At 66.0% G+C, this 110740-nt stretch carries 112 protein-coding genes, 1 tRNA gene and 1 pseudogene (1 of these 114 only partly in view); 60 read left to right on the top strand and 54 right to left on the bottom strand.

Features of this window, described 5'->3' with window-relative positions; translation table 11 throughout:
* Together E5554_RS10760 and E5554_RS10765 are read right to left on the bottom strand one after the other, a co-directional pair.
* On the bottom strand, nt 1-744 hold the 5' end (the start) of the coding sequence (locus tag E5554_RS10760; protein WP_247594425.1) for an acylase. Its footprint begins 1344 nt before the window's first position; only the first 744 of its 2088 coding nucleotides appear in the window; it begins with the start codon at nt 742-744; its stop codon lies off the left edge, out of view.
* 79 nt (nt 745-823) lie between these two features.
* Nucleotides 824-3541 carry a TonB-dependent receptor gene (locus E5554_RS10765; RefSeq protein WP_247594426.1) on the bottom strand — a complete coding sequence of 906 codons (2718 nt, stop codon included), beginning with the start codon at nt 3539-3541 and terminating at the stop codon, nt 824-826.
* Between the two features lie 317 nt (nt 3542-3858).
* Here E5554_RS10765 and E5554_RS10770 point away from each other — a divergent pair, with 317 nt between their 5' ends.
* The 4 genes from E5554_RS10770 to E5554_RS10785 all read left to right on the top strand — a co-directional run bounded on the left by E5554_RS10770 (nt 3859) and on the right by E5554_RS10785 (nt 8437).
* Nucleotides 3859-4458, top strand: coding sequence for an RNA polymerase sigma factor (locus E5554_RS10770; protein ID WP_080993572.1), 600 nt, complete (start codon nt 3859-3861; stop codon nt 4456-4458).
* Nucleotides 4418-5419 (top strand): FecR domain-containing protein, encoded by a 1002-nt coding sequence (locus E5554_RS10775; RefSeq protein ID WP_136186758.1) that lies wholly within the window; start codon nt 4418-4420, stop codon nt 5417-5419. Before E5554_RS10770 ends, E5554_RS10775 begins: the two co-directional genes overlap by 41 nt.
* 188 nt (nt 5420-5607) lie before the next feature.
* Entirely contained in the window at nt 5608-6909 is a 1302-nt protein-coding gene (locus E5554_RS10780) for an MFS transporter (protein ID WP_136186759.1), read from the top strand.
* A 19-nt stretch (nt 6910-6928) separates the two neighbouring features.
* A complete protein-coding gene (locus E5554_RS10785) occupies nt 6929-8437 on the top strand; it encodes a CRTAC1 family protein (RefSeq protein ID WP_136186760.1) in 1509 nt (502 codons plus the stop codon).
* Between the two features lie 51 nt (nt 8438-8488).
* On the opposite strand, the gene E5554_RS10790 is transcribed toward E5554_RS10785, so the two are convergent.
* The 3 genes from E5554_RS10790 to E5554_RS10805 form a co-directional block, all read right to left on the bottom strand.
* Complete coding sequence (locus E5554_RS10790) at nt 8489-10141, bottom strand: alkaline phosphatase D family protein (protein WP_136186761.1); 1653 nt, start codon at nt 10139-10141, stop codon at nt 8489-8491.
* 11 nt (nt 10142-10152) lie between these two features.
* Nucleotides 10153-12690, bottom strand: coding sequence for a TonB-dependent receptor (locus E5554_RS10795; RefSeq protein ID WP_136186762.1), 2538 nt, complete (start codon nt 12688-12690; stop codon nt 10153-10155).
* 168 nt (nt 12691-12858) lie between these two features.
* Nucleotides 12859-13782 (bottom strand): LysR family transcriptional regulator, encoded by a 924-nt coding sequence (locus tag E5554_RS10805; protein ID WP_017499799.1) that lies wholly within the window; start codon nt 13780-13782, stop codon nt 12859-12861.
* Nucleotides 13783-13870: 88 nt separating this feature from the next.
* Here E5554_RS10805 and E5554_RS10810 point away from each other — a divergent pair, with 88 nt between their 5' ends.
* Nucleotides 13871-14905: an aldo/keto reductase gene (locus tag E5554_RS10810; protein ID WP_136188313.1), complete on the top strand. Its 1035-nt coding sequence runs from the start codon at nt 13871-13873 to the stop codon at nt 14903-14905.
* Nucleotides 14906-14918: 13 nt separating this feature from the next.
* Nucleotides 14919-16082 carry an MFS transporter gene (locus E5554_RS10815; protein ID WP_136186763.1) on the top strand — a complete coding sequence of 388 codons (1164 nt, stop codon included), beginning with the start codon at nt 14919-14921 and terminating at the stop codon, nt 16080-16082.
* Nucleotides 16083-16085: 3 nt separating this feature from the next.
* Here the strand turns inward: E5554_RS10815 and E5554_RS10820 are convergent, their stop codons facing one another.
* Nucleotides 16086-19085, bottom strand: coding sequence for a sensor histidine kinase (locus E5554_RS10820; protein WP_136186764.1), 3000 nt, complete (start codon nt 19083-19085; stop codon nt 16086-16088).
* Between the two features lie 75 nt (nt 19086-19160).
* On the opposite strand from E5554_RS10820, the gene E5554_RS10825 reads away from it, so the two are divergent.
* Both E5554_RS10825 and E5554_RS10830 read left to right on the top strand, forming a co-directional pair.
* Entirely contained in the window at nt 19161-19742 is a 582-nt protein-coding gene (locus E5554_RS10825) for an AraC family transcriptional regulator (RefSeq protein ID WP_136186765.1), read from the top strand.
* Nucleotides 19739-20314 (top strand): TMEM175 family protein, encoded by a 576-nt coding sequence (locus tag E5554_RS10830; protein ID WP_017499794.1) that lies wholly within the window; start codon nt 19739-19741, stop codon nt 20312-20314. Before E5554_RS10825 ends, E5554_RS10830 begins: the two co-directional genes overlap by 4 nt.
* Before the next feature lie 3 nt (nt 20315-20317).
* Here the strand turns inward: E5554_RS10830 and E5554_RS10835 are convergent, their stop codons facing one another.
* The 14 genes from E5554_RS10835 to rutB all read right to left on the bottom strand — a co-directional run bounded on the left by E5554_RS10835 (nt 20318) and on the right by rutB (nt 32427).
* Complete coding sequence (locus E5554_RS10835) at nt 20318-21019, bottom strand: YoaK family protein (protein ID WP_136186766.1); 702 nt, start codon at nt 21017-21019, stop codon at nt 20318-20320.
* A 20-nt stretch (nt 21020-21039) separates the two neighbouring features.
* Nucleotides 21040-22416: an alginate export family protein gene (locus E5554_RS10840; RefSeq protein ID WP_136186767.1), complete on the bottom strand. Its 1377-nt coding sequence runs from the start codon at nt 22414-22416 to the stop codon at nt 21040-21042.
* Nucleotides 22409-22837: a DoxX family protein gene (locus E5554_RS10845; protein ID WP_136186768.1), complete on the bottom strand. Its 429-nt coding sequence runs from the start codon at nt 22835-22837 to the stop codon at nt 22409-22411. The genes E5554_RS10840 and E5554_RS10845 overlap by 8 nt, the downstream gene beginning before the upstream one ends.
* Nucleotide 22838: 1 nt before the next feature.
* Nucleotides 22839-23729 carry a glyoxalase gene (locus E5554_RS10850; protein ID WP_136186769.1) on the bottom strand — a complete coding sequence of 297 codons (891 nt, stop codon included), beginning with the start codon at nt 23727-23729 and terminating at the stop codon, nt 22839-22841.
* A 135-nt stretch (nt 23730-23864) separates the two neighbouring features.
* Nucleotides 23865-25709 carry an amidohydrolase gene (locus E5554_RS10855; protein ID WP_136186770.1) on the bottom strand — a complete coding sequence of 615 codons (1845 nt, stop codon included), beginning with the start codon at nt 25707-25709 and terminating at the stop codon, nt 23865-23867.
* An 80-nt stretch (nt 25710-25789) separates the two neighbouring features.
* On the bottom strand, nt 25790-26050 hold the full coding sequence (locus tag E5554_RS10860; RefSeq protein ID WP_069336477.1) for a XapX domain-containing protein: 261 nt from the start codon (nt 26048-26050) through the stop codon (nt 25790-25792).
* A 22-nt stretch (nt 26051-26072) separates the two neighbouring features.
* Nucleotides 26073-26909: an alpha/beta hydrolase gene (locus E5554_RS10865; protein WP_136186771.1), complete on the bottom strand. Its 837-nt coding sequence runs from the start codon at nt 26907-26909 to the stop codon at nt 26073-26075.
* 94 nt (nt 26910-27003) lie between these two features.
* A complete protein-coding gene (locus E5554_RS10870; protein WP_010338169.1) occupies nt 27004-27663 on the bottom strand; it encodes a hydrolase in 660 nt (219 codons plus the stop codon).
* Nucleotides 27664-27893: 230 nt separating this feature from the next.
* On the bottom strand, nt 27894-28556 hold the full coding sequence (locus tag E5554_RS10875; RefSeq protein ID WP_168708761.1) for a response regulator transcription factor: 663 nt from the start codon (nt 28554-28556) through the stop codon (nt 27894-27896).
* 50 nt (nt 28557-28606) lie between these two features.
* Nucleotides 28607-29197 carry a M17 family peptidase N-terminal domain-containing protein gene (locus E5554_RS10880; protein ID WP_136188314.1) on the bottom strand — a complete coding sequence of 197 codons (591 nt, stop codon included), beginning with the start codon at nt 29195-29197 and terminating at the stop codon, nt 28607-28609.
* Nucleotides 29198-29386: 189 nt separating this feature from the next.
* Nucleotides 29387-30481, bottom strand: a complete 1095-nt coding sequence (gene rutA / locus E5554_RS10885; protein WP_136186773.1) for a pyrimidine utilization protein A — start codon at nt 30479-30481, stop codon at nt 29387-29389.
* A gap of 5 nt (nt 30482-30486) precedes the next feature.
* A complete protein-coding gene (gene rutD, locus E5554_RS10890) occupies nt 30487-31269 on the bottom strand; it encodes a pyrimidine utilization protein D (protein ID WP_136186774.1) in 783 nt (260 codons plus the stop codon).
* Entirely contained in the window at nt 31262-31645 is a 384-nt protein-coding gene (gene rutC, locus E5554_RS10895) for a pyrimidine utilization protein C (RefSeq protein WP_037512501.1), read from the bottom strand. The genes rutD and rutC overlap by 8 nt, the downstream gene beginning before the upstream one ends.
* On the bottom strand, nt 31645-32427 hold the full coding sequence (rutB, locus tag E5554_RS10900; RefSeq protein ID WP_136186775.1) for a pyrimidine utilization protein B: 783 nt from the start codon (nt 32425-32427) through the stop codon (nt 31645-31647). Before rutB ends, rutC begins: the two co-directional genes overlap by 1 nt.
* 129 nt (nt 32428-32556) lie before the next feature.
* Between rutB and E5554_RS10905 the strand changes: the two genes are divergently transcribed.
* The 5 genes from E5554_RS10905 (at nt 32557) to E5554_RS10925 (ending at nt 36060) form a co-directional block, all read left to right on the top strand.
* Nucleotides 32557-32727: a hypothetical protein gene (locus tag E5554_RS10905; protein WP_168708698.1), complete on the top strand. Its 171-nt coding sequence runs from the start codon at nt 32557-32559 to the stop codon at nt 32725-32727.
* 188 nt (nt 32728-32915) lie between these two features.
* Nucleotides 32916-33800 carry a LysR family transcriptional regulator gene (locus E5554_RS10910; protein ID WP_247594427.1) on the top strand — a complete coding sequence of 295 codons (885 nt, stop codon included), beginning with the start codon at nt 32916-32918 and terminating at the stop codon, nt 33798-33800.
* A gap of 124 nt (nt 33801-33924) precedes the next feature.
* The gene (locus E5554_RS10915; RefSeq protein ID WP_136186778.1) at nt 33925-34899 is read left to right on the top strand and encodes an alpha/beta hydrolase; all 975 of its coding nucleotides are present in this window, start codon (nt 33925-33927) and stop codon (nt 34897-34899) included.
* A 61-nt stretch (nt 34900-34960) separates the two neighbouring features.
* A complete protein-coding gene (locus E5554_RS10920; RefSeq protein ID WP_136186779.1) occupies nt 34961-35590 on the top strand; it encodes a pyridoxamine 5'-phosphate oxidase family protein in 630 nt (209 codons plus the stop codon).
* On the top strand, nt 35590-36060 hold the full coding sequence (locus E5554_RS10925; protein WP_136188315.1) for a nuclear transport factor 2 family protein: 471 nt from the start codon (nt 35590-35592) through the stop codon (nt 36058-36060). The genes E5554_RS10920 and E5554_RS10925 overlap by 1 nt, the downstream gene beginning before the upstream one ends.
* A 74-nt stretch (nt 36061-36134) precedes the next feature.
* Here E5554_RS10925 and E5554_RS10930 read toward each other — a convergent pair.
* From E5554_RS10930 to cyoA, 8 genes are all read right to left on the bottom strand, one after another.
* Nucleotides 36135-36208, bottom strand: a tRNA-Gly gene (locus tag E5554_RS10930).
* Nucleotides 36209-36272: 64 nt separating this feature from the next.
* Nucleotides 36273-36806: a response regulator transcription factor gene (locus tag E5554_RS10935; RefSeq protein WP_010338178.1), complete on the bottom strand. Its 534-nt coding sequence runs from the start codon at nt 36804-36806 to the stop codon at nt 36273-36275.
* Entirely contained in the window at nt 36796-38130 is a 1335-nt protein-coding gene (locus E5554_RS10940; RefSeq protein WP_136186780.1) for an ATP-binding protein, read from the bottom strand. The genes E5554_RS10935 and E5554_RS10940 overlap by 11 nt, the downstream gene beginning before the upstream one ends.
* Nucleotides 38127-38852, bottom strand: a complete 726-nt coding sequence (locus tag E5554_RS10945) for an SURF1 family protein (RefSeq protein WP_136186781.1) — start codon at nt 38850-38852, stop codon at nt 38127-38129. The genes E5554_RS10940 and E5554_RS10945 overlap by 4 nt, the downstream gene beginning before the upstream one ends.
* Nucleotides 38849-39265, bottom strand: coding sequence for a cytochrome o ubiquinol oxidase subunit IV (gene cyoD / locus E5554_RS10950; protein ID WP_017499771.1), 417 nt, complete (start codon nt 39263-39265; stop codon nt 38849-38851). The genes E5554_RS10945 and cyoD overlap by 4 nt, the downstream gene beginning before the upstream one ends.
* On the bottom strand, nt 39262-39885 hold the full coding sequence (cyoC, locus tag E5554_RS10955) for a cytochrome o ubiquinol oxidase subunit III (protein WP_004207842.1): 624 nt from the start codon (nt 39883-39885) through the stop codon (nt 39262-39264). The genes cyoD and cyoC overlap by 4 nt, the downstream gene beginning before the upstream one ends.
* Before the next feature lie 5 nt (nt 39886-39890).
* Nucleotides 39891-41891, bottom strand: a complete 2001-nt coding sequence (gene cyoB / locus E5554_RS10960; protein WP_136186782.1) for a cytochrome o ubiquinol oxidase subunit I — start codon at nt 41889-41891, stop codon at nt 39891-39893.
* A gap of 5 nt (nt 41892-41896) precedes the next feature.
* Nucleotides 41897-43012: a ubiquinol oxidase subunit II gene (gene cyoA, locus E5554_RS10965; protein WP_136186783.1), complete on the bottom strand. Its 1116-nt coding sequence runs from the start codon at nt 43010-43012 to the stop codon at nt 41897-41899.
* A 187-nt stretch (nt 43013-43199) separates the two neighbouring features.
* Here cyoA and E5554_RS10970 point away from each other — a divergent pair, with 187 nt between their 5' ends.
* Nucleotides 43200-44531, top strand: coding sequence for an MFS transporter (locus E5554_RS10970; RefSeq protein ID WP_010338183.1), 1332 nt, complete (start codon nt 43200-43202; stop codon nt 44529-44531).
* 48 nt (nt 44532-44579) lie between these two features.
* On the opposite strand, the gene E5554_RS10975 is transcribed toward E5554_RS10970, so the two are convergent.
* The 4 genes from E5554_RS10975 to E5554_RS10990 form a co-directional block, all read right to left on the bottom strand.
* Nucleotides 44580-45443: a glycosyltransferase gene (locus E5554_RS10975; protein WP_136186784.1), complete on the bottom strand. Its 864-nt coding sequence runs from the start codon at nt 45441-45443 to the stop codon at nt 44580-44582.
* Between the two features lie 7 nt (nt 45444-45450).
* The gene (locus E5554_RS10980) at nt 45451-46722 is read right to left on the bottom strand and encodes an ammonium transporter (protein WP_136186785.1); all 1272 of its coding nucleotides are present in this window, start codon (nt 46720-46722) and stop codon (nt 45451-45453) included.
* Nucleotides 46723-46827: 105 nt separating this feature from the next.
* Nucleotides 46828-47559, bottom strand: a complete 732-nt coding sequence (locus E5554_RS10985; RefSeq protein ID WP_136186786.1) for a DUF2807 domain-containing protein — start codon at nt 47557-47559, stop codon at nt 46828-46830.
* Entirely contained in the window at nt 47511-48305 is a 795-nt protein-coding gene (locus tag E5554_RS10990; protein ID WP_247594428.1) for a head GIN domain-containing protein, read from the bottom strand. The genes E5554_RS10985 and E5554_RS10990 overlap by 49 nt, the downstream gene beginning before the upstream one ends.
* A 108-nt stretch (nt 48306-48413) precedes the next feature.
* Between E5554_RS10990 and E5554_RS10995 the strand changes: the two genes are divergently transcribed.
* Entirely contained in the window at nt 48414-50012 is a 1599-nt protein-coding gene (locus E5554_RS10995; RefSeq protein ID WP_136186787.1) for a M28 family metallopeptidase, read from the top strand.
* Nucleotides 50013-50055: 43 nt separating this feature from the next.
* The gene (locus E5554_RS11000; RefSeq protein WP_136186788.1) at nt 50056-50367 is read left to right on the top strand and encodes a hypothetical protein; all 312 of its coding nucleotides are present in this window, start codon (nt 50056-50058) and stop codon (nt 50365-50367) included.
* 54 nt (nt 50368-50421) lie between these two features.
* Here the strand turns inward: E5554_RS11000 and E5554_RS23470 are convergent, their stop codons facing one another.
* The 3 genes from E5554_RS23470 to E5554_RS11015 all read right to left on the bottom strand — a co-directional run bounded on the left by E5554_RS23470 (nt 50422) and on the right by E5554_RS11015 (nt 53498).
* Nucleotides 50422-51639, bottom strand: a complete 1218-nt coding sequence (locus E5554_RS23470; protein ID WP_136186789.1) for a calcium-binding protein — start codon at nt 51637-51639, stop codon at nt 50422-50424.
* Between the two features lie 270 nt (nt 51640-51909).
* On the bottom strand, nt 51910-52434 hold the full coding sequence (locus E5554_RS11010; protein ID WP_136186790.1) for a tetratricopeptide repeat protein: 525 nt from the start codon (nt 52432-52434) through the stop codon (nt 51910-51912).
* A gap of 158 nt (nt 52435-52592) precedes the next feature.
* Entirely contained in the window at nt 52593-53498 is a 906-nt protein-coding gene (locus tag E5554_RS11015) for a hypothetical protein (RefSeq protein ID WP_136186791.1), read from the bottom strand.
* Nucleotides 53499-53947: 449 nt separating this feature from the next.
* Here E5554_RS11015 and E5554_RS11020 point away from each other — a divergent pair, with 449 nt between their 5' ends.
* Complete coding sequence (locus E5554_RS11020; RefSeq protein ID WP_210729819.1) at nt 53948-54172, top strand: hypothetical protein; 225 nt, start codon at nt 53948-53950, stop codon at nt 54170-54172.
* Nucleotides 54173-54274: 102 nt separating this feature from the next.
* On the opposite strand, the gene E5554_RS11025 is transcribed toward E5554_RS11020, so the two are convergent.
* Nucleotides 54275-56074: an FAD-dependent oxidoreductase gene (locus E5554_RS11025; RefSeq protein ID WP_247594429.1), complete on the bottom strand. Its 1800-nt coding sequence runs from the start codon at nt 56072-56074 to the stop codon at nt 54275-54277.
* A 181-nt stretch (nt 56075-56255) separates the two neighbouring features.
* On the opposite strand from E5554_RS11025, the gene E5554_RS11030 reads away from it, so the two are divergent.
* From E5554_RS11030 to E5554_RS11040, 3 genes are all read left to right on the top strand, one after another.
* Nucleotides 56256-56897 (top strand): glutathione S-transferase family protein, encoded by a 642-nt coding sequence (locus E5554_RS11030; protein WP_136186794.1) that lies wholly within the window; start codon nt 56256-56258, stop codon nt 56895-56897.
* A gap of 417 nt (nt 56898-57314) precedes the next feature.
* The gene (locus E5554_RS11035) at nt 57315-57953 is read left to right on the top strand and encodes a hypothetical protein (RefSeq protein ID WP_247594430.1); all 639 of its coding nucleotides are present in this window, start codon (nt 57315-57317) and stop codon (nt 57951-57953) included.
* A 316-nt stretch (nt 57954-58269) separates the two neighbouring features.
* Entirely contained in the window at nt 58270-58815 is a 546-nt protein-coding gene (locus tag E5554_RS11040; RefSeq protein ID WP_168708699.1) for a hypothetical protein, read from the top strand.
* A 184-nt stretch (nt 58816-58999) separates the two neighbouring features.
* Here the strand turns inward: E5554_RS11040 and E5554_RS11045 are convergent, their stop codons facing one another.
* Nucleotides 59000-59191 (bottom strand): hypothetical protein, encoded by a 192-nt coding sequence (locus E5554_RS11045; RefSeq protein WP_136186796.1) that lies wholly within the window; start codon nt 59189-59191, stop codon nt 59000-59002.
* A 285-nt stretch (nt 59192-59476) separates the two neighbouring features.
* Complete coding sequence (locus E5554_RS11050) at nt 59477-59866, bottom strand: hypothetical protein (RefSeq protein ID WP_136186716.1); 390 nt, start codon at nt 59864-59866, stop codon at nt 59477-59479.
* 200 nt (nt 59867-60066) lie between these two features.
* Here E5554_RS11050 and E5554_RS11055 point away from each other — a divergent pair, with 200 nt between their 5' ends.
* The 8 genes from E5554_RS11055 (at nt 60067) to E5554_RS11090 (ending at nt 66853) form a co-directional block, all read left to right on the top strand.
* Nucleotides 60067-60585, top strand: a complete 519-nt coding sequence (locus tag E5554_RS11055) for a hypothetical protein (RefSeq protein ID WP_136186797.1) — start codon at nt 60067-60069, stop codon at nt 60583-60585.
* A 267-nt stretch (nt 60586-60852) separates the two neighbouring features.
* Nucleotides 60853-61284 carry a hypothetical protein gene (locus E5554_RS11060; RefSeq protein ID WP_168708700.1) on the top strand — a complete coding sequence of 144 codons (432 nt, stop codon included), beginning with the start codon at nt 60853-60855 and terminating at the stop codon, nt 61282-61284.
* A gap of 171 nt (nt 61285-61455) precedes the next feature.
* Nucleotides 61456-61794: a hypothetical protein gene (locus E5554_RS11065; protein WP_136186799.1), complete on the top strand. Its 339-nt coding sequence runs from the start codon at nt 61456-61458 to the stop codon at nt 61792-61794.
* A 27-nt stretch (nt 61795-61821) separates the two neighbouring features.
* Entirely contained in the window at nt 61822-62391 is a 570-nt protein-coding gene (locus tag E5554_RS11070; protein WP_136186800.1) for a hypothetical protein, read from the top strand.
* The gene (locus E5554_RS11075) at nt 62388-62597 is read left to right on the top strand and encodes a hypothetical protein (RefSeq protein WP_136186801.1); all 210 of its coding nucleotides are present in this window, start codon (nt 62388-62390) and stop codon (nt 62595-62597) included. Before E5554_RS11070 ends, E5554_RS11075 begins: the two co-directional genes overlap by 4 nt.
* A 358-nt stretch (nt 62598-62955) precedes the next feature.
* Nucleotides 62956-63906, top strand: a complete 951-nt coding sequence (locus E5554_RS11080; RefSeq protein WP_168708701.1) for a phosphatase PAP2 family protein — start codon at nt 62956-62958, stop codon at nt 63904-63906.
* A gap of 78 nt (nt 63907-63984) precedes the next feature.
* A complete protein-coding gene (locus tag E5554_RS11085; RefSeq protein WP_136186803.1) occupies nt 63985-65301 on the top strand; it encodes a M28 family peptidase in 1317 nt (438 codons plus the stop codon).
* Nucleotides 65302-65545: 244 nt separating this feature from the next.
* Nucleotides 65546-66853: a terminase family protein gene (locus E5554_RS11090; RefSeq protein ID WP_136186804.1), complete on the top strand. Its 1308-nt coding sequence runs from the start codon at nt 65546-65548 to the stop codon at nt 66851-66853.
* A 121-nt stretch (nt 66854-66974) separates the two neighbouring features.
* On the opposite strand, the gene E5554_RS23475 is transcribed toward E5554_RS11090, so the two are convergent.
* Nucleotides 66975-67103 (bottom strand): hypothetical protein, encoded by a 129-nt coding sequence (locus tag E5554_RS23475; RefSeq protein ID WP_281729019.1) that lies wholly within the window; start codon nt 67101-67103, stop codon nt 66975-66977.
* Nucleotides 67104-67436: 333 nt separating this feature from the next.
* Here E5554_RS23475 and E5554_RS11095 point away from each other — a divergent pair, with 333 nt between their 5' ends.
* Together E5554_RS11095 and E5554_RS11100 are read left to right on the top strand one after the other, a co-directional pair.
* Nucleotides 67437-68069 (top strand): NAD(P)H-dependent oxidoreductase, encoded by a 633-nt coding sequence (locus tag E5554_RS11095; RefSeq protein WP_136186805.1) that lies wholly within the window; start codon nt 67437-67439, stop codon nt 68067-68069.
* A gap of 134 nt (nt 68070-68203) precedes the next feature.
* Complete coding sequence (locus E5554_RS11100) at nt 68204-68542, top strand: hypothetical protein (protein WP_136186806.1); 339 nt, start codon at nt 68204-68206, stop codon at nt 68540-68542.
* Between the two features lie 60 nt (nt 68543-68602).
* Here E5554_RS11100 and E5554_RS11105 read toward each other — a convergent pair whose 3' ends face one another.
* The gene (locus E5554_RS11105) at nt 68603-69325 is read right to left on the bottom strand and encodes a tetratricopeptide repeat protein (protein WP_136186807.1); all 723 of its coding nucleotides are present in this window, start codon (nt 69323-69325) and stop codon (nt 68603-68605) included.
* Nucleotides 69326-69542: 217 nt separating this feature from the next.
* Between E5554_RS11105 and E5554_RS11110 the strand changes: the two genes are divergently transcribed.
* Nucleotides 69543-70688 carry a phage portal protein gene (locus E5554_RS11110; RefSeq protein ID WP_136186808.1) on the top strand — a complete coding sequence of 382 codons (1146 nt, stop codon included), beginning with the start codon at nt 69543-69545 and terminating at the stop codon, nt 70686-70688.
* Between the two features lie 108 nt (nt 70689-70796).
* On the opposite strand, the gene E5554_RS23020 is transcribed toward E5554_RS11110, so the two are convergent.
* Together E5554_RS23020 and E5554_RS23025 are read right to left on the bottom strand one after the other, a co-directional pair.
* Nucleotides 70797-70940: a hypothetical protein gene (locus tag E5554_RS23020; protein WP_168708656.1), complete on the bottom strand. Its 144-nt coding sequence runs from the start codon at nt 70938-70940 to the stop codon at nt 70797-70799.
* Between the two features lies 1 nt (nt 70941).
* Nucleotides 70942-71109, bottom strand: coding sequence for a hypothetical protein (locus E5554_RS23025; protein WP_007715198.1), 168 nt, complete (start codon nt 71107-71109; stop codon nt 70942-70944).
* 45 nt (nt 71110-71154) lie between these two features.
* Here E5554_RS23025 and E5554_RS11115 point away from each other — a divergent pair, with 45 nt between their 5' ends.
* Genes E5554_RS11115 through E5554_RS11125 form a run of 3 tightly spaced genes read left to right on the top strand, consistent with a single transcriptional unit; the run spans nt 71155 to nt 72230 of the window.
* Complete coding sequence (locus tag E5554_RS11115) at nt 71155-71463, top strand: DUF6127 family protein (protein WP_136186809.1); 309 nt, start codon at nt 71155-71157, stop codon at nt 71461-71463.
* The gene (locus E5554_RS11120) at nt 71460-71888 is read left to right on the top strand and encodes an HK97 family phage prohead protease (RefSeq protein ID WP_136186810.1); all 429 of its coding nucleotides are present in this window, start codon (nt 71460-71462) and stop codon (nt 71886-71888) included. Before E5554_RS11115 ends, E5554_RS11120 begins: the two co-directional genes overlap by 4 nt.
* Before the next feature lie 12 nt (nt 71889-71900).
* Nucleotides 71901-72230, top strand: a complete 330-nt coding sequence (locus E5554_RS11125; RefSeq protein ID WP_136186811.1) for a hypothetical protein — start codon at nt 71901-71903, stop codon at nt 72228-72230.
* Between the two features lies 1 nt (nt 72231).
* On the opposite strand, the gene E5554_RS11130 is transcribed toward E5554_RS11125, so the two are convergent.
* Nucleotides 72232-72900 (bottom strand): phytanoyl-CoA dioxygenase family protein, encoded by a 669-nt coding sequence (locus E5554_RS11130; protein ID WP_136186812.1) that lies wholly within the window; start codon nt 72898-72900, stop codon nt 72232-72234.
* A gap of 169 nt (nt 72901-73069) precedes the next feature.
* Here E5554_RS11130 and E5554_RS11135 point away from each other — a divergent pair, with 169 nt between their 5' ends.
* The 4 genes from E5554_RS11135 to E5554_RS11150 all read left to right on the top strand — a co-directional run bounded on the left by E5554_RS11135 (nt 73070) and on the right by E5554_RS11150 (nt 75405).
* Nucleotides 73070-74188, top strand: coding sequence for a phage major capsid protein (locus E5554_RS11135; RefSeq protein ID WP_136188318.1), 1119 nt, complete (start codon nt 73070-73072; stop codon nt 74186-74188).
* A 73-nt stretch (nt 74189-74261) separates the two neighbouring features.
* Complete coding sequence (locus E5554_RS11140) at nt 74262-74795, top strand: phage head-tail connector protein (RefSeq protein ID WP_136186813.1); 534 nt, start codon at nt 74262-74264, stop codon at nt 74793-74795.
* The gene (locus E5554_RS11145) at nt 74792-74998 is read left to right on the top strand and encodes a hypothetical protein (protein ID WP_136186814.1); all 207 of its coding nucleotides are present in this window, start codon (nt 74792-74794) and stop codon (nt 74996-74998) included. The genes E5554_RS11140 and E5554_RS11145 overlap by 4 nt, the downstream gene beginning before the upstream one ends.
* Nucleotides 74995-75405 carry a DUF3168 domain-containing protein gene (locus tag E5554_RS11150; protein ID WP_136186815.1) on the top strand — a complete coding sequence of 137 codons (411 nt, stop codon included), beginning with the start codon at nt 74995-74997 and terminating at the stop codon, nt 75403-75405. The genes E5554_RS11145 and E5554_RS11150 overlap by 4 nt, the downstream gene beginning before the upstream one ends.
* On the opposite strand, the gene E5554_RS11155 is transcribed toward E5554_RS11150, so the two are convergent.
* The gene (locus E5554_RS11155; protein WP_136186816.1) at nt 75406-75732 is read right to left on the bottom strand and encodes a hypothetical protein; all 327 of its coding nucleotides are present in this window, start codon (nt 75730-75732) and stop codon (nt 75406-75408) included.
* A 56-nt stretch (nt 75733-75788) separates the two neighbouring features.
* Between E5554_RS11155 and E5554_RS11160 the strand changes: the two genes are divergently transcribed.
* From E5554_RS11160 to E5554_RS11210, 11 genes are all read left to right on the top strand, one after another.
* Nucleotides 75789-76196: a phage tail protein gene (locus tag E5554_RS11160; RefSeq protein WP_004207802.1), complete on the top strand. Its 408-nt coding sequence runs from the start codon at nt 75789-75791 to the stop codon at nt 76194-76196.
* Complete coding sequence (locus E5554_RS11165; protein ID WP_004207801.1) at nt 76193-76507, top strand: GTA-gp10 family protein; 315 nt, start codon at nt 76193-76195, stop codon at nt 76505-76507. Before E5554_RS11160 ends, E5554_RS11165 begins: the two co-directional genes overlap by 4 nt.
* Nucleotides 76504-76701 carry a phage tail assembly chaperone gene (locus tag E5554_RS11170; protein WP_136186817.1) on the top strand — a complete coding sequence of 66 codons (198 nt, stop codon included), beginning with the start codon at nt 76504-76506 and terminating at the stop codon, nt 76699-76701. The genes E5554_RS11165 and E5554_RS11170 overlap by 4 nt, the downstream gene beginning before the upstream one ends.
* 195 nt (nt 76702-76896) lie before the next feature.
* Nucleotides 76897-77445, top strand: coding sequence for a tail tape measure protein (locus tag E5554_RS11175; protein WP_136186818.1), 549 nt, complete (start codon nt 76897-76899; stop codon nt 77443-77445).
* Nucleotides 77442-79784 (top strand): DUF2460 domain-containing protein, encoded by a 2343-nt coding sequence (locus tag E5554_RS11180; protein WP_136186819.1) that lies wholly within the window; start codon nt 77442-77444, stop codon nt 79782-79784. Before E5554_RS11175 ends, E5554_RS11180 begins: the two co-directional genes overlap by 4 nt.
* Nucleotides 79781-80329, top strand: a complete 549-nt coding sequence (locus E5554_RS11185) for a phage BR0599 family protein (RefSeq protein ID WP_247594431.1) — start codon at nt 79781-79783, stop codon at nt 80327-80329. Before E5554_RS11180 ends, E5554_RS11185 begins: the two co-directional genes overlap by 4 nt.
* The gene (locus tag E5554_RS11190) at nt 80326-80727 is read left to right on the top strand and encodes a peptidoglycan endopeptidase (RefSeq protein WP_136186820.1); all 402 of its coding nucleotides are present in this window, start codon (nt 80326-80328) and stop codon (nt 80725-80727) included. Before E5554_RS11185 ends, E5554_RS11190 begins: the two co-directional genes overlap by 4 nt.
* A 15-nt stretch (nt 80728-80742) precedes the next feature.
* Nucleotides 80743-82935, top strand: coding sequence for a phage tail protein (locus E5554_RS11195; RefSeq protein ID WP_136186821.1), 2193 nt, complete (start codon nt 80743-80745; stop codon nt 82933-82935).
* 10 nt (nt 82936-82945) lie between these two features.
* Nucleotides 82946-83449 (top strand): DUF2793 domain-containing protein, encoded by a 504-nt coding sequence (locus tag E5554_RS11200; protein ID WP_136186822.1) that lies wholly within the window; start codon nt 82946-82948, stop codon nt 83447-83449.
* 182 nt (nt 83450-83631) lie between these two features.
* Nucleotides 83632-84708: an OmpA family protein gene (locus tag E5554_RS11205; RefSeq protein WP_004207791.1), complete on the top strand. Its 1077-nt coding sequence runs from the start codon at nt 83632-83634 to the stop codon at nt 84706-84708.
* Nucleotides 84709-85198: 490 nt separating this feature from the next.
* Nucleotides 85199-85735, top strand: coding sequence for a superoxide dismutase family protein (locus tag E5554_RS11210; RefSeq protein ID WP_136186823.1), 537 nt, complete (start codon nt 85199-85201; stop codon nt 85733-85735).
* A 21-nt stretch (nt 85736-85756) separates the two neighbouring features.
* On the opposite strand, the gene thpR is transcribed toward E5554_RS11210, so the two are convergent.
* Entirely contained in the window at nt 85757-86314 is a 558-nt protein-coding gene (gene thpR, locus E5554_RS11215; protein WP_136186824.1) for an RNA 2',3'-cyclic phosphodiesterase, read from the bottom strand.
* A gap of 866 nt (nt 86315-87180) precedes the next feature.
* Between thpR and E5554_RS11220 the strand changes: the two are divergent.
* Together E5554_RS11220 and E5554_RS11225 are read left to right on the top strand one after the other, a co-directional pair.
* A pseudogene (locus E5554_RS11220) lies at nt 87181-88322 on the top strand (IS3 family transposase).
* Between the two features lie 374 nt (nt 88323-88696).
* Nucleotides 88697-90055, top strand: coding sequence for a glycoside hydrolase family 27 protein (locus tag E5554_RS11225; RefSeq protein ID WP_136188319.1), 1359 nt, complete (start codon nt 88697-88699; stop codon nt 90053-90055).
* 116 nt (nt 90056-90171) lie between these two features.
* Here the strand turns inward: E5554_RS11225 and E5554_RS11230 are convergent, their stop codons facing one another.
* Together E5554_RS11230 and E5554_RS11235 are read right to left on the bottom strand one after the other, a co-directional pair.
* Nucleotides 90172-91839, bottom strand: a complete 1668-nt coding sequence (locus tag E5554_RS11230) for a M28 family metallopeptidase (RefSeq protein WP_136186825.1) — start codon at nt 91837-91839, stop codon at nt 90172-90174.
* Nucleotides 91840-91882: 43 nt separating this feature from the next.
* Nucleotides 91883-92539, bottom strand: a complete 657-nt coding sequence (locus E5554_RS11235) for a glutathione S-transferase (protein ID WP_004207782.1) — start codon at nt 92537-92539, stop codon at nt 91883-91885.
* A 183-nt stretch (nt 92540-92722) separates the two neighbouring features.
* Between E5554_RS11235 and phaZ the strand changes: the two genes are divergently transcribed.
* On the top strand, nt 92723-93946 hold the full coding sequence (gene phaZ, locus E5554_RS11240; RefSeq protein WP_136186826.1) for a polyhydroxyalkanoate depolymerase: 1224 nt from the start codon (nt 92723-92725) through the stop codon (nt 93944-93946).
* Nucleotides 93947-94018: 72 nt separating this feature from the next.
* On the opposite strand, the gene E5554_RS11245 is transcribed toward phaZ, so the two are convergent.
* Nucleotides 94019-95074: a hypothetical protein gene (locus E5554_RS11245; protein WP_136186827.1), complete on the bottom strand. Its 1056-nt coding sequence runs from the start codon at nt 95072-95074 to the stop codon at nt 94019-94021.
* Between the two features lie 138 nt (nt 95075-95212).
* On the opposite strand from E5554_RS11245, the gene E5554_RS11250 reads away from it, so the two are divergent.
* Nucleotides 95213-96142 carry a nitronate monooxygenase family protein gene (locus E5554_RS11250; RefSeq protein WP_136186828.1) on the top strand — a complete coding sequence of 310 codons (930 nt, stop codon included), beginning with the start codon at nt 95213-95215 and terminating at the stop codon, nt 96140-96142.
* A gap of 9 nt (nt 96143-96151) precedes the next feature.
* Here E5554_RS11250 and E5554_RS11255 read toward each other — a convergent pair whose 3' ends face one another.
* A complete protein-coding gene (locus E5554_RS11255) occupies nt 96152-97036 on the bottom strand; it encodes an alpha/beta hydrolase (protein ID WP_136186829.1) in 885 nt (294 codons plus the stop codon).
* 120 nt (nt 97037-97156) lie between these two features.
* Nucleotides 97157-99118 (bottom strand): PAS domain-containing sensor histidine kinase, encoded by a 1962-nt coding sequence (locus E5554_RS11260; protein ID WP_136186830.1) that lies wholly within the window; start codon nt 99116-99118, stop codon nt 97157-97159.
* Between the two features lie 147 nt (nt 99119-99265).
* On the opposite strand from E5554_RS11260, the gene E5554_RS11265 reads away from it, so the two are divergent.
* The 3 genes from E5554_RS11265 to E5554_RS11275 all read left to right on the top strand — a co-directional run bounded on the left by E5554_RS11265 (nt 99266) and on the right by E5554_RS11275 (nt 102684).
* Nucleotides 99266-100192: a sugar kinase gene (locus E5554_RS11265; protein ID WP_136186831.1), complete on the top strand. Its 927-nt coding sequence runs from the start codon at nt 99266-99268 to the stop codon at nt 100190-100192.
* Nucleotides 100193-100250: 58 nt separating this feature from the next.
* Entirely contained in the window at nt 100251-100844 is a 594-nt protein-coding gene (locus E5554_RS11270; RefSeq protein WP_136186832.1) for a TetR/AcrR family transcriptional regulator, read from the top strand.
* A gap of 103 nt (nt 100845-100947) precedes the next feature.
* Complete coding sequence (locus E5554_RS11275) at nt 100948-102684, top strand: acyl-CoA dehydrogenase C-terminal domain-containing protein (protein ID WP_136186833.1); 1737 nt, start codon at nt 100948-100950, stop codon at nt 102682-102684.
* On the opposite strand, the gene E5554_RS11280 is transcribed toward E5554_RS11275, so the two are convergent.
* From E5554_RS11280 to E5554_RS11290, 3 genes are read right to left on the bottom strand one after another with little or no spacing between them, the layout of a single operon-like run.
* Nucleotides 102681-103502, bottom strand: coding sequence for a universal stress protein (locus E5554_RS11280; RefSeq protein ID WP_107917630.1), 822 nt, complete (start codon nt 103500-103502; stop codon nt 102681-102683). The two genes, E5554_RS11275 and E5554_RS11280, sit on opposite strands and share 4 nt — an antisense overlap.
* 54 nt (nt 103503-103556) lie before the next feature.
* Complete coding sequence (locus E5554_RS11285) at nt 103557-105182, bottom strand: ATP-binding cassette domain-containing protein (RefSeq protein WP_136186834.1); 1626 nt, start codon at nt 105180-105182, stop codon at nt 103557-103559.
* A complete protein-coding gene (locus tag E5554_RS11290; protein WP_136186835.1) occupies nt 105179-106693 on the bottom strand; it encodes an ATP-binding cassette domain-containing protein in 1515 nt (504 codons plus the stop codon). Before E5554_RS11290 ends, E5554_RS11285 begins: the two co-directional genes overlap by 4 nt.
* Nucleotides 106694-106836: 143 nt before the next feature.
* Between E5554_RS11290 and E5554_RS11295 the strand changes: the two genes are divergently transcribed.
* From E5554_RS11295 to E5554_RS11310, 4 genes are all read left to right on the top strand, one after another.
* Nucleotides 106837-108417 (top strand): cytochrome ubiquinol oxidase subunit I, encoded by a 1581-nt coding sequence (locus tag E5554_RS11295; protein ID WP_136186836.1) that lies wholly within the window; start codon nt 106837-106839, stop codon nt 108415-108417.
* A 24-nt stretch (nt 108418-108441) separates the two neighbouring features.
* Nucleotides 108442-109587, top strand: coding sequence for a cytochrome d ubiquinol oxidase subunit II (gene cydB / locus E5554_RS11300; RefSeq protein ID WP_136186837.1), 1146 nt, complete (start codon nt 108442-108444; stop codon nt 109585-109587).
* A gap of 11 nt (nt 109588-109598) precedes the next feature.
* Nucleotides 109599-109700 (top strand): cytochrome bd-I oxidase subunit CydX, encoded by a 102-nt coding sequence (cydX, locus tag E5554_RS11305; RefSeq protein WP_004207768.1) that lies wholly within the window; start codon nt 109599-109601, stop codon nt 109698-109700.
* 83 nt (nt 109701-109783) lie between these two features.
* Nucleotides 109784-110479 carry a carboxymuconolactone decarboxylase family protein gene (locus tag E5554_RS11310; protein ID WP_136186838.1) on the top strand — a complete coding sequence of 232 codons (696 nt, stop codon included), beginning with the start codon at nt 109784-109786 and terminating at the stop codon, nt 110477-110479.
* Between the two features lie 45 nt (nt 110480-110524).
* On the opposite strand, the gene E5554_RS23030 is transcribed toward E5554_RS11310, so the two are convergent.
* Nucleotides 110525-110662 (bottom strand): hypothetical protein, encoded by a 138-nt coding sequence (locus tag E5554_RS23030; RefSeq protein WP_004207766.1) that lies wholly within the window; start codon nt 110660-110662, stop codon nt 110525-110527.
* Between the last annotated feature and the right edge of the window lie 78 nt (nt 110663-110740).

The raw sequence follows: 110740 nt of genomic DNA on the forward strand, positions 1-110740 counted from the left end.
GTTGACGGTGTTGGTGAAGCCCAGATCATTGTTGAAGCCGAAGCGCAACACCGGCAGGCCGACCTGCGTCGCGCCGTAGATGGCCAGGCCCGGCGCGGTGATCTGTGCCTCATAATAAGTGAGCTGGCTCGGCGCCCAGGGCAGATGCGGGTTGGCGAGCAGCATCGCCTTGCCGCTGGCCGAGCGCGAAGGCGCGACCGCCCAGGCGTTCGACCCGCCGGCCTCGTTGATCGACGGATCGGTCAGCACCTTCCGGTCGGATGCGATATAGCCGAAATTCATCAGCCGCTGGGCATGGGCGATGATGTCGACGCCCCGGAGCGGTAGCACGACCTTCACTTCCGGCGCGATTCTGTCGGGATGGGCGGCGGCATAGGCATTCACCCCGGCTGCAAAGGCTTCGAGATTCTTCTGCATTTGCGGCGTCTGCTGTCTGAACCACTGGGCGGAGCGGGCCGGCACGTCATTGGCGACCAGCCATTTGTCCTGGCTCTCATATTTCTCGCCCCAATATTCGGCAGCGCGAGCGCGGCTTTCGCCATACATGCGCAACAGCAGGTTGCCGTGGCTCTGGGCCTGGGCATAGCCAAAGCCGTAGAAGCCGCCTTCCTCGGTCTTTGCGTAGATATGGGGCACGCCGAAACTGTCCCACAATATTTCGCCGCCGCCCCAACGGGTGGAGGGGGCCGCTACCGAGGCGGTCATCGCGGAGGAAGCAGCCAGGGCCGCCAGCCAGATCGTCATATGGCGCATCGCCATCATTCTCCCGTCAGTGCAGAAAATGCGCCGCCCCGTGCGGAGCGGCGCCTTGGTCGGTGATGGATCAGAAACTCAGGCCGACGCGGCCATAATAGAAGCCGCCGGTGAACCCGATCGGCGAGGTGCCGGCATAGAGCCCCTGGCCCAGCGTGGCGCTGACGTCGCTGGCCCGGTTCTTGTCGGGATAGACGTTGAAGATATTGTTCGCGCCGATCGCGATGTTGACCAGTGGCGTGACCTGCCAGCTGGCCTCCAGGTCGGTGATCCACTTGGCACCATAGCTGCGATCATTCGGATAGGTGGTGACGCCATTGCTGGTGACGCCGTTCTGATAGGATTTGAAGCCGCCGAAGCGCGTCAGGCGCGACGACAGGGTGAAGTCGCCCATGGTGGCGAGGTTGCTGATCGACAGCTTGGTGCGCGGCAGATTGTTGGTCATGTTGCTGCGACGCGCGCGATCGAACAGGACATAGTCGCTGCCCAGCGCGGCCAGTTCGGGCGGATTGTCGATGATGTGGGTGATCTTGGTCTTGTTGTAGTTGAAGCCCAGATTCCACTGCATGTTAACCGTGTCGAACAGGCCATGCTTGTAGGATGCGACGACGTCGATGCCGCGGGTACGGGTATCGATCGCGTTGGTATAATATTGCGCTGTCAGCGTCCGCGCCTCCGCTTCGGGTACGCCGCTGGCGATCAGGATGTTGGAGATTGCCGTGCCGGTCAGCGTGCTGGTGATGGTGATGCGGTCATCCACGTCGATCTGATAGGCATCGATCGTCAGGTTGAAATTGGGCAGCGGGGTCAGCACCACGCCAGCGGAGATGTTGAACGATGTTTCGGGCTGGAGCGGTTTGGCGCCCAGCGCGATCGCGGCCGGATCGTCGACGGCCAGAGTCTTGATCTGCAGCAACTGGTTGGGAACACCGTTGACGGTGCGGAACTGGTTGGTGGTTTGGGTATAGATTTGCTGGGCGACGGCGGGCGCCCGGAAGCCGGTATTGGCGGCCGCGCGAAAGGCGATCCAGTCGGTCGCGGCATAGCGCCCATTGACCTTCCAGATCAGCGTGTTGCCGCTGCCATCGTCATAATGTTCGAAGCGTGCGGCGGCGCCGATCGTGATATCCTTGTTGGGATCCCACGCCACGTCGGCATACAGCGAAACATTGTCGCGGGACATATAGGCCGCGTCGCCCGGCTGGAAGCCGGCCGAGCTTTGCGCGCCCGGCGTCATGCCCGACACGATCGCCGGGCCTACGGCATAGCTGGCCTCATCCCCGGCGAAGGTCTGGTAGCGTTCATGGCGCTGCTGCGCGCCTGCCGACACCTGCAGGTTGCCGCCACCCACATCATAGCCGCGGGTCACGTCGAGCGAGGTGACGAACTCCGAGGATTTGAGGGTGCCGATATAGAATTCGGTGGGGCTGAGCGTGCCCAGCGAGGGGTTGAGCGTGCCTTCCGACGACTGGCGGGCGCGATTGCGGCCATAGCCGGTGGAAAAGTCCCAGTCCCAGCCCGCGACTTCGCCCTTCGCGCCGACGGTGAGTTCGAAATCCTCCTCGTCGATCATGATATGGGGGCGATAGCCGTTGGGGTAGATGCCCATGACATTGTTGATGTCCTTGGGGTAGCGATAGCTGTACCACAGGTCCGACCGCCGCTGGCTGTAGGTGCCGAAGGCGTAGAGTTCGACGCCGCCCAGATCATATCCGGCATTGAGCGCAGTATTGATGCTGCGGGAGGGCATGACGCCATAGCTGGTGGTGACGATGCGTTCGGTGCCGACTGCGGCTGCGTCGCGCGGATCGAGCTGCCCGTTCACCAGCGGATAGAGGCAGGTGGTGGTGGCCGTGACCGAACAGTCGGCGAGCGGCAGCGCACGGTTCGACATTTCCTGCTTCTTGAGGTTGAGCGAGAGGTTGGCGAAACCGTTCTCGCCCAGCTTCATCCCGAAATTGAGGTCGGCCTGATAGAGTTCGCCATCGGACCGGTCGAAATTCTGGCCGGCGGTGAAATTGGCGGAGCCGCCGCTGCTGTCATCCTTCAGGATGATGTTGATGACGCCGGCGATGGCGTCCGACCCATATTGAGCGGCGGCACCGTCACGCAGCACTTCGATATGATCGACCGCGGCGGTCGGGATCATGTCCAGATCGGCCGGGACCGAGCCGTTGTAGAGCGTCGACACCGCGTTGATGAGCGAGGTCTTGTGGCGACGCTTGCCGTTGACCAGGATCAGTGCCTGGTCGGGATTGAGACCGCGCAGGCCGCCGGTCGCGATGACGGTGGAGGTGGCGCCGCCCGCTCGCACCGGCAGGTTGAAGGATGGCACCAGCGTGTTGAGCGCCTGGAACACGCCCGCCTTGCCGGTGCGGGTCAGATCCGCGCCGGAAATAACGTCGATCGGCGTCGGGCTGTCGGTGACGGTGCGGGCCTGGCCGCGCGACCCGGTCACGACGATTGCCGGGCCGGGGGCTTCCTCGGCCGCGGCGGTGCTGGCCTGCGGTACGGTGCTGGCCTGCATCGCGAAGGGAAGGGCGGTGACGCCCAGGCTCGCGACTTCGACGGCGCGGCTCTTGTGGGCCTGGGCGCTCAGCGACAAGGCAATGACATTGTTGTTCGACAGCGTGATCTTCAGCCCCGATCCGGCGATCAGCCGCTGCAACGCGACATCGGGCGCCATCTTGCCGTTGACCGACTGGGCATGCAGGCCGGCGACCTGGTCATAGGGAAAGAGAAGCTGGATGCCAGACTGCTTGGCGAAGAGCGTCAGCGCCGTCTGCATTGACTGGGCCGGAATCTTGAATTTCGCCGGCTCCGCGGCTGCCGCCGACTGGGTGCTGAGGGCAACAACTGTTGCGACCGCGCACAGAGAAACGTTCCGAAAATTACGCGACATCATATCCCCCGTGAAATGATTGGGCTGCGAAATTATTTGCCCTTCGGTGGTGGATACGGAGGCCGATCGCGTTTCTGCTAACGACGCTTAAAAATATCTCATTTTTATGACGAGGGGGCCTTCGCTATCGGTCTGGCACTGCCTCGACGCAGCGCCGGATCGGGCGCGCCGGAGGGGAGAATGATAAGCACAGGGGGACGAGCGTGGCTGTGGACGTGGACTCGATCAGGGCAAGGCTGGACTGGTTCAAGCAGGCCATCCTGCCCCATGAGGGCGCCTTGCGCTCCCGCCTGCGCCGGGTGGTGTCCCACCGCCAGGATGTGGATGACATCGTCGCCGAATGCATGACCCGCGCCTATGCGAATGGCGACATTCACCGCGCACAGAGCGGCAAGGCCTTCCTGTTCCAGATCGCGCGCAACCTGCTGATCGACGAGGCCCGGCGCGAGAAGATCGTATCGCTCGAACTGGTCGCCGAACTCGACGTGCTCCAGACCGACAATTCGACCGAGGAAGCGCTGCACGCGCGCGATGAGCTGCGCCATCTCCAGGCCATTCTCGACACGCTGCCGGCGCAATGCCGGCGGGCCTTCATCCTGCGCCGGGTCCATGAGAAATCGGTCAAGGAGATAGCAGAGGAGATGCAGCTATCCGTCTTTACAGTGGACAAGCATTTGACGCGCGCGGCTGTGAAGATAATGCAAGCCATCGGACAGTTTGAGGGTTCTGGATTTGGTTGGTCGCTACAGAAGCGCGGAGGACATGCAGGCGATCGAGGCCGAAGCGGCTCGTCTGTATCTTAAGGCGCGGGCGAGCGACGCCCCGGAAGACTGGAATGACGCCTATGTCTGGGTGGCGCTGGACCCTGCCCATGGTTTCGCCTTTGCCAAGGCGGAGGCCGGCTGGGAACTGACCGAGCGGCTCAATGAGCTGCCCGCCAGCCAGCAGGACGAACCTGCAGCGCCGGCAATCGCGCTGCCCGACGATCCCGCCCCGGAAGAACCAATTGCCGAAATCCGGCCGCGACTGGTCGGCCGGCGTGGCCTGCTCATCGGCCTGGCGACCGCAGCCGCCGCGATCGGCGTCGCCTCCACCGTCGCGCTGCGCCTGCTCGGCACGGTCGATCATTATCGCACAGCCCTGGGCGAGACCCGCACAGTGCAGCTTGCCGACGGCTCCCGCATCCATCTCAACACCAACAGCTCGGTCGAGGTCGCCCTGCGCGAGGACATCAGGCAGATCACCCTGCTGAAGGGCGAGGCGCAGTTCGATGTCGCGCATGACAAGAAACGGCCCTTCATCGTCAATGCCGACGGGACGCTGGTGCGCGCCGTGGGCACGATGTTCAACGTCCGCCTGCGCGCCGATGTCACCGAACTGACCGTGATCGAGGGGATCGTGGCGGTGCGCAACGGCGACTCCGCCGTCCGTCGGATCGAAAGCGGGCGCAGCGCCGCCGTGCGCAGCGGCAGCATCGCCGTCACCCATCTGGAACCGGCCAAGATCCGGCAGCGGACCGCCTGGCAGGCGGGCATGGTCGAGTTCGAGGGCGACACGCTCGTCCAGGCGGTCGAGGAGTTCAACCGCTATCGCCCCACCCCGCTGGTGATCGGCGATCCGGCGATCGCCAGCCTGCGGGTCGGCGGCGCCTTCCGCCTCGACCGGTCGCAGGATTTCGTCGACGCGCTCGAAAGCGGCTTCGGCATCCGCGCCGTTCCGGGCAGCGACAATTCGATAATTTTGGTGTCTGCCGAAGGCAGTTAGAGCCTGTCTGGGCATGCGCCTCTGGCGCATCCGCACCGGCCCGCACCCCCACCCGACCGCCCAGACATGGTATCCTGATGGGTGGTCGGGTGGGGGTGCGGGCCGGTGCCGCATCGAACATGCGCTCTTCCGCGCATTTCCCAATCAGGCAGTTAGCAGAACGCGCGCAGCCGTCCGTATCAACGGGGATGGAACATGTTGCGTCTCTCTCCCCAGCCAGTCTTTCCCGCCAGGATCGCCTGAAATCCATCCTTGGCGGATCGATCGGCAATCTGATCGAATGGTATGACTGGTATGTCTATTCCGCCTTCACCCTCTATTTCGCGCCGGTCTTCTTTCCGTCGGACGACAGCACCGCCCAGCTGCTGAATGCGGCGGCGATCTTCGCCGTCGGCTTCCTGATGCGGCCGATCGGTGCCTGGGCGATGGGCATCTATGCCGACCGCAGGGGGCGCAAGGCGGGTCTCACCCTGTCCGTCATGATGATGGCCGGCGGATCGCTGATGATCGCCGCCATCCCCGGCTACGCCAGCATCGGCGTCGCCGCGCCGGCCCTGCTGCTGCTCGCGCGCCTGATGCAGGGCCTTTCGATCGGCGGCGAATATGGCGCCAGCGCCACCTATCTGTCGGAAATGGCGCAGAGCGACCAGCGCGGTTTCTTCTCCAGCTTCCAATATGTGACGCTGATCGCGGGCCAGTTGCTGGCGCTCTGCGTCCTGCTGCTGCTCCAGCTTTTCCTCACCGAACATCAGCTCGAAAGCTGGGGCTGGCGCGTGCCGTTCGTGATCGGCGGGGTGATGGCGGTCGGCGTCTATCGCCTGCGCCGCGGCCTCAAGGAAACCGAAGCGTTCGAGGAAAGCGCGGCGGTCAGCGAACAGCCCCGCTCCAGCGGCCTCAATCTCATCCGCCGCCATCCGCGCGAAGTGCTGCTGGTCATGGCGCTCACCGCTGGCGGCACGCTCGCCTTCTATGCCTACAGCACCTATATGCAGAAATTCCTGGTCAACAGCGCCGGCTTCGGCCGCCAGACCGCGACCGCGATCATGGCGTCGGCGCTGTTCATCTACATGCCGCTGCAGCCCATGGCCGGCTGGCTGTCCGATCGCATCGGCCGCAAACCGCTGCTGATCGGCTTCGGGATCAGCGGCGTCCTGTTCACCACCGCGATCTTCACGGCGCTGGAACGCGTCACCTCCTCCTTCGGCGCCTTCCTGCTGGTGCTGGGCGGCCTGGTGATCGTCACCGGCTACACCTCGATCAATGCGATCGTGAAGGCAGAGCTGTTCCCGGCCAATATCCGGGCACTGGGCGTCGCGCTTCCCTATGCACTGGCCAACACCCTGTTTGGCGGCACCGCCGAATATGCCGCGCTCTGGATGAAGCATGCCGGGATGGAAGGCGGCTTCTACTGGTACGTCACCGCCATGATCGCGCTGTCGCTGATCGTCTATCTGCGCATGCCCGACACGCGCAAAACCAGCCAAATCTGACAGAAAGAGGGGAATATCCATGCCATCGCTGAACCGGACGCTTTGCCATATCCTGCCGCTGATGCTGCTGTGCCAGCCGGCAACGGCGCAGGATGCGGCACCGCCTGCCGAGCCACCCTTCACCTCCATACAGCCGGGCGATTTCGCCATCGCCGGATCCCTGTCCAACAGTTGGGCCGACTTCGACAATGATGGCGACCTCGATCTCGTTGTCTCGCTCAAGGGGGGCGATATCCGCCTCTATCGCAATGACAATGGCACGTTCGTGAACGTCGGGCCGGAACTGGGACTTCCCACATCCGGCCCGGAAATGCGCGGCGTCGCCTGGGGCGATTATGACGGCGACGGCTGGATCGACCTGCTGGGCGGGGCGACCATGCCGGGCGAACAGAGCCTTGTGTTCCGCAACGAAGGCGGCAGGAAGTTCACCAATGTCGCGCCCGAACTGGGGCTGACCATCCCCAACCGTTCCGCGCGCCAGACCAGTTGGGTCGACTATGACAATGACGGCGACCTCGACGTCTATGCTGCCAATCGCATCGGCCCCAACAGCCTCTATCGCAACGACAAGGGCAAGTTCGTGCAGGTCTTGGCCGGCACCGGCGTGTCGGATAGCCGGCCGACCGTGGGCGCCTGCTGGTTCGACTATAATCGCGACGGCTTTCTGGACGTCTTCCTGGCCAATCAGTCAGGCGCGGCCGATGCGCTGTGGCGCAACAATGGCGACGGCAGCTTCACCGATGTCGCGCCCGAACTGGGCCTGGACAATCCGGGCCGTTCCAAGGAGGAAGGCGGTGTCGGCTGCGCCGTTGGCGACTATGACAATGACGGCTATCTTGATCTGTTCGTGCCCAATTATGGCGTGAATGCGCTCTACCATAATAATGGCGACGGCACCTTCACCAACATCGCCAAGGAGATGGGGGTCGGCATCGACAATCATGCCGTCGGCGCGGTGTGGGGTGATTATGACAATGACGGCTATCTCGACCTCTATGTCACCTCCTATCATGGCCCGCGCGACCAGCAGCAGCCCAGGGACAGCCTCTTCCATAATGAAGCGGGCAAGGGCTTCCGCCAGGTTCTGGCCGAAACGTCGCAGCTCAATGTCGGCGACCATGGCGTGCAATGGGTCGATTATGACCGGGACGGTGCGCTCGATCTGTCGGTGATGCGTGGCTATACCAGCCAGGGCGGCCATTTCCTGTTCCACAATGATCTGGACCGGGCAGCGGCCAGGCGCAGCCTGTCGGTTACGCTGCTCGACGCGAAGGGGCGTTTCACCCGTATGGGGGCAGAAGTGCGCCTCTATGACAAGGCCGGCAAGATATTGGCCACGCGACAGCTGTCGACCGGCGACGGCTATAATTCGGAGAATGCGGCGCCTCTGCATTTCGGCCTGAAAACCATGGACGCGGTCAAGGTCGAAGTCACCTGGATGAGCCGCAAGGGGCGCAAGATCCAGACCTTGCCGAACGTCGATCCGGCGAAATATGCGGGTAAATCGCTCGTCATCAGGGAGCGGTAAGTCTCGCGAGATCGGGGGCTGCGGGCAGGGCATCCGCAGCCCCCGACGCTTTCAGGTCGCGTCGAACCGGGTGGCGCCCGCTGGCAGCGAGAAGCGCTTGAGCGTGCGCGCTTCCGCTTTGGGGGCGTAGATGGTCGACATGGCGATATAGTCGCCGGTCGCCTTTTCCCGTGTCAGCGTCAGCAGGATATAGCCCTTGGCGCGCTGGTCGCAAAAGGCGACCTCCGGGCTTGCCTGTTGCAGCAGGTCGCCGATCGGCATTTTCGGCAGCATGTCGCCGATCGACGGGCTGCTGATCGATGACGTGCCGAACTCGACGCCGATGGCATTGCCCTGTGCGTCGGCCAGTTGATTGGCCCAGAAGGCATGGCTGTCGCCCGCCAGCACCAGCGGATGGGTGCCGGCCCGGCGGATGCTCTGGTACAGCCGCTCGCGCGCGGCGGGATAACCGTCCCAGGCATCGAGGTTGAAGGGCAGGCCGGCGCGATAGCCCGCTTGCGCCAGTTCCACCTGCGCCCGCACCGACGGTTCCAGCGTCGCGATCATGGCCGCGGCCTTCTCTGTGCCGAACAGCTTGGCGAGGTCCGGGCCGTTGACCCGCGCCATCACCACCTGATTGCCCAATATCTGCCAGGGCGTGCCGGCCTTGACCGACGCGGCCAATTCCTTCTCCAGCCAGGCGCGCTGCGGCTCGCCCAGCATCTCGCGGTCCGGCCGGTTGCGTTCGGCCAGCACCGCCGCAACTTCCGATCGGCCCGGCGTCTCGCCCTTGAATCCGGCCTGTTCGCTGCGGGCGAGCAGGCGCGTCTCGACCATCAGCAGGGTGGCGAGATCGCCAAAGTCGAACCGGCGGTTGATCGCTTCCCAGGGATCATTGCCCTGCGGATCGCGGATCGGCATCCATTCGAAATAGGCCTGCATCGCGGCCGCCTTGCGCTTGGCCCAATCGCCCTCGGTCGCGGGCTGGTGATTTTCCGCGCCGCCGATCCAGCTGTCATTGGCGGTTTCATGATCGTCCCAGACGCAGATGAAGGCGGCACGGGCATGCGCCGCCTGCAGGCTCCTGTCGCCCTTGTAATGGGCGTGGCGGGTGCGATAGTCGGCCAGCGTCACGATCTCATGCGCGGGTTCCAGCCCGCGCCCGATCTTCTGGCCGATCTCCGCGCCATAGCCGTCGGCGCCATATTCATAGATATAGTCGCCCAGATGCACGATCGCATCGATCCGGTCGAGCGCGGCGATCGAGTCATAGGCGGTGAAGAAGCCGCCGGGGTAGAGCTGGCAGGAGACCACCGCCAGCACCGCATCGGCCGCGGCGCCTCTGGCCAGGGTGCGAAAGCGGCCGACCGGCGATGGCGTGCCGTCCGCCAGTTCGAACCAGTAATGATAGTCATGGCCGGCCTTGAGCGTGCGCGGCTCGACCTTGACCGTGAAGTCGCGAGCGGGGCGGGCCTGCGCCGCGCCGCTTTCGACCGGCTTGCCGCCGGCGCTTTCGGCGACATGCCAGCGCAGGGGGATCGCCGCCTGCTGCGCCGGGTCGACCGGGGTGACGCGGGTCCACAGGATCGCGCCGCGCTCGGTCGGGTCGCCGCTGGCCACGCCATGGACGAAGCTGGCGGCGGCTTGTGTCGCCGCCATGCCGATGCCGGGGAGGGCGGCACCCGAGCCGATCAGGCCCAGCGCCGCGCGACGGTCAAGCTTCATGCTGTCCTCGCTCATTGCGCACCGCCAAAGCGGAAGCTGGCCGACACGCCATAGAAGCGCGGTGCCCCGCCGATGAAGGTCGGCATGCCCAGGCTGTCGCCGGTATTGCCCGCATCCATGATATATTTCTTGTCGAAGGCGTTCTCGATGAAGCCCTCGATCCGCCAGGCGCCACCGGGCGCTTCATAGCCAAGCCGCGCATTGACCAGCGCATAGCTGCCCTGCCATTCGTCCTGGATATTGTCGGCGACCAGCGCAGCGGGCGGCTGCTGCAGGTCCGGGCGGTCATTGTCATCGTCGAAATAGGCCTTCGACTGCCAGGTGACGCTGGGCGTGAAGACGATGCGGCCGGGACCGGCGGGCAGGGACGCCTGCGCACCGAAGGACGCGCTATGGTCGGGCGACAGGCGGAAGTGGTTGCCGTCGCGCACCCCCGTCTTGAAGCGGCTGTGGTTATAGGCATAGGTCGCGAACAAGGTCAGCACGTCGCTCGGCACCCAGCGCAGCTGGCCCTCGAAGCCATAGCTTTCCGCCTTGCCGGCATTGGTCAGGACGAACTGCGTGCCCTGCTGCACCGTGGTCTGGAAATTATCATATTGGTAGAAGATGGCCGCGCCGTCGAGGAACAGGGTGCGGTTCATCAGCGCGGTCTTGGCGCCCAGTTCGAAACTGTCGACCGTTTCGGAGTCCAGCACGGAAAAGCGGGTGGCGCCCATCGGCGCGGACGGCGCGCTGGCGGCCAGCACTTGCGGGCGACGGCCACGGGCATAGGTGGCATAGAGGCTGGTGTCGGTGCCCGGCTTGTAGCGGGCGGTCAGCCGCCAGGAAAAGCCGCCATTGCGCAGCGTGTCGCTGTCGACCCCGCCATTGCCGGCGGTCGGCTGAGCGCCGAGGCCGAACATCGGCACCGGATCGGCGGCCGAGGTCGGGATGTTCGCCGCGCCGGGCACGGCCAGCGCCTGCAGCAGCGCGGTGCGCACCGCCGCCGGCTGGCTCAGCGCGCCGATCAGCCCGCCCAGGATCGACCGGCCATTGTCGACCGACGACATATAGGTGCTGCGCTTGTCGTCATGGGTGTAGCGCAGGCCGCCGCCAAGCTCGAACTGGTCGGACAGGCGCAGGGTCACGTCGCCGAACAGGTCGAAGGCACGGGTGCGCGCGCCATTGGTGGTGCTTTCGAGATGGTTGGACTTGAGGTTGGTGGCGATCGCCTGGGCCTGCGCGCTCGACAGCGCGACGCCATAGGCGCTGGCGACACCCTGCAGCAGCGCGCCGGTGAAGGCGGGGCTGGCGAGCAGGGCGGCCGGCACCGGATCACTCGCGGCGCGGCCGGGGATAGCACCGCCGCCGTTCAGCGCGCCGGCCAGCCGGGCGAGGGTGGCGCGCTCGTCAAACTGGGTGGGAACGCGCTGCGTGCCATTTTCCCAGAAATAGCTGCCGCCCAGGAATGCCGTGATCGGGCCGCTGTCATAGGTCAGGCGGAATTCCTGGCTGAACTGGCGGCCGCGCGCATCTTCCGCCGCGGTCAGCATCGGCAGGGAAATGCCGTCGGCATCGAAGATTTCCAGCGCGTCGAAGCGGCGGAAGGCAGTGGTGGAAGTGAGGTTGAACTGGTCGTTGAGCTTCAGCCTGGCGATGCCGGTGACGCCCCAGACCTGGCGATCAAGGCCCAGCCCCTTGCCACCCTCGAAGCCATCGGCCGCTGCCAGCGCGGCGCCGCTGTTGCGGCTGCGATCGCCGATCACCACGCCGGTGGCCGGATCGGTCGGATTATAGGCGATCGACTTGAAGCCGGTGCCGCTTGGTGTGTCCTTCTGATAATTGCCGATCAGGTCGAAGCTCAAATCGCCCTTCTCGCCATGGAAGCTGCCGCGCACCGCCTTGGTGTCGGCCGAGTTGAAGTCGGCGCCGCCCAGCAGGTTTTCGGTATAGCCGTCGCGCTTGCGGATGCGGCCGGCCAGGCGGATCGCCATGCCTTCGCCGATCGGCGCATTGACCATGCCCTCGGTCAGCCAGCTATTATAATTGCCATAGGAGACCCGGCCCGCTGCTTCGACATTGTCGAGCTGCGCCTTGTTCTGGATGATGTTGACCGCGCCGATCAGCGCGCCGCGACCATAGAGGGTCGATTGCGGCCCTTTGGCGATTTCGACCCGCTCGATATCGAACAGCTCGACATAGGAGCCGCGCGACTTGGAGATGGAAACGCCGTCCTGATAGACAGACACGCGCGGTTCGTTGCTGGCGGTGCCGCTATCCGACGTGATGCCGCGCATCACGAAGCCGGGATTGTTGGGCGACTGGTTCTGGACGTCGAAACCGGGCACGAAGCGCGACAGCGCGTCGAACTCATAAAGGCCCATACGGTCCATCTGTTCATTGCCGACGACGCTCAGCGCCATCGGCACGTCGATCGGGTCCTGTTCGCGCAGCTGCGCGGTGACGATGATCGAATCGGCCGACGCGGCATCGGGCGTTTCGGCATGGGCGGTTGCCGTAGCGAAAACGTGCAGGCTGATAGCGGCCAGAGCTAGAGAACGGAAGTGCATGATATTTCTCCCCTTTCGGCGCTCGGGTAGGAGGGGAGTATGAAGCGCGCATGACAGTGATGCGCAGCTTATATGACGGCGGCACTGGATGCGCTCTGCCGCCATCTGGCACCGACCCGGATCAGCCGGCAACTGGTCCGCCGCGGGGATATATAGGCGTCGCCCGGCTCAGGCCGCCGATGCAGGTCGCGTTAGCCGTTCCGCCAGGAAGTCCACGAACACGCGCAGCCGTGCCGGCACATTGGTGCCGCCCAGGAACACGGCATGGATCGTCTCGATATCGCCGGGATTATAGTCTTCCAGTAACGGCACCAGGTCGCCCGATGCCAGTTCCGGCTGGACGCTGAACCGGCCGACCCGCGTGATGCCGACGCCATCGGCCGCCAGCTGCCCCAGCGTTTCGCCATTATTCGCCTCGATCGTGCCGCGCACGCTCAGCGCATAGTCGCGCCCGTCCTTGCGGAAGGGCCAGACCGGTTCGGCGCGGCGAAAATTGAAGTTCAGGCAGTTATGGTCGTGCAGATCCTCCGGCACGACCGGCGTGCCATGGCGGGCGAGATAGGCGGGCGAGGCGACGATGACACGGCCATTCTCGCCCAGCTTGCGGGCGGTCAGCGGACTATCGGCCAGTGGCCCGAAGCGGATCGCGACATCCGCTTGCCCGCCGGCGATATCGACCAGCCGGTCGCTCAGGCTGATGTCGACCAATATATGCGGATAGAGCTGCGCAAATTCGCCGAGCAGCGGCACGATGCACAGCCGGCCATGGGAATGGGCGGCGCTGACCCGCAGCCGCCCGCGCGGCGCGCCGCGATCGGCGATCGTCTGTTCCGCCTCGTCCAGATCGGCCAGGATGCGGCGCGCGCTGGCCAGATAGGCCTGGCCCTCCGCCGTCAGCGTCAGCGCGCGGGTGGAGCGCAGCAATAGCCGCACCCCCAGCCGATCCTCGATCCGGTCGACCGCGCGGCTGACCGCCGACGGCGTCAGCCCGAGCAATCGCCCGGCGGCCGAAAAACTGCCCTCGGCCACCACGGTGGCAAAGGTTTCCAGCGCCCGCGCCCGATCGGCATGAAAGGGTATCTTTTCATCCATTGCAAAGATCCTTCGCCTTGCGGCCCTCTAAACGCGGAGAGTCCTGCCTTCCATTTATGCGTCCATCACGGAATGGAAAGGGATGAAGATGGAATATCGGCAATTGGGGGCATCAGGCCTGCGCGTGCCGGCGCTTAGTTTCGGCACCGGCACTTTCGGCGGCTCGGGGCCTTTGTTCGGCGCCTGGGGCCATAGTGACGCGCAGGAGGCCCGCCGGCTGCTCGACATCTGCCTCGACGCCGGCATCACCCTGTTCGACACTGCCGATGTCTATTCGAACGGCGCGTCCGAAGAGGTGCTGGGCGCGGCGATCAGGGGACGGCGCGATCAGCTTCTGATCTCGACCAAGCTCGGCCTGCCGACCGGCGATGGTCCCAATGACTGGGGCGTGTCGCGCGACCGGCTGATCGGCGGCATTGAAGCCGCGCTCCGTCGCCTTGGCACCGATCATATCGACCTGCTGCAACTGCACGCCCTCGACGCCTCGACCCCGGTCGAGGAATTGCTGGCGACGCTCGACAAGTTGGTCCGCGCCGGCAAGCTGCGCCATGTCGGCGTGTCCAACTATCCCGGCTGGCAGTTGATGAAGGCGCTGGACGTGGCGGATCGTCATGGCTGGCCGCGCTTCGTCGCACACCAGGTCTATTATTCGCTGATCGGCCGCGCCTATGAGGCCGATCTGATGCCGCTTGCCGCCGACCAGGGCGTGGGCGCACTGGTGTGGAGCCCGCTCGGCTGGGGCCGCCTGACCGGCAAGATCAGGCGCAGCAGCCCGATCCCGGAGGGCAGCCGCCTGCACCAGACCGCCGCCTTCGCGCCGCCGGTGGAGGAGGAGCATCTCTATCGCGTGGTCGACGCGCTGGACGAGATCGCGGCGGAAACCGGCAAGACGGTGCCGCAGGTCGCGCTCAACTGGCTGTTGCAGCGGCCGACCGTGTCGTCGGTCATCATCGGCGCCCGCAATGAGGAACAGTTGCGCCAGAATCTGGGTGCGGTGGGCTGGTCGCTGACCGCCGATCAGGTCGCCCGGCTCGACCGGGCCAGCTACCAGATGCCGGCCTATCCCCACGCCCCCTATCACCAACAGTCCGGTTTCGCCCGGCTGAACCCGCAGCTTGTCTGACGGGAGGAACATCATGAAGATCAATCCACCGCTGCTCGCGCTGGCGGCCGGTGCCTTTGGCATCGGCGTCACCGAATTCGCGCCGATGGGCCTGTTGCCTGTCATCGCCGCCGACCTTGGCGTCTCCATCCCCGCCGCCGGCCTGCTCATCAGCGCCTATGCGATCGGCGTCATGCTGGGCGCGCCGCTGATGACGCTAACCACCGGGCGCTTGCCGCGCCGCACCCTGCTGATCGGCCTCGCGGCCATCTTCACCATCGGCAATCTGATCGCGGCGCTCTCCACCAGCTATGCGATGCTGCTGTTCGCGCGCATCATCACCTCGCTCAACCATGGCGCCTTCTTCGGCGTCGGATCGATCGTCGCCGCCAGCCTGGTCCCGCCCCAGCGGCAGGCGGGCGCGGTCGCCGCCATGTTCATGGGGCTGACCATCGCCAATGTCGTCGGCGTGCCGCTGGCGACCTGGGCGGGGGAAGTCATGGGCTGGCGTGCGGCCTTCTGGGGCATTGCGGCGCTGGGAGTCCTCACCATCGCGGCATTGCGCCTGACCCTGCCCGACATGCCGGCCCCGACCGAGGGCGATGCACGGTCCGAACTGCGCGTGCTGATGCGCGGGCCGGTGCTCGCCGCGCTCGGCCTTACCGTGGTCGGCGCCAGCGCGATGTTCACCGTCTTCACCTATATCACCCCGATCCTGCGCGATCAGACCCATGGCTCGATCGGCTTCGTGACGGCGATGCTGGTCCTCTATGGCGTGGGCCTCACCATCGGCAACTGGCTGGGCGGACGCTTTGCCGACCGGTCGGTGGACAGGACGCTGATCGTGACGCTTGCTGCGCTGACGGCGATCCTCATCGCCTTCGCCTTTGCCATGCCCTTTGCCGGGCCGACGGCGGTGCTGATCTTCCTGTGGGGCATTGCCAGCTTCGCGCTGGTGCCGCCGCTGCAGGTGCGGGTGATGAGCGCCGCGGCCGACGCGCCCAACCTCGCATCCTCGATGAACATCGGCGCCTTCAACCTGGGCAATGCGATCGGCGCAGCCCTGGGCGGCGCTGTGATCGCCGCTGGGTTGAACCTGCCGTTCGTCGCGATCGCCGGGGCCGCTGCGTCCAGCCTCGGGCTGATTGCGCTGCTGCTCAGCCGCCGCAGCGGCGCGCCGCGTGCCGCCACCGCCTGACGCTCACAGATAGGCGACACGGGCCGGCACGGTCACGCGGATGGTCGTGCCGGTCCTGGTGGTGGAGATGATCTCCACCGCGCCATCCATCCGTTGCGCTCGTTCGCGCATGCCGACCATGCCATAATGGCCTTCGCGCGATCCGGCCGCCAGCACCGCTGCGGACAGGCCGATGCCATCATCGATGATCGCCAGCGACAGCCGGTCGGTGCCATGATGCAGCTCGACGATGATGGTCCGCGCCGCCGCATGGCGCAGGCTGTTGCTGATCGCCTCGCGCGCGATCCGCATCATCTCGTCGGCGACCGGGGCGCAGACCAGCCGCACGGTGCCGGCCTCCTCGACGCGCCAGTCCAGCCGGTCGCCGACCATCTCGTCCAACAGCGCGCGCAGACGGACCGCCATCGCCACCGGCTGCAATGCCTGTCGCAGCGAATGGACCCGCTCGCGACTGTCGACCAGCACATCCTCGGCCCGGTCGAGCGCGCCTTCCAGCTCGGTGCGGGCGCGTTCGCCGCGCGGCAGCAACTCGACCACCGCCTGGAAGCGCAGCATCAGCCCCTGGAACCCCTGCAACAGCGTGTCGTGCAGTTCCCGTGCGATCCGTTCGCGCTCGGTCAACTGTGCCTCGACCCGGCTGCGTGCCCGCTCGGTCACGACATGCAGGCGCCGGCGGTAGAGCAGCCAGCCGGCCAGCAGGATCAGGCTGATGCACAGGATGCGGAACCAGCGCGTCTGGTAGAAGGCGGGGGCGATCTCGAACGCGAGCGCTGCGCCCTGCCTGTTCCATACCCCGTCATTGTTGGCCGCTATCACATGGAAGCGATATTGGCCGGGCGCCAGATTGGTATAGAGCGCCTGCCGCTCCGTCCCGGCATCGAACCAGCCGGTGCCGCTGCCCTCCAGCCGATAGCGGAAACGGTTCTGCGCCGCATCGGTCAGGCTGAGGGCGCTATAGTCGATCTGCACCCGGCCGCTATGGGCGGGCAGGGCGATGCTGCCCGCGGTCAGCGGATAGGCCTTGCCATCGACCCGCAGCGACCGGATCGCCACGGGCGGCGGCACGCTATTGCGGGCCAGCCGGGCGGGATCGCTCCAGGCCAGACCCTGATTGGTGGCGAACCAGAGCTGGCCGTCGCGATCGAGGGCGATGTCGTTCGCCTCGAACAGGTTGGATCGCGCCCGATAATCGCCTTCCTGGCCGACCCGCTGGTAGAGGATGGGGCGATCGGGCTGGGCAAGGCCCTTGTCCAGCGCATCGCTGCGCATCCGCACGATACCGGTCGCGCCGTTGATCCAGGTCCAGCCATCGGCGGTGCGGGCGATGCCGGTAATCCCGGCCAGATAGGGATGGGTGCGTTCGCCCAATGACTGCAACCGGCCACCCTTCAGGCGCGCCAGCCCCTTCATCCCGCCGATCAGCCACTGGTCGCCATCGGCCCGCAGGGTCAGGATCGACCCGATCGGGCTGGTCCCGGCGGGCAGCAGCGCCGTCTCCTCGCCATCGCGAATGCGCAGCAGTCCGCGCCGGCTGCGCCCGGCGATCAGGCCGCCATGCCCATCGGCGCGCAACAGGGTGATGGTGCCGCCCGGCTGCCCCGCCGCGCCGCTCGCCGGCACCAGCCGCCCGCCGTCCAGCCGGTAGAGCCGGTCCATCCCGGTCCAGAACTGTCCGCGATCGTCGCGTGCGCAACTGACCGACAGCGGCCCTTCGACCGACGTCGTGCGGCGGACATCGCCGCGGTCGTCCAGGTCGAGCAAGAAGGCGCCTTCCAGGCTGATCGCCAGCAATTGCCGGTCGTCGCCGCACAGCACGCCAATGTCGGCGCGCGGAAAGATCAGCCGGGGCTGGCGCTGGCCCGGCCCGACGCGGTAGACGCCGCCGATACCGGCATAGAAGATATGGGCCGATCGGACCGGCGCGACGAAGCCGGTCACCAGCGCCTCCTCGCCCGCGCGGATCAGGCTGGCGGCGGCATAGCGTTCCACCCCGGTCTCGGTGCCGACCCAGATATTGCCTTCCCGGTCCTCCAGCGCGGCGAGCGACAGCGGCATGTGCCCGGCCGCGACCTCGACCTTGTCGCCGCCCGCAGGAAGCCGTGCCAGACCACCATTCTGGCCGGTGATCCAGGCCGTGCCCTGGCGATCGACATGGATATGGCGGGTGACATAGGGGGTGTTGACGGGATCGAGCCGGGCCGCGGCCTGCCCGCCGGAAATCGGCCGGATGCCGTTGTCGTCCGCCAGCCAAATCCGGCCCGCCCTGTCCTCGTCCAGCGCGGCGAAGGGGGCGACCTGCATCGCCAGCGGGGCGAAGCGCACGGCACCGGGCGCCAGCCGCAGCAGGTGCGGCGGCAGGGCTAAGTAAAGGCTGCCGTCCGACGCGGCCAGCATCGGCCCCATCATGCCGTCGGTCACGCCCTGCTGCGCGCCATAGCGGCGCCAGCGGCCATGCTGGTAACGCGATAGCAGCATCTTGCCGCGCGCTTCGGCCGCGACCCAGATCGATCCGTCGCGCGCCTCCACGATGCCGGCGACGCCGCCCTGCGCCGGCCAGGGATTGGCATCGCGCAGATGGCCGTCGCGATAGAGGGCGATGCCGCCGAAATCATGGCCGACCCAGATGTCGCCATTGCGCGCCGCCAGCAGGGCGGTGACCTGCAAGGATCGGCGCGGGTCGTCGCGATCGGCCAGCATGCGCTCGAACCGGATGCCGTCAAAGCGGTAGAGGCCTGTCGAAGATCCCAGCCACAGATAGCCGTCCTTGCCCTGCGCCAGCGCACGGACATTGCCCGGCGCCCCGTCCTTCAGCGTCCAGCGGCTGTGGCGCAACTGGCTGATCGACTGGCTCGGGTCCAGCGCCTGCCCCGGCTGGGCCAGCAGCATGGCCGCGATCGCCGTGATGATCGCCCGGCGCTTCATGATCTTCTGCTCGGTCGCGACATGGGGGCCTTGGGGCGGGAGGAACCGACAGCCGTAGCGCTGCGGGCCGATGCGATACAAGCCCCCCGTTAGAGGGGCGCTCGCCCCCTCCATCCGGGCTTTGGGAAATCGTGACGCAGCCGCATCATTCCCGCCATGCCGGATATCGCCAGTCTTAACACGCGCCCCAACCTGCCGCATCGGCTCGACGCCGCGCCGCTTCTGGACCTGCTGGCGCGGGCGCAGATGCTGCTGCATCGCGACCCCAACCGGGCGGACCTGTGCCTCGATCAACTGCGCGACCTGCTGCGGCAGGGCACGGATGCGGACGACGGCGCCGTCATGCTGGCCCGGCGTCCCGACAGCCATTGCTCGCCGCCGACCGGCGGGCTGGCCGGCTGGCAATTGCGCAAGGTGACCGCCTATGTCGAGACGCGGCTGGGCCGCACGCTGGTGACGGAGGAACTGGCGCTGGTGGCGAGCCTGAGCCCCGGTCATTTCTGCCGCGCGTTCAAGGTCAGCATGGGCGAAACGCCGCATGCCTATGTCATCCGCCAGCGCATCCGCCGGGCACAGCGGCTGATGCTGGAAACCGGCCACAGCCTGTCGGACATCGCCAGCGCCTGCGGCCTGACCGACCAGGCGCACCTGACCCGGCTGTTCAAGCGGCTGGTCGGCACCACGCCGCTGTCCTGGCGCCGGACCTGGCAGGGATCGCCATTGGCGGCACAGGCATGAACAGCAAAAGGCTGGAGGCGTTCACCGACGGGGTGATCGCGATCATCATCACCATCATGGTGCTGGAACTGAAGGTGCCGCGCGGCGGATCGCTCGCGGATCTTGCGCAATGCCTGCCGCTGCTTATCGCCTATCTGCTCAGCTTCGTGAATGTCGGCCTCTACTGGAACAATCACCATCATCTGTTCCAGCTCAACCCGCGCATCGACGGCCGGGTGCTGTGGGCCAATCTGTTCCTGCTCTTCTGGCTCAGCCTGGTCCCGTTCGTCATCCGCTGGCTGGACGAGAGCGCCTGGTCGACCGGCGCGACGGCGGCCTATGGCATGGTGCTGGGCGCGGCGGCGATCGGCTATTTCCTGACCGAACGGGCGATCATCGCCTGCAATGGCGCAGGCTCCAGGCTCGCCCGCGCGCTCGGCATGGACTGGAAGGGCTGGGGAACGCTGGCCATATATGGCGCGGCCATTCCCCTGAGCTTCGTCAGCCGCTGGCTGGCGGTCGCGCTCTATGTGCTGGTCGTCGCGCTCTGGTTCGTGCCCGACCGGCGGTTCGCGCGGGTCGCGCTGCCCTGATCTTCAGCCCCCGTGGGGCAGTGCGGCCGCCGGGTGGCGGACGCACAGCAGGGTGCCGACCAGCACGATCGCGCCCGATACCAGCAGCGGCAGCGCCAGCCCCATATGCACCACCATCAGCGCGCCGGCCGCCGCGCCCGCGAAGATGGCGACGATCGCCGCGATCCGCCGGCCAAGATTGGGATTGGCGCCGCCCGCTAGGCTGGAATCCGCCGCAATGCCGGTGACGGTCAGGGTCAGCACGGTGGTGGTGAGGTCGGGCACCTTCAACTGCCGGATGGTGGCGTTGCGAAAGCCCATCGCGATCGCGGTCAGGCCGATGATCGTGAACAGGCCGGCAGCGGGCTGGAGCGTGGGCACATGGAAGTTCAGCGCGACCACCGCCGCGATCCACAGCAATGCCGCCTCGATCAGCGCGGCGACCGTCAGCCAGTGGCGCAGCGGGCGTTTGCCCAAGCCCTGGCCGACCCGGCCGGCGATCAGCGCGCCGATGAAGAAGGTCAGCAGCGCGACCAGATAGGGCGCCACCCTGAAGCCCGGCGTCTGTGCCGCAGCGAAGCCCAGGAACACGACATTGCCGGTCATGTTGGCGGTGAACACCTTGCCCAGGCCCAGCACGCTGACCGCGTCGACCAGGCCGGTCGTCGCCGACAGCAGCAACAGCAGGCCGGGCAGGGGGGATGCGCTTTGGGACGCTGGCGGCATGATGATGCTCCTCACAGGATCTAGAAACGGAAATTGGCCTCAAGGCCGGTCATGGCGATGGTCTGGGCCGGGCCGGTCTCACGGATGAAGGCGCCCGGTGCGAAGAAGGACAGCGAAGTTGACAGTTCCAGCTCCGCCGTCGCCTGCCAGGCCAGCGTCGCCTCCACTTCCTTGCCGATGAAGCGGGCGCGGCTGTCGCCGGGGCCACGGATCAGGTTGCCGGGAATGTCGTAGACGCCGTCATGGCGGGCGTATCGCCAATAGGCCATGCCGGCGACGCTGGCGGAAAAGCCGTCACCCAGCGGCGCGCTGATCCGGGGATTGAGGCTGACGATGTTGGTCGGCCCGACGGGCGAGAGTTCGCCGAAATATTTGCCCTTGGGGAAGAGCGCGTTGAACGTGCCCAGCCTGTCATCTTCGCTGTCACGATCGCCGCTCACGATGTTGAAGCGGATCGTGGCGTCGGGCGACAGCGGCAGGCCGGGCAGGGTGCGGCCGACTTCGGTGCCGATCGTCCAGGCGGTAATGCGCTGCCCGTCATAATGGCCGAACTGATAGACGCCCTCGACATTCCAGTGCCAGTCGCCCCGCGCGCCATGCGAACGAAGGCCGAGACTGTGGCGCTCCTCCCGGCCGGTCAGCCCGCCGAAGCGCGCGGCGCGGTTGCGATAGCCCAGATAATAGAGGTCGAGATCCGGCAGCGTCGCATAGGCGCCCCACAGCCTGCGGGTGTCGGACGTGCGATCGTCGAAACTGTCGGAGCCGGGCTGTACCGGGTTCAGCAGGAACAGGTCGAGCGCGCGGCCCTCGCCCAGGGACAGGCTGCCGCGCACGCCGTCGAACGCCAGCGGGGTATTGGGACCATAGCGGGTGCCGACCAGCCTTTCGGTGCCGAGTGAAACCATCTGGCGGCCGGCGCGCAGGGTGACGGGTCCGGCGCCGACTTCGGCAAAGCCCTGGAGCAGGTCGAGCCGGCTCTGGTCGATCGGGCTGGCCGAGGGCGCAACGCCGACCGCATGGCTGATGATCGGCTGGACAAAGGCACGGGCATGGAGCCGGTCCGGCGCGCCGACATGCAGGTCGGCATAGGGCATGGCGCGCGCCCATAAATAGCTGTCGTCGGGCGCATCGGCCCCGCCCCAGAGATTGTCGACATAATTTTCGTTGCGCAGCCGCAGTTCGACGCCGGTGGACAGCCAGACATCGTCGCCCAGCGGGATATATTTGAACGGGCCCGTCCAGTGATGGCCGCGCTTTTGCGCGTCCGCCAGATCCGACCAATCCTCGTCATAGCGGGTGATCGACAGGGTCGGCGCCTGCCAGGCCTCCCGCGTCTGCGCGGCCAGCGGCGGGCAAGCGCAGAGCGAGAGGGCAAGGCAGACTGATTTTTTACACACGGCGCTGCGCCTGTTCGGCGACCAGCGCCGCCAGGATGAAGCCGCCGATCAGGCCCAGATGCTCGAAAAAGGCATTGGTGGCCATGAACCGCTCCTGCCCCATCGGCATCGTCCAGAAGGCGTTGGCGGTGAAGGCGGCCAGCAGGGTGAAGACGCCCAGCATCCCCGCGCCCAGCCAGGCCATGCGGCCGGTCAGGATCAGGATCGGCCCGATCAGTTCGATCGCGATGGTGAGCGCGGCCCAGAGCGCTGGCGGGTTCATGCCGAAATGCGCCTGCTCGGCAACCGCCGCCGGCCAGTCCGTCAGCTTGACGATGCCGCCCAGCAGATAGGCGCCGACCAGCAGCAGCCGGGCGATGAACCAGGTCGGCTTCCAGTCGAGGATCGCGTCAACGAAGCGGGGATCGCGGTCGGTGCGCATTTTACTTCGCCTCGGGCGCATGAACTTCGGCGATATAGCCGCCCGGGAAGCGCAGGATCGCGCTCTGGCGACCGGCGACGCTCTGCGGCGCGACCAATGTTTCGACGCCGGCGGTCTTCGCCTTGGCCAGCGTGGCGTCCATGTCGGCGACCTCATAACCGGTCATGTCGCGGCCATAGGGCCAGGGGAGTTGGCCGTCCGAGACGAAGACGGTCATCTTGCCATAGCCGCTCTCGATGGCGACGCGGCGGATGGCCTTGCCGGGCTGGCCGATTTCCTCGCCCTTGGCGGCGCGATCGTCGGAGACGATCCTGCCATGGGCAAAGCCGGTCCAGTCCCTGATGAACCGGTCAGCGACGTCGGCGGTCAGGTAGATGCGATTTTCCGGCACGGTGGCGAGCGCAGCATAGCTGGGCTTGGCGGTGTGCCAGTAAAGCTGCATGTTCACGCCACCAGCCCATTGCACCACCACGTCGCGGCCGATGGGATCGGGGAAGGTGGTGATGCGGCGCACCGCGCCATGCTTGAGCGCGGAGGCAACGGCCGCGTCCATGTCGCTCACCAGATAGCCGGTCCGCTCATCGCCGAACGGATAGGGGATCGGCGTCTTGAAGCCGAAGACCGAGACGGTGCCGGCCGGAGTCAGCGCCAGTTGCGACTTGGTCAGGCTGGGCGTCGGCGTCACCTGGAACTCGCCCTGCTTCGACGTCTTGCCGCCGAAGGTCGCGACGAAGCTGGTGACGAAGGCGTCGAACTGGCCTTCGGGCACATAGACATGGGTCGTGTCATATTGCGGGCCGACCGCATAATCGGCGCTGGCGGCGGGCTTTGCGATGGCGACCGGCATAGGCATCAGGATGGCGGCGGCGAATAGGAAGGCGAAGCGCTTCATGGACTATCTCCAGGCAGGAAGTCTTTCTCGTCATCCCCGCGAAGGCGGGGATCCATCTCCGGGCGTTGCGCCGTCGGGCTTGGTTGCGAGATGGATTCCCGCTTGCGCGGGAATGACAATGATTTGCGGTTATCGTCAGACGGCCCAGCAGCCGCAGCCGAGCGATCCCCAGAAGGTCTGGACATCGGCGGCCGGCACATCGGCGCCCAGCGCCGCGGCATGATCATGGCCATGGACGCCGCAGGCCGAATGGCAGGCACAGGCCGATGCCAGCTGCGCGCGCGCCTCACGGGTCTTGTGATAGCCGCCGAAGGTGGCGACCGGCGACCAGTCGGGCATGGGCTTTGGCAGATCGGGCGCGAGCGGGGCATAATCGCCCTCGCCATGGACCACCTTGCCGCCGAGCAGGGTCAGGACCGATCGGATATGGACGATCTGATCGTCCGGCACCGCAAAATAGTCGGCCGACAGCAAGGCGAGGTCGGCCAGTTGCCCGGCCTTGATCTGCCCCTTCTTGCCGATCTCGTTGGAGAACCATGTATTCTCGTGCGTCCACATCGCCAGCGCCTTTTCCCGGCTGACGCGATTGTCGCCGCGATAGAGGGCGAAGCCGCCGACGGTGCGGCCTGTCACCAGCCACGACAGAGATACCCACGGGTTATAGCTGGCGACGCGGGTGGCGTCGGTACCGGCGCCGACTGGGATGCCCGCCGCGATCATCCGGGCGATCGGCGGGGTGCGCTCGGCAGCCTTGGCGCCATAGCGCTCGACGAAATATTCGCCCTGATAGGCCATGCGATGCTGCACGGCGATGCCGCCGCCCAGCGCGGCGATCCGGTCGATATTGCGGTCGCTGATGGTTTCGGCATGGTCGAAGAACCAGTTGATGCCCTGCAAAGGGATATCCCGGTTCACCTTTTCATAGACGTCGAGCGCGCGGCCGATCGTCTCGTCATAGGTGGCGTGCAGGCGCCAGGGCCAGCGATGCTCGGCCAGCAGGCGGATGACCGGCTCCAGATCGCCCTCCATATTGGCCGGCATGTCCGGCCGGGGCTGGCGGAAATCCTCGAAGTCGGCGGCGGAATAGACCAGCATCTCGCCCGCGCCATTGTGGCGATAGCTGTCGTCGCCCTGGCCCGGCGTCACCTGTTTCACCCAGCCGGAGAAATCGGCCAGCTCTTCCTTGGGCTTCTGGGTGAAGAGATTATAGCTGATGCGGACGGTCAGTTGATCGTCCTGATGCAGCTTCTCGATGATCTCATAATCGTCTGGATAATTCTGGAAGCCGCCGCCTGCGTCGATCACGCCGGTGACGCCCAGCGCATTGACGTCGCGCATGAAGTGACGGGTCGAATTGAGCTGATAGTCCTGCGGCAGCTTTGGCCCCTTGGCCAGCGTCGAATAGAGGATGGTCGCATTGGGCTGGGCCAGCAGCAGGCCTGTCGGGTTGCCGGCCGCGTCGCGGACGATCTCGCCGCCCGGCGGATTGGGCGTGTCCTTGGTATAGCCCACGACGCGCAGCGCGGCGGCGTTGAGCAGCGCGCGATCATAGAGGTGCAGGATGAAGACCGGCGTGTCGGGCGCGACGGCATTCAGTTCGGCGATGGTCGGCAGGCGCTTTTCGGCGAACTGATGTTCGGTGAAGCCGCCTACCACGCGCACCCATTGCGGAGCAGGGGTACGGGCGACCTGGCTTTTAAGCATATCCATCGCCTCGGCCAGCGTCGGCACGCCATCCCAGCGCAGTTCCATGTTGAAATTCAGGCCGCCGCGAATGATGTGCATATGGCTATCGATCAGGCCGGGGATCAGGCGATGCCCCCTGGCATCGATCACCGTTGCGTCCGGCGCGGCGGCGCGCACCTCCGCCTCGCTGCCCACGGCCAGGAACTTGCCGTCGCGGATGGCGACCGCTTCCGCCACCGGATTGCTCCGGTTCAGCGTCGTCACCTTGGCATTGACGATGATCGTGTCGGTCATGGGGCGGTCCTTGGCTTGAGCAGGAAAGGGGGAGAGAAGGGCGGAGGCGGCCACCCCGGCCATGGCGTCGCGGCGGGTAATCACGCGTCGCCCTTTTGATTGTCGGCCCGATTGTTCGGGAGCGTGCCCAGTACATGGTCGCGGCATTCGTTGCGCACGAAGCGGGTCAGTTCATGGGCATCGGCCCAGCGCCTGGCGAGCGGCACGATCTGTTCGCCGACCAATATGCCCAGCAGGCCGATCAGGGCCACTACCGGGGGCGCGGGCGAGCGCACCCCCAGCAGCGAATAGACGATGCCGACCAGGAGACCGGCGCCGAGGGAGAGAAGATAGACTTTCATCGCCGGTCTCCTGCGTCTGTGATCAGGCCTGGATGAAGGCGAGGATGTCGGCGTTCAGCACGTCGGCATTCACCGTCAGCATGCCGTGCGAATAGCTCTCGTAAATCTTGAGGGTCGCATTCGGCAGGATCTGCGCCTGCAGCACTCCGGCATTCTTGTAGGGCACGACCTGGTCGTCATCGCCATGCAGCACCAGGGTCGGCACGGTGATCGCGGTCAGATCGTCGGTCTGGTCGGTTTCGGAGAAGGCCTTGATGCCTTCATAATGAGCCTTGGCGCTGCCCATCATGCCCTGGCGCCACCAATTGTCGATGACGGCCGGCTTCACGTCCGCACCGTCGCGGTTGAAGCCGTAGAAGGGGCCGGCGGCGACATCGTGGAAGAATTGCGCACGGTTGGCGGCGAGGCCGGCGCGCAGCCCGTCGAACACGTCCATGGGCAGGCCGCCGGGATAACGGTCGGTCTTCAGCATGATCGGCGGCACCGAACTGACCAGCACGGCCTTGGCCACGCGGCCTTCGGGCAGGCCATGGCGGGCGACATAAGCGGCCACTTCGCCGCCGCCGGTCGAATGACCGATATGGATGGCGTTCCTGAGGTCGAGATGGCGGGCGACGGCGGCGGCGTCGGCGGCATAATGGGCCATGTCATGGCCTTCGCTCACCTGGGCCGAGCGGCCATGGCCGCGACGGTCATGGGCGACGACGCGATAGCCCTTCGACAGGAAGAACAGCATCTGCGCGTCCCAGTCATCCGACGACAGCGGCCAGCCGTGGTGGAACATGATGGGCTGGGCGTCCTTTGGACCCCAATCCTTGAAGAAGATGTCGACGCCGTCATCCGTGGTCACGAAGCTCATGGGGATTTCCTTTGCTCGGGTGGGGAAAGGGGAGAGGGGAAGGGGCCGGCGGTGCATGGGGAGAGGGGGAGGCACCGCCGGCCCCTGGCGCAGGTCAGTGGCCGCCTTCGGAGGCGCCGAACATGGCCTTCGCATATTTGATGCCCAGGCCGTATGCGCCGCCAAATTCCTTGGCGATGCCGGTGGTGGACTCATAGGTTTCGGTGCGCGCCCAGTCGCGCTGCAGTTCCAGCATGTACTGGAGCGAGGTCATCGGCTTGGCGCCGAGCTGGATCATGCGCTGCACGGCGCGCTCATGCGCTTCCTCGCTGATGTCGCCACAGGCGTCGGCGATGAAATAGACGTCGAAGCCCTGGTCGATCGCGGAGGCGACCGGGCCGACGATGCAGACGCTGGTCCACAGGCCGGCGAAGATGATCCGCTCCTTGCCGATGCGGTTCACTTCCTCGATCACGGCGGCATCTTCCCAGGTGTTCATGCTGGTGCGGTCGAGCAGGGGCTGGCCGGGGAAGGCGTCGGTGATCTCGCTGAACATCGGCCCCGAAAAGCTTTTTTCGGCCACGGTGGTCAGGATGGTCGACACGCCGAACGACTTGGCGGCACGGCTGATCAGGGCGGCATTGTTGCGCAGCAGTTCCGGCGCGATCGACTTGGTGGCGAAGGCCATTTGCGACTGGAAGTCGATCAGGACCAAAGTGTGGTCGGTCGGCGAGATGAGGGACTTGCCCGGCGTCGGCGTGGCGGTGATCGTCATGGGTCGGCTCCTTGGTTTCGAGCAGTCGTCGCTGCTGTGAAGACAGTGTTAGCCGGCGTGCCTGATCCGAAATATCCAGATAAAATGCACCGGCTTGTTCTAAAAAATAGAAATGGTCAGTCACTGGCCTGACGCGCGCGATCATAGCTGTCCGTCGCCGCCCGATCTTGGATCAGGCTGACATGTTAGCGATCATTCCGATGCAAAGGGCGCGCTCGCGCGCCAGGTCGTCAGAGGTCGATCAGTCCGCGCTTGATCGCCAGCGTCACCGCATGGGTGCGATCGGTCGCGTCGAGCTTCGAGAAGATCGACTTCATATGGCCCTTCACCGTCTCTTCGCTGATATCGAGTCGCGCCGCGACCTGCTTGTTGCTGTTGCCCCAGGCGGCCAGCGAAAGCACCGCGATCTCGCGCTCGGTCAGCGGGTCTTCCAGCACGTGCAGGGCGATCGCGGTGGCGACGGTGGCGTCGAGATGCTTGCCGCCCAGATGCACTGACCGGATCGCGTCGAGCAGCTGCTTGCGCAGGCTGGCCTTGAGCAGATAGCCCATCGCCCCTGCACGCAGCGCCTTGATCGTGCGGCCATCGCCCGAATAGGTGGTCAGCACGATGATCCGGGCGTCGGGATGGATGGCCCGGATCGCGGCGATCGCGTCGAGCCCCGGCATTTCCGCCATCTGCAGGTCCATCAGCACGATGTCGGGGCGCAACCGCGCATATTCCTCCACCGCGCGCCGGCCATTGTCCGCCTCGCCGACGATCCGCATGTCGGCCTGGGTCGCCAGCATCGCCCGCACGCCCTCGCGCAGCAGCGCATGATCGTCCACCACCAGGATCGATATGGGGGTGATCGCAGGCTGCATGTCGTGGCTGTGGATCGGACCGGGCTGCATCGCACCAGAGTGGCGTGTTCCGCTTCCCAAGTCCATGCGATAGTCGCGCCTCATCGCGGCGCGGCCGGCCATTGCGCGATGATCGTGCCCAGCACGTCGGCGGCGCTGTCGGGCTGGTCGAAGGTCCAGTTCAGGCCGGCGAACCGGCCGGGAGCGGGACCGGGTGAGAGATAGGCGTCCAGCGCCGTCAGCACGCTGGCCATCATCGCGCGGGCGGCGGCGCGTTGCGCGACCTTCGTTGCCGCCGGATCGAGCAGCCGCAGCAGGCAGGCGATCGAACAACTGTCGAGCCGGAGCGCCGCGCGCATCGCCACGGCGGCCAGCCGGCCCAGCCGCTCGGCATCCAGATCGTCGATTTCCCCCATGCCCACGATCATCAGCGACCGGCAGCGCACCGGCGGCGGCGGGCTGGACAGGATCATCGTCTCGCCGAACCTGCCGTCGAAAAGGCCGCCCGCGCGCAGTTGCGACAAGGTGCCTGACAGGGCGGCGTCGAGCGCGCAGGCGCCAGGATCGATCCGGCTCGTGGCGGACAGGATCGGCATGCCGACGATCAGCAGATCGACATCGCTCGCGATCGGATCGACCGGCCCGGCGCGGAAGCGGACGGTGCGATATGTGCCGACGATCGGCGCATCCATGCTCGCCACCCTGTTGATCCTCCCGCCATGACGCAGCCATGCGGGTCGGCGTCTCCTTGGGGCAGGCTAGAGGGGCATATTGCCCGCGTCGTGGCCAGGGCGCGCGGGATTTGGACAATCATGCGGAATTGCCGTGGTAGGAAGGGGGGGCGTGCATCCAGGCATCCCGGCTGCCAACGGCTTTGGTGGTTAACTTCTGTGGGAAGATCGGGAATGTCGGGCGCTTTCGGCGCGGCTCTTCATCAGCGGCTGGATGCGCGTGCCGAACGCTTCCACCCCTTTCAGGAAATCGTCGAAGGTCAGGAGCACGCCGCCGGTATTGGGCACCTGCGCCATTTCGTCCAGCATCCGTGCCACACTGGCATAGCTGCCGACCAAAGTGCCCATATTGATGTTCACGGCCCCTTCGGGCGCGGCCAGCTGGCGCACATTGGTGTCGGTGTTGACGGTGTCCTTCGCGCCCTGGTCGGCCAGCCAGGCGATCGCGTCGATATCGACGCCGTCATTATAGCTCTGCCACTTGGCCATGGCCTCCTCGTCCGTCTCCGCCGCGATCACCATGACCAGCACGAACACCGACACGGCGCGGCCGGTCTGCGCCGTGAATTTCGCAAGGCGGTCATTGTTGAAGGCGAAGGCGGTCGGCGTGTTGACGCCCTTGCCCAGGCAAAAGGCATAGTCCGCCCATTTGGCCGAGAAGGCCAGGCCCGCGTCGGATGATCCGGCACAGATGATCTTCATGTCGGCCTGCGGCTGGGGGCGGACCAGACAGTCGTCCATCTGATAATATTGCCCCTTGAAGTCCGATCGGCCGGTCTCCCACAATTCCCGCAGCACGCGGGCATATTCGTCGAGCACATCATAGCGGTTGCGGAAATGCTCGTCGCCCGGCCAAAGCCCCATCTGCGTATATTCGGGCGGCTGCCAGCCGGTGATGAGGTTCAGCCCGAAGCGGCCATGGCTGATGGAGTCGATGGTGTTGGCCATGCGCGCGGCGAAGGCGGGCGGGATGATGAGGGTGGGGCAGGTGGCGAAGATCTTGATCCGGTCCGTCACCGCCGCAAGGCCGGCCATCAGCGTGAAGCTTTCGAGGCCATATTCCCAGAATTGCGTCTTGCCGCCGAAACCGCGCAGCTTGATCATCGAAAGCAGGAAGTCGAGGCCATATTTCTCGGCGCGCTGGGCGATTTCCTTGTTGAGGTCGAAGCTCGGCAGATATTGCGGGGCGTTCTCGCTGATCAGCCAGCCATTATTGTTGATGGGGATGAAAACGCCGACCTGCATGGATTTCAACTCCTGAGGAATTCGAGGACGAGGCGATGGAAAGCATCCGGGTCGGTCACGTTGCAGGCGTGGCCACCCCAGTCGAAGCTGGCGGTCTTGGCCCATGCGATCGGCGCCGCGACATCGAGGGCGCTGGCATGGGGGACGAGGAAATCGTCGCGGGTGGCGATGGCCAGGACCCTGGGCACGGCCGTCAGGTCGAGCAGGTGCGGGCTATAGGCCTGCACGGCGGCGATCCGCTTTTCCATCGTGGCCGCGCCGGGGAAGGTAGCGAGATGATGCGCCAGTTCAGCCTTCAGCGCATCGTCATGAGCCGTGATCCAGTCCGGCGGGAACAGGAACAGCGGTTGCGCCCGCAGGAACGCCTCGACGCCGGCATGGCGCAACAGGGCCAGCCGCGTTTCGAAGCAGCGGCGGGTATGGGGTGACAGTGTCCGCCAGCCGTTGATGACGATTAGGCTGTCGAGCCGTGTGGTGGCGATCGCCAGTTCCATGCCGATCGCGCCGCCCAGCGCATGGCCGATGAAATGCGCGCTGCCGATGCCCAGAGCATCCATCAGGACGACGACGTCTCCCGCCATATCCTCGACCGAGGTGGTTTCGGGCAATGTCCGGTCGCTGCGGCCGGTGCCGCGATGGTCATAGGCGATGACGTGGAAATGCTCGGCAAGCGCCGGGATGTTCGGCGCCCAATAGCTGGCCGATCCGCCAAGCCCGCTCGACAGGATCAGCGGCGGGGCGTCCGCGCGCCCGTGGATTTCATAATAGAGGCCGGCGGCCTCAGCCAAGATGCGCGACCGAGGCGATCTCGACCAGGCAATCGGGTTTCACCAGCTCGCACTTGATGCAGTAGCGCGCCGGCTTGTCGCCGGGAAAATATTCGGCATAGACGGCGTTGAAGGCCGCGTAATCGTCCAGATCCTTGAGGAAGATATGGTTCATGGCGATGTCCGCCATGGTGCCGCCGGCCGCCTCGACCGTGATCCTGATGACGTCCAGCACATGGCGGGTCTGCGCGGCGGCGTCGCCGACATGCAGCACCGTGCCGCCTTCGCCCAGTGCTAGCACGCCCGAGACATAGATCGTATTCCCGGCCCTTGCGCCCGCCGAATAAGGGGCGATCGGGGTCGGGAACTGGGGCGGATTGATCGGTTCGAAGGGCATCAGATCTCCTTGGGCGGAAGCTGGCCGACGGCGGTGCGGAAATCGGCGACATTGCTCACCCAGCCGAAGAATTTCTCGACATTGTAGAGGCTCGCCTCGCGGATGAAATCCGGCCCCAGATGATGCACCGCATCTTCCAGCAGCACGCCGAAATATTCGAGATGGAAGCCGTCGCGCAGGGTCGATTCCACGCAGACATTGGTGGCGATGCCGGTGAAGACCAGGGTACGGATGCCGCGTGCGCGCAGAACGCTATCCAGTTGCGAGTTGAAGAAGGCGGAATAGCGCGGCTTGTGGACGCGCAGATCGTTCTCGTGCGGCGCCAGCGCCTCCACCAGTTCATAGTCCCAGCCGCCGCGCGCCAGGAATTTGCCCGCCAGGTCCGGCCGCGCCCGCATCGTCTTGAGCGCATTGGACTTGTGCCAGTTGGGCGACAGCGGCGTGCCGGCCTCGGCATAGCCGCTGTCCCAGCCATTCTGCAGGAAGATCACCGGCATGCCCGCGGCCCGCGCCACATCGACGACCTCCGCGATCCGGGGGATCACACCCGCCGCCGGGCTGACGTCGAAGCCGGCCTCGTCGACATAGCCGCCCTTGCTGGCATAGGCATTCTGCATGTCGACGACGATCAGCGCCGTCGTCGCGGCATCGATCCGGATTGCTTCGGGGCGCGCGGGCAGCACCACGCAGGGACCGGAACGGGACGGGGCGGGATCGACGATGGCTTCGCTCACCGGCGCAGGATTGAGCAGATGCACCCAATGGTCAAGCGCGGCCGTCATGGCGCGGTTGATCCCGTGCAATGACGGCCGTCGTAACATAGGAGGGGGCGGCATAGAGGCCGCGAGGATCTTCGGCCAGTGCCTGCCTCTTTCCATGACGCTGACGCGGCTGGCATGGCGCCATCGGGCTTGTTCCTGCTTGTCGCATCGATGTCGCTTGGTCTTGCGGCCAGCGTCGCGCAGCAACTGGTTCCATTGGCTGCGCATCTGTCCCCGCCGGAAAAGCGCAGTGCATCGGTCAGCACGGTGATGTCCGGATTGCTGGTCGGCATCCTGCTCAGCCCTACCCTCGCGGGGTGATCGCGGCCCATTGGGGCTGGCGCGGATATTGCCGCGGTTGCCGCATAGGGACGGCCTGTCCTATCCCGTGCTGGCGGCGCCGCTGGCCGACTGCTTCCCGCAGGAAGATTGACCGGCGCATGGGGTTCTGCGCATCCTTTTCGGCCGCAGCGATGATCGAGGGGAATGCTTTGGACCGTTGGCAAGCCATGAAGATATTCGTTCGCGTGGCGGAAACCGGCGGTTTTGCCGAAGCCGCGCGGCAGCTGCATCTGAGCCCGCCGGCGGTCACGCGGGCGATCTCCGCGCTGGAGGAGGAGATCGGCGTGCGCCTGCTCACGCGGACCACGCGATCGGTGAAGCTGACGGAGGCAGGGCGTGGCTACCTCGACGATTGCCGCCGCATCCTGGCCGACATGGCGGATGCAGACGCGGCGGCGGCGGGCGCCCATGGCAATCCCACCGGCACGCTGATCGTCACGGGATCGGTGATCTTTGGCCAGATGTACGTGCTGCCGATCCTGCTCGACTATCTGGATCGCTTTCCCGCGGTGACCGGGCGCAGCCTGTTCGTCGACCGGCTTGTCAACATCGTCGAGGAGGGCATCGATGTCGCCATCCGGATCGGTCATCTGCCGGATTCGGGCCTCAGCGCCATTCGGGTCGGGACGGTGCGGCGGGTCATCTGTGGCGCGCCGGCCTATTTCGAGCAGCATGTCATGCCCCGGACCCCGGCCGACCTTGTCCATCATCGCATCATCGGCCCGACCGGGGCATGGGCCTCGCCCGAATGGCATTTTGGGCCGGAGGGCCGGAGCAGCGTCACGGTCCACCCCCAACTTTTCTGCAACACCAATGAAGCGGCGATCGCCGCCGCCGAGCAGGGCTGGGGGCTGACCCGCGTGCTGTCCTACCAGGTCGAGCCGGCACTGGCGGCCGGGCGGCTGGTCACGGTTCTGGACGAGCAGATGGAAAAGCCGCTGCCGATCCATGTCATCCACGCCGAAGGGCGGCGGGCGGCGGCCAAGGTGCGCAGCTTCGTCGATCTGGCGGTCGATCGGCTGCGGGCCAATCCTCTGTTCCAGCAGGCATGACCATTATTCCATCATAAGGAATAATGACTTCCAGATTTCCCGAATTATCAGGAATGAGGACAAGGATTATCTCTGTCTCCAGAAGCTGAAGCCCTTGCTCAGCGACCCCAACAGGGTGGAGGACATGATGAAGAAACTGGTCATTTCGACGCTGCTGGCGACCGCCGGCATCGCTGCCTCGGCCGAGGCGATCGCCGCGCCTGCCAGCGTCGTCGCCACGCAGGCTGCGGCCGCCACCGTCCATTATCGCAGCGCCACGATCGATGGCGTCAAGATGTTCTACCGCGAAGCCGGCCCCGCCGATGGCCCGGTGGTATTGCTGCTCCACGGCTTCCCGACATCGTCGCACATGTTCCGCAACCTGATCCCGCTGCTCGCCGACCGTTATCATGTGATCGCGCCCGACTATCCGGGCTTTGGCCAGAGCGACGCGCCCGACCATCGCCAGTTCACCTACAGCTTTGCCCATTATGCCGACATGGTCGACACGCTGATGGGCAAGATCGGCGCCCGGCGCTACGCCATGTATGTCATGGATTATGGCGCCCCGGTCGGTTACCGCCTCGCCCTCAAACATCCCGAGCGGGTCAGCGGCCTCATCGTCCAGAATGGCAATGCCTATGAGGAAGGGCTGGGCGCCTTCTGGGTTCCGATCAAGACCTATTGGCAGAGCGGGTCGGCCAAGGATCGCGAGGCGCAGGCCTGGCTCGTCGGCCTCGACGCCACCAAATTCCAATATACCGATGGCGTGCGCGACCTGTCGCGGATCAGCCCCGACAATTGGGTGCAGGACCAGGCCTTGCTCGACCGGCCGGGCAACAAGGATATCCAGCTCGACCTGTTCTACGACTATCGCACCAATGTGCCGCTCTACCCGGCGTTCCAGGCCTTTTTCCGCGAACGCAAACCGCCGACGCTGATTGTCTGGGGCAAGAATGACAAGATCTTCCCCGAACCCGGCGCGCATCCCTACAAGCGTGACCTGCCCGACGCGGAGATGCATATTCTCGACACCGGCCATTTCGCCCTGGAAGACAAGCCGGATGAAATGGCGCCGCTGATCCGCGACTTCCTCGATCGCAAGGTCGCGGCGCGCTGAAACCCCGGTGGGGCCATGGTGATGCATGGCCCCGCAACGGACGGATGATGGGAGATAGACCATGTCCTACGGTTTTCTGGATATCGCCACGACGCCGAGCGTCCGCGCGGCGCAGGCGGAGATGGGCGCGGACGCCCATTGGGCGGCGTTCAGCGGCAATCGCGCCTTTGACCGCTTCACCGACAATGAAGCCCATTTCCTGGCAGCCCGCGACAGTTTCTACATGGCCACCGTGTCGGAGGATGGCTGGCCCTATGTCCAGCATCGCGGCGGCCCGGCCGGCTTCCTCAAGCTGGTCGACGACCGGACGCTGGCCTTTGCCGATTATCGCGGCAACCGCCAATATATCAGCACCGGCAACCTGGCCGCAAACGACCGGGCCTGCCTGATCCTGATGGACTATCCCCGCCGCGCCCGGCTGAAAATCTATGTCCATGTCGAGAAGCTGGCGCTCGATGCCGATCCGGCGCTCACCGATCTTGTCATGGACAAGGATTACAAGGCGCGGGCGGAACGCATCTTCCGGCTGCGGCTGGAGGCGTTCGACTGGAATTGTCCGCAGCATATCACGCCGCGCTTCACCGAGCGCGAGATCGAACAGGCGGTCCAGCCGCTGCATGAACGGATGGCGCAACTGGAAGCCGAGAACCGGGCGTTGCAGGATCGCGTTGCCAAGATGGGAGACGCATGATGGACAATGTGAGACCGCCGCTACCACCCTTCACCCTGGAGAGCGCGACACAGAAGGTGCGCCTGGCCGAGGATGGTTGGAACAGCCGCGATCCGGCCAGGGTGGCCATGGCCTATACGCCGCTCAGCCAGTGGCGGAACCGGGCCGAGTTCGTCAATGGCCGCTCCGCGATCATCGCCTTCCTGACGCGCAAATGGCAGCGCGAACTGGATTATCGGCTGATCAAGGAATTATGGGCCTTTGCCGACAACCGCATCGCGGTGCGCTTCGCCTATGAATGGCATGACGACAGCGGCAACTGGTTCCGCTCCTATGGCAACGAGAATTGGGAGTTTGACGAGAGCGGCCTGATGCAGCGGCGGCTCGCCTGCATCAATGATGCGCCGATCAATGCGCCGGAGCGGAAATTCCACTGGACGCAGGGGCGACGGCCCGACGATCATCCAGGGTTGAGCGAGCTAGGGATGTAGGATTGGCCTGCAGCAATCGCATCTTCCTTGGGGTGCGCCATTTTTACACGGCATTTCAGATGCTTAGGAAAATCTGGAGCGGGTGAGGGGAATCGAACCCCCGTCGTCAGCTTGGGAAGCTGCTGCTCTACCATTGAGCTACACCCGCGTCTGGAGTGGCCATGGCATGGCCATGGGGCGCGGTCAACGGGGCTTGATGGACGCGCGCGAAATTAGCCGACCTGGCGTTTCGCCAGCTTGCGGGCGAGGGTGCGGCGGTGCATCCCCAGGCGCCGGGCGGTTTCGGAGATGTTGAAGTCGCAATCCTTCAGCACTTCATGGATATGTTCCCATTCCAGCGTCTTGATCGATGTCGGGCGCGGCGCGAGCGGCGCGGCGGGGTCGCCGCCCGAGCGGGCGAAGGCGGCCTCGATATCGTCGGTGTTGGACGGTTTCGCCAGATAGTTGGTCGCGCCGAGCTTGATCGCCTCGACCGCGGTGGCAATGCTGGCAAAGCCGGTCAGCACCACGATCAGCATGTCGGGATCATGGGCGTGCAGCGTCTGGACGCAGACCAGGCCCGATTCCGGGCCGAGCTTGAGGTCGACCACGGCATAGCCGGGGCGGTTGCCCTTGAGCACCTCCTCCAGCGCGCCATGGCTGGCGGCGGTCAGTACCTCATAGCCGCGCCGCTCGAACGAACGTTTGAGGGTCTTTGCAAAGGCCTCGTCATCCTCGACGATCACCAGCAGCCGTTCAGCTGTCATCTTCGCTGTCACTTCCCTCTTCCAGTGCGACCGTATCGAGCGGCAGGCGCAGCAGGATCAGCGCGCCGCCATCGGCGCCATTGCTGGCCGATACGCTGCCGCCCAGCTTGCGCACGACATTGACCACAAGGAAGAGGCCTAGGCCATGGCCTTCCTTGCCCTTGCTGGAGCGGTAGGGCTTGCCGAAATCCTCCAGCATCGCCTGCGAAAAGCCGCTGCCATTGTCGCGCACGGCGATGTTGAGCGAGGCGCTGTCGCGTCCGACCAGCAGGTCGATATAGGTCGCCCCGGCCTCGCGCGCATTGTCGAGCAGATTGCCGACCGCCTGGCGGATCACCGGGTCGGCGATGATGCGCGGATAGTCATGCGGGCCGAAGTCGCAGCGCAGCGGCATGCCCGGATTGGCGCGGCGCCATTCGGCGGCGATCCCCTCGATGAAGTCGCGCACATTGGTGACGGCCGGTGCCTCGCCGCGCGCCTCGCCCGAGGAAAGGAGAATGCCGGTGACGATCGCCTTGCAGCGCAGAACTGCGCTCTGCATCTCGCCCACTTCCTCTATCAGGGCGGGATGCTCGGTGATTTCGGGCATGCGGCGCCAGTCGCCCAGCACCACGGCGAGCTGGGCGAGGGGGGTGCCCAGTTCATGCGCGGCGCCCGAAGCGAGCAGGCCCATGCGGACGATATGTTCTTCCTCCGCCGCATGCTGACGCATGCTGGCCAGATAGGCTTCGCGCGCCTGAAGGTTGCGGTTGATCCGGGTGATGAACAGCACCAGCAGCACCGCGATCATGGTGAAGCAGATCCAGGTGCCGATGATGTGCAGGTCGAACAGTCGGCCCGCCAGCCGGTCGCTCAGGTCGAGCGGGCGATAGTCGAGTGCCAGCAGGCCGGCGCACAGCGCAGACACGGCGGTGATGCCCCAGGCGCTCGCCCGGTCGAGCAGCAGCACGCCGAGCGCGACCTGGAGCAGATAGAGCGAGACGAAGGGATTGGTCGCGCCGCCCGACAGATAGAGCTGGGCGGTCAGCAGCAGTACGTCGAACAGCAGCGATACCGACAATTCGGCGCGGGTGATGTCGGTCCGGGGGCGCAGCGCCGCAAAGCTGGCGGCGTTGACCAGCACGGCGACGGCGGCGACCAGCAGCATCGGGGCGAGGGGCAGGCGCACCCCCATCAGGAACTGGACGATCAGGATCGTCACTAGTTGCCCGGCGATCGCGATCCAGCGCAGCTGGATCAGCAGCGCCATATTCTTGCGACCGGCGGCATCGGCAGGCCACTGGCTGGGCAGCCAGCGGCGCCTGACGGCTTGGGTCTCGCTCATTCCGTGCTGTCTTCTGGATCCCGACGCATGAGGAAGATGTAGGCGCCTGCGACCATCGCCGCCAGTATGAACCAGGTGATGGCATATTGGAGATGGTTGTTGGGGAAGCGGACGACGGTCAGGCCGCCGACCGGCGCGGTGTCGGGCGCGCAATTGGCGCCGGCATCGACGAAATAGTCCGCGACCGGCGGGGCGACATGCTGCGCGGCGGCGATCGCGGCGACATCGCGCGAATACCAGCGGCCGGCGGCGGGATCATTGCTGCGCAGGAAACCGCCCTTGGGCTCGGTCAGGCGCAGCAGGCCGACGATCTGGACCTTGCCTAGAGGCCGGCTGTAGCGGGTGCGATTGTCCTGCGGCACGAAGCCGCGATTGACCATCAGGGTGAAGCCGGCGTCGGTCACCAGCGGCGTCATCACCCAGAAACCGGGGCCGCGCACGGTGACGGCCTGGGTCAGCACCGCCTTGTCATGCAGGAAATGGCCGGATGCGGTGACGCGGCGATATTCGTCGTCGCCGGTGGCGCTGCGGGGGGCGGGGACGGGCGCGGCATGGATGCGGGCGTCGACCCGTGCGATCAGGTCGCGCTTCCAGGCGAGGCGATAGACTTGCCAGCTGCCGAGCGCGCAAAGACCGGAAAACAGGATGAGGGCGATCAGCGTCAGGCCGATCGTAAAGCGCGGGGAGCGCCGGCGGCGCCCCCCGATCTTCGCGGATGTCACGGCATCTCGCTCATATTGTGCATCGCCGACATGTCGGCGTGCGGCATCATGTTCGCGTTGAGGTGGAACATGACCCACATCGAACCCGACAGCACGATGACGACCAGGACGATGGTCAGCATCATCGCCATGAACGACCAGCCGCCTTCGACGCGGGTGTTCATGTGCAGGAAGTAGATCATGTGGACGATCACCTGCACCGCGGCGAAGGCCATGATGACGATGCCGGTCAGCTGGGGATTGCCCAGCACGCCGGACATCACCAGCCAGAAGGGAATGGCCGTCAGGATCACCGACAGGCCAAAGCCGATCATGTAGCTGCCGAAGCTGCCATGCGATCCTTCTTCATGATGGTCATCGTGATGATCGTGCCCATGTCCGTGGGCGTCGTGGCTATGGACAGCGTCGCTCACCGCAGGACTCCCATCAGATAGACAAAGGTGAAGACGCCGATCCAGATGACGTCGAGGAAGTGCCAGAACATCGACAGGCACATCAGGCGACGCTTGTTGGCCGGGATCAGACCCTTCTTGGCCACCTGCACCATCAGCGTGATCAGCCAGATCGAACCGAAGGTGACGTGCAGGCCGTGGGTGCCGACCAGGGTGAAGAAGGCCGACAGGAAGGCCGAACGCCACGGACCCGCGCCCTCATGGATGAGGTGCGAGAATTCGTAGAGTTCGATGAACAGGAACGCCCCGCCGAACAGGAGGGTGACGAACAGCCAGCCCTGGGTGGCGCTGATCCGGTTCTTTTCCATCGCCAGCATGGCGAAGCCGTAGGTGATCGACGAGAAGAGCAGCATCGCGGTGTTGAGCGCGATGAGCGGCAGGTCGAACAGATCCTTCGGGCCGGGGCCGCCGGCGAAGCTGCCGCCGAGCACGGCATAGGTGGCGAACAGGATGGCGAAGATGAGGCAGTCGCTCATCAGGTACATCCAGAAGCCCAGCATGGTGCTGTGGCCTTCGTGGAGGTGCGGCTCCTCGGGCAAATGATATGCCCGAGGTTCCGTGGTTGCAGTTGCGCTGCTCATGTCAGTCAGACTCCAGCGGCGAGGATTCGCGTGCGCTCTTCCTCGGTGCGCGTCACATCCTCGACGGGGATGTAGAAGTCGCGCTTGTAGTTGAAGGTGTGGCCGATGGCGACCGCGACGATGCCGATGAAGCTGAGGCCCGCGAGCCACCAGATGTACCAGATCAGCGCGAAGCCGCAGAGCGTCGACAGGGCGGCAAGGATGACGCCGGCGCCGGTGCTGCTGGGCATGTGGATCGCCTGATAGCCGGTCAGCGGACGCTGATAGCCATTCTTCTTCATGTCCGCCCAGCTGTCGGCGTCATAGACGACCGGCGTGAAGGCGAAATTATACTCCGGCGGGGGCGAGCTGGTCGCCCACTCCAGGGTACGGCCATCCCACGGATCGCCTTCGACCTTCAGTTCGTCGCGCTTCCAGATGGAGATGGCGAACTGAAGCAGCATCGCGCCGATGCCGGCCGCGACGATGGCGGCGCCGATCGCGGCGATGACGAAGTAGATCTGCAGCGACGGATCGTCGAACACGCGCATGCGACGCGTCACGCCCATCAGGCCCATGATGTACAGCGGGGTGAAGGCGAGCCAGAAGCCGACCTGCCAGCACCAGAAGCTGACCTTGCCCCAGAACACGTTCAGCTTGAAGCCGAAGGCCTTGGGCCACCAGTAGTTGTTCGCTGCGAACAGGCCGAACAGCACGCCGCCGATGATCACGTTATGGAAGTGCGCGATCAGGAACAGCGAGTTGTGCAGCACGAAGTCCGCCGGCGGAACGGCGAGCAGGACGCCGGTCATGCCGCCGACCGTGAAGGTCAGCATGAAGGCGACGGTCCACATCATCGGCAGCTCGAAACGGATCTTGCCGCGATACATGGTGAAGAGCCAGTTGAAGAGCTTCGCACCCGTCGGGATCGAGATGATCATCGTCGTGATGCCGAAGAAGCTGTTGACGCTGGCACCCGAGCCCATGGTGAAGAAGTGGTGCAGCCACACGAGGTAGGAGAGCACCATGATGCAGCAGGTCGCGTAGACCATCGAGGTGTAGCCGAACAGGCGCTTGCCCGAGAAGGTCGAGGTGACTTCCGAGAAGACGCCGAACAGCGGCAGGATGAGGATGTAGACTTCCGGGTGACCCCAGATCCAGATCAGGTTCACGTACATCATCGGGTTGCCGCCGAAGTCGTTCGTGAAGAAGTTGGTGCCGGCATAGCGGTCGAGCGACAGCAGGACCAAAGTGGCGGTCAGGATCGGGAAGGAAGCGACGATCAGGATGTTCGCGCAGAGCGAGGTCCAGGTGAACACCGGCATCTTCATGAGGGACATGCCCGGCGCGCGCATCTTCACGATGGTCGCGATCAGGTTGATGCCCGACAATGTCGTGCCGACGCCTGCCACCTGCAGGGCCCAGATATAATAGTCGACACCCGTGGCCGGGCTATAGTCGATCCCCGAAAGCGGCGGATAGGCGAGCCAGCCGGTCTGGGCGAATTCGCCCAGGAACAGCGAGGCCATCACCAGCACCGCGCCGCCCGTGGTCATCCAGAACGAGAAATTGTTCAGGAAGGGGAAGCTGACGTCGCGGGCACCGATCTGCAGCGGGACGATATAGTTCATCAAACCGGTGATGAACGGCATCGCCACGAAGAAGATCATGATCACGCCGTGGGCCGTGAACACCTGGTCATAGTGATGGGCGTTGAGGTAACCCTCGGACCCGTTGAAGGCGAGCGCCTGCTGGAGGCGCATCATGACGGCGTCGGCAAAGCCGCGCAGGAACATGATGAGGCCGAGCACCATGTACATGATGCCGATCTTCTTGTGGTCCACGCTGGTGAACCATTCCTTCCAGAGATAGCCCCAGAGCTTGAAATAGGTCAGCGCCGCAACGACGGCCGCGCCGCCCAGCACCACCGCGCAGAATGTCGCGACGACGATGGGTTCATGCCATGGGAACGCGTCCCATGTCAGACGACCGAAGATCATCTGTGCTGTTGTGAGTGTACCGGTCATGTCTCTTACCGATGCTGCGCGTGCGCGTCAGCGCCGCTGTGAGAGGAGTGATCGGCCGGGGCCTTTTCGGCGCCGGGCGCATCGGGGGCGGTTTCCTTGCCCTCGTTGCGATCGGTCTGGTCGATCACATGGCTGTTGGGGAAGTCGTACTGGAGGCCTTCGGTCTCCTTGGCCGACTCCTTGCCCGCGCCGCCCATCTGGTTGATGTGCATCAGCTCGCCCATGCAACGCTGGCCGGGCTTGGGGCAGAGATTGAAGACCGCGTCGAACAGCTTGGCATCGGCGGCCGAGAAATAGGCGACGGGCGCCTTTTCGCTGGGCTTGGCCAGGTTCAGATAGACATTGCGGTCGAGCGACGCATTGCTGGCCTTCACCTTGGCGACCCAGGCGTCAAAGCCGGCCTGGTCCAGCGCCTTGTAGCCGAAGCGCATGTGGGTGAAGCCCGCGCCCGAATAGTTGGCGGAGAAGCCGGTGCCGGTGACCGGCTTGTTGGCGACGGCGTGGAGCTGCGTCTTCATGCCGGGCATCGCGTAGATCTGGCCGGCGAGTTCAGGGATGTAGAAGCTGTTCATCACGGTCGAGGCAGTGATGTCGAAACGGACCGGAACATTGGTCGGCAGCGCCATTTCATTGACGGTGGCGATACCCTGTTCGGGATAGATGAAGAGCCATTTCCAGTCGAGCGCCACGACCTGGACGACCAGCGGCTTGACCTTGGGATCGATCGCGGTCTGCGCGTCGATGCGGTCGAGCGGACGATAGGGGTCCAGCTTGTGGGTGCTCACCCAGGTCAGCGCGCCCAGGCAGATGATGATGAGGAGCGGGGCCGACCAGATCAGCAGCTCCAGCTTGGTGGAATGATCCCAGTCGGGGTCATATTCCTTTTCGACCGCCTTGTTCGCGGCGCGGTAACGCCAGGCGAAATAGACGACCAGTGCCATGACGGGGATGACAATGAGGAGCATCAGCGCGGTCGAGATCAGGATCAGATCGCGCTGCTGCACCGCAATGTCGCCCGACGGGTTCATCACGACCCAGTTGCAGCCCGCCAGCGGCGCCGCAAGGATCGCGGAGGACCAGCGCAGAAGCCGGCTCCAGTTGGGTGAGAGAGGGTGTGACATGGCGCGCGGTTACCGATTCCGCACGCCATGCGATAGTGGGCAATTTGTCCAATTATGTGCGGACGCAAAAAATGTTTCACATGTGGGATACTGCTTAGACTCTGTGGGTTTTCTGTTATGTTGCCATTCTCTGGCCGTCGGGAGACCCAAAACAGGCACCGTCGGCCCAGCCAGGGAGCGGATGCCTATGACTTCACAGGCCATTGCCTTCACCTCCAGTTCGCTTGAGGATGATGCGCGCAAAATCAATGCACGCGACCACAGCATTGCACCGGGAGACATCTCCATTGGTGTGATCATTGGCCGCACCTCCGAATTTTTCGACTTCTTCGTTTACGCCATTGCTTCGGTTATCGTTTTTCCGAACCTGGTCTTTCCCTATGTCGATGCCCTGACGGGCACGCTCTATTCCTTCGCGATCTTCGCCGTCGCCTTCATCACGCGTCCGATCGGGTCGCTGATCTTCATGGCGATCGACCGGCGCTATGGCCGCGGGACCAAATTGACGGCGGCCCTGTTCCTGCTGGGCGGGTCGACCGCGGCGATCGCCTTTATGCCCGGTTATGCGACGATTGGCCACTATGCCGCTGTCGTTCTGGTGATCCTGCGCGCGGCGCAGGGCATTGCGCTGGGCGGGACATGGGATGGCCTGGCGTCGCTGCTGTCGCTCAATGCGCCGCCGCACCAGCGTGGCTGGTATGCGATGGTGCCGCAGCTCGGCGCGCCGCTGGCGCTGTTGGTGGCGAGCGGTCTGTTCGCCTTCTTCCTGCTGACGCTGTCGGAAGCGGACTTCCTCGACTGGGGTTGGCGCTATCCCTTCTTCGTCGCCTTCGCGATCAACGTCGTGGCGCTGTTCGCCCGGCTGCGCATCGTGGTGACGCATGAGTTCGAGCGTTTGTTCGAGCAGAAGGATCTGGTGCCGTCGCAGGTTCTGCCGACGGTCAAGGCGGAAGGGCGCAACATCATCATCGGTGCGTTCGCGCCGCTGGCGAGCTTTGCCCTGTTCCACATGGTCACGGTGTTTCCGCTGAGCTGGGTGGTGCTGTTCACCGATCAGCCGATCGATCGCTTCCTGGTGATCGAGATGATCGGCGCGTCGGTCGGCCTGCTGGCGATCGTGGTGTCGGGCTTCATCGCCGACCAGATTGGTCGTCGCTCGCTGCTCGGCTGGTCGGCCCTGGGCATCGCGATCTTCGCGGTGGTGGCGCCGCTGCTGCTTAATGGCGGGGATCTGGGCGAGGTTGCCTTCATGATCCTAGGCTTCATGCTGCTGGGCCTGGCGTTCGGCCAGTCGTCGGGCGTGGTCGCCTCCAACTTCGCGACCGAGGCGCGCTATACCAGTTCGGCGCTGACGTCGGATCTGGCCTGGCTGGTCGGTGCCGGCTTCGCGCCGCTGCTGGCGCTGCTGCTGTCGGTGAAGTTCGGTCTGGCCGCATCGGGCATCTACCTGCTGTCGGGCGCGGTTGCGACGATGGTGGCGCTCTACGTCAACAAGGAGCTGGCGGCGCGGGATCGCTGACCCTGGCCGACGGCCTTGCAAAATGGGAAGCGTGATCGGCCCGGCCGGTCACGCTTTTTTTGTCGCTGCGACCCGTGCCTTCATCCGGGCGAGGCCCTTGTGGTCGAACCAGCCGATCGGGCCGGGGCGGGGGCGCCAGCGCGGCAGCCAGTCGGGATAGAGGCTGACCAGTTCGCGCGGCAGGCCGGCGGGACCGACCCGGCTCATGATGTCGGAGACGATGCGGTTCTGATAATAGCGGACCGAATAGTTGATCAGCCGCTTGTAGTGCATCCGCCAGGTCAGCGGCCGGGTGAGGCCGACCGGTTCGCAGGCGAAGCCCGCACCCTCGCAGGCCAGCACCCGCTCCAATTGCCAGTCGGCATCGCTTGCCAGATCGGTATGCGCCCAGGAGGCGACCAGCCCGTCATCGCCGACCAGATCGTCGGGCAGGCGCAGGCCACTCGCCCGGATGGCGGCGACGAAGCGGCCGGACAGGGCATAGAGATCGCCGAAGATGCCGCGCTCGATCCGCAGGTTGCGGCGATAGGTTTCCACTTCGCGGCCATTGACCGGCATGCCGGCGGCGGCGTTGGCCTGGGGATGGGTGGCAAGGTCTGCCACCAGCGCGTCGATCGATCCGGGCGCGATCTGGGCATCGCCGTCGAGGAAGATGACGGCATCCTCCGTGCCGGTGAGCAGGTGGTGGACGAAATGGTTCCAGGTGCGCGACTTGCCGCCGGCGGCGATGTCATGGACGATCACATGGGCGCGGTCGGCGGCGGCGGCGCGGGCACGCGCCACGGTGCGGTCGGTGGTGCCGTTCACCAGCACATGGAAGATCGTGTCCGGGCGGTCGAGCGGCAGCGAGCCGAGACAGCCGGCGATCCGGCGTTCCTCCTGATGGGCGAAGATGGCGACGGCGACGGCCATGGCGGGATCAGCGGAAGTCCCAGCCCTGCTGGCCATGCTCGACCGCATCCGGGCCATCGGATTCGGCCTGGGGCGTGGCGCGCAGCGGCACCAGGATAGAGACGATCAGCGCGGCGATGGCGGTGCCGACCAGCGCCCACAGCGCAATCACGACCAGACCGATCGCCTGGGCGAGCAGGCTGGCGGTGGCGGTGATGCCGGCGTCGAACCCGACCCCGCCGAGCAGCGGCAGGACGAACAAAGGCAGCAACAGTGCGCCGGTCGCGCCGCCTAGGCCATGGACGGCAAAGATATGGGCGGGATCGTCGATCCAGGCGCTGGCGAAACCGGCGCCGATGCGGGCGATGATCGCGGCGGCGAGGCCGACCAGCATCGCCCCGCCGGTGCCGACCAGGGCGGCCGATGCGGAAATGGCGGCGAGGCCGGCAATGGCGCCGGATAGCAGGCCGGTGGCGCTGGCATGGGCGCCGAGCAGCCGGTCGACCAGCGCCCAGCCGAGGCTGGCGGCGCAGGCGGCGAAGAAGAGGTTGAGGATGGCGGTGGCGGCATCGTCGGTGGCGCCCAGCGCCCAGCCGCCGACCGCACCGGCATAGCCGACCCAGAAGAGCGCACCGCCGGCGATGGCGAGGATATGGGCATGGCCGCCACCCTGGGCATCGCGGGGGCGTCCGGCGACGAGGGCGAGGGCAAGGGCGGAGAAGCCGGCCAGGACATGGACGACCAAGCCACCGGCAAAATCCATCGCGCCAAGCTGTGCCAGCCAGCCGCCGCCCCACATCCAGTGGGTGATCGGGGCGAAGACCAGCAGCAGCCAGAGCGGCGCGAAGGCGGCAACCCAGCCAAGGCGGGCGCGGCCGGCGATCGCGCCGACGGATATCGCCCCAGCCAGCACGGCAAAGCCCATCTGGAACAGGACGAAGGCGGATTCGGGCACGGTGAGGCCGTCGCGCAGCGGGGCGAGATTGGCGAGCAGCAGATTGCTGCCGCCGCCCAGCCATTCGCTGCCCGGCGCATAGGCAAGGCTGTAGCCGGCAAGGCCCCAGCCGAGCAGGATCGTCGCGCCGGCGACCAGCGTCTGGGCCATGGCGGCAAGCCCGTGACGGACATTGGCGAGCCCCGCATGACGCAGCATCAGGCCCGGCAGCGCGGCGAGCAGCAGCAACAGGGCGCAGGCGATCATCCAGCCGGTGTCGCCGCTGTCGGGCGCTGCCACCTGGGCCGTGGCTGGCTGGGCCAGCAACAGGGCGGCAAGGACGGGCAGGGCAAGGGCTGGGCGCATGGAGGAAGGTCCGGTTGGGGTCAGGTCGCCCTGACTAGCGCGGGCAGGGTAAAGACTTCCATAAGCATGGCAATGTTCCGGCAGGTTGATCCGCCGCCGTGCCGTTCAAAAGCCCTCGGTGCCGCACTGGATGCGGCCGGTGCCTTGATTTTCGACGGTGCAGATCGGCCGGCCGGCGACGCTGACATCGCCCGATCCGGTCGAGCGGATGCTGACCGGGCCGTTGGCGGTGAGGGCGACATTGCCCGAGCCGTCGTTGAGGATCGCGGCCTGGCGCGCGACCAGATGGTCGGCGACGATCGCGCCGGGGCCGCTGATGCGCAGATTGGCGACGCCGGCGGTGCCGGCGAGCGTGGTGCGGCCGCCGCCGGCGAGCGTGACCTGGAGATTGTCGAGCTGGAGCGAGGCGACGCTGACATCGCCATTGCCGCCCTGGACGATCTCGCCATTGAGGCCCTTCATCGCGCTGACCGCGACGGCGCCGCCGCCGGTCAGGACCACGCGGTTCACTTCGCCGGTGGAGAGGCGGATGGTGGCGGGGCCAAGACCCTTTTCACCCGGTTCGGGCCGCTCCATCGAGATGATGGCGAGCCGGCCCGAGACATCGACGCGCAGCCGGTCGAGCGCGCGCTGGTCCCCCTCCGCCCGTGCCGAGACGCCGGTGCCGGTGGTGATGATGACCGTGACCGGGGCGTCGACGCGGATCTGGTCGAAGCTGGTGATGGTATAGCCGCGGGTGGCGGCGCCGGCGGGGGAAACCCCGGCCAGTGCCGCTGCCGCTGCCAGCATCAGGGGCCGCAATGCGCCTCGCCCGGTCCCATCGTGTTTGTCGTGCATTGCGCCTTGCCCTTCACCTTGACGTCGCCGGTGCCCATGATCTTGATAGCGACCGGACCGTCGGAGGCAAAGTCCATGTCGCCGGTGCCCATGACTTCGGCGGCGGCACGGCCGAGCTTCAGCCCGGCGGCATCGATGTCGCCGGTGCCGGTGATCGACAATTCGCCCTGATCGGCGGTGCCGGCGAGGGTGATGCTGCCCGATCCGGTGATTTCCGCCTTGAGGCTGCCAAGCTTCACCTGGCCGATGTCGAGATCGCCCGAGCCGGTGAGCGAGAGGGCGAGTTCGGTCCCTTCCGCCTTGTCGAGGGTGAAGTCGCCCGAGCCGGTGACGTCGATCGCGCGGATCGCGGGCAGGGTGACATGGATGGTCGCGCCCTTGCCGCCGTCGACCTTGTTCCACATGCCTTCGGACTTGCGGCCGATCTGGAGCGTGTCGGCCTTGGTCCGGATGTCGAGCAGGGCGACCGACTTGGGATCGCCATCGGCGGTGACCGAGAATTTGGGGCCGATGGTGACGACGACATTGTCAGGTCCGGTCACGTCGACGCGGCTGAACTGGCTGAGCTTTGCCCAGTCCTGCGGGGTGCTGGCGGCGGCCGGGGATTCGCCGTTGCCACCGCCGGACTGATGATCGTTGCCGCGCGAGCAGGCGCTGGTGGCAAGGCCGACGGCGAGCAGAGTGGCGAGGGTCAGGTGACGGGGCAGGTGATGGGACAGGGGCAGGCGCGGCATCATTATCTCCATGCTGTATTATCTTTACAATACACTCTTGCCGTGGCGGTTCCAAGCCCCCTTGTTCGTCGGGCAGGATAAGGCATGATATCTGCAGGATAAAAGAAGGGTATTCCACCGATGCGCAAGCTGTTTTCCGCCCTGCCGCTGGTCGCGATGATGGGAGCGGCGGCCAGCGCCGCGCCGGCTGAAGATGATCTGGCGGCGCGCGGCGCGACATGGTGGCGCCATGTCCAGATATTGGCGGCGGACGACATGCAGGGGCGCGGCACCGGCACGCCGGGCTATGACAAGGCGGCCGACTATGTGATCGGCCAGTTTCAGGCATTGGGGCTGAAACCCGCCGGGGTCGAGGGCTACAAGCAGCCGATCGCCTTCGTCGAGCAGACGGTGCTGTCGGGCGAGAGCAGGGCGAGCCTGGTCGGGGCGAGTGGCGAGACGGCGCTGGCGGTGCCGGGCGACATCATCTTTTCCGGTAGCGGCGGCCCGGTGCCCGGCGCGATCGACGCGCCGATGGTGTTTGCCGGCTATGGCCTGCATCTGCCCGAAGTGGGCCATGACGATTTTGCCGGGCTGGACCTGAAGGGCAAGATCGTGGTGGTCGTTTCGGGCGGGCCGGCGGAGATCAGCGGCGCGCTCAAATCCCATGCCCGATCGGAACGGGGCCACTGGCTGGCGGCGCAGGGGGCGGTCGGCATGATCAGCCTGGTGACGCCGGGGCAGGTCGAGATTCCCTGGGACCGGCGCAAGGCGCTGGCGAGCGCGCCGGCGGTCTATTATGAGGATGTGGCAATGCGCGACACGCAGACGCCCTTCCTCAATGCCCAGTTCGACCCGGCCCGGTCGGCCGACCTGTTCGCCGGCAGCGGCCAGGATTTCGCGGCGATCGCGGCGGCCGCCGACGCGTCGAAGCCGGTCGCCAGCTTCCCGCTGACGCTGCGGCTCAAGGCCGCGGTCGCGGCCAGGCGGGTGGCCTTGTCCTCGCCCAATCTGGTGGCGGTGATGCCGGGCAGCGATCCCAAGCTGGCCAAGGACTATGTCGTGCTGTCGGCGCATCTGGACGGCTATGGCGTCGGCACGCCGATCAAGGGCGACGCCATCTATAATGGCGCGCTGGACAATGCGTCGGGCGTCGCCAGCCTGATCGAGATCGCCAAGGCGTTGAAGGCGAGCAAGGTGAAGCCGAAACGATCCATCCTGTTCACCATCGTCACCGGCGAGGAAAAGGGCCTGCTGGGATCGCGCTATTTCGCGCGGCGGCCGACCGTGCCGAGCAAGAGCATCGTCGCCGACCTCAATTTCGACATGGCGCTGCCGATCTTCAAGCTGACCAGCGTGACCCCGGTCGGCTATGACCAGAGCAGCCTGGGCCAGGATGCGGCGGCGGTGAGCGAGGCGATGGGCCTGCCGATCACGCCCGATCCCTTCCCCGACCGCAACGTCTTCATCCGGTCCGACCAATATGCCTTTATCCGCGAGGGGATACCGGCGCTGTTCTTCAAATATGGCTTCAAGGCCGGGACGCCGGAAGCGACGGTGGAGAAGGCGTGGCGCGCGAACATCTATCATTCGCCCTTCGACGACTCGAACCAGCCGGTGATGCCGGCCGAGACGGCGAAGCTGAACGATTATGTGACCGCGGTGACGCTGCGGGTCGCCAATGCGGACACGCGGCCGAGCTGGAACAGCGACAGCTTCTTCAAGCGGTTCGTGAAATAGGCGGTTCGTGAAATAGGGCGCAGGGCGAGCGGCGGAGACGATCATGAACCAGGCCAGGCGCGTGCTGACCGGATGCGGGCTGGTGCTGGGGGCGGCGGGCTTTTTCCTGCTGGGCATAGGGGTGTCGCAGCGCGCGGCGCATCGGCAGGAGGCGCCGCCTTCTGCCGTGTCGCCGGGCGGGGCTGCATCGGTGCCGTCGGGCCGACGGATATTCTCTCCCTCGATCGCGGGAGACCCCTATGTTTTGCAGCAATGGAAGGAGGCCGTCGAGAAGATGGAGCGGCGCTGTCGCGAGGCGGGGGAATTTTGCGCCGAAGCCAAGGCTGCTAGGGAACAGATGGACGAAATACGATAATCGATTGGTTATGGATATGGCTTTGCTGGCGGGTGCGCCTTCGCGATGCCGGCTTCATCCAATGACGATGTCGCTGGCGTAAAGCTGGATGCCGACGTTGAACTGAATTTGGGCAATCAGCGTGGCGGGGGCCGCGCCGCTGCCATCGGGATCGAAGAACAGCATCCTGCTGTTCTGCGCATAGAGGAATCGATCATTGGCATCGATTGCCACGCCGTTGGCATTGCTGGAAAAATTGCTGTCGTCCACGCTGGTCAGGCCACCCACGGCGCGGCCGGCCACGACCAGCCGATCCATGCCCTGTTCGAAATCGCGGACGGTATCGCCGCCTTCGGCCGGGTCGCGCCAGACAAAGCGATCCTTGCCGGCGCCGCCGAGCAGGCGATCGGCGCCGAGGCCGCCATAGATCCTGTCATTGCCCGCGCCGCCGGCGACGGCATCGTCCCCGGCGCCTCCGTCCACTATGTCGCGGCCTTCACCGCCATCGAGTTGGTCATTGCCGCTGCCGCCATAGAGCCGGTCGTCGCCCCATTCGCCCCACAGGATATCGGCGCCATCATCGCCGAACATTATGTCCGCGTCCGACCCGCCATAGAGTATGTCATCGCCGGCATCGCCATGGATGCGATCATCGCCGTTGCCACCCGAGAGCGTATCGCGATCATCGCCGCCATATAGGCGATCGGCACCGTCGGCGCCGACAATGTCGTCCGCGCCGGCGCCGCCAAGGATGAGATCCGTGCCCGCGCCGCCATCCAGACTGTCGCCGCCGCCCCGGCCGAACAGCACGTCGTCGCCGCCATCGCCCCTGAAATCGTCGTGCATGTCGCCGCCGATCAGCCTGTCCCTGCCATCGCCGGCCCGAATGATCGCCTCGCGTGGGCCGAGCAGGACATAATCGTCGCCCGTGCCCAGATAGGCGATCAGCACTTCGATGCCGTGGATCGTGACCAGGGTGCGCGGGGCTGTGCCGTCGCCCGCATCGGCGGTGATGCGTTCGAAATTGGGCAGGATCTTCAGCTTCTGCGTCATTTCGCTGAGGTAGAGATAAGCGAGGTCGGTGCCCTCGCCACCGTCGATCCGGCTGCCGAACACGTCCGAATAGCGGCTGGCAATGCCGAGATGGATGCGGTCTCCACCCGATCCGCCGAGCAGCACGTCCCGGCCGCCGCGGCCATAGAGAATGTCATTGCCGCCGCGCCCGACGATCCGGTCGCGACCGGTGGTGCCGCTCAGAATATTGTTATTCTTGGTTCCATAGCGATTGGCCATGACGGTCGATCCTTCTCCCGTCCCCTATTGGCGCGAGACCGATGACGGGACGGCGGATTTGTACGCGCGATATTATATCGATCCGCCGGGCTTGGAAAGCATGGCGGCCAATTGCGCAGGGCTTGTTTTATGGTACTGGCGTGGCTAGCGCCGGGGCCTGCAATTGCCGACGCGGGCGCCGGTGATCGACATGAGAAATTCCATGTCGCCATCCATGGAGGCGCCCTAGTCGCGACTGGCCCGGCAGGGAATGGTTGCCGGGCCTGCTGGTCAGCCGAGCGCCTTGGTCACGACACCAATGGCCTGATCGATGGCCTGCGCCCGATCGCAGTTGGCGGCGCATTTCCCCTTCTGATATTCCAGCTTCTGGAGCAGGTCGCGCGCCGCATCAGGATTGCCGAGGCGGATTTCGGCCAGCGCCAGGCCCGACATGGCGCCGGGATGGCCGCTGCGCCCATGGGGCAATGCCCGTTCGAAATAGCGCCGTGCGCCTTCGAGATTGTTGAGCGCCAGCGCCGTTACCCCTTTCAGGAAGCGCGCCTCAAGATCGTTCGATCCGCTCATGATCCTGTCCAGCGCCTTGTCGGCCTGGGCATAATGGCCTTGCTGCATCAAATGGCGGACCTGGCCATATTGCGGCGATCGAAAATCCCCATAGACGCTCGAATCGACGTTGTAGAGATTGTCCCAGCTGGGACGGAGCCCTTCGTAAGAGCGGGACTGATCGGGCGACTGGGCTGTCGCCGGGGCGGCGAGTACGGAAGCGATTACCGGGAAAAGAAACGCGAAACGCATCGGGGCACTCCTTCGCTAGACGAAAGGAGGTTATGGCGACAGCAGGGGTCTGTCAATTTTGGTTTCAATTCGGAACTGTTGCCGGCAATCCGGGCCGATTGTTCGATATCGGATGCCTTCTCCAGCCACATGGCTATCGGCTCGACACCGAGCCGCGCTCAGCGCCGGGGCCTGCAATTGCCGACGCGGGTGCCGGTGATCGACATGAGAAATTCTGCGTCGCCACCCATGGGGCTGCCCAGATCGCGGGCGGGCGCGCTGTTGACCTCGAACAGGCGGATGTTGCGTTTTATCTCGACACTGCGCGGGCCGATTGCGCCTTCCAGCTTGCCCTGCATCCGCACCCCCGGCCCGAGCCAGCAGCGCTGATTGCCGTGTATGACGGCGCCGTCGCCGTCCAGTTTCCATTGCCGGCAATAGCTGGACGTGCCGGGGCCGGCGAAACTGTCGTCCAGCATGGTTTCGATCGTCGCGTCGATCGTGCCGTCGGGGATGCAGAGGTTCCAGGTGCGGATCGGCAGGGTGCGGGCGCTGAAATCGCGGATCACGGTCTGGTGCTGGCTGAACGCCCATTGGCCCGCGAGGATCGGGTTGGGGCGGCCGGTGACGACGATCGGCGGCACCTTTGGCGGGGCCGGGGACAGGGGTGGGGTGGCTGGAGGCGGGCCGGCCATGGCGGCGACTGCGGCCGGCGCGGGCGGGGGCAGGGGCGCGACCTCATCCTCGAAACTGGCGATCTTGGCGTTGATGCAGGCCTTGCCACCGGCCGGATCGCTGACGCCTTCGCGCACGCAGGCGCTGAGCATCGCGCACATGATCCGGTCGATCCGGGCGTCGCCGCTGGAGCGGGTGATGACGCATTGGCGCAGGTCGGTGCCCAAGGCGGCATAATCGATCTTCACCTGGCGCATCTTGCGGGCGATGACGACGATCTCATCGTCGGCGGGGGAGGCGGCGGCCGGTGCGGGCGGATGGTCCTGCGACCGGGCCGGGATGGCCGCCAGCAGGGCGAGCGACAGGCCGCAGCGCAGCGGGAATGAGGGGAATGCCCAATGCCCTGCCATGAACCCTCCCGCCATGGGGCGTCACGCGTGCGCGTCCCATGGCGAAGAATAGGCGAAAAGCCGGGGCGCGGCCAGAGGAGGCGGCATTGCGCCTGTATCGCGGAGAGGGCGCAGCGCGTTAGTCGCAGCGGGGTGGGCTTTCGCACCGTCCAGCCCACCCCCTAACCCCCTCCCGCCTGCGGGAGGGGGAACATGTCCCCACTTGGTCGAAACCTGCCAATCTCCATGGGCGTCATCCCGGATCAAGTGCGGGATGACGGAACGGCGAGGGCAGCTTTTCTGAGCGGCGATCGACCAAACCGATGACAGTGCATGGCCGGAGCCTGTCCGGGGCGGGCATAATGTCCCATGGTCATCCCCCTGTTCCCGACATAGGAGGGGGCGTTCGATTGCCGTCGCGGCAATCCTGATGAACATGGTTTCTTGTTGGCCGGGATGTGTTCAAGATCATGGACTGGTTTCCTGTTGTTTTCATCCTGTTCAAGGTCGTCGTGCTGGGGGCGGGCATGTTCTTTGCCGTCCGATGGCATTATGAGCAGGACAGGAAGGCGCAGAAGGGGGCGGTGCTGAGCGCGGTCGGCAAGATCAGCCTGGCCCTGCTGCTGGCGCTGGTGGGCCTCCTGTCCCTCACCTTCATGCTGGCGCGGATGCTGGGCATGGATATGGTGCTGTGATTTCGGTGCTGTGATTGTGGTCCGCATCGTGCGTCGCGCGTTCGGATCATCGTTGCGCTGACGGGCGGCCTGTGCCGGATGGGCGCCTGTTCCGGAGGGGGGTCAGCCGCGCAGGCGGTCGAGGCGGTGCTTCAGCTTCCTCTGCAGCAATTCCCAGTTGGTCACGCCCTGGATCACGCCGCCATTGGCGACGATCATCTGTTGCAGCCGATAGGTGTCGACATCCTGGATGTCGACCCGGTCGCGGTCGATCACGGCCAGGGCGGCGGCGGTGCCGGCCGCTTCGCCCAGCGCCATCGAGGTCGGCTCCATGCGGATGGTGGAGAAGGCCTGGTGGGTCGCCGCGACGCAGAAGGGCACCATGAGGTTGGTGCACTGGTCGCGATGCGGCACCATCAGTTCGAAGGGCAGCGGCGAGCGCTGATATTTGCCGCCGGCGGGCAGCATGAAATGGCCTTCGTTGACGATGCCCCATTGCCCCCGTTCGTCCCGGACCGCGATGCGGCTGGCGGCGTGGCTGTGCTGCCAGTAGGAGGCCATGGCGACGATCGAGGGGAGGCGCGGGGGCACGCCGTCGATATCCGACACGTCCCGGCCCGACCAGGCAAGGCCATTGTCCAGCCGGCGCGCCTCGCGCACATAGAGCTGGGGCGACCAGCCGGGCGTGTCGGCGGGATGGCAATCGGTGTGGCGGCCGCGCACCAGGCCCCAGTTGCGCACATCGCGTTGCAGCCCGGCGGGAATGCGGGGATCGCGGCTATGGGCCATGGCGTGGAACCAGCCGCGAATATAATTTTCATGCGCCTTCCATATGCGTTCGCGCGCATCATAGTCGGCCGCCGGATAGGCGCGGTTGAGGCCGACCGCGTCGAGCGACATGGTGCCGCGATTGTTGATGTCGTAGATGCCCGGCGCGACCTCGTCCGCCTTCACCAGATCGCGGGCAAAATGCCAGTCGCGACCATAGACCTGGCCGGCGCGCCGGCGCCGGTCGAAATCGCGGAACAGCAGTTCATAGTCGGCCTCGCGATAGCCATCGGGCGCGGTGGCGGGCAGGTCGAGCCGCAGTTCGGGCCGATCGGTCATGGTCAGGCGGAAGCAATAGGCCTGCACGCCATCGTCGGCAGCGCCGACCGGCCGGTTCGGCGCGGGATCGACCCCGGCGATCAGGCGGCCCGACGGCTGGTCGAAGAAAGGGTCGATCGGCAGGATATTGTCCTTCTGCGGCGGATCGGTCCGGGTCAGCAGCTCATAGCGTGACCCGCGATAGCCATTATAGGGATTGGCCCAGTCGGCGGCTTCGCGCCCGACCCTGGTGCTGATGCCGGCGCGGGCCATCAGGTCGCCTTCATAGGAGGCGTCGATGAAGATGCGGCCATGGGCGCGGACGCCCGAACGGGTGATGATCTCGCGGATGGCGCGATCGGTCCGGTCGACGGTCTCGACCCCGTCCGACCAGAGGACCGGCACCCCGGCGGCGTCGAGCAGGTCGCGGAAATAGGGGGCGGCAACGGCCGGGTCGAAGGCGTAGCGATTGCCCGGCATGCCGCCGGACGCCGCCAGCGCGGCCATGGTGGTGCGGGCATAGCCACCGACCGCATCGATATCGCGTATGTCGGTCCAGCTGAGCCCGCCGGCCAGCATGCCGCCGGGCTGGATTTCGCGCCAGCCGCCGATCAGCACCGCCGACGCGCCCAGATTGGCGGCGCTGACCGCAGCGATGACGCCGGCGGGGGTGGCGCCATAGACGACGACATCGGCATCGGCCCAGGCTTCCCCGGCGAGCGCGGTGCGGCGCGGATGGATGAGGGCGGCCGGCTTGCCGCTGGCCTGATGGCAGCTGACCAGGCCGGCTGCACCCGCTGCGCCCGCCATCGTCGCCAGAAACGCGCGTCTGTCCATGACCGCCCCCATCCCGGATTGCCCCTGCAAAGGCTTTCCGATTTGCGGGGGCGTGGAAATTCCGGTCGAACACCTAATGGATTGCGCGGTCAGGGCCGGGCAGGACAGAAGTGGACAGTTGCAATATGCGACTGGTCTGGCAGGATCGGTGCTCCACCACCAGAACAACAGGAGTGGGTGCATGATCATCTATGGCGCGCGGCCGTCGCCCTTTGTGCGCAAGGTCATTGTCTTTGCAGCGGAAAAGGGGATCGCGGTCGAGGTGCGGCCGGCCGGGTTCGGCAAGGGCGGCGCAGAGTTCGAGCGGGCGTCCCCCTTCGGCAAGATCCCGGCCCTGGTCGATGGCGATTTCGCGATCAGCGATTCGACCGCGATCATAACCTATATGGATGCGCTGCATCCCGATCCGAACCTGATCCCGACCGAGGCGAAGGCGCGGGCGCGGACGATATGGTATGAGGAATTTGCCGACACCATCGCCCAGCCGGTGGGCGTCGACATCTTCTTCAACCGGGTGGTCGGCAAGCTGCTCGACATGCCGCATGATCCGGCCCGCGCCGACCGGGCTGAGGCGGAGAAGATGCCGGGCATCTATGATTATCTGGAGGCGGTTCTGCCCGAGAGCGGCTGGCTGGTGGAGGATCGCTTCACTTTGGCCGACATTGCGGTGGCCTGTCCGCTGATCAATGTCTGCTATTGCAGCAGCGGGTTGAAGGACGGCCGCTGGCCCAGGGTGAAGGCCTGGCTCGACGAGCTGCGGGCGCGGCCGAGCTTTGCCGGGGCGATGGCGCTGGAGGCGCGGATGCTGGGCAAGGCGGAATAACCCATATGGAACATTATGCTTGACATCGTCACGCTGATCAGGCAGAGAAGAGGAAAGTCGATAATTGCGACTCGCCGGCGTCGGTCGGTGGTGGTGCGATGGATCGGCTGCGCTGTGGAAGGCGGGGGCTTCGAGGGCGGCTTTTCGGGCTGTGCCTTGGGGCTGTGCCTTGGGGCTGTGCCTTGGGGCTGTGCCTTGGGGCTGTGCCTTCCAGGTCGGTCTTTGCGGGCTGGTGCTTGAAGGTACGGGGCTTTTGGGAAGCCGGCGCCGCGATGCGATGCTGACAGATATTGCCATCAGGTGAGGCGAAAGGGGCTGGTCCGGTTGGGCCGGCCCCTTTTGCGTTGGGCGAGCGCGCGGGTCTGAGGCTGGCGCTGGCGCTGGCGCTGGCGGGGCGGTGTGCGGGGGAACTATCGCATGGCGAGGTGGCGCGGGGCTGCTGCCGATGGCGGCGTGCGGCGCGTGGTCGCGCGGCGGGGCGATGGTTCGGGACAATCGGGGGAGAGGGCGATGGGCGCGCGAAAGGGGGCGGCCGGGCGGTCGGGCCGGGTGGTGCAGCGGCAGGCGGCGGGCGAGGGTGTGCGGACGCAGGTGCGCAAGGCGCGGCGGGATGCGTGGAGCAAGGCGGTGCGCGGCCGTTTCCTGGCGGAGCTGGCCGAGACCTGCAATGTCAGCGAGGCGGCGCGGACGGTGGGGAAGAGTCGGCAGGCGGCCTATGGGCTGAAGCAGCGCGACGCGGAATTTGCGCGCGACTGGGATGCGGCGATCGAGCAGGGCTATGGCGAGATCGAGGCGATGCTGATCCGGCTGGCGCTGCATGGCTGCGAGAGCGAGGAAATCGTCGAGGATGGCGAGGGTGCGGTGAAGACCCGCAAGGTCAAGCGCGCGCCCAATCCGTCGCTGGGGCTGCAATTGCTGAAGCTGCATGCGGCCCAGGTCGCGGCGCGCCGGGCGGCGCGGGGCGATGCGACCGGACCGGGCAGTCCCGCAGCGATCGCCAGCGTCGAGCGGGTGCTGGCAGAGATACGCCGGCGCCGCGCGGCGGCGGGGACGTGAGGGGGAGGCTGCGTGGGTTGCAGAGGCGTGGCGGGGCGCTAGAGCAGTCGATCCGGTTGCGTCGGCTCGACTGCCCTATGCTCCTGTTTCGACGCCTTTTCGGAGTCGTCAGGTGATTCCACCTGATTGGAAAACGCTCTATTGTTCCCCCATGGGCGATCAGGCGATGCTGACGAAAATCAATGGGTTGATGTTGGCGGACGCATTTGCGCCGGCGCATCGCTCCATGGCGCTGTCGGCCGGGGAGGCTGTGGTTCGGGCGCTGGCAAGTCGACAATGGACGGAGCGATTTGCGGTCCAGACTCAAGAACAGGGCGTGCTGATTCCGGCACGCCTCTATTTCGCGACTGACCGGCTGCGATTGAGCAAGGGCGATCCGGCCTGGGGTTACGCGCGCGCGTTGCAGACGCGCAGCAGCGATGGCTTCCTGCGCCAGGCCGCTGCGCGCGATCTGATCGGCGATTTTCAGCCCTGGGCTACCCCGTTCATCGTCGCGCTGATCGGCGAGTATATCGTGGAGATACTGGAAGACATAGCGGCCGGTCTCACGCCGGAAATGACGTTGGCGCTGGCCGCTTTTATTGCTGAAAATCCAGCCTATTGGCGGACCACGAAGCGCCGCGTGATGAGCTATTGGGACGCATATTATCGACATGGTGGCTATGACATGCCGGTCATGCATGTGACCCTGATGGAAGAGGCAAGCTGTTGGAGCCGGGTGAAGCGCCACATGCTGCGCTATTGGAATGTCGGCCATCGACATGATCGCGGCAATGTGATGCACCGCAGCTATCGACGGGACGAATATATCGGTTTCAAGCTGATCGATCGCTTCGACCTGGCCGTGACTGGCCAGGCCTGACGAAGGAGGCGATTGGCGTTCTGGCGGTGAGGCCCGTTGCGGGCTGTCGTCAGCCACGCTTTCGCAAGCGAGAATGATGCGCCCTGGCTCAAGCCTGTCCGAAGCCTGCGGAAAGGGAGGCAAGAAGGTTGCGCGACAATGCGCGAACGGGGGCGCCGATAGCCCGTGGATCGGGCGGCCTCGGTCAGTTGGCCGGCTCGTCCGCTGCCATAGCGGGTGTCGTCGGCGCGGCGGGTTGATCCATGAGCAGATGGTCGGGCGTGGGCGCCGGTGCGGGGCGGTCGTAGCGCTCGACCGTGTCCCAGACTTCATAGAGCGGCCGTTGATCGGTGTCGGCAACCGCGCGATTGCGTGGCAAATCAAGACGATACTTCATATCAAGGCGCTTAGGTCGTCGATGCGGCAGGTCGATGACATTAAGGTGAACAGAGAGTTTTCGGCGATGAACAGAGTGGTTGGGCGATGGTGGGTTGTCGGACGACGATCGTGCCGGGTGCATGGCGGCAAGGGATTGTTTCTTCCTGGAAGTGTAAGCCTGCTTCCGGTCGCTTCGCGCCGGGCAGCTATCGGGAAGCCTGGCGCCATTTGATCCCGCGAGCGACGGTCATGGGTGGGAAGCGGATAGGCAGCAATCAGGGGCTCCCCCCCCCAAAGCGGACACTTAATCAAGCGAAGCCAGCACCTTTGAGATTTCCTCAGCCGTCCATAGGTCGCTCCGCTCTTCTATGAAGCGATTGCTGTCGTCTTCGAGGAAGGAGACAGCGTCACGGGTCGCCTCATCCTCAAACTCGATGTCGTCGCTCGCTACAAGGCAATCAGCAACATAGACTGCGGCGTCGGAAGACAATTGCTGACTTGCAACCGCATTCAGGAACCGGCGCGCAGCAAAGCGAGTCATCACAAAAAGCGGCCCATCCGAAATCAGAATGAAACCATGCCTTGTCTGCCGGAGGTCAGCATAGAAATCGGCGACCTCATCGGCGATTTCTTCCATGAACGCCTTCGGAGTGAGGTTGCCGGAAAGGAAAGCGACGAGGGAAGCGTGCTGCATTGCTACCCAATGGAGCGACGAGCGAATGTCCGCAACCGGGAAACTCGCGGAGCATCTCCAGGGTCCGCTATTGGTCGCTTCCTGCCGGGCAGCTTTTCCGCCCACGAACGGACCGACCGCTATCGGATGTGCCTAGCGCGGATCGGTGCGATGAGCGTCTATCAGGGGTGGTTAGGCGACGGTCTGCTTTGAAATATACAATGTCGAAAAGAGACGATAACCGTGGGCTAGAATTGATCAGCGGGGATGCAATGCTTGCGCGAAAATCACTCTCAACAATTCTCCTAATGGCCGTATTCGCGACATCCTCTTGTGAAGACGACGTGGGAGATAACCGCACTCCGAATTCAAAATACAGAAAGTTGAGCGATCAAGAGATGGAACGTATATTAATTGGAAATAATATAAAGAAATATCCAATTTTTTGGAACCATGATAATGGAATAAGCTTTTTCCAAGGAGGAAAAGCTGTAGTTCACGGATATTCAGATGAAAATGCATCGTATCTGATCAAAAATGGATATTTTTGCTTGGAAATGCGCATGCAGAATATTAAAATATGCAGTTATCTTATCACAAATGGAAAGAACGTTTTTGAAGTTTCAACAGACAAAATTCCGAGTGTGTATCTATTGAAGATTTGCCCACTCAATCAATTACACGGCTCCAGACGCAGCTGCAATTTCTCCGTTCCCCATGCATTGTCGGCGGCAACTTAAGTTTCTTGTCATCTACAAAGGTCAACATGAAATTTCGTCTGACTTGGCTTCTTTTCCTTTTTTCCGCTCGCAACTGGTCGTTTCTGGCCCGGCAACTTCCCCGCCCAGGAGCGGACCGACCGCTGTCGGGTGTGCTTGGCGCCGCTCGGCGCGATGAGCATCTAACAGGGGTGGGTAGCGGACGGGCGGCTTCCGGCATTGGAGGGCCAAACACCGGACATTAACTAGATGGCACCAATGTGCTTCCTAGTTTTACTGGGGGTCGGTATGAAGCACATGTGGCGGCGTAGCCGAAATGTTGAGTTATGCTATTATTGTGGATTGATCCGTTCGGCTGAAAACGATGCTCAAGTTTGTCGTTTCCCATCGGCAAACGATGCTGAGTTACCAGCAATGAGGTCACCTTCATATATCGATGATGCGAGCTCGAAGGCTGCAGAATCCTTGAAAACATATTTAGCGGTTCGAGGGGACAAAGATGGTGAAATCGCTCGGACCATCGTCCGCTTGAAAGTTGATGAGCGACGTCGGACACTGCTAGATGTTCTAGCACTTTTTGATGAAAATATCGAAGTTCAAGCAAGAAGATTAAATACTACCAGCCACATGCTTGAGACCACTTCGGCTTGGGTGCTGCGTGTCAGAAGAACGGCAATTGCCGATCTTCTATCAGCAATGTCCGCTTCGAAGCGCAAATGATTTACCATGAAACGGCAAAAAATGGTCGTCAGCCGTCAAAGCCCGACATCGTCATTGCTGGCGTAGCGAAGCAAGGGTGGGAGATCGTCGAGGCTCGCCCTTCGCACCGTCGGCTTTTGCTGGTGCACGGTTCTTCTGGTAGGATCGGCGCGAGGCTTTGGAGATCGGGCGATGCTGGTTGGGCTGATCCTGTTGGCGGCGGTGGGGGCGATGATCGCGCTGTCGGTGCGCGCCGATCGGCGGTTCCGGGCGATCGACCGGTTGCCGATGCAATGGACGCTGACCGGGGCGGTGAGCTGGCATGCGCCGCGGACCGTGGCGCTGGCCTTCACCCCCGTGCTGGGGACGATGCTGATCCTGGTCATTGGCGCGATGGCTTTGTGGGTGCCGCCGCGCGCCGGGCAGGAGGGGCTGGTGATCCCGGTGCTGCTGGCGATCGCGGCGGGCATGGTGGCGATCCATGCGCTGCATATCTGGATGATCGGGCGCTGGGCGAAGGCGCGGCACTGAACGGGCATTGGGGCTGAGGAGGCGAGGATGCGGCGTGTGACCCGGAGCAGGATGGCGCTGATGCTGATGGCGCCGATGGTGATGATGCTGCCCGCTGGCGCGCGGGGCGCGCCGCCGACAAGCTGGGCCAAGGCGGGCGTGTCGCTGGCCGACTATGCCGGCGATGCAGGGGCCTGCGCGGAGGCGACGCGGGACAGCGCGGTGACGGTACGGCCGGAGACGGCGCAGGCGCTGGATGCACTGAGCATGGTCGACCTGACGATGATCCTGCGGACCTATGGTGGCGATAGCGATGCCAGCCCGCTGATGGCGGCGGCGAATATCGGCATGCATCATGACGACGCCAATGTGGCGCGGCGGACGGCGAATTTCGGCGCGAAATATCAGGCGATGACGCGCAGCGACGTGCGCGCGCAGTTGCAGGCGGCGCTGGACCAGTGCCTGGTCGATCGCGGCTATGTGCGGATCATGCTGACGCAGGACCAGGTGCGCGGGCTGGCGAAGCTGAAGCGCGGGACCGCCGAGCGCACCGCCTATCTGCACGCGATCGACAGCGATCCGGCGGTGATCGCGGCGCAGCGGATGGTGGAAGAATGACGATGCGGATCGGGATCGTCCTGGCCAGCCTGGCCTTGTGCGGGGCCTTGTTTTGGAGCGGATCGGTGCTGGTCGCGCTGATGATGGAATGGCTGGTCGCGTATCCGTGGGTGGCGAAGGCGATGGCGGCGTTGCCGATGCTGGTGCTGCCGCTGATGGCGGTGACGATCGTGCATTGGCGCCGCGATGCGGCGGACGCCGGCTGAACGGAAGGCGGCGGGCTGGCAAAGCGCCAATGTGGGACGGCGGAACGCACCGCCTATCTGCATGTGATCAACAACGATCCGGCGGTGATGGCGGCGCATCGGATGATGGAGGAATGAAGGCGCGCGGTGTGCCGCTCACTATATTATGCGGTGGACAATATAGAACGTGCAGTTTTCAATGATGACAATATTTGTTTCTTAATGTTTCATACATGGATTGGCTATAGCCGCCTCTGCGGGGTAAAGATCTGTGGGGGTTTTGGTGATCGGCAATATTGTCGTTCGCGTGCGCAGCGTGTGCGCGGCATGTCTCCGCGATTTTCGGCATTCATGGCCGGTCATTCTGCTTGCGATGCTGATGACGATCCTGCTGGCGGCTGCCGCGACGGTGCAGTCCTTCCATGTCGACATCGTGGATCTGGCGCCGCTCTATGTTGCAATCATCATATTCTTGGCCAGCGGACTTTATATTCTTCGCCGCACGCCATCCGGGAATGCTGCCATGGCAGCGCGGGAAGGGAGCGGTCAGCGGCTGGGCCATATATTGGTGCTTACCGGGCTGTTCTACTTCATGGCAGCGACAGCTGCGCTGGGCTGTGCGGCGCTGGCGCGAACGGCATTGCCCTATGCGGATACGATGCTGGCCGCAGCGGACCGTGCGCTATATTTCGACTGGCTGGCGATGATGGCGTGGTTTCAGGCCAGTCCGCGGATCGCGACCTTGCTGATCCACGCCTATGCCGCGATCAACTGGCAACCGCAGTTGGCGATATTGCTGCTTTGCGGGCTGGGGCATCCAGCGCTGGCCTATCGGTTCATGACCGCCTGGGGCATGTGTTTGTTGCTGACGATAGTGATGTTCCCCTTCTTTCCGGCGGTGGCTGCATTCCATCATTATAATGTCGATCCGGCGCAGATGCCGGGTGCGACCGCCTGGGCTTCCTGGCATTTGGAGGCGTTGATGGAGGAACTGCGGTCCGGGGCCAAGGCCACGCTGGATAGCGATGCGCTGACGGGGATCATCACCATGCCGAGTTTTCATGCGGCATCGGCGATCCTTCTGATATTTGCCTTCTGGCCCTTCCCCTGGCTGCGCTGGCCGTTTGTGCTGCTGAACATGGTGATGTTCGCATCGGCCGTGCCGGTCGGCGGCCATTATCTGGTGGATACGCTGGGCGGTCTGATGCTGGCCCTCATCGCCATTGGGACGGCGATTGCCATGCATGGCCGAGGCGAGGATATCCGTCTGGACTGGAAAACGATCGGGCATCAGGTCCGGCGACGGGAAGCGGGGCTGGCATCTGCCTGACGATGGCGGGCCGGCCTGTCGAGGATGAACGATCAGATGATTTTACCTGACGGGAAAAGCCTCTAAGAGACTGGTCAGATGAAGAAACTGATCCTGCTCGCTGCCGTTTCGGCCCTTGCAACCCCAGTGCTGGCGGCACCCGCCGCGCCGGCCGCGCCCGATGCTGCGCGGTTGAAGGCGACGGTGGAGAGGCTGGTCAGTTTCGGCACGCGCCATACGCTGTCGAGCGCGACCGACCCCAGGCGCGGGATCGGTGCGGCGCGGGCCTGGGGCAAGGCCGAGTTCGAGAGGATCGGCAAGGGCTGTGGCGGCTGTCTGAGCGTCGAGACGGTTGCCGATCGCTTCACCGGGCCGCGCGCGCCCGACGGGGTCGAGGTGGTCGATGTGCTGGCGATCCAGAAGGGGAGCGGTGACCCGAACGAGGTGGTGATTGTCGCGGGCCATATCGACAGCCGCGTGACCGATGTCATGAACATCACCAGCGATGCGCCGGGCGCCAATGACAATGCGTCGGGCACGGCGCTGGTGATCGAGGCGGCGCGGGTGCTGGCCGGGCAGAAATTCAACGGCACGATCGTCTATGCGCTGCTGTCGGGCGAGGAGCAGGGGCTGTGGGGCGGCAAGCTGCTTGCCAGCACGGCCAAGGCGCGCGGCTGGCATGTGCGGGCGATGCTGAACAATGATATTGTCGGCAACACGGTGGGCCAGAATGGCCAGGTGGTAGCCGACCGGGTGCGGGTGTTTTCCGAAGGCATTCGCGCGGGCGACGACGCCAAGGCGAACCTGACGCGCCGGGCGATCGGCGGCGAGGATGACGGCCCGTCGCGGGCGCTGGCCAAGGCGATCGACGGCATTGCGCAGGCCGACCCGAAGATCGGGCTGGAGGTGCTGGCGGTGCGGCGGTTCGACCGGTTCGGGCGCGGCGGCGACCATTCGCCCTTCCTGGACCTGGGCTTCCCGGCGGTGCGCTTTTCGGTGGGGATCGAGAATTATGACCGGCAGCATCAGGACCTGCGCACCGAAAATGGCCGGGTCTATGGCGACACGGTCGAGGGCATGGACTTTCCCTATCTGGCGAAGGTGACGGCGCTCAATGTCGCGACCTTGCGGCGACTGGCCGATGCGCCCGCGGCGCCGGCGACGGTGTCGCTCGATGGCGCGCTGTCGATGGACACGCGGGTCTTCTGGGACGCGGTGCCGGGGGCGACGGCTTACAAGGTCTATTGGCGGCGCGCGGACAAGCAGGACTGGAGCGACAGCCGGGTCGTGACTGGCGCGACGCAGACGGTGCTGAAGGATATCGTGGTCGACGATCATTTCATTGGCGTCGCGGCGGTGGCCAAGGACGGGGCGGAGAGCCTGGTGACCTTTGGCGGGATGGCGCCGCGTAAGTAGGATTTTTGTGGTTCGCGCGGAGGCGCGGAGATTTTCGGAGAAGGCCGCCTGCGGGCGGCCTTTTTTGTTGCATGCCGTTTGTGGGGCGGGCGGATCCATCTCCTCAGACTGGTGCTGGAGGCACGGTCAGGAGATGGGTTCCCGCTTTCGCGGGAATGACGACGAAGGGGGCATTACCTCTCTCCGAGCCTCCGCGTGAACCGGGGGGAAGGGCGCGCGATCATGGCAATGGGAGGGGGCGGGGATGCGGATGGCCGATTGCGACTGGGTCGAGCAGGCGGCGGCCTGGCCCGAACTGGGGCGCTGGCTGAGCGACGATGCCGCCGAGCGGCTGGGGCAGGACTGGCATTTTCTGGCGCGGCTGGCGCAACTCGCCCCGGCGGGCGACTGGCGCATCTGGCTGATGATGGCGGGGCGCGGTTTCGGCAAGACGCGGGCCGGGGCGGAATGGGTGCGCGCCATTGCCGAGCGCGATCCCGAGGCGCGGATCGCGCTGGTCGGTGCGACCCTGGGCGAGGCGCGCAGCGTGATGGTGGAGGGGGCGAGCGGCCTGCTGGCGGTGGCGCCCTGGTGGGCAAGGCCGGCCTATGCCCCGGCGCTGCGCACGCTGACCTGGCCCAATGGCGCGCAGGCGCGCCTGTTCGGCGCGGCGGAGCCGGAGAGCCTGCGCGGGCCGCAGTTCAGCCATGGCTGGGCCGACGAGATCGGCAAATGGCCGGGCGGGCAGGCGGCCTGGGACAATATGATGATGGCGATGCGGCTGGGGCATGATCCGCGCGTGGTGGCGACGACGACGCCGCGCCCGGTGCCGCTGGTGCGGGCGCTGGTGGCAAGAGATGGCGCCGATGTGGTGCTGACGCGGGGGCGGACGGCGGACAATGCGGCGCATCTGGCGGCCGGCTTCGTCGATGATGTGACGCGGCTTTATGGTGGCACGCGGCTGGGGCGGCAGGAACTGGATGGCGAGCTGATCGAGGAGGCGGAAGGGGCGCTATGGACCCGCGCGGCGCTGGAGGCGTGCCGGGTGCGGCATGTGCCGGGCGCGCTGGCGCGGGTGGTGGTGGCGGTCGATCCGCCGGCAACGGCCGGCGGCGATGCGTGCGGCATCGTCGTGGTCGCCCTGGGCGGGGACGGGCGCGGCTATGTGATCGCGGACGCCAGCGTGGCGGGCTGCTCGCCCGAAGGCTGGGCGCGGGCGGTGGCGCAGGCGGCGCGGGGCCATGGCGCCGACCGGGTGGTGGCCGAGGCCAATAATGGCGGCGACATGGTGGCGAGCGTGCTGCGCGCGGCGCAGGAGACGCTGCCGCTGCGGCTGGTCCATGCCAGCCGGGGCAAGGCGGCGCGGGCCGAGCCGGTGGCGGCGCTCTATGAGGCCGGGCGGGTGGCGCATCGCGGGGCTTTCCCGGAGCTGGAGGACCAGATGTGCGGGCTGCTGGCGGGGGGCGGTTATGTCGGGCCAGGGCGGTCGCCCGATCGGGCGGATGCGCTGGTCTGGGGGCTGAGCGAACTGATGCTGGGGACAAAGGGCGAGGCGCGGGTCAGGGGGCTTTGAGGGGGGAGGCGGTGCGTGCTGCGTGATTGATTTTCGCGCGGAGACGCTGAGGCGCGGAGAATGGAGGAAAGGGGTGGGGCGCGGACAGTCAGCTTTCAAGAACTAAACTTGGAAAAGCAGACTAAGGCTTTTGCTGCACTGCCAGTCGGTGAAGCAGCGCGGCAAGCGCCAAAGCTTCTTCGTCGCTCATTTCTACGGGGTCGCCGTGCGGATCACACGTCTTGATGTGAATGCCGCCATCGATCCACACGGAAATTCCTTCCATAGGTTCGTAAACCTGAACCACAGAGCCTCCTACTGTAAGCATTCGTCAAATTAGCGTCCGCTTGTGGTCAACGCAATTGGGGCGGTTAAAGGCCATCTCTGGTCGCTTCGAGACCATCCTCCCCTGCAAGGGGAGGATTTTGCCGCCGCTTATGGTCGCTTTCAGGCCATCCTCTCCACGCCGGGGCGGAATAGGCCATGGATGCGCGGAACAATATTTGGTTTCAATGTGAGACCTTTATTCCTGGGGCGGTGGGCGCTACATCTGAGCGTCATGGGCCGGGTTTAGGCTGGCGCCGTTGCAATATAAGGATTTCTCATGCTGATCGACCGTCTGAACTGGCGCTATGCCACCAAGAAGATGAACCCGGACAAGCTGGTGGCCGAGGACAAGGTGGAGCGCATCCTGGAGGCGGTGCGGCTGGCGCCGACGTCGAGCGGGTTGCAGCAGTTCGAGGTGATCGTCGTCACCAACAAGGATATCCGCGCCAAGATCCGGGCGATCGCCTGGGACCAGGCGCAGGTGACCGACGCGTCGCATCTGGTCGTCTTTGCCGCCTGGGACAATTATACCGCCGACCGGATCAACGGCATGTTCGACCTGGTCAATGACGAGCGCGGTTTCCGCAACGAGGGCTGGGAAGCCTATCGCCAGATGCTGCTGAACACCTATCCGCAGCGCGACGCGCAGACCAATTTCGAACATGCCGCGCGCCAGGCCTATGTCGGCCTTGGCATCGCACTGACCGCCGCCGCCTTTGAAGAGGTGGACGCGACGCCGATGGAGGGCTTTGACCCGGCCGCGCTCGACGAGATACTGGACCTGCGGGCGCGCGGGCTGCGCTCGGTGGTGATGATGCCGCTGGGCTATCGCGCGGACGAGGGCGACTGGCTGGTCAATCTGAAGAAGGTGCGCCGCCCGGCCGCCGACTTCATCTCGCGCATCGATTGATGGCGCCCGGATAGGGATTAACCGCAATAGGCGGCGGTCCGTCACGGCCCCTATATGGGGCTGTGAACAAGGAGGATGGGCGCCGGAACAAGGCGCTCACCTGCTTCGTTTCGCACCGATCAGGAGTGACGGACATGAAGATGGTCAGGATGATCGCGGCGGTGGCCGCTGTTACGATGGTCGCAACCCCGGTGCTGGCGGCAAGCCTGAACAGCAAGGATCGGGCGCGGGTGGCGCGGGCCGATCCGCGCGACCGCGACGATGTGCGCTATTGTCTGCTCCAGGGCAAGAAGGGCCGCGACAAGGGCACCGCGATCGGCGCGGGCGTGGGCGCGGGCGCGAGCATCATCGCCGGCGGCGGCGTGGGCGAGACGGTGCTGGCCGGCGCCGGTGGCGCGGCGGCGGGGCGGCTGATCGGCAAGGGATCGGGCACCAATTCCCGCTGCGACGAGGTGCTGCGGCGGAACAAATGATCCGGGCGTGAGGCCGGACGAAAGGGGCGCGGATTTCCGCGCCCTTTTTCGTGGATATGGTCAGAGACCGGCGGCCAGCGCGCGCAGGGCGGCGTGGGGCGAGGCGGCCAGTTGGTCGCGCATCATGGCGCGGAAGGCGGGGGTGGCGCTGGTCGCGGCGGTCTGCATCCAGTGGGTGGCGGCGGCGATGTCGCCGGCCTCGGCGCGCAGCCGGCCATGGTTGAACTGGCCGCGAAAATCGCCACCCTCCGCCGCGATGCGATAGCATTCGTCCGCGCGGTCCATGTCGCGGGGGAGGAGGCGGCCTTCCTCATGAAAGGCGCCGAGGAAATTGATCGACTTGGCATGGCCGAGGGCGGCAGCCTTCTGGAACCAGTCGAGCGCCGCCTGTTCATCCTGGGCCACGCCCGCGCCGAGGCCGAGCGCGCTGCCCCAATTATACATGCCCCAGTCGAGGCCAGCTTCGGCTGCGCGGCGATAGCAGGCGGCGGCCGCGACCGGATCGACCGGCGTGCCCCAGCCCTTTTCATGGCAGCGGCCGACCATGTTGATCGCCATCACATGGCCCGAGGCGGCGGCGAGGCCGAACTGGCGGAAGGCTTCGGCCGGGTCGGCGGCGATGCCCTGACCGTCGAGCAGCAGCTGGCCATAATAGGCCTGGGCGTCGGGCAGGCCGGCATCGGCACCCGCGCGGATCAGCGCGGCGGCGGCTTCCGGCGAGGCGGCGAGTTGTTCGCGCATCTGGTCGGCGGTCTGGGACAGGAGGGGCGAGGGGGCGGTCATCAGGGCAGGTCTCTGGCTTGGATATTGCGACTGATTAGCAGGGCTGGGCGGCGCTGGAAACAGGGTGGCAATATTTTGGGGGGATCCACTGCCCCTCTCCAAGTTTCGGTAGGCGGCTGGGCGCCGCTTTCCAGCTTTTGGCAGGCGGCTGGCGCCGCCAACCTTCCCTATCCTCTCCCCGGCGGGGCGAGGATTTTTTGCATAGGGGGATACTCCGATGAAATGGTTCGGGATGAAGGCGGCGTCGGGAGAAGCCGGACAGGAGGGGCGGGGGCGGCCGGTGCTGGCGCGGGCCTGGGGATCGGGGGCGGTGGCGCTGGGGGAATGGCCGGCCAGCTATGAGGCGCAACTGCGCGCCGGGGTGATCGGCAATCCGGTGGCGCAGCGGGCGATGCGGCTGGTGTCCGAAGGGGCCGGGGCGTGCGCGTTGAAGGTCGGCGGGGTGGATGGTGCGGCGGCGGCGCGGGTCAGGGGGCTGGTGGCGCGGGCGTCGGCGGGGCAGGGGCTGATCGAGACGCTGGCGAGCCATGTGCTGCTGCATGGCAATGGCTATGTGCAGGTGATTGCGGGCGCGGACGGGATGCCGGCCGAGCTGTTCGCGCTGCGGCCCGAGCGGGTGAGCGTGGAGGCGGATGCGCGCGGCTGGCCGGCGGCCTATCTCTATCGCGTGGGCGAGAGCGTGACCCGGCTGTCGCCCGAGGATGGCGCGGGGCGGACCAGCCTGCTCCATATCCGCGCGCTCCATCCGCTCGACGATCATTATGGCCTGGGCTGTGTCGGTGCGGCGGCGGGGGCGGTGGCGATCCACAATACCGCCACGGTGTGGAACAAGGCGCTGCTCGACAATGCGGCGCGCCCTTCGGGGGCGATGGTCTATGCGCCGGGCGACGGATCGGTGCTGAGCCCGGAACAGTTTGAGCGGGTGCGGCGCGAGATGGAGGCGGCGTTCAGCGGCGCGGTCAATGCCGGGCGGCCGATGCTGCTGGAGGGCGGGCTAGACTGGCGGGCGATGAGCCTGTCGCCGGCCGAGATGGACTTTGTCGGATTGAAGGCCGCGGCGGCGCGCGAGATATCGCTGGCGTTCGGCGTGCCGCCGATGCTGATGGGGCTGCCGGGCGACAATGCGTATGCCAATTATCGCGAGGCGAACAAGGCGCTGTGGCGGCAGACAATCCTGCCGCTGGTCGGCAAGATCGGCGCGGGACTGGCGCAGGGATTGCAGGGCTGGTGGCCAGGGCTGAGCCTGGCGCCGGATCTGGACGCGGTGCCGGCGCTGTCGGACGAGCGCGCGGCCCTGTGGGAGCGGGTGGCGGGGGCGGACTTCCTGACCGCCGAGGAGAAGAAGGCGATGCTGGGCATTTGAGGTTCGCGCGGAGACGCGGAGGCGCGGAGGCGCGGAGATTTTTGTGCTGCCGCCTGCGGCGGCTCTCTTCTCCGCGTCTTCGCGGCTCCGCGTGAACCTGTCTGCTTTCTAATGGCGGCAATGGCCCTGCGCGGTCCAGCGGCCGCCGCTGTCGAGGCAGCGATCCTGGGCGAGCCAGTCGCTTTGCCAAAGGCAGAGGGCGGCGGCGATCAGGACCAGCAGCCCGCCGAGCAGCGCCCGCTTCACACCCACTTCACAGGGGCCGGGCGAGGCTGTCGAGACGGCAGAAGCCGTTGTCCATGTTCCAGCTGCCGCCCTGCAACAGGCAGTCGCCGGCGCGGAACAGGCCGAAATGCCAGGCGATGAGGCCGAGCGCGAGGATGACGAGGGCGATCAGCAATTTGCGAGGGGTGCGCTTCATGCGGGCCCAGATAGGGGCGCGCGGCGCCCAAGGGAAGGCGGAACCATGAAAGAGGAGATGCTGGCGCGGCTGGTGGCGCAGGCCGAGGGCGCACCGATGGATATCGTCATGATCCGGGCGCTGATCGAAGAGGCGAGCGAACTGGGCGCCGGGCGGGCGCTGGCGCGGCTGGGGCTGGAGGATCGGCGGGCCGAGGCCGACATGCGGGAATTGCGCGAGCTGCTGCGCGCCTGGCGCGACGCGAAGAAGGCGGCGCGCGGGGCGGCGATCGGTTGGGCAGTGCGGATCGTGATGGCGCTGGTGCTGCTGGGCATGGCGGTGAAGATGGGCCTCATCGGGCTGGTGAAGGGATGAGCGGGCGGGGAGAAGCGGGCGCGCTGCGCTTTGCCGGCTATGCCGCGATCTTCGACCGGGTGGACCGGGGCGGCGATGTGGTGCGGCCGGGCGCGTTCGGCGCGGTGACGGCGGCGCATGTCCCCTTGCTGTGGCAGCATCGGCCCGGCGCGCCGATCGGCCGGATCGAGATGGCGCGCGAGGACAAACGCGGCCTGCGGGTGATCGGCCGCGTGTCGCGGGCGAGTGCGGCCGGGCGCGAGGCGGCGGCGATGCTGGCGGCCGGCGCGGTCGATGGGCTGAGCTTTGGCTATCGGGTGAAGGCGGCGCGGGGCAGGGGGCCGCGCGAATTGCTGGCGCTGGAGCTGGTGGAGGTGAGCCTGGTGACGCACCCGATGCAGCCGCTGGCGCGGGTGATCGGGGTGGAGGGGGGCAATAATATCTGATAGCCAAACCGAATGGGGGAACTTCCGCGCTACTGGTCTGTCGTACCGCGAAAATATGGGCGTCCGGAAGTGCCGGGGCGTTACAAGGAAAATCTGGCGGCGATACAGGGGATGGTCACGTCGGCAATGCTGCTGGCGGTTGGCATCCATGGGCTGTTCAGCGATGCATCTGGTGAGGTGTTGGGATGGACCTTGGGTGGCGGACTCTTCTGTGGTGCGGTCGGTTTCTGGAATTGGCGTCGCGAACGACGGAAGAGATTGTCCGCTGAAGCTGAGCTGGCGCGTTATGAAGCCATGATTGCGCAGCCTCTGGAAGAGGACTGGGAATCCGAGCTTCGCTGAATCACACACCCAGCCATTCCAGGCCGCCGGGCAGCGGGTCGGCGCTGTAGTCGAGTTGCAGGACGCGGCGGTGGCGCGGGTTGGTGGCGGCGTCGGAGGCGTGGAGGATCGGCGTGGCGTAGAGCCAGATGTCGCCCCGCGCCGCGAGGCAGGGCTGGATGCCGCAGCTTGCGACGAGGGCGGCGACATCGGTTTCGGCGACGCGGCCATGATGGTGGGAGCCGGGTGCGATCAGCAGCGGGGCATTGTCGGCATCGACGGGATCGAGATGGAGGCGCAGCGTGACCATCGCGTCGAGCAGCGGCTGGGGCGGGGCGACATGCTGGATGCCGGCCTTCAACGTCCAGGGGCCGAATCCCGCTATGTCGATGCGCCGGCGCACGGCGATGGTGCGGTCCTGATGCCAGCCCAGCGCCCAGTTGGTGGCGGCGCTCTTGTCGAACAGGATGGCGCGGACCGGGCGGCTGGCTGCGCCCTGATGCGCGGCGGCGTGGCGGCCGATCGCGCCGGTCGGGCCGAGCAACGGACCAAGCGCGGGCAGGCTGGCGAGGCGCAGGCCCGGCTGGTCGGGCGGCAGATGAGCCAGGGCAGCTTCGATCGTGGCGAGATCGGCGGCGGACAGCGCGGCGGGAAGGTGCTGGGCGCCGTGGGTGGCGAGGGTGAGGGGCATAATATGTTCTTTCCCAAGATATGTGACGGGAGCAAGGCCTTCCCCTCATCCAACTTCGCCTAGGCGGCTTTGCCGCCAAGGCTTCATATCCTTCTCCCACAAGGGGAGAAGGAAAAAGGGCGGTCCCATTGGGGCCGCCCTTTTTCGTTTTGGCAAGCGGGAGATGGTTATGACGGAAGTGGTGACGGACGGGCTGGAGGGCGCTTTCGAGGCGGTGGCGCAGGGCGAGCGGATCGCGGCGCTGGAGGCGCAGCTGGGGGCGATGCGGGTGCAGATGGGGCGGCCGGCGCTCGATGGGGTGAAGGGCGGCGAGGTCGACCCGGCGCGCGGCGCCTTTGTCGAGCGCTATCTGCGGCAGGGACTGGAAGCCGGGGTCGAGCTGAAGAGCTTTTCCGGCGCCAGCGGGGCGGCGGGCGGCTATGCGGTGCCGCGCGAGATCGACCAGTTGATCGGTTCGACCTTGAAGGCGATCTCGCCGATCCGCGGCATCGCCAATGTCGTGCGGACCGGGACGGCGGGCTATCGCAAGCTGGTGACGGCGGGCGGCATCGTGTCGGGCTGGGCGAGCGAGACCGGGGCGCGGGCCGAGACGGGCACGCCGAGCTTCAACGAGATCGCGCCGCCATCGGGCGAGCTTTATGCCAATCCGGCGGCGAGCCAGGCGATGCTGGACGACGCGCAGTTCGATGTCGAAGGCTGGCTGGCGGGCGAGATTGCCCGCGAGTTCGCGGTGGCCGAGGGGGCGGCCTTCGTCAACGGCAATGGCACCAACAAGCCCAAGGGCTTCCTGACCTATACCACCACCAGCGAGGCGGACAGCGTGCGTGCGTTCGGATCGCTGCAATATGTGGCGTCGGGGGCGGCCGGGGGCTTTGCCGCGTCGAACCCGCAGGACAAGCTCATTGACCTGGTCCAGAGCCTGCGCGCGCCCTATCGCCAGGGGGCGAGCTTCGTGATGAACTCGGCGACGCTGGCGGCGATCCGAAAGATGAAGACCAGCGATGGCGCCTTCATCTGGCAGCCGGGGCTGGCGGCCGGGCAGCCCGCGACCCTGCTCGGCTATCCGGTGGTCGAGGCGGAGGACATGCCCGACATTGCCGCGAACAGCCTGTCGATCGCCTTCGGCAATTTCCAGGCCGGCTATGTCATCGCCGAACGCAGCGACACCAGCATCCTGCGCGATCCGTTCAGCAACAAGCCGTTCGTCCATTTCTACGCGGTCAAGCGGATCGGCGGCGCGGTGGCCAATTCGGAGGCGATCAAGTTGATGAAGTTTGCCGCCTCGTAACGGGTGGGAGGGGGAGGGCGTGTTCCTTCCCCCATTTTGCATTTGAGGGCTGTTGTTTGGGGGGAGGGCGCAGATGCTGACGGAAACGGAGAGCGACGCGGGGCTGGCGGCGTCGATGGCGGAGCTGAAGGCCTATCTGCGGATCGAAAGCGATGGCGAGGATGCGGTGCTGGCGGGACTGCTGCGGAGCGCGGGCGCGCTGTGCGAGCAATTTGTCGGCCAGTGGCTGATCCGGCGCGGCGCGCGCGAGACGGTGCCGGCGGACGGGCGCTGGCACAGGCTGGCGGCGCGGCCGGTGGTGGCGGTCGGTGCGGTTGCGGCGGTGGACGATGCGGGGGCGGTCACGCCGCTGCCGGTCGAGGCCTATGCGATCGACATCGATGCGTCGGGCGATGGCTGGGTGCGGGCGGTGCGGCCGGGGAACCGGCTGGCGGTGGACTATCAGGCGGGGATGGCGACGGACCTGAATGGCGTCGCCGAGCCGCTGCGCCAGGGGATCATGCGGCTGGCGGCCGAGCATTTCGTCGCGCGCGGTGACGAGGGGGCTGCCCCACCGGCCGTCGTGAGCGCGCTGTGGCGGCCGTGGCGGCGGATGCGCCTCTCATGACGGGCGATGTCATGCGGGTGACACTGACGCGGCGGATGGAGGAACGGGTGGCGCGGCGGCGCGCAGCGATTGCGCAGGCGCTGGACGCGCAGGGCGTGGCGGCGGCGATCGAGGGCGAGGCGGTGCGGGCGTCGGCGCCGGGGCTGAAGGCGCGCTGGATGGCGGACCTCAGCCTGCGCGAGGCGGGAAGGAGCAGGACATGAGCGCGGAGGTGGCGATACGCAGCGCGGTGATCGCGGCGCTGAAGGCCGACAGCGGCCTGATGGACCGGCTGAACGGCCTGTTCGACGGCGCGCCGGTGCGGGCGAGCGCGCCCTATGGCGTGGTCGGCGAATGCCTGGGCAGCGACTGGGGCGCGAAGGATGTCGAGGGGCGCGAGCTGCGCCTGTCGATCAGCCTGCATGACATGGCGGAGACGGCCGGAAGGCTGGGCGAGCTGCTGGCGCGGATCGACCCGGTCATCCGCCTGGCGCAGGCGAGTGGCTGGCGGATCGTCACCGCCAGCCTGTTGCGGTCGCGGATCGCCCGGACGGGCGCGCGCGGCGAAGGCGGCTGGCTGGCGGTGGCGGATTACCGCATTCGCGTGGTGCGCGAGGCTATCGGCGCCTGATCAGGTGCCGGGCTTATTATATTCCTCATATTCGCCGATGATCTTGTCGACATATTCGGACACCTGATCGTCGGCATCGGCCTGCGCATCCTTGTCCGACATGCCGTCGGCCTTGTCCTGCGCGAGGATCGCGGCGCGGAAGGCCGCCTCCTTGTCGGCGCAGGTCGTCTTCAACTGACCCTGAAATTCGCCGAGCGGCACCTTCTTGTCGAGCGAGGGCTGGACCTGGGCCGAGAGGCAGCCGGCAAAAGCCTTGCGGGCGGCGCCGATGGCGTCGGCCGACGGCGCGGCCGCGAGCATCATCACAAGGGGAGCAACCACGAGCATCAGACCTCTCCTTTAATCCGCGTTTTAGAACGCTTTGTCTGACGGGAGAATGCGCCATGGGCGTCGAAAAAGGAAGTGCGTTTCTGTTGAAGGTGGGAAATGGCAACGTCCCGGCAACATATGAGACGGTGGCCGGGATGCGCACCACCCAGCTGTCGGTGAATGGCGAGGCGGTCAACATCACCAGCAAGGATTCGGGTGGCTGGCGCGAGCTGCTGTCGGGCGCGGGGGTGCGGTCGGTCAGCGTGTCGGCGGCCGGCATCTTCACCGGATCGGCGGCCGAAATCCGGGTGCGCAACCATGCGCTGGCCGGCACGATCGAAGATTATGAGCTGAGTTTCGAGAGCGGCGAGCGGATGCGCGGCCGCTTCCTGGTGACGCGGCTCGACTATGCCGGCGACTATAATGGCGAGCGCAACTATGCGCTGAGCCTGGAAAGCAGCGGCGCGGTGGTGAGCGAATGAGCGGCGGGGCGGTGAACCCCGTGCGGGGGGAAGCGGCGCTGGACCTAGGCGGCGAGACGCTGGCGCTGCGGCCGAGCTTTGCCGCTTTGGTGGCGGCGGAGGAGGAACTGGGGCCGCTGTTCGCGCTGGTCGAGCGGGCGGCGGACGGCAAGCTGACGCTGGCCGAACTGGTCGGGCTGTTCTGGCATTGCCTGGTCGAGCGTGAGGGGCTGAGCCGAGAGGCGCTGGGCGAGGCGCTGCTGGCGGCGGGCCTCGCGCGGGCGACGCCGGTGCTGAAGGCGATATTGCAACAGATATTGGCGGGGCGATGACGCGCTTTGCGGATGGGGCGGGGCGGCTGGCGGGGATCGCCGGCTGGCTGCTGGGGTGGCGGCCGGACGAGTTCTGGCGCGCCACCCCGGCGGAACTGCGCGCCGTGCTGGCGGCGATGCGCGGCGATGACGCGCCGGTCGACGGGGTGGATGCGGGTGCGCTGGCGCGGCTGATGCAGGCGATGCCGGACTGACTTCAAGTGCAGAAGATCCGTTCGCTTCGAGCCTGTCGAGAAGCGGCTGGCGCGGCTTTTCCTGTTTCTCGACTTCGCTCGAAACGAACGGAGGTTGGGGCGGTGCGTAGGCTGATGTTGGCCTTGCCGGATGGCCCCCACCCCAAACCCCTCCCCTGAAGGGGCGGGGCTTTTCCAAGGAGAAGGGGCCGAGGAATGGACGAGGAAATCGAGACATTGGTGGTGCGGGTGCGGGCCGATACGCAGGGGCTGGCGCGCGATGTCGACGCGATGCGCGCGGGGCTGGAAGGGCCGCTGGGCGATGGCGCCGACCGGGCGGGGCGGCGGATCGAGCAGGGGCTGTTGCGCGCGGTGCGGACGGGCAAGTTCGGCTTCGAGGATCTGCGGCGGATCGCCCTGTCGGTGCTGGACGAGATTGCGGCGAGTTCGCTGCGATCGGCCGTGGGCGGTGGCAGCGGGGGCGGGCTGGTGCAACTGGGGGCGTCGCTGCTGACCAGCGCGCTGGGTCTGCCGGGGCGGGCGACCGGCGGGCCGGTGGCGCCGGGACGTGCCTATATGGTGGGCGAACGCGGTCCGGAACTCTTCGTGCCGACAGCGAGCGGCCAGGTGGTGCCGGGCGGTGGCGGCGGGCGCGACGTGCGCGTGAACATCGCGGTGCAAGGGCGTGGGAACGAGAGCGAGGCGCGGCTGCTGGCGCGGAGCGCGCGGCAGGTGGCGCGGGCGGTGCGGGGGGCGCTGCAATGAGCGGGATCGATTATTGGCTGGCCGATGGAGGCCCGGCACATGGGCGGGGGCAGGAGAGCCGCTTCATCAAGCGGTTCGATCCGATGTGGTGGACGGTGAATTTCCCCCGGCCGATGATGGCGAGCGTGGTGACGACCGGGCCTGACAGTCTACGGGTAGATGCGGTCTTCTATGGCTCCGGTGATCTGGCGGGGCTGATTTGGGACGCGGCGGACCAGTGGAGCCATCCGCTGCTGGCCTATGAGACGGCGCGGGATTTCCGCCAGTGCGTGCTGCGTTTCCGCTGGCGCAGTGGCGGACTGCGGCGGCTGGACGAGACGCATGGGCCGACGCTGACGATCGAGGGGCGCGATGCCGATGGTGCCCCGCGCGCCTGGTATGTGCGGCTGTGGAACTATGCCAGCGGCGGGCCGGAAGATGCCGAGATCGTGCTGGATTTTGCCGCGCTGGAGGGCGGGTTCCGCTTGCCCGACGATAGCGATCCGGTCTGGGCCGGCGATGTCGACCGGATGTTCATATCGCTGGTGCCGCCCGCTTATGATGCGGGCGATAGCGGCTTTGCCGCGCCGGTCGAGGGCTGGGCGGAGCTGAGCGACATCGCCTGCGACGGGGCGGGATCGGTGCTGGCGGTGGGTGACGTCATGCTGCCGGAACATGGGCTCAGCATGGCGACCGGCTATGACGATAGTTTCAACCAGACGCCCGAGCGGCTGATCGCGGCGATCCATGCGCTGGGTTATCGCGGGGCGATCAACCATTATGTCGGGATGAGCCATTATTTCCGGCTCGAATGGCTGGGCACGGGTCTTTATGTCAGCCTGGCCGGCGGGGTGCTGAACGCGCCCTGTGCCGCCTGGCATGCGGACTTTGCGCGGCGGGCCAAGGCGATGGGGCTGGGGATCATCTGGTCGCTATCCTATGAATTGTTCGACGCCCATTGCTGGAACGACTGGAAGCAAAGGGCGGAGAATGGCGACCCGGCGCTGACCGGCTGGTCGCCGCCATCGACCTTGCTGTCGCCGGCCCATGGCGGGGCGATGGGCTATTTGCAGGCGGTGGCGGGCGCCTTTGTTTCCATTGGCCTGGACGCGGAGATTCCGATCCTGTTTCAGGTCGGCGAACCCTGGTGGTGGGTGATGCCGGCGGATGGGCGGATCTGCATCTATGACGATGCGGCGCGGGCGGCGCTGGGCGGGAGCCCGGTGTCGATCGCCGATGTGCGCGGCCCGCTGAGCGCGGCGCAATGCGATCTGCTGGATGAGGCGGGGGCGCTGCTGGCGGCGTCGACGGCGGGGCTGTGCGGGGCGGTGAAGGCGCTGGCGCCCGGCGCGGTGACGCATCTTCTGGCCTATCTGCCGACCGTGCTGGACCCGTTGGCGCCCGAGGCCAAGCGGGCGAACATGCCGGTTGGCTGGGCGGCGCCGGCGTTCGATGTGCTGCAACTGGAAGATTATGACTGGGTGACGCAAGGGCGGCCGCGGATGACCGAGCGGGGTATCGAGATGGCGACCGCGCGGCTGGGCTATCCGGTCACCGAGCAGCATTATTTTTCCGGCTTCGTGCTGTTGCCCGAGCAGGCCGACCAGTGGCGCGCGATCGCGGCGTCGGCCCAGGCGTCGGTCGGGCGCGGCACGGCGGCGACCTATATCTGGGCGCTGCCTCAGGTCGCGCGGGACGGCTTTACCTGTTTCAGACTGGATGGGGAGGATGCGATGCAGGCCTTTGACGATGTGCGCTTTCCGATCGCGATCGGGCGAGAGGCGAGTGTGGCGCCGGCCTTTTCGACGCAGGTGGCCGAAAGCCCGTCGGGGCATGAGCGGCGCAGCAGCGACTGGGCCGACGCCCGCCTGTCCTTCGACGCCGGGCCGGGGGTGCGGTCCGACGCGGACATTGCCGACCTGATCGCCTTCTTCCGGGCAAGGCGCGGCGCGGCGCGCGGCTTTCGCTTCACCGATCCCTATGACGACCGGAGCGGGCCGCCGGGCATGGCGCCGGGGCCGCTGGACCAGCGGCTGGGCAGCGGCGACGGGGTGACGACCGACTTTCCGTTGATGCGTCATTATGGCGGCGGCGCGGACGCGCAGGCGCGGCGCATCACCCGGCCGGTGGCCGGCACGATCCGGGTGGCGATCGACGGAGTGGAGCAGGCCGATGGCTGGCAGCATGTCGGGCTGGGGGTGATCGCGTTCGATGCGGCGCCGGCCGAAGGCGCGCTGATCACCGCCGGCTATCGCTTCGACGTGCCGGTGCGCTTTGCCGAGGATCGGCTGGAGATTAATCGGGCGACCTTCGCTGCGGGGGAAGCAGTGTCGGTGCCGCTGGTGGAGATACGCGAATGAGCGGGGGATTGGAGGAGGCGCTTTGCACGCTGGCCTTTTGCTGGCGGCTGCTGGCGCGCGGGACGATCGGCGCGGTGGCGCGCAAGGGCGGGGCGTTCAGCGCCGAACTGGTGGGCGCGGCGGCGGCGATGCTGGCCGAGCCGGTGGCGCCATCGACATCACCTGATTGCCGCGCGATGCTGGGCGACCGGCAATGCCGGGTGGCAATGGCCGGACGGCGGCAGATCGTGGCGGTGACGGGCGTGGCGGACATGGTGGTGGACGCGGCCGGGCTGGAGCCGGGCATCTATGCCTATGGCATGATCCGCTGGCTGACCGGCGCCAATGCCGGGATCGTCCAGGCGGTGGTCGACAATGATGCAGGCACGCTGCGGCTGGCCGATCCGCCGCCCTTTGGCGTGGAGCCGGGGACGCTGGCGCTGTTGACGCAGGGGTGCGACCGGCAGTTGGTGAGCTGCGCGGCGCGCTTTGGCAATGCGGTCAATTTCCGGGGCGAACCCTATCTGCCGGGCACCGACCTGTTGACCCGCTATCCCGGCGGATGAGCGGGTCAAGGAGCGGAGCAGCGATCGCGGCGGCGGCGCGGGCGCTGGTGGGCGTGCCGTTCCGGCTGCAGGGGCGCGATCCGGCGCTGGGGCTGGACTGTGTCGGGCTGGTCGGGGCGGCGATGCGGGCGGCGGGATACGCACCCATGATGCCGGGCGATTATGGGCTGCGCTTTGGCGATGACCGGCGGGCGGACGACTGGGCGCAGGCGGCGGGTTTGCGGCCGGTGAGGGCCGGGGCGGTGGGCGACATGATGTTGGTGCGGCCGGGCGCGCTGCACCAGCATCTGCTGATCCTGGTGCCGGGCGGCTTCGTCCATGCCCATGCCGGGCTGCGGCGGGTGGTGGAGACGCCGGGTGCGCCGCCCTGGCCGATACTGCGCATCTGGCGGGCGTGAAGGGGAGGGAAAGCTATGGCGACGATGGTGCTGACCGCGGTGGGGACGGCGCTGGGCGGGCCGATCGGCGGCGCGATCGGCGGGCTGATCGGCAATGTGCTGGACCGGGAAGTGCTGTTCAAGGCGAAGGGGCGGGAAGGCGCGCGGCTGAGCGACCTGCAGTTGCAGACGTCGAGCTATGGCACGCAGATGCCCCGGCTGTTCGGCAGGATGCGGGTGGCGGGCACGGTGATCTGGGCGACCGACCTGCGCGAGATCCGCACGAAAAGCGGCGGTGGCAAGGGGCAGGGGAGCAGCACGAGCTACAGCTATTCGGCGAGTTTTGCGGTGGCGCTGTCGGCGCGGGGCGTGCGATCGATCGGGCGGGTCTGGGCCGACGGCAATCTGCTGCGCGGGGCGGCGGGCGATTTCAAGACGCAGGTGGGTGCGTTCCGCCTGCATGACGGGGGCGAGGATCAGGCGCCCGACCCGCTGATCGCGTCGGCGCAAGGACCGGGCATGACGCCGGCGCATCGCGGCATCGCCTATGTGGTGTTCGAGGATCTGCTGCTGTCCGATTATGGCAATCGCATCCCGTCGCTGACCTTCGAGGTGGAAGCGGATGCGGGTGCGGTGACGATCGATGCGATCGTCGGCGCGCTGAGCGAGGGGCAGATGGGGTGCGCGGCGGCCGAGGAGGTCGAGGGTTTTGTCGCGAGCGGCGCGGATCTGGGTGAGGCGATCGCGCCGCTGGTCGAGGCCTATGGGCTGGGGCTGTGTGGCGATGGGGCGCAACTGGTGGGGGAGGCCGGGCCGGCGGTGGCGCTGCTGGAGCCGGCGACGCGGTGCAGCCGGATCAATGGCCGGGCGATCGATCCGGTCGAGCGATCGGGCGCGGGCGCGGACAGCGTCGCACTGGCGCTGTCGGTGCGGCATCATGATCCGGCGCGCGACTATCAGGCCGGGGTGCAGCGGGTGACGCGGCCGGGGCCGGGGCGGATCGAGCGCGGGATCGAACTGCCGGCGGTGCTGAGCGGCGGGGCGGCGCGATCGCTGGCGCGGCAAAGGCTGGACGGCATCTGGGCCGGGCGCGACCGGATGATGGTGCGCGGCGACTGGCGGGCGCTGGAACTGGAGCCGGGGATGATCGTGGCGCTGGCCGATGCGCCGGGGCTGTGGCGGATCGAGGAGCGGGAATGGGAGGCGATGGCGGTGCGGCTGGCGCTGCGGCGGCTGGCGGGGACGAGCGGGCATGCGCCGGGCAGCGTGTCGTCCGGCCAGATCGTGCGGCAGGTGGATGCGCCGCATGGTCCCACCCGGCTGATGCTGGCGGACCTGCCGCGCCTGACCGAGGGGGTGGCGAACGGGCCGCAACTGGTGGCGGCGGCAAGCGGCGGGCCGGGCTGGCGCAGCGCGGCGCTCTATGCGCTGGATGCGGGCGGGACCGCCGAGCCGATCGGACGAACGGCGCCGCGCGCGGTGATGGGGCAGATCGACGCCGCCTTGCCGCCGGGCAGCACGCTGCTGCTCGACATGGTGAACAGCCTGTCGGTGACATTGCTGGCCGAGGATATGGAACTGGCGGGCGCGGACGGCGCGGCCTTGGCACAGGGGCGCAATCTGTGCCTGGTGGGGAAGGAAATGGTCCAGTTCGGCCGGGCAGTGCGGACCGGGCCGGCCAGTTATCGGCTGGAGACGCTGCGGCGTGGGCTGCGCGGCACGGAATGGGCGATGGCGGGGCAGGCGGCCGGCACGCCCTTCCTGCTGATCGAGGCGGACCGGCTGGTCGATCCGCTGGCGGCGGCGGCCATCGAGGGGGATATCGGCGCGGCGATGCGGCTGCTGGCGATCGGCATCGGCGACGTGGAACCCGCGACGGCGGAAATCATGATCAGTGGCGCGGCGCTGGTGCCGCCGGCGCCGGTGCATCTGAACGCGGCGCCGGACGGGGCGGGTGGATGGCGGATCGGCTGGACCCGGCGCAGCCGGGCGGGATGGCGATGGAGCAGTGGTGGCGACGTGCCGCTGGCCGAGGAAAGCGAGCGCTATGAGCTGCGGGTGCTGGACGGGGCGCGGCTGGTGCGGCGGGCCGAAGTGGGGGAGCCGGGCTGGACCTATGCTGCGGCGATGATCGCGGCGGACGGCGTGAGCGGGCCGCGGACCATGGAAGTGCGGCAGGTCGGCACGCGGGCGCTCGGCCGGCCGGGGACGATCGAGATGCTGCTGTAAGGAGGCGAGGATGACGAACGAGACGAGCGATCGCTGGGCGCTGCCGCTGCTCCATGCCGGGCAGGCGCAGAAGGAAATCATGCATAATGAGGCGCTGGCGCGGATCGACATGCTGTTGCACGGGGTGGCGGAAAGCGCCGACCTGGCGGCGGCGCCGACGGCCCCGGTTGCCGGGCAATGCTGGATCGTGGCGGCCGGCGCGAGCGGCGCCTGGGCCGGGCGGGAGGCGCATGTTGCCGGCTGGACCGAAGGCGGCTGGCGCTTCGTTGCGCCGAAGGCCGGATTGCGGCTGGCGGTGGCGGATCGCGGCCATGCCATGGTGCATGACGGTACGGCATGGCGGGATGATGCGGTGCGCAGCGAAGGATTTTATGTCGCCGGCCAGCAAATTGTCGGCGCGCGCCAGCCCGCGATCGCCGGGCCAACCGGTGGAACGACCGTCGATAGCGAGAGTCGTGGCGCAATTGCCGCGATATTGGCGGCTTTGCAGGGTCATGGCCTGATCTCCATGTAATTCTGGAGTATCGGCGATCTTTTCATGGAGAGGGGTAGGTATTAGCTTGGAGGCGAGCCTGGGGGATGTCCCTACTGCGTTATTTTTGCAACGGTTTCACGAATTGTGGACTTGCCATGAAACCTTCTTGCCGATACATGGTTTCAGCAGTCCTTCGTGACACTTTTGAAAGGGGAATTCAAATGCGGAAGCTTGCCCTCGCGGCTGCGCTTGCGACCAGTGCCCTGGCCACCCCGGCCTTGGCGCGCGACAACAGCTGGTATGTCGGCGTCGACGCCGGCGTAATGATCGTTGAAGATCAGGACATCACCTTCACCCCCGGTAACGGTACCGCAGCCAGCAACACCGTGGCGGCTGACTACCATAAGGGTTATGATTTCGACGCCAATATCGGCTACGACTTCGGCGGCTTCCGCCTCGAAGCCGAAGCTGCCTACAAGCGCGCCAAGGTCGACCTCGACGATAGCGGCTTCGGCGGTGCGGCCTCGGCCCTCTCGTTCATGCTGAACGGCCTGCTCGACTTCGGTCCCGATGACGGCCTGCAGGGCTTCGTCGGCGGCGGTGTCGGCGTGTCGCGTGGCAAGCTGGCCAATGACCTGGTGAACGACAGCGACACCGGTTTCGCCTGGCAGGCGATCGCCGGCGTGCGTTACCCGGTCACCAACAATGTCGACGTCTCGCTGAAGTATCGCTTCTTCAACCAGGACGACATCAAGCTGATCCCGGCCTACACCACCATCGGTGGCCCCGCCGGTTCGGAAGCCAGCACCAAGCTGCGTACGCACAGCCTGCTGCTCGGCCTGACCTACAACTTCGGCGCTCCGGCTGAGCCTGCTCCGCCGCCCCCGCCGCCTCCGCCGCCCCCGCCGCCCCCGCCGCCGCCTCCGCCGCCCCCGCCGGCGCCGGAATGCTCGCCTGGGCCGTACATTGTCTTCTTCGAATGGGACAAGTCGGACATCACGCCTGACGCCGCCACCATTCTGGACAACGCGGTTTCGGCCTACAGCGCTTGCGGCAACGCCCAGGTCATGCTGGCCGGTCACGCTGACCGTTCGGGTGCAGCCTCGTACAACGTCGGTCTGTCGCAGCGTCGCGCTGACGCCGCCAAGGCCTATCTCGCCTCGAAGGGTATCCCTGACGGCGTGATGACCACCCAGGCCTTCGGTGAATCGAAGCCGCGCGTCGACACCGCGGACGGCGTTCGCGAAGTCCAGAACCGTCGCGTGGAAATCAGCTACGGTCCGGGTTCGGGTCAGTAAGAAATTTCCGTCCTTCGGGATGGAATATGAAGAGGGGCCGGTCGCAAGATCGGCCCCTTTTTCTTGTCCTGCGTCGCGCGCACTGGGCTGTCGGGCGCTGACCTGTCGTGCGTTGGAGTCTGTCGCGATCCGGGGGGAACGGATATCTGTCCGGCATGTCATGTGCTGGGCAGCGTAGACGATCGGCGCATGGGCGGTTGATCATGTCTGCGCTCATGGCCGGCCAGCTATTTGCCGGGGCGAACCGATAACGCAGCGATCTGGATTGCTACCGGGCTGGGGCCTGACATGCGACACATCGCGATCTCAGGCTATTGCCTCCGGACGGCTCTTTGGGGCGGTGAAGGAGGGGCGTCAGCATGGATGCCATGCTATCTCCCTGCTTTTATTGCGAACGATATGCAGAAGGGTCATGACAAACCGGATCGGATCGGCAACAAAGACGCGTCTGCCGCGTTCGCGCAGTTGTTTCCGTGATCGGGAGTTTGCCATGAAGACCGCCGCCCTGTTCCTTGCCCTGCCTCTGCTCGCTGCCGTGACGGCCTGTGCCGCGACCAGCCAGAGCGCGCCCGCCGCGCCGACCGCCAAGGCCAAGCTGGCCGCTGGCGATGGCAGCGCGCGCGGCACCGCCGTGGTGACCCAGGCAGGCGATGGCCTGCATGTCGTGGTCAAGGCGCAGGGGCTGACGCCGGGCATCCACGCGGTGCATATCCACACTACCGGCGTCTGCACGGGGCCGGACTTCACCAGCGCGGGTGGCCATTGGAACCCGACCAGCCACCAGCATGGCAAGGATAATCCGCAGGGCATGCATATGGGCGACATGCCCAACATGCAGGCCAAGCCCGACGGCAGCGGCGAGATCGAATATGTGGTGCCGGGCGGCACGATCAGCGACGGCGCGACGCCGCTGCTGGATGCCGATGGCGCGGCCATCGTGATCCATGCCCAGGCCGATGACTATAAGAGCGACCCGACCGGTAATGCGGGCGGCCGCGTTGCCTGTGGCGTGCTGAGCGCGGGCTAAATCTGGTTCCCGGCGCGCGCGTCAATCGTCGTGCGTGCCGGGATAGCCTTCTGCGCGATAGGTTTCGACCGCATGATAGCTGGAGCCGGCATGGCCGAGGCGGCTTTCATAGAGGCTGAATTCGTCCACGGTGAAGGCGGGCGATGCAAGGCCGGCGTGCAGCGCCAGGAAGGGCGCGATGTCGCCGCCGTGCCGGCTGAAGCGGGCGAGGGTGATGTGCGGCAGATAGGCGCGGGCTTCGGGTGCAATGCCGGCCGATGTGCAGGCGCGATCCACCTTGGCATGAAGATGGGCGAGCGGGTCGCGCGGCTGTACCCCGGCCCATAAGGTGTCGACCACGCCGCGCCGGTCGAAATAGCCGGTGCCGGCGAGCGCGATGGCGAATGGCTGGAAGCGGACGCCGGCGAGCGCATCGGCGATATCGTCCGCCAGATGGCGATCCACTTCCCCGATGAAACGCAGGGTCAGGTGCAACTGGCCATCATCCTGCCAGCGCGCGCCTGGGCTGCCGGCCATCTGGGCCAGAAGCTGGCTGCGGATCGTGGCGGGCGGACGGATGGCGACGAACAGGCGGTGCATGAGCGGTAGATAGGGAGAAAGGTGGCGTGCGGATAGGGGCGGGGTGGCGCGGGAGAATGGGCGCAATGTCGGCGTCGCGCTTTGACGGCTGACGACCATCTATTGCCGCTCATAGGTCGATTTTTTGATGCCACTAGCGGACATTCGTTCGCTGGGTAATATCGATGGATGGATGACGGCAGATACCGGGGGGGTGGAACGCGGGGTGGCAAGTGGGGCTGCGGCATGTCGTTGCTCATCACCCTCCCGATCTTCACCATCCTCTTAATGGTGGAGGGCTTGGGTGACTGCGCACCTGATATTCCATGCGGTAAGGGCTTTTGGTCGCACGTCATGCTGCCATCCGCTGCGGTTGCGCTCATCACAGGGCTAGCGGTTCGGTGGCTGGTAAATCGGCTAATCCGGAAAGGTGGATGACGACCAGAAATAGACCTTGGGCTGACTCTGATTTACTATGAATAGCAGACGTCAATCAGCAAGTTTGCAGGCTCCATTGCTCCGGCCCGGTCCATGAGATTTGCGTGAAAGAACCGCGGCATAGCCCTCGGTCCCGGAGGTCGTTAATAACTTCGCTAGGCGACCAACCTGGCCCCGCGCTGAAAGCTAACTCCATGTCGCGAAGCTTTGCTGCGAGGGCAGCAAATTCCTCAAATGCCATTGGCCCTGAGCAACGAAATTCGAATCCGGCACCGTCAGCGATCTTCCCGAAGCCCAACCCTAGAAGACGATCAGCAAAAACGGGAGTCGCCCCTTGAATGGTCACCCGTTTGAAGTCGAAGGATGCAACGTAAGGCGGCAGGGTATCATTGAGTAGCCCCTAGATTTCTGGACGCCTTCTATCCTAATTTTGAGGACAGGAGACGACGATGGGGAGGCCCAATTTCAGCGATGAGTTCAAGCGTGATGCGGTGGCCCAGATCACCGAGCGCGGGTATCCGGTAGCGGAGGTTTCCGAGCGGCTCGGCGTCAGTCAGCATTCGCTGTAGGCATGGAAGCGGCAACTGGCGAAGGTGGTGTCTGGCGATGCCGGCAAGGATGCTGAGATCCGCCAGTTGAAGCGCGAGCTGGCTCGGGTGACCGAGGAGCGCGACATCATAAAAAAAGCCACCGCGTATTTCGCCAGGGATGCAAAGTGAGATACGCATTTGTTGCCGAGCATCGTGACCAGTTCGGGGTTCGATCGATGTGTCGGTGCCTGCGCATCCAACCCAGCGGCTTCTATGCCTGGCAGAAGAACCCGCTGAGCCAACGGGTCCGGGAAGATGTTCGGCAGACGAAGTTGATCCGGCAAGTCTGGAACGACAGCGGCAAAGTCTATGGCTACCGCAAGTTGCACGACGACCTACTGGATCAGGGCGAGACCTGCTGCCCGAACCGTGTTGCCCGGTTGATCAGGCTGGCAGGTATCAAGGCGCAGATCGGCTACAAGCGTCGGCCGGGGAGCTATGGCGGCAAGCCATCCCTGGCGGTCGACAATACTCTGGACCGGCAGTTCGACGTCGCTGCCCCCGATCGGGCCTGGGTGACAGACATCACCTACATCCGCACCCTGGAGGGCTTTGCCTATCTGGCTGTCGTGATCGATCTTTATTCCCGCCGCGTGGTGGGCTGGTCGATGCAGAGCAGGCAGACCACCGATGCGGTGCTGCAAGCGCTGCACATGGCGGTCTGGCGGCGCAAGCCGAAGCAGCGGGTGCTGATCCACTCGGATCAGGGCTCGCAGTTCACCAGCATGGACTGGGCGGCCTTCATCCGGGCTCACAATCTTGAGCATTCGATGAGCCGGCGCGGCAACTGTCATGACAACGCCGTCGCCGAGAGCTTTTTCTCCTCGCTCAAGCGAGAGCGCATCCGGCGCCGGACCTGCAAAACACGCGAGGAAGCCCGGCAGGACGTGTTCGATTACATCGAGATGTTCTACAACCCGGTGCGCAAGCAGGTCAGGAACGGGATGCTGTCCCCCGCACAGTTCGAACGGCAGCAGATTTTGAAAGCAGAAGGCGTCTAGAAAACTAGGGGCTACTCAATCGGGCGACTGCGCCGCTTCCTGCCGCGCAAAACCAACCTCGACGCCATCGATCAGGCAAGCATTCTCGCTGCCGCCCACCAATATAACCATACGCCCAGGAAATGCCTCGACTTCAAAACGCCCGCCGAGGCATTCTCTCAATGTCAGTCACATGTTGCACTTCAAACGTAAGTCCACACCCCAGCCTTCGCTGGGGTGACGAAATAGGGGAGTGTCCGCTAGCCGCTCATCTTGGTCTTTTGATGGCTGGTGCACTCGTGCAGGCGGCTTGGGGCCGGATGTCTCGACAGGCTCGAAACGAACGGCTGTTGCTATTTTTGTCGACTTCCTATTAACTCCGACAAATGATGAGGATGACATGGAAGGCCAGCCGCCGCGATATGCTCGCGGGTGGTGTGGCGGGGCTTGCGGCTGCTGGCGCAGTGCGGGCGGGGGCGGCTCCGGCGGAAGCGGGAAAAGCGATGCTGGCGCCGCGTCCGCCGATGGGATGGAATAGCTGGAACAGCTTTGCCACCACCATTACCGAGGCGCAGGCGCGCGAGACCGCCGGGATCATGGCGGAAAAGCTGCTGCCCTTCGGCTATGACATCTTCACCGTGGACATTCAGTGGTATGAGCCCGAGGCGTCGAGCTATACCTACAACGCCAAGCCCCGGCCGGCGATGGACGGCTATGGCCGGATGATCCCGGCGCCCAACCGTTTTCCCTCCAGCGCCGGGGGCAAGGGCTTCACCCAGCTTGCCAAGGACGTGCATGCGCTGGGCATGAAATTCGGCATCCATGTGATGCGCGGCATTCCGCGTGCGGCGGTGGAACAGAATTTGCCGATTTTGGGGACGAAATATCGCGCGGCGGACATTGCCGACAGGAAGAGCATCTGTAGCTGGAACCCGGACATGTATGGCGTCGACATGACGCGGCCGGGCGCGCAGGCCTATTATGACAGCATCTTCCGCCTCTATGCCGACTGGGGCGTCGATTTCGTCAAGATGGACGATATGAGCCGACCCTATGACGCCCATGCGGCGGAGATCGAGGCGGCGCACAAGGCGATCGTTGCGACCGGGCGGCCGATCATCCTGAGCCTTTCACCGGGCGAGACGCCGGTGATGCGCGGCGACCATGTCCGCAAATATGCGCAGATGTGGCGCATTTCCGACGATTTCTGGGATGACTGGGCGATGTTGGATGCGCAGTTCACCAGGCTGGAAAATTGGACGCCCTATCGTGGGCCGGGATCATGGCCGGACGCGGACATGCTGCCGTTGGGGCGGCTGGCGCTGGGCGAGCGCGATACCCGCTTCACGCCGGATGAGCAGCGGACGCTGATGACCCTGTGGGCGATCGCGCGGTCGCCGCTGATCATGGGCGGCGATCTGCGGCATCTGGATGCAGCGACGCTGGCGCTGCTGACCAACAAGGAGGTGATCGCGGTCAATCAGGCGAGTTACGACAACCAGCCCCATTATATCGAGGATGGCGGGCGCATCTGGTCGGCGAAGGCGGAAGGGAGCGCGGACCGTTATGTCGCCTTGTTCAACGTCAGCGACAAGCCACGCGAGGTCTGGATCAGGCTGCGCGATCTGGGGCTGAACGCTCCGGTGGCGGTGCGCGACCTGTGGGCCGGGCAGGCCCTGGGGCAGCAGGCGGACCGGATATCGGTGACGCTGCCGCCGCATGGGGCGGGACTGTATCGGCTGAGCGCTGCATAAGTATCTCCCCTCCCTTTCAAGGGAGGGGATCAAGGGGTGGGTGCCTCCGAAGGAGGCTCGCTACGCTCGCTACCCACCCCCGGCCCCTCCCTTGAAAGGGAGGGGAGGATGTTGCGTTACTTCCGGACCGCCGCGCTCTTGTCGCGGATGGCCTTGAATTCGGAGCCGGCCTTCCATTCGGGCCAGCGGGCCGAGAAGGCGAGGTCGCGGCCGATGTCATACATCAGGTCCACGTCCTGCGCGGCGCCATCCAGCTTCCAGCTGTCGTCGACCGCGTCGCAGGCCTGGTGATAGCATTTGCCGGTATAGGCATCGATCCAGGCCTGGCCGGCGGCGCGGCCGCCATCGACCATGTCGGATGCGCCGGCGAGGCCCATCATCAGCAGCACGGGCACGCCGCGCTTGGCCATGGAGAAATGGTCGGCACGGTAGAAGAGGCCGCGTTCGGGCAGGCTTTCCTGGGTGATGACGCGACCCTGCTTGGCCGCGAACTTGGCGAGATCGTCCTCGAGGACGTTCTGGCCCTTGCCGATCAGGATCACGTCCTTGGCCTTGCCGGCGGTCTGGAGCACGTCGATGGTGAGGTTCGCGACCGTCTTGTCGAGCGGGTAGAGCGGGTTCTGGGCGTAAAATTCCGATCCCAGCAGGCCGCGCTCCTCCGCCGTCCAGGCGGCAAAGACGATCGAGCGGTCGGGGGCGGGGCCGGCCTTGAAGATGCGGGCGATTTCGAACAGGCCGGCCATGCCGAGCGCGTCGTCATTGGCGCCGGCACGATAGATGCGGCCCTGCGCGTCGGGCGCGCCCTTGCCATAGGCGTCCCAATGGGCGCCATACATGACGGTTTCGTCCGGGCGCTTGGCGCCGGGGATGCGGGCGATGACATTGGCGCTCTTTACCACTTCCTGGGTGACCGGGAAGGCGGCGGAGAAGCTGGCCCCCTTGAGTTCGACCGGCTTGAATTTCGCTGAGCGGGCCTGCTTGCGCAGCGCGGCCAGATCCTGACCGGCACCGGCGAACAGCGCCTTGGCCGCCTCGCCCTCGACCCAGCCCTGCACCTGCAGGCTGGTCAGCTTGTCGGCCGGGCGGACGAGGTCGTAATTCTCGCCGCCGGGGCTGACGACGACGTTCCAGCCATAGCCGGCGCCCGGCGTGTCATGGACGATCAGCGCGCCGATCGCGCCGTGGCGGGCGGCTTCCTCGAACTTGTAGGTCCAGCGGCCATAATAGGTCATGGTCTTGCCGCCGAACTTGCCGAACGGGTCTTCGCCCTTCGCGGCTTCAAAGTCCGGGTCGTTGATCAGGAAGACGGCGATCTTGCCTTTCAGGTCCACGCCTTTGAAATCGTCCCAGCCGCGTTCCGGGGCGGAGACGCCATAGCCGACGAAGACCATCGGCGCGTTGGCGACGGCGACCTTGTCCTTGGGCTGGAGGGTGGAGAGATAAACCTGTTTGCCGAAGGTCCAGGGGGTGGCGGCGCCATTTTGCGCGACCGACAGGCTTTCCGACTGGCCAAGGCGGGTGTGGAGCAGCGGCACGGTCTGCACCCACTGGCCGTCCGGGCCACCCGGCTCCAGCCCCAGCTGCTCGAAGCGGGCGACGAGATAGCCGATCGTCCGTTCCTCCCCCACGGTGCCGGGCGCGCGGCCTTCGAACAGGTCGGATGCCATGGTGCGGACCGACTGTTCCAGCTTGGCCGGATCGGTTTTCGCCGGGTCGGTCTGGGCATTGGCGGGGAAGGACAGGGTGGCAAGGCCGAGGGCCAGGAGGGGGAGGGCGTGTTTCATCCCCGTGCCTTAACCCCCGCACGGGGCGGGGGGAAGGGTCTGTTCAGAACTCGATATCCAGTTCCTCGATATCGTCGGGTTCGGCGCGGGCGGCATCGATCCATTCGCGCATCAGCGGCCAGCCGTTGATCGTGTCGCAATAGGCCGCGGACCTGGGCGAGAGTGGGACGGCATAGGTGAGGAAGCGCTGTGCCACCGGCGCGAACATGGCGTCGGCCACGGTCGGCTTTTCGCCGAACAGCCAGGGGCCGCCATAGGCGTCCAGGCATTCGGTCCAGATCGTCTCGATCCGCTCGATATCGGGCTTGGCGCCCGAGAAGATCGGGAAGCGGTCATGGCGGACTTTCAGGTTCATCGGCAGGGCAGAGCGCAGATTGGCGAAGCCCGAATGAATTTCGCCCGAGACCGACCGGCAATGGGCGCGGATGATGCGTTCGGCCGGATACATGCCGACCTGGGGATAGAGTTCGTGCAGATATTCCGCGATTGCGAGCGTGTCCCAGACGCTCGCGCCTTCATGGGTGAGGCGCGGCACCAGCACCGATGGCGACAAGAGCAATAGTTCGGCGCGATTTTCCGGATCATCGATGGCGATGATCCTTTCCTCCACCTTCAGCCCGGCAAGCCGGCACAAGAGCCAGCCGCGCAGCGACCAGGAGGAATAGTTCTTGCTGGATAGAGTGAGTTCCGCGACGGCCATCCATGCTCTCCCGATACACGGTTCCCGGCCCCCAAACGCAAAATCGCAGGGGCGGTTCCCTGGCAGACATGCCGAATGTTATTTTCCATCATTCATGATGCAGTGCAACATGAAAAGCATGTATAGCGTTTAAGGGAAGAACCGAGTCGTCTCCCCCAGGTTGAACAAGGTTGTTTTGGTAATATGCGAATGCTTTACGACGGTTACCAGGCCATGGAAGACATGCTGGCCCCGGCCCGCTTCGGGGCGCAGATGGCGCTGGCGATGCGCGACCATATGGGTCCGGTCGCCGACTGGCCGATGCCGCGCCGCATGTTCGCGCTGATGGATGTGTTCCAGGGCGCGCGTATGACCCACAAGCGCCCCGCCTATGGTATTGACCGCGTCCAGACCGGCAATGCCGAGGTCGAGGTGCGCGAGGAGATCGTGCTCGACCTGCCGTTCGGCGACCTGCTGCATTTCGTGAAGGACGATGTCGAGACCGCCCAGCCCAAGGTGCTGGTGGTGGCGCCGATGTCGGGGCATTTCGCAACCCTGCTGCGCAGCACGGTAGCGACGCTGTTGCAGGACCATGACGTCTATATCACCGACTGGAAGAATGCCCGCGACGTGCCGGTCGAGGCCGGGCGTTTCGGTTTCGACGAATATGTCGATTATGTGATCCAGTTTTTGCAGGATATCGGCCCCGGCGCCCATCTGGTGTCAGTGTGCCAGCCCTGTGTGCCGGCACTCGCCGCCGTGGCGCTGATGTCCGAGGATGAGGATGCGGCGACGCCCAGGTCGATGACCCTGATGGGCGGGCCGATCGATCCGCGCGCGGCGCCGACGGTGGTCAACGAACTGGCGAACGAGAAGCCGATCGAATGGTTCGAGGAGAATCTGATCTCGACCGTGCCGTTCCGCTATGCCGGGCGCGGGCGCGAGGTCTATCCCGGATTCCTGCAATTGTCCGCCTTCATGTCGATGAACATGGAGCGGCACGGGTCGCAGCATCGCGAACTCTATCAGTTGCTGGCCGACGGCAAGACGATCGAGGCCGATAAGATCAAGACTTTCTACCAGGAATATTTCGCGGTCCTCGACATGACCAAGGAATTCTACCTGGAAACGGTCGACATGGTGTTCCAGCGCATGCTGCTGGCCAAGGGGGAATTGACGGTCCATGGCCGGGCGGTGAACCCCGGCGCGATCCGCAAGACCGCGCTGCTGACGGTCGAGGGCGAAAAGGACGATGTCTGCGCGGTTGGCCAGACGTCGGCGGCCCATGGCCTCTGCACCGGCTTGCGGCCGCATCTGAAGCGCCACCATCTGCAGCCGGGCGTTGGCCATTATGGCGTCTTTTCCGGCAGCAAATGGGAAAAGCAGGTCTATCCCCAGGTGCGCAACATGATCCTGGCGATGAACTGACATCACCGAGAATGAATGTGAAAAAAAGGGGCCGCTTCCTGTGGACGAAGCGGCCCCTTTTCGTTGGGTTGATCAGGCGGCTGCGCGATTGAGATAAGGCAGGCGGCTGGCGAGCGCCGGCGGCAGGCCGGTGACGATCGTGGCGCGGGCGCGGTGCCAGAAGGCCGAGAGCAGCAGCAGCGTGCCGCCGATCACCAGCGCGGTGAGCGCAGCGGACAGTTCGACCGCGCCGACCTTCTGGAAAAGGCTGTAGAGCGCATAGAGGACATAGGCGAGGCTGGAGACCAGCAGTGCGCGACGGTCGATCGCCAGCGCCACCAGGCCGAAGGCGAGATAGAGCAGGATAACCAGGAAGGCCTGTCCCGCATCGACCAGCCCATGGGTGATGCCCAGCAACTGGAACAGCGAATGGGCGATCATCGGTGCGGCGGTCAGGTGCAGCCAGAAGGCGACGTCAGAGCGGCGGCTGGTGCGGCCCGGATCGCTCATGTCCCAGCGCATGGCGAGGGTGAAGATGGCGATGCCGGCGATCAGAAGCAGGATGAAGGGCAGGGTGTGGCTGAACGGGATCAGCCACATGGCAAGGCCGCCAACGATCGCGGCCGCGCCGGCTGCGCCGGCTGCGACGGTGATCGGCACCATGAAGCGGCGCCAGTGAAACCAGGCGGCGATCGCGGCGCTGAGGCCGGCGAGCGAGGCGACCAGACCCGCGCCGTCATTCTGCGCGTCCGGGATCATCAGTCCGATCAGCAGCGCTGCGGTGAAGGCGATGCCGCCGACAAAGGCGAGCAGCAGCAGGATCGAAGGCAGCGCCATGCGCAGGCGTCGCGTGAAATATTCGGCCAGGCCCCAGGCGGTGCCGGCGACGAACAGGCCGGAGACGAAGGAAGGCTGGTGCGGGGTGGTGATGCCGAGGTGAACCTCGTTGCCGAGTCCCGCGACCGCAACCAGCAGGATCACCGAGGCGATGGCGACGAAAATATCGTTGAAGCCGGTCAGCAGGCGAAAATGTTCCTCGTCCACCGAACTGGCGCGTAGCCGGGCGACATGGTCGCGCAGCGCCTGGGCGCTGGCGGGCGTCAGCGCGCCGGCCGCTACGGCATCTTGCAGATCGCTCTCGCTATACATTCTGGGGCACTCCTTGTCGGGCCTGGATCGGGATCATAGCATCACTGTATTGCTTGAGCAATACGGTTGATTTTGGCCTTTTTCCGGGCACGGAGCGATGATAGCGCGGTTCGAACAGATAAAGGAGAGACCCCGATCATGACCCTGCCGGCTTCGCTTCAAGGCCGTTTGTCCCTGCCGCTGATCGGGTCGCCGATGTTCATCATCTCGCAGCCGGAACTGGTGATTGCCCAATGCCGTGCCGGCATCGTCGGCGCCTTTCCGTCGCTCAATGCGCGACCGTCCGGCACGTTCGAGGCCTGGTTGCAGCAACTGGGTGCGGAACTGACCGATCAGGATGCGCCCTTCGCCGTCAATCTGATCGTCCACCGCACCAATGCGCGGCTGGAAGAGGATCTGGCGCTGTGCGTCAAATATAAGGTGCCGATCGTCATTACCTCGCTGGGCGCGCAGGAGAAGGTGAATGAGGCGATCCACAGCTATGGCGGCATCGTGCTGCACGACGTCATCAACAATGTCTTTGCCAGGAAGGCGATCGAAAAGGGCGCCGATGGCCTGATCGCGGTGGCGGCGGGGGCGGGCGGTCATGCCGGCACGCTGTCGCCCTTTGCCCTGATCCAGGAAATCCGCGAATGGTTCGACGGGCCGCTGGCGCTGTCGGGCGCGATCGCGACCGGCCGGTCGATCGCGGCGGCGCGGATGATGGGCGCGGACCTTGGCTATATGGGGTCGCCCTTCATCGCCACGACCGAGGCGAATGCGCTCGACGCCTACAAGGACATGATCGTCGACAGCGCGTCGGCCGACATCGTCTATTCCGACGTCTTCACCGGGGTGCTGGGCAATTATCTGCGTCCCAGCATCGTCGCGTCGGGGCTGGACCCGGACAAGCTGCCCAAGGCGGCCGACATGGATTTCGCCAGCCTGGCCGGCGACAAGAAGGCGTGGCGCGACGTGTGGGGCGCGGGCCAGGGTATCGGCGCGATCAAGGCGGTGCAGCCGGCGGGCGCCTTCATCGCCCAGCTGAAGGCGGAATATCAGGCGGCGGTTTCAGGCTTCATTGCCTGAGGGCGTACCTCATTCCGCCAGGAAGACGCGCAGTTCCTTGACGAACATCTCGAACTGGTCGTGATGCAGCCAGTGGCCGGCATGGGGAAATTCCACCAGCCGGGCCTGCTGGAAATGGGCGATGCGACCATCCTTGACCGGGTTTGACGCCCAACTGTCGAGGCCGAGGCACAGCAGCGTCGGGCAGGTGATGCGGCGCCAGAAGTCGGGCAGATTTTCGTCTGTGCCGGCCTGGGGGGCGGCGCCGTGCAGATAGGGATCGAACTTCCAGCTATAGCTGCCATCCTCGTTGCGGTTCACGCCGTGGAGGGTGAGGTGCAGCGCCTGTTCGACCGACAGATGGTCGTTGCGTTCGCGCATGCGGGCGACCGCGGCCTCGATCGTGGCATAATGGCGCGGCGAGCGGCGGGCATTGGTGCGACGGGTGTCGATCCAGCCCTTCCATGTCTCTTCGGTACTGCGTTTTGCCTGTTCGGCGATGCGGTCGGGCGACAGGCCCAGCCCCTCGATCGCGACCACGCGCGCGACGCTTTCGGGGTAGAGGCCGGTGTAGCGCAGGCTGATCGATCCGCCGAGCGAATGGCCGACGATGGTGACCGGCCGGCGATCGAGCAATTCGACCAGTTGGGCCAGGTCATAGACATAATTGGCCATCATGTAGGAGCCGTCCGACGACCAGCCGCTGTCGCCATGGCCGCGCAGGTCGGGGCAGATGACATGATAATCGCGGGCGAGCGCACGGGCGGTCCAGTCCCAGCTGCGTGCATGGTCGAAACCGCCATGGACCAGGATCAGCGGCGGCGCCGACGGATTGCCCCAGTCGAGATAGTGAAGCCGCGTCCGCAGGGATGTGAAGAAATGCGATGTCGGCGTCGGCTGTGTGGCTTTGTTCATGCGATCCTGTGGAGTTGCTGGCGGTCAGGATGCAATTGCCATCGGCCATGCGCATGACGATGGCAAGACATAAGGCCAAGAAAATATGTGAAATTCTGTCACATATTGTCGAGTAAGACTTCAGGGGTGGCTGTCCGTGCCGATGGGAACCAGTCGGCGGAGAGCGCTGTCGTGGCGGATGCGATGCACCATCATCGCCAGTTCCGCCTGGCGGAAAGGCTTGTCGAGGCGCAGGCGACGGCTGGCATCGGCGGGCAGTTCGGCATAGCCGGTGATGATGAGCACGGGCAGATCTGGATAGGCCTGCTCGATCGCGTCGGCCAGTTGCGCGCCGGTCATGCCGGGCATGGCATGATCGGTGACGACCAGATCGATGCGACCCTGCTCCAGCATGTGCAGCGCTTCCCGTCCCGATCCGGCCTGGAACACGGTATGGCCCATCGTTTCCAGCATGCCGGCGGTATTGGTCAGCACCAGTTCGTCGTCGTCGACCGCCAGGATGACCAGCGGTTCGGTTTCCAGCTCGTCCGGTTCGCACGGGATAGCCGTCGGCTCGTTGCTGGCGTCAGTCAGGGCGACGGGTAGCCAGATGGACACGCTGGTCCCCTTGCCGGGCTGGCTTGCGATGGTCATCGCGCCACCGCATTGCTGGGTGAAGCCGTGGATCATCGACAGGCCAAGGCCGGTTCCCTTGCCGACCCCCTTGGTGGTGAAGAAGGGTTCGCGGGCGCGGGCCAGCGTCGCCTCGTCCATGCCTTCGCCTTCGTCCGTCACAGTCAGGCGGATGAAGCTGCCCGCTGCGAGATCGGGCTGGTCGCCCAGCGCCAGCGTAATCTCGCTGCCCTCGATCAACAGGCGACCCCCGTCAGGCATGGCGTCGCGCGCATTGACCGCCAGATTGATCAGCGCCAGCTCCAGTTGGGCCGGGTCGGCATGAGCCGGGCGCAGCGACAGCGGGAAGCGCGTCTCGATCGCGACGCTGCTGCCGATGGTGGTCTTGAGCAGATCGGCCATGCCATGGATCAGGCCGATGCAGTCGACCTGTTCCAGCTTGAGTTCCTGCTTGCGGGCAAAGGCGAGCATCCGCTGGGTCAGGGTGGCGCCGCGATCGGCGGCGGTCATGGCATTGTCGAGATAGCGGCTGATGTCGGCGCCGGCCGCAAGACGCTGCCGCGCGAGATCGAGGCTGCCGACGATCACGGCCAGAAGATTGTTGAAATCATGGGCGACACCGCCGGTCAGCTTGCCGATGGCGTCCATCTTCTGGCTCTGGAAGATCGCCTCGCGCGCCTGCTCCAGCGCCTGAGCCGCCTGACGCCGTTCGGTAAGATCGCGGGTGATCTTGGCAAAGCCCAGCAGTTCGCCGGCCGGATCGCGGATCGGATCGATCACGACGCTGGCCCAGAAACGGGTGCCGTCCTTGCGGATGCGCCAGCCCTCCGCCTCGAACCGGCCTTCGCGCTGGGCGGTGTCGAGCGCACGGGAGGGGAGGCCGGCCATGCGGTCTTCCTCCGAATAGAAGCGGGCGAAATTCTGGCCCATAATCTCTTCGGCGCTATAGCCCTTGAACCGTTCGGCGCCGCTGTTCCAGCTGGTGATCGTGCCGACCGGGTCGATCATGTAGATGGCATAGTCGGTGACGCTCTGCACCAGCAGGCGGAAGCGCTCCTCGCTGCGGCGCAGTTCCTCCTGCGCGGCGCGACGTTCGGTCAGGTCGCGGGTAACCTTGGCAAAGCCGAGCAGGTGGCCGGCGGGGTCGCGGATCGGATCGATCACCACATTGGCCCAGAAGCGGGTGCCATCCTTGCGCAGGCGCCAGCCTTCCGCCTCGAACCGCCCTTCGACCTCGGCGGTGCGCAGGACGGCGGCGGGCACATGGGCGGCGCGGTCCTCCTCCATATAGAAAGCGGAGAAATGCTGGCCGATAATCTCGTCGGCGCTGTAACCCTTGATGCGCTGTGCCCCGCTATTCCAGCTAACGACGAAGCCGGCCGGATCGAGCATGAAGATCGCATAGTCGGTGACGCTCTGGACCAGCAATTCGAACCGGTTGACCGGCTGGCCTGTCTCTGTCGTCCCCATTTCCGCCCCTGACATTTTCGATCCTGTATCTTTGCCTGTGGCAAACGCGGCACGACGCAATCTGTTCCGCCATATGGGACGGGATTGCAACGGCTTGACTTCATGGGGCAGGGCCCGCACGACGCTCCTTCAATCAGAGAGGATCACATGGCAAGCGACGCGACTATCACCGTCATCGGCGAGGCAATGCTGGAACTGAGCCGGGGCAGCGGCGATGGCTGGAACCTGCGCTATGGTGGCGATGTCATCAACACCGCGATCCACCTGGCGCGGGCCGGTGACAAGGTGCGCTTTGCCAGCGCGATCGGCGCCGATCCGATGAGCGAGGATCTGCGCAAGGCTTGGGAAGCCGAGGGCGTCGATACCGGCCTGCTGATCGGCGCTCCAGGCCGGACCACCGGTCTCTATGCGATCGAGACGGATGAGACCGGCGAGCGCAGCTTCCATTATTGGCGCGGCGAAGCGGCGGCGCGGGCGATGTTCGACCTGCCCGAAAGCGGCGCGATGGTTGATGCCGCCGCCCAGTCGGACCTGCTCTATTTTTCGCTCATCACCCTGGCCATCCTGCCCGATGCCGGCCGCGAGGCGTTGCTGGCGCTGTGCGAACGGGTGAAGGCAGGGGGCGGCCGGATCGCCTTCGACGGCAATTACCGGCCGCGCCTGTGGAGCGACGCCGCGACCGCGCGGGCCTGGCGCGACCGGGCGATCGCACTGTGCGACATCGGGTTGCCGACCCTGGCGGACGAAGTGGAAATGGGCGAGGCGGATGATGCTGCCGACGCCGCGGCCCGCTGGGGTGCCGCTGAGGGCCGCGAGATCGTGGTCAAGCTGGGCGCCGAAGGCTGTCTGGTCGGTGGCGCGCTGGTGCCGCCGCCGGCGCGCGTCGATGTTGTGGATTCGAGCGGTGCGGGCGATGCCTTCAATGGCGGCTATCTGCATGCGCGGCTGGCCGGCGTGGAGCCGGCTGAGGCGGCGCTGTCCGGGCACCGGCTGGCCGGCTGGAATATCGGCCGTCGCGGGGCGATTCCGGCGCGCGATGCTGATGCGCCCTATGGCCAGAAGGTGCCGGCCTGAGCCGGGAGCGATCGCACGGGACGTGGCCTGTGGTCACGCCCTGTGCTAGCGCGCTGACATGACGATCGGGGATGCCGCATCGGCGGGCGGGCGCGACGAAGGATCGGGCCGCCGCCGCCAGATATTGGAAATCGCCGCGCAACTGTTTGCGCGCAAGGGCTATCGCGGCACGTCGATGCGCGACATTGGCGAGCAGGCCGGGGTGCTGGGCGGATCGCTTTACCACCATATCAAGTCGAAGGACGCGCTGTTCGTCGAACTGCATAATGGCGCGTTGGATGCGGCCGAGGCACGGATCGCGGCGGCGGTGGCGACACAGGCCGATCCCTGGGCGCGGCTGGAGGCGGCCTGCGCCAGCCTGCTGGATATCCAGCTGGCGGCGGATTCGCTGACCATGCCGATGATGAATGATTTTCGGGCCGTGCCGGATGGCGTGCGCGACCAGCTTGTCGCGCGCCGCGACCGGTTCGAGCAATTGTTCCGGGATCTGGTGGCGGCGCTGCCGCTGCCCGCCGACATCGACCGTTCGCTCTATCGCACGCTACTGCTCAGCCAGCTCAATTCGGCGGCCGACTGGTATCGCGATGGCCGGTTGACGCGGGCGCAGATCGCCGCGCAGATCGTCGCCATTTTTCGCCACGATCGGTTATAGTCAGGGCATCAGCGGCGCGCGTCCCAGCGGCAAGGATGCCGTGTGCGTTTGACTGTAACAGATGTTTGGTATAGCTGATCCGCAGCAATATTGGAGAGGTTCGATGTACAGCTATGTTCCGCCGATCGACGATTATCGCTTCCTGCTGAGCGAGGTGCTGGGCTTCGACCAGGCGATGGCGGAGCTGAACAAGGATGTCGACGCCGACCTGGCCGTGACCGTGCTGGACGAGGCTGGGCGCATGTGCGCCGAGCGCTTGGCGCCGCTCAACCGCGAAGGCGACGAGCATGGCAGCCAGTTGATCGATGGCGCGGTGCGGACGCCGCCCGGCTTTGCCCAGGCCTATCGCGACTTTGCCGATGCCGGCTGGGCGGCGCTGTCGGCCGATCCCGACCATGGCGGGCAGGGGCTGCCCTTCATCCTGCAACTGTGGTTGGACGAGATGCTGTCGGCCGCGAACCTGTCCTTCGGCCTGTTCCCCGGCCTGACTCGTGGCGCGTGCGAGGCGATCGCCGCCCATGCCAGCGAGGAACTGAAGACGACCTATTTGTCGCGCATGGTGAGCGGCGAATGGACCGGCGCGATGGCGCTGACCGAAAGCAGTGCGGGCACCGACCTCGCTTTGCTGAAGACCAAGGCCGAGCCGCAGGGCGATGGCAGCTATGCGGTGACCGGCACGAAGATCTTCATCTCGTCGGGCGACCATGATTTTGGCGGCAATATCGTCCATCTGGTGCTGGCGCGCCTGCCCGATGCGCCGGCCGGGGTGAAGGGGATTAGCCTGTTCCTGGTGCCCAAATTTCTGCCCGGCGCGGATGGCGCCTTCGATCAGCGCAACAGCATGTCGGTCGGCGCGCTGGAAAAGAAGATGGGCATCCATGCCCAGCCGACCTGCGTCATGAATTATGACGGCGCGACCGGCTGGCTGGTGGGTGAGGCGCATCGCGGCCTGGCCGCCATGTTCACGATGATGAATGCCGAGCGGCTGATGGTCGGCATCCAGGGGTTGGGCATTGCTGGCGCTGCCTATCAGCAGGCGGCGGGCTATGCCAAGGAACGGCTGCAGGGCCGCAGCGCGGATAATCAGCGCGCCCCGGTGGCCATCATCGAACATGCCGATGTCCGCCGGATGCTGCTCAATATCCGCAGTTTCGTGGAGGCCGGGCGCGCGCTGGCGGGCTGGACCGCGCTGCAGCATGACCGGTCGCAGCACCACGCCGACGCCGGCGAGCGCGCCAAGGCCGATGCGCTGGTCGCGCTGCTGACGCCGGTGGTGAAGGCGTCCTTCACCGATTTCGGGTTCGAAAGCGCGGTGCAGGCGCAACAGGTCTTTGGCGGCCATGGCTACATCCGCGAATGGGGCATGGAACAATATGTGCGCGATGCGCGCATCGCCCAGATCTATGAAGGCACCAATGGCGTGCAGGCGGCGGACCTGGTCGGGCGCAAGCTGCCGATGGCGGGCGGCGCGGTGGTCGAAGGCTATTTTGCCCTGATCGCGGCCGATGTGGAAGCGGCCGGTGGGAGCGTGATCGCGCGCAGCACCTGCACGGCGCTCGACGCGCTGCGCACGGCGACGGCGGCCCTGCAGGGCGCGGACACGGATGCAGCCGGCGCGGCGGCAGTCGATTATCTGCGCCTGTTCGCGCTGGTCTCGATGGGCTGGATGTGGACCCGCATGGCGCAGGCGGCCGCGCAGGGCAACAGCCCGCTGCATCAGGCGAAGCTGAAGCTGGCCGACTATTTCGCGCTGCGCGTTTTGCCGCAGGCGCAGGGCCTCGCCGCCACGATCGCCGCCGGTGAAGCGTCGATCATGGCGTTGGAGATCGACGCCTTCTAATCGCGCACCATCAACACGTCGCAGGGCGCGCCTTCGAGCAATTCGGAGGCGCGGCTGCCGATCAGCGCATGGACGAAGCCGCTGCGACCATGGGCGCCCAGCACCAGCAGGTCGATATCGCGTTGTGCGATCAGGGTCGGCAGCACCTCGCCGGCGCGACCCTCGATCAGTTCGACCTGGAAGGGGCGGGCTTGGCCGGCCAGTTCCGGACGAGCGGCAAATTCGGCGCTTTCCCGTTCCGCTTCCGACCGGGCGAAGGCCAAGGTCTGGTCGGGATCGAGGCGGGAGGGGAAGCCGCCATCATAGACATGGACCAGATCGAGCCGCGCCTTGGGAAACAGCATCGCGGTCATCTGCACGGCATGGAGCGAACAATCGGAAAAGTCGGTCGCGATCAGGATGCGCCGATAGGGGTGGCGCGGCCGTTCCTTGACCACCAGCACCGGCACGGGCGAACGCCGGACCAGATAGTCGACCGCCGTGCCCAGGATGAAGTCGCCGACATGATTGTGGCGGGCCGGGCCGACGACGATCACCGCGCTGCCCCGCTCCTTGCCCAGTTCCGCGATGGTTTCGGGCGCGCGGCCCTGGATCAGCACTGGTTCGACCGGCGCGGCGACGCCCTCGGTCAGCTTGGCGATGACCCGTTTGGCGCGATCGGAGGCGCGGGCGACATGGGCGGCATCGCCCTTGTCCAGCGCATGGGCGACCAGCAGCGTGCCGCCCAGGTCGGTCGCCAGTTCGACGGCCCGGTCAAAGGCCCGGTCGCTGCGGGCGGTCAGATCGGTGGCGATGAGGATGGTTGGCGGCACGAACATCTCCCTCTTGTGTCGGGCGGTGGCTAAGCGCTTGCAAGACAAAGCCTATCATCCTCACGCCGCGCTTGCCACTCCGGGTAGACCCTGGCTCGGCAGGGGGGCGATGGCCGACACCGGCACCTGTCGGTCGGTCAGCGTGAGTGGCGCGGGGCGGTGCGAAATCAGGATAAGGCCAGTGCCGGTCCGGTCGAGCCAGATGCGCAGCCGACTGATCAACAGCGCCTCGGTCGCGGCGTCCAGCCCCTCGGTCGGCTCGTCCAGCAACAGCCAGGGACGACCGGTCAGCAGCGCGCGTGTCAGCGACAGCCGCTTGCGTTCGCCGCCTGACAAGGTGCCGCCGGCTTCACCCAGCCGATAGTCGATGCCACCGGGCAGGCTGGCGATGCGCTGGTCGAGACAGGCGACATGCAGCGCATCGGCCATATCGGCCGCATCGATGCCGGGCCGGGCGAGGCGCAGATTGTCGGCGATGCTGCCGGCCAGCATCGGCGCGTCCTGGGGCGAGAGGGCGAACTGGTCGCGCAGCGCCGCCCCGGAGCAGGCTGCCAGCGGATGGCCGCCAAGCGCGACATCGGCCGTAACCGGACGCAGCCCGGCCAAACCCTCCGCAAGCAGGCTCTTGCCCGAACCGGAGCGGCCAGTAACGGCGACGCGCGCACCGGGGCGCAATTCGATGTTGTCCAATCGAATGGCTTGGGGCGTCGCGGTGGATGGCGCAGGCGCATCGTCCAGCGGCAGTGCATCAAGCGCGGCCAGCCGGGCAAGGCCGGCATCGACGCTGGCCTGGCGGAAGGCGGTGCGCGACAGTCCGGCCATCGCCTCCACCGCGCCGGCGCTGGCCAGCAAGGCGAGCGCGACCAGCGGCGCGGGGGCATCGGCGCCGAGCAGCACCAGCATGACTGCGAGCGCGCTATAGGCCGCGAGCAGCGCCGCCTGCACGCCTTCGCCGATGAACAGGCGGGCGCGGGCCCGGTCGAGCCGGTTCGTGAGCGGTGCCAGTTCGGCCATCACGCGATCCCCCAGCCCATAGGCCGCGATTTCCGCGCGGGCGCTCGCCAGTTCGACATAGCGCGCGCGCAGGGCGCCGAGCGCATCGGCGGCCTGCTGCGCGGGGCCTTCGGTCAGGCGACGGGCAAGGCAGCGCAGCAAGAACGGCAGCGCCGCGAGCATGGCCGCCAGCAGCAGGGCCGACAGCCAGCCGCCGCTCGCCGCCAGCATCACGCCGGCCAGCGCCGCCATCAATCCGGCGATCCGGCTGGGGCGGCGCACCACCAGATCCTCCAGCGCGTCAATGTCGCCGGTCAGCCGCGCGGCGGCGTCGCCGCTGGACAGGGGCAGGGCGGTGCGGCTGTCCTGCGCGGCGAGGCGCGCGAACAGGCTGGCGCGCAGGCCGCCCATGGCTTCGAGCGCGGCGCGGTGCGACCAGAGCCGCTCGCCATAGCGCGAGACTGTGCGCAATATGGCGAGCAGCCGGATCGCCGCGCTGGGCACCAGATAGTTGAACGCCTGCACGGCGAGGGTGCCGGCCGCGCCGGCCATGGCGGCGGCGGTCAGGAACCAGCCGGCCAGCGCCAGCAACGCGATGCCGGCCAGCGCCGCGATGACGGCGCACAGCGTCGCCCGGCGCAGCAGCGTGGCGGAGCCTGTCGCCTTGTCGAGCGCGATCCGGATCGGGTTCACAGCATCACCTCCATCCGCGCGGCGGCGGTCAGGCGATGATCGTGGGTGGCGACCAGGATCGCGCGCTCGGCCGACAAGGCGACCAGCAGGGCGATGATGTCGGCGGCGCTCTCCGCATCCAGATCGGCGGTGGGTTCGTCGCAGAGCAGAACGGGCCGTTCGGACAGGATGGCGCGGGCGAGGCCGATGCGCCGCCGTTCGCCGCCCGACAGGCCAGCCCCCTGATGATCGATGGCAAGGTCCAGCCCTTCGGGCCGCGCGGCCAGCATCGGCGTCAAGCCGACACGCGCGGCAACCTGCGCGATCTCGGCTCGGTCGGCATCAGGGCGGGCGAGGGCGATATTGTCGGCCAGGCTGCCGGGCAGCAGCAGCGGCCGCTGGGCCGCCCAGGCGATGCGCGCGGGATCGACCAGAGACAGCTCGCCCGAGGCCGGGTCAATCTGTCCGGCGATCGCGGCGAGCATGCTGGTCTTGCCGCTGCCGGTCGGGCCGGTGAGGGCGATCAGGTCATGCGGCTTGAGTGTCAGGCTGACCGGACCGATCCCCGAACCGATGCCGATCCGCAAATCCCTGAGATAGAGGCCATCGAACGGCGCGCTGGCCGGATGCGGCGTGGTGTCCACGTCTGGCAGGGCGGCGGCGATCGCCTTGTCCGCCGCTTCGCCCATCTGCTTGTCATGATAGGCCGCGGCCAGCCGGCGCATCGGCAGATAGAATTCCGGTGCCAGCGCCAGCGCGAACAGCGCGGCGCGCAGGTCCAGTGCTTCGGGCGCGGGGAAGGGTAGCAGGCCAAGCAGCGCAAAACCGCAATAGACCGCGACCAGTGCCACCGAGAGCGCCGCGAAAAATTCCAGCACGGCCCCCGACAGGAAGGCGACGCGCAGCACCGCGCCGGTGCGGGTCGCCACCTCCTGCGCGGCGCCCGCCACCTGCCGGCTGATCCGCGCCTGCGCACCATGGTGACGGATCAGCGGCAGCGTGCGCAGCCGGTCGACGAACAGGCCCGACAATTCGGCCAAGGCCGCCAGTTGCCGCTCCGCCGCCGCGCGCGCGGCGGTACCGGCCAGCACCATGCCGAAGGCGAAGGGGATCAAGGTTGCCAGCATGATCGCGGCCGAGACCCAGCTTGCGGTCGCGACGATCGCCGCCACCAGCAGCGGCCCCAGCACCGCCGCCTTGCGGATCGGCAGGAAGCGGGCGCCATGCGCCTCGATCGCGGCGAGATGGTCGATCGCCAGCGTGGCATTCTCGCCCGCCAGCAACGGACGGGCCAGCCGTCCGCCCAGCAGCCGGGGCAGCAGCGTCGATCGCCGCGCGGCGACGATGCGCTGGGCCGACCGGATCGCCTGGACATGGGCCAGCATCAGCCCGGCCGCACGCACCAGCCCGCCCGCCAATAGCAACAGCGGCGACAGCCAGCCGATCGCGACGCCATCGGCCAGCGCACTGACACCCTGCGCCAGTCCCGCCGCGAAAAGAGCGGCGCCGATGATGTCGATGACCCAACCCATGCCTGCGGTTTTCCCTAGCTAGACCTTGCGTCCCGTTCATTTAGGTTTGGCGGCAGAATATAATTTGATCTGTCTCAATGATGTAGCGCCGTCACGTCCATATTTCGCCAGCCAACTTGGTTCAGGGAAGAAAGGGGGTCGCGATGATAAGCATGGCCGTCGTTGAATTATCCAGGCTGCAATTCGCTCTCACAGCTTTATACCATTTCCTGTTCGTGCCCCTGACGCTGGGCCTTTCCTTCATGCTCGTCATCATGGAAAGCGTCTATGTCATGACGGACCGCCCGATCTGGCGGGATATCACCCGCTTCTGGGGCAAGCTGTTCGGGATCAACTTCGTCCTTGGCGTGGCCACCGGCCTCACCATGGAGTTCGAATTCGGCACCAACTGGGCCTATTATTCGCACTATGTCGGCGACATTTTCGGCGCGCCGCTGGCGATCGAGGGCCTGATGGCCTTCTTCCTGGAGGCGACCTTCGTCGGCCTCATGTTCTTTGGCTGGGATCGCCTGTCGAAGCGCGGCCATCTGCTCACCACCTTCATGGTGGCGCTGGGGTCGAACCTGTCGGCGCTGTGGATCCTCGTCGCCAATGGCTGGATGCAGCATCCCTCCGGCGCGACCTTCAACCCGCAGACGATGCGGATGGAGGTGACCGACTTCATGGCGGTGATCTTCAATCCGGTCGCCCAGGCGAAGTTCGTCCACACCGTCAGCGCCGGCTATGTCTGCGCCAGCGTCTTCGTGCTGGGCGTGTCGGCCTTCTATCTGCTCAAGGGCAAGCATGTCGCCATTGCCAAGCGCTCCTTCACCGTCGCGGCCGCCTTTGGCCTTGCCGCGTCGCTGTCGGTCGTCGTGCTGGGTGACGAGAGCGGCTATGCGCTGACCGAGAACCAGAAGATGAAGCTCGCCGCGATTGAGGGCATGTGGCAGACCGAGCCTGCACCGGCCGGCCTGACCCTGTTCGGCCTGCCGTCCAACAGCGGGCGCGAGACCACTCATGAGATCAAGGTGCCCTATGTGCTGGGCCTCATCTCCACCCGCAGCCTGACCGGCGAAGTCACCGGCATCAACCAGCTGGTCGACACCGCCAAGGTGCGGATTGCCGCCGGCATCATCGCCTATGATGCGGTCGAGACACTGAAGGTCGATCGCAACGACCTGGTCGCGCGCGAGGCGTTCGAGCGCAACAAGGCGGATCTGGGCTATGCCCTGCTGCTGAAGCGCTTCATCGCCGATCCGCGCCAGGCCGATGCCGCGACGATCGAGAAGGCGGCCTGGAGTACCGTGCCCAATGTGCCGGCGATCTTCTGGATGTTCCGCATCATGGCGGGGCTGGGCTTTGCCTTCATCGCCTTCTTCGCGACCGCCTTTGCCTTCTCGTCGATGCGGCGGTTCGATGCGCGCTGGTTCCTCAAACTGGCCCTGTTCATGATGCCGATGCCCTGGATCGCGATCGAGGTCGGTTGGGCCGTGGCGGAAATCGGGCGCCAGCCATGGGCGGTGGACGGCGTGCTGCCGACCTTCCTCGCCGCCTCCAGCCTGACGGTGCCGCAATTGTGGACCACCATCATCGGCTTCACCCTGCTCTACGGTATCCTGGCGGTGATCGAGGTGAAGCTGATGCTCGCCACCATTGCCAAGGGGCCGGAACGCTATGTCCCCTGGCGGCCTGACAGCCCCGCCGAGCCGGCGCCCGATTTTCGCGCCGTGCCCGCCGAATGACGCCCGCCAACCGGAGTTAGGACAATGACCATTCCGCTCGATTATGAAACGCTGCGCGTCATCTGGTGGCTGCTGCTGGGCGTGCTGCTGATCGGCTTCGCCCTCACCGACGGCTTCGACCTGGGATCGGCGGCCTTGCTGCCCTTTGCCGGCCGGACCGCCGAGGAACGGCGCATGATCATCAACAGCGTCGGCGCCACCTGGGAAGGGAACCAGGTCTGGTTCATCCTGGGCGGCGGCGCCATCTTTGCCGCCTGGCCCTTCGTCTATGCCGTCAGCTTTTCCGGCTTCTATCTCGCCATGTTCCTGGTGCTGTCGGCGCTGATTCTGCGACCCGTCGGCTTCAAATATCGCTCGAAGAAACCGGACGCTCGCTGGCGTGCCGGCTGGGACTGGGCGCTGTTCGTCGGCGGCCTGGTGCCCGCGCTCGTCTTTGGCGTCGCGGTCGGCAATGTGCTGGTCGGCGCGCCCTTCCGCCTCGATGGCGATCTGCGCATGTTCTATGAAGGATCGCTGCTGGGCCTGTTCACGCCCTTCACCCTGCTGACCGGCCTGCTGTCGGTCGCGATGCTGGTGCTGCATGGCGCCGGCTGGCTCAGCCTCAAGACGCAGGGGCCGGTGCTGCAGCGCGTGCGCCTCTATGGTCAGGGCGCAGCGATCCTGTCGATCCTGCTGTTCGCCATCGGCGGGCTGTTCGTCGCCTGGAGCGGAATGGGCTATCGCGTCGATGGCGTGATCGATCCCAATGGCCCGTCCAACCCGCATCTGGGTGGCGCGGTCGCGGCGGCGGGCGCCTGGCTCGACAATTATGCGGCGCATCCCTGGATGCTGCTGGCGCCGATCCTGGGCTTTGTTGGACCAGTGCTGGCATTGCTGGGCATTCGTGGCCGGCGCGACACGCTGGTCTTCACCGGCTCGTCGATCGCCAATGTCGGCATCATCAGCACCGTCGGCCTGTCGATGTTCCCCTTCATCCTGCCCAGCTCGATCGATCCGGGTTCCAGCCTGACCGCATGGAATGCCTCGTCCAGCCACGGCACCTTGTTCACCATGCTGATCTGCACCGTCATCTTCCTGCCGATCGTGCTGGCCTACACCGCCTGGGCCTACAAGGTGATGTTCGGCCGGGTGACCGACCGGGAAATCCGCCTCAACCCCGACTTTTACTAAGGATCCGACCTATGTGGTATTTTGCCTGGATATTGGGCGTCGGCCTGGCCGTCGGCTTCGGCATCCTCAACGGCGTCTGGCACGAGTTCCATTCGGAACCCGGCGAATATTGAGCTCACAGATAGCGCCCCGGCGGTTTGACACGGCCGGGGCGTCACGCCACCCCATCGCGGCCAGAAGAACGCAGGGGAAGGGCATGGACGAAGAGGCCGCAACCGCTCGCATCGCGCGCCGCCATGCCCAGATATTGGGCGATGCGCCCCGCATCGAAGCGCTGAGCATCGACGAATATAGCGCCGATCTCGACCCGCTGATCCGGCAGATGATCGCCATCAACCAGAGCATCGACGCGCGCGAGGCGGACCTGCTGACCGACGTGACCGATGCGCAAGCACAGGGGCAGGGCGACATGTCCGCCGTGCTGGCGCGCCTGCCCGAAATCATCCGTACCATGATGCGCCATCCCGTGCTGTTCGCCCGCCAGACCGATGTCGGCGTCACGCTGCTGACGCAGGGCAAGCTTTCCGCGCGCGATCGGGAACTGGCGATCCTGCGCGTCGCCTGGCTCTGTCAGGCGCCTTATGAATGGGGCGAGCATGTGATGATCGCGCGCCATGCCGGCATCGCTCGGGAAGAGGTGGAGCGGATCGTGACCGGCTCGGCCGATCCGGGTTGGAACGACCATGACCGGGCGATCCTGCGCGCCGCCGAGGAACTGCATGGCGACGCCATGATCGCCGACGCAACCTGGGCCGTGCTGGCTGCGCGTCTGGACGAGGCGCAATTGATCGAACTGACGGTCCTGATCGGCCAATATCAGGCCGTGGCCTATTATCAGAACAGCCTCAAGCTGCGCCTGCACGGCGGCAACAAGGGGCTGTCCGCCCGATAGGCCCGGCCGTCAGATCGGTTCAGTTGGCCGGTTCAGCCGATCCGTTCACTCGGCATGTTTCGGGGCGGGACTGTCCACCCTGACGAAGCCGTGCGGGGTCTGGACCCACTGGCCGGCCTTCTTGCTGGTCGGCGTGAAGGCGACGCGGGCTTGGGGGCTGCTAGCGCTACGAATTGGCTTCATGGCTGGATACTCCCTGTTCCTTTTCATTCTATCCAAAATCACGCTGAACGAACCTCGGGAATAGTACGGGGATCGTCT

The organism is Sphingobium sp. PAMC28499 (assembly GCF_004795815.1).
Classification (GTDB): domain Bacteria; phylum Pseudomonadota; class Alphaproteobacteria; order Sphingomonadales; family Sphingomonadaceae; genus Sphingobium; species Sphingobium yanoikuyae.

What these genes read in the sequence shown, in the direction of transcription:
- E5554_RS10765 (WP_247594426.1), bottom strand. Translation starts at nt 3,541, where the DNA reads ATGCAGACGGCGCTGACGCTCTTCGCCAAGCAGTCTGGCATCCAGCTT.
- E5554_RS10775 (WP_136186758.1), top strand. Translation starts at nt 4,418, where the DNA reads ATGCAGGCGATCGAGGCCGAAGCGGCTCGTCTGTATCTTAAGGCGCGG.
- E5554_RS10780 (WP_136186759.1), top strand. Translation starts at nt 5,608, where the DNA reads ATGGAACATGTTGCGTCTCTCTCCCCAGCCAGTCTTTCCCGCCAGGAT.
- E5554_RS10785 (WP_136186760.1), top strand. Translation starts at nt 6,929, where the DNA reads ATGCCATCGCTGAACCGGACGCTTTGCCATATCCTGCCGCTGATGCTG.
- E5554_RS10790 (WP_136186761.1), bottom strand. Translation starts at nt 10,141, where the DNA reads ATGAAGCTTGACCGTCGCGCGGCGCTGGGCCTGATCGGCTCGGGTGCC.
- E5554_RS10795 (WP_136186762.1), bottom strand. Translation starts at nt 12,690, where the DNA reads ATGCACTTCCGTTCTCTAGCTCTGGCCGCTATCAGCCTGCACGTTTTC.
- E5554_RS10805 (WP_017499799.1), bottom strand. Translation starts at nt 13,782, where the DNA reads ATGGATGAAAAGATACCCTTTCATGCCGATCGGGCGCGGGCGCTGGAA.
- E5554_RS10810 (WP_136188313.1), top strand. Translation starts at nt 13,871, where the DNA reads ATGGAATATCGGCAATTGGGGGCATCAGGCCTGCGCGTGCCGGCGCTT.
- E5554_RS10815 (WP_136186763.1), top strand. Translation starts at nt 14,919, where the DNA reads ATGAAGATCAATCCACCGCTGCTCGCGCTGGCGGCCGGTGCCTTTGGC.
- E5554_RS10825 (WP_136186765.1), top strand. Translation starts at nt 19,161, where the DNA reads ATGCCGGATATCGCCAGTCTTAACACGCGCCCCAACCTGCCGCATCGG.
- E5554_RS10830 (WP_017499794.1), top strand. Translation starts at nt 19,739, where the DNA reads ATGAACAGCAAAAGGCTGGAGGCGTTCACCGACGGGGTGATCGCGATC.
- E5554_RS10835 (WP_136186766.1), bottom strand. Translation starts at nt 21,019, where the DNA reads ATGCCGCCAGCGTCCCAAAGCGCATCCCCCCTGCCCGGCCTGCTGTTG.
- E5554_RS10845 (WP_136186768.1), bottom strand. Translation starts at nt 22,837, where the DNA reads ATGCGCACCGACCGCGATCCCCGCTTCGTTGACGCGATCCTCGACTGG.
- E5554_RS10850 (WP_136186769.1), bottom strand. Translation starts at nt 23,729, where the DNA reads ATGAAGCGCTTCGCCTTCCTATTCGCCGCCGCCATCCTGATGCCTATG.
- E5554_RS10855 (WP_136186770.1), bottom strand. Translation starts at nt 25,709, where the DNA reads ATGACCGACACGATCATCGTCAATGCCAAGGTGACGACGCTGAACCGG.
- E5554_RS10860 (WP_069336477.1), bottom strand. Translation starts at nt 26,050, where the DNA reads ATGAAAGTCTATCTTCTCTCCCTCGGCGCCGGTCTCCTGGTCGGCATC.
- E5554_RS10865 (WP_136186771.1), bottom strand. Translation starts at nt 26,909, where the DNA reads ATGAGCTTCGTGACCACGGATGACGGCGTCGACATCTTCTTCAAGGAT.
- E5554_RS10870 (WP_010338169.1), bottom strand. Translation starts at nt 27,663, where the DNA reads ATGACGATCACCGCCACGCCGACGCCGGGCAAGTCCCTCATCTCGCCG.
- E5554_RS10875 (WP_168708761.1), bottom strand. Translation starts at nt 28,556, where the DNA reads ATGCAGCCCGGTCCGATCCACAGCCACGACATGCAGCCTGCGATCACC.
- E5554_RS10880 (WP_136188314.1), bottom strand. Translation starts at nt 29,197, where the DNA reads ATGGATGCGCCGATCGTCGGCACATATCGCACCGTCCGCTTCCGCGCC.
- rutA (WP_136186773.1), bottom strand. Translation starts at nt 30,481, where the DNA reads ATGCAGGTCGGCGTTTTCATCCCCATCAACAATAATGGCTGGCTGATC.
- rutC (WP_037512501.1), bottom strand. Translation starts at nt 31,645, where the DNA reads ATGCCCTTCGAACCGATCAATCCGCCCCAGTTCCCGACCCCGATCGCC.
- rutB (WP_136186775.1), bottom strand. Translation starts at nt 32,427, where the DNA reads ATGACGGCCGCGCTTGACCATTGGGTGCATCTGCTCAATCCTGCGCCG.
- E5554_RS10910 (WP_247594427.1), top strand. Translation starts at nt 32,916, where the DNA reads ATGAAGATATTCGTTCGCGTGGCGGAAACCGGCGGTTTTGCCGAAGCC.
- E5554_RS10915 (WP_136186778.1), top strand. Translation starts at nt 33,925, where the DNA reads ATGATGAAGAAACTGGTCATTTCGACGCTGCTGGCGACCGCCGGCATC.
- E5554_RS10920 (WP_136186779.1), top strand. Translation starts at nt 34,961, where the DNA reads ATGTCCTACGGTTTTCTGGATATCGCCACGACGCCGAGCGTCCGCGCG.
- E5554_RS10925 (WP_136188315.1), top strand. Translation starts at nt 35,590, where the DNA reads ATGGACAATGTGAGACCGCCGCTACCACCCTTCACCCTGGAGAGCGCG.
- E5554_RS10935 (WP_010338178.1), bottom strand. Translation starts at nt 36,806, where the DNA reads ATGACAGCTGAACGGCTGCTGGTGATCGTCGAGGATGACGAGGCCTTT.
- E5554_RS10940 (WP_136186780.1), bottom strand. Translation starts at nt 38,130, where the DNA reads ATGAGCGAGACCCAAGCCGTCAGGCGCCGCTGGCTGCCCAGCCAGTGG.
- cyoC (WP_004207842.1), bottom strand. Translation starts at nt 39,885, where the DNA reads ATGAGCAGCGCAACTGCAACCACGGAACCTCGGGCATATCATTTGCCC.
- cyoB (WP_136186782.1), bottom strand. Translation starts at nt 41,891, where the DNA reads ATGACCGGTACACTCACAACAGCACAGATGATCTTCGGTCGTCTGACA.
- cyoA (WP_136186783.1), bottom strand. Translation starts at nt 43,012, where the DNA reads ATGTCACACCCTCTCTCACCCAACTGGAGCCGGCTTCTGCGCTGGTCC.
- E5554_RS10970 (WP_010338183.1), top strand. Translation starts at nt 43,200, where the DNA reads ATGACTTCACAGGCCATTGCCTTCACCTCCAGTTCGCTTGAGGATGAT.
- E5554_RS10975 (WP_136186784.1), bottom strand. Translation starts at nt 45,443, where the DNA reads ATGGCCGTCGCCGTCGCCATCTTCGCCCATCAGGAGGAACGCCGGATC.
- E5554_RS10980 (WP_136186785.1), bottom strand. Translation starts at nt 46,722, where the DNA reads ATGCGCCCAGCCCTTGCCCTGCCCGTCCTTGCCGCCCTGTTGCTGGCC.
- E5554_RS10985 (WP_136186786.1), bottom strand. Translation starts at nt 47,559, where the DNA reads ATGCACGACAAACACGATGGGACCGGGCGAGGCGCATTGCGGCCCCTG.
- E5554_RS10990 (WP_247594428.1), bottom strand. Translation starts at nt 48,305, where the DNA reads ATGGAGATAATGATGCCGCGCCTGCCCCTGTCCCATCACCTGCCCCGT.
- E5554_RS10995 (WP_136186787.1), top strand. Translation starts at nt 48,414, where the DNA reads ATGCGCAAGCTGTTTTCCGCCCTGCCGCTGGTCGCGATGATGGGAGCG.
- E5554_RS11000 (WP_136186788.1), top strand. Translation starts at nt 50,056, where the DNA reads ATGAACCAGGCCAGGCGCGTGCTGACCGGATGCGGGCTGGTGCTGGGG.
- E5554_RS23470 (WP_136186789.1), bottom strand. Translation starts at nt 51,639, where the DNA reads ATGGCCAATCGCTATGGAACCAAGAATAACAATATTCTGAGCGGCACC.
- E5554_RS11010 (WP_136186790.1), bottom strand. Translation starts at nt 52,434, where the DNA reads ATGCGTTTCGCGTTTCTTTTCCCGGTAATCGCTTCCGTACTCGCCGCC.
- E5554_RS11015 (WP_136186791.1), bottom strand. Translation starts at nt 53,498, where the DNA reads ATGGCAGGGCATTGGGCATTCCCCTCATTCCCGCTGCGCTGCGGCCTG.
- E5554_RS11020 (WP_210729819.1), top strand. Translation starts at nt 53,948, where the DNA reads ATGGACTGGTTTCCTGTTGTTTTCATCCTGTTCAAGGTCGTCGTGCTG.
- E5554_RS11025 (WP_247594429.1), bottom strand. Translation starts at nt 56,074, where the DNA reads ATGGACAGACGCGCGTTTCTGGCGACGATGGCGGGCGCAGCGGGTGCA.
- E5554_RS11030 (WP_136186794.1), top strand. Translation starts at nt 56,256, where the DNA reads ATGATCATCTATGGCGCGCGGCCGTCGCCCTTTGTGCGCAAGGTCATT.
- E5554_RS11035 (WP_247594430.1), top strand. Translation starts at nt 57,315, where the DNA reads ATGGCGAGGTGGCGCGGGGCTGCTGCCGATGGCGGCGTGCGGCGCGTG.
- E5554_RS11045 (WP_136186796.1), bottom strand. Translation starts at nt 59,191, where the DNA reads ATGAAGTATCGTCTTGATTTGCCACGCAATCGCGCGGTTGCCGACACC.
- E5554_RS11050 (WP_136186716.1), bottom strand. Translation starts at nt 59,866, where the DNA reads ATGCAGCACGCTTCCCTCGTCGCTTTCCTTTCCGGCAACCTCACTCCG.
- E5554_RS11055 (WP_136186797.1), top strand. Translation starts at nt 60,067, where the DNA reads ATGTCGAAAAGAGACGATAACCGTGGGCTAGAATTGATCAGCGGGGAT.
- E5554_RS11060 (WP_168708700.1), top strand. Translation starts at nt 60,853, where the DNA reads ATGAAGCACATGTGGCGGCGTAGCCGAAATGTTGAGTTATGCTATTAT.
- E5554_RS11065 (WP_136186799.1), top strand. Translation starts at nt 61,456, where the DNA reads ATGCTGGTTGGGCTGATCCTGTTGGCGGCGGTGGGGGCGATGATCGCG.
- E5554_RS11070 (WP_136186800.1), top strand. Translation starts at nt 61,822, where the DNA reads ATGCGGCGTGTGACCCGGAGCAGGATGGCGCTGATGCTGATGGCGCCG.
- E5554_RS11075 (WP_136186801.1), top strand. Translation starts at nt 62,388, where the DNA reads ATGACGATGCGGATCGGGATCGTCCTGGCCAGCCTGGCCTTGTGCGGG.
- E5554_RS11080 (WP_168708701.1), top strand. Translation starts at nt 62,956, where the DNA reads ATGACGATCCTGCTGGCGGCTGCCGCGACGGTGCAGTCCTTCCATGTC.
- E5554_RS11085 (WP_136186803.1), top strand. Translation starts at nt 63,985, where the DNA reads ATGAAGAAACTGATCCTGCTCGCTGCCGTTTCGGCCCTTGCAACCCCA.
- E5554_RS11090 (WP_136186804.1), top strand. Translation starts at nt 65,546, where the DNA reads ATGCGGATGGCCGATTGCGACTGGGTCGAGCAGGCGGCGGCCTGGCCC.
- E5554_RS11095 (WP_136186805.1), top strand. Translation starts at nt 67,437, where the DNA reads ATGCTGATCGACCGTCTGAACTGGCGCTATGCCACCAAGAAGATGAAC.
- E5554_RS11100 (WP_136186806.1), top strand. Translation starts at nt 68,204, where the DNA reads ATGAAGATGGTCAGGATGATCGCGGCGGTGGCCGCTGTTACGATGGTC.
- E5554_RS11105 (WP_136186807.1), bottom strand. Translation starts at nt 69,325, where the DNA reads ATGACCGCCCCCTCGCCCCTCCTGTCCCAGACCGCCGACCAGATGCGC.
- E5554_RS11110 (WP_136186808.1), top strand. Translation starts at nt 69,543, where the DNA reads ATGAAATGGTTCGGGATGAAGGCGGCGTCGGGAGAAGCCGGACAGGAG.
- E5554_RS23025 (WP_007715198.1), bottom strand. Translation starts at nt 71,109, where the DNA reads ATGAAGCGCACCCCTCGCAAATTGCTGATCGCCCTCGTCATCCTCGCG.
- E5554_RS11115 (WP_136186809.1), top strand. Translation starts at nt 71,155, where the DNA reads ATGAAAGAGGAGATGCTGGCGCGGCTGGTGGCGCAGGCCGAGGGCGCA.
- E5554_RS11120 (WP_136186810.1), top strand. Translation starts at nt 71,460, where the DNA reads ATGAGCGGGCGGGGAGAAGCGGGCGCGCTGCGCTTTGCCGGCTATGCC.
- E5554_RS11125 (WP_136186811.1), top strand. Translation starts at nt 71,901, where the DNA reads ATGGGGGAACTTCCGCGCTACTGGTCTGTCGTACCGCGAAAATATGGG.
- E5554_RS11130 (WP_136186812.1), bottom strand. Translation starts at nt 72,900, where the DNA reads ATGCCCCTCACCCTCGCCACCCACGGCGCCCAGCACCTTCCCGCCGCG.
- E5554_RS11135 (WP_136188318.1), top strand. Translation starts at nt 73,070, where the DNA reads ATGACGGAAGTGGTGACGGACGGGCTGGAGGGCGCTTTCGAGGCGGTG.
- E5554_RS11140 (WP_136186813.1), top strand. Translation starts at nt 74,262, where the DNA reads ATGCTGACGGAAACGGAGAGCGACGCGGGGCTGGCGGCGTCGATGGCG.
- E5554_RS11145 (WP_136186814.1), top strand. Translation starts at nt 74,792, where the DNA reads ATGACGGGCGATGTCATGCGGGTGACACTGACGCGGCGGATGGAGGAA.
- E5554_RS11150 (WP_136186815.1), top strand. Translation starts at nt 74,995, where the DNA reads ATGAGCGCGGAGGTGGCGATACGCAGCGCGGTGATCGCGGCGCTGAAG.
- E5554_RS11155 (WP_136186816.1), bottom strand. Translation starts at nt 75,732, where the DNA reads ATGCTCGTGGTTGCTCCCCTTGTGATGATGCTCGCGGCCGCGCCGTCG.
- E5554_RS11160 (WP_004207802.1), top strand. Translation starts at nt 75,789, where the DNA reads ATGGGCGTCGAAAAAGGAAGTGCGTTTCTGTTGAAGGTGGGAAATGGC.
- E5554_RS11165 (WP_004207801.1), top strand. Translation starts at nt 76,193, where the DNA reads ATGAGCGGCGGGGCGGTGAACCCCGTGCGGGGGGAAGCGGCGCTGGAC.
- E5554_RS11170 (WP_136186817.1), top strand. Translation starts at nt 76,504, where the DNA reads ATGACGCGCTTTGCGGATGGGGCGGGGCGGCTGGCGGGGATCGCCGGC.
- E5554_RS11175 (WP_136186818.1), top strand. Translation starts at nt 76,897, where the DNA reads ATGGACGAGGAAATCGAGACATTGGTGGTGCGGGTGCGGGCCGATACG.
- E5554_RS11180 (WP_136186819.1), top strand. Translation starts at nt 77,442, where the DNA reads ATGAGCGGGATCGATTATTGGCTGGCCGATGGAGGCCCGGCACATGGG.
- E5554_RS11185 (WP_247594431.1), top strand. Translation starts at nt 79,781, where the DNA reads ATGAGCGGGGGATTGGAGGAGGCGCTTTGCACGCTGGCCTTTTGCTGG.
- E5554_RS11190 (WP_136186820.1), top strand. Translation starts at nt 80,326, where the DNA reads ATGAGCGGGTCAAGGAGCGGAGCAGCGATCGCGGCGGCGGCGCGGGCG.
- E5554_RS11195 (WP_136186821.1), top strand. Translation starts at nt 80,743, where the DNA reads ATGGCGACGATGGTGCTGACCGCGGTGGGGACGGCGCTGGGCGGGCCG.
- E5554_RS11200 (WP_136186822.1), top strand. Translation starts at nt 82,946, where the DNA reads ATGACGAACGAGACGAGCGATCGCTGGGCGCTGCCGCTGCTCCATGCC.
- E5554_RS11205 (WP_004207791.1), top strand. Translation starts at nt 83,632, where the DNA reads ATGCGGAAGCTTGCCCTCGCGGCTGCGCTTGCGACCAGTGCCCTGGCC.
- E5554_RS11210 (WP_136186823.1), top strand. Translation starts at nt 85,199, where the DNA reads ATGAAGACCGCCGCCCTGTTCCTTGCCCTGCCTCTGCTCGCTGCCGTG.
- thpR (WP_136186824.1), bottom strand. Translation starts at nt 86,314, where the DNA reads ATGCACCGCCTGTTCGTCGCCATCCGTCCGCCCGCCACGATCCGCAGC.
- E5554_RS11225 (WP_136188319.1), top strand. Translation starts at nt 88,697, where the DNA reads ATGACATGGAAGGCCAGCCGCCGCGATATGCTCGCGGGTGGTGTGGCG.
- E5554_RS11230 (WP_136186825.1), bottom strand. Translation starts at nt 91,839, where the DNA reads ATGAAACACGCCCTCCCCCTCCTGGCCCTCGGCCTTGCCACCCTGTCC.
- E5554_RS11235 (WP_004207782.1), bottom strand. Translation starts at nt 92,539, where the DNA reads ATGGCCGTCGCGGAACTCACTCTATCCAGCAAGAACTATTCCTCCTGG.
- phaZ (WP_136186826.1), top strand. Translation starts at nt 92,723, where the DNA reads ATGCGAATGCTTTACGACGGTTACCAGGCCATGGAAGACATGCTGGCC.
- E5554_RS11245 (WP_136186827.1), bottom strand. Translation starts at nt 95,074, where the DNA reads ATGTATAGCGAGAGCGATCTGCAAGATGCCGTAGCGGCCGGCGCGCTG.
- E5554_RS11250 (WP_136186828.1), top strand. Translation starts at nt 95,213, where the DNA reads ATGACCCTGCCGGCTTCGCTTCAAGGCCGTTTGTCCCTGCCGCTGATC.
- E5554_RS11255 (WP_136186829.1), bottom strand. Translation starts at nt 97,036, where the DNA reads ATGAACAAAGCCACACAGCCGACGCCGACATCGCATTTCTTCACATCC.
- E5554_RS11260 (WP_136186830.1), bottom strand. Translation starts at nt 99,118, where the DNA reads ATGGGGACGACAGAGACAGGCCAGCCGGTCAACCGGTTCGAATTGCTG.
- E5554_RS11265 (WP_136186831.1), top strand. Translation starts at nt 99,266, where the DNA reads ATGGCAAGCGACGCGACTATCACCGTCATCGGCGAGGCAATGCTGGAA.
- E5554_RS11270 (WP_136186832.1), top strand. Translation starts at nt 100,251, where the DNA reads ATGACGATCGGGGATGCCGCATCGGCGGGCGGGCGCGACGAAGGATCG.
- E5554_RS11275 (WP_136186833.1), top strand. Translation starts at nt 100,948, where the DNA reads ATGTACAGCTATGTTCCGCCGATCGACGATTATCGCTTCCTGCTGAGC.
- E5554_RS11280 (WP_107917630.1), bottom strand. Translation starts at nt 103,502, where the DNA reads ATGTTCGTGCCGCCAACCATCCTCATCGCCACCGATCTGACCGCCCGC.
- E5554_RS11290 (WP_136186835.1), bottom strand. Translation starts at nt 106,693, where the DNA reads ATGGGTTGGGTCATCGACATCATCGGCGCCGCTCTTTTCGCGGCGGGA.
- E5554_RS11295 (WP_136186836.1), top strand. Translation starts at nt 106,837, where the DNA reads ATGATAAGCATGGCCGTCGTTGAATTATCCAGGCTGCAATTCGCTCTC.
- cydB (WP_136186837.1), top strand. Translation starts at nt 108,442, where the DNA reads ATGACCATTCCGCTCGATTATGAAACGCTGCGCGTCATCTGGTGGCTG.
- cydX (WP_004207768.1), top strand. Translation starts at nt 109,599, where the DNA reads ATGTGGTATTTTGCCTGGATATTGGGCGTCGGCCTGGCCGTCGGCTTC.
- E5554_RS11310 (WP_136186838.1), top strand. Translation starts at nt 109,784, where the DNA reads ATGGACGAAGAGGCCGCAACCGCTCGCATCGCGCGCCGCCATGCCCAG.
- E5554_RS23030 (WP_004207766.1), bottom strand. Translation starts at nt 110,662, where the DNA reads ATGAAGCCAATTCGTAGCGCTAGCAGCCCCCAAGCCCGCGTCGCCTTC.